This is a genomic window from Streptomyces sp. NPDC085946, assembly GCF_044540485.1.
GTDB lineage: Bacteria > Actinomycetota > Actinomycetes > Streptomycetales > Streptomycetaceae > Streptomyces.
Map to the genome: position 1 here is coordinate 114,237 of NZ_JBITSF010000006.1, position 115,343 is coordinate 229,579.

Below are 115,343 nucleotides of genomic sequence, written 5' to 3' on the forward strand. Positions count from 1 at the left end.
CGTACTTTTTCCACCCGCCCATAGTGCGGCACCCGGCCCGTGCCCCCCAGGCCGCTCACAGCCGGGCGGCCACATCGACAAGAACTCGAAAGCCGTCCGACAGCCCGGCGACAGCTCCCGCGGGTGAAGCTCGGAGTACCCAGGACCCGAACGAGGGAGTTGCCGGCCGTGACCGTTGCCCCATCGCCCCCCGCGCCCCCCGCGGCGGGGAGACGCCCGTCCGTCGTGGCGCGCACCGGCCTGTACGCCGTGCTGGCCGCGAACGCCGTGGTGGTGGCCGTCCTGTTCGTCCAGGGCGGCTTCGCCGCGAACGCCCTGGTCCTGCTGGGCCGGCTCACCGGCCTGTACGGCGCCCTGCTCATGGCCTTCCAGCTGCTGCTGGTGGCCCGGCTGCCCTGGCTGGACCGGCGCATCGGCATGGACCGGCTCACCTCCTGGCACCGCCGGGTCGGCTTCGGCCTGGTGTGGACGCTGCTCGGGCACGCGGTGTTCGTCACCGCCGGGTACGCGCAGGCGTCGTCGCTGGACCCGGTGAACCAGCTCGTGGACCTCGCCGGGACGGTCGAGGGCGTGCTGCGCGCGGTGGTCGCCCTGGTGCTGCTCCTCGTCGTCGGGGCGGTCTCGGCCCGCCGGGCGCGGCGCCGCCTCGCCTACGAGACCTGGCACTTCGTCCACCTGTACACCTACGTGGCCGTGGTGCTGGCCTTCACCCACCAGGTCGCGGCGGGGACGACGTTCACGGCGTCGCCGGCCGCCACGGCCTACTGGTACGGCCTGTGGGGCGCGGCGCTCACCGCGCTGGCCGCGGGCCGGCTGGGGCTGCCGCTGTGGCGCAACCTGCGCCACCGGCTGCGCGTCACGGCCGTCGTCCCGGAGAACGACGAGGTGGTCTCGGTGTACGTCACCGGCCGCCGCCTGGACCGGCTGCCCGCCCGGGCCGGCCAGTTCTTCCTGTGGCGGTTCCTGACGAAGGACCGCTGGTGGCAGGCGAACCCGTTCTCGCTGTCCGCCGCGCCCGACGGCCGCACCCTGCGGCTCACGGTGAAGGCGGCCGGCGACGGCACCGCGGCGCTGCGGCACCTCAGGCCCGGCACGCGGGTCTTCGCCGAGGGCCCCTACGGCGCCTTCACCGCGCTGCACCGCACCCGGTCCAAGGCGCTGCTCATCGCGGGCGGCGTGGGCGTCACCCCCGTCCGGGCGCTGCTGGAGGAGCTCGACGGGCACGCGGTGGTGGTCTACCGGGTGGCCGCCGAGCGGGACGCGGTGCTCCACGACGAGCTGCGGGACCTCGCCCTCGCCAGGGGCTCCGAGCTGCACCTGGTGACGGGGCCGGCGGTCCCGGACCGGCTGGCGCCGGCCGAGCTGGCCGGGCTGGTCCCGGACGTCGCCGACCGGGACGTCTTCCTGTGCGGGCCGCCCCCGATGATGAAGACCGTCCTCGGCACCCTGCGCGAGCTGGGCGTGCCCGGGCCGCAGATCCACTTCGAGCGCTTCAGCCTGGCGGGATGAGGAAGAGACCGTGAAACGAGCGATACCCGTCCTGGTCCTGAGCGTCGCCGGCCTGATCCCGGTGTGGCGCTACGAGCCGTCGCCCGCGGCGTCCGGCGGCGCGGTGGCCGCCCCGGCACCGGCGCCGTCGGTCCCGTCCCCCTCGCCGGGCTCCGCCGGGAGCGCCCGGCGGGTGGTGGCGGGCTCGACGGTCGTCACCGACAAGGGCCCGGTGCAGGTGGAGGTCACCCTCGACGGCGACCGGATCAGCGCCGTGCGGATGCTCCGGCAGCCGGACCACCCGCAGACCGCGGCCGCCGTGCCGCGGCTCGTCGAGGAGACCCTCGAAGCGCAGAGCGCCGACGTCGACACGGTGTCCGGCGCGACCCTCACCAGCGACGGCTACAGGGAGTCCCTGCAGGCCGCCCTCGACGCGGCGGGCTCCTGACGTGCGGCGCGTCGAGCACGTGATGGGGTTCCCGGTGTCGCTGCGGGTGGACGACGAGCGGGTGCCCGGGGAGGCGGCGGACGCGGTGTTCGCCTGGCTGCGCGAGGTCGACGCGCGGTTCAGCCCGTTCCGGCCGGACAGCGAGGTCTCCCGCCTGGACCGCGGGGAGCTCCGCGAGATCGGCGCCGACCTGCGGGAGGTCCTCGGCCTGTGCGAGGAGTACCGGGCGGCCACCGGCGGGGCGTTCGACGCCCGGCTGCCCGGCCGCGGCCTGGACCCGTGCGCGGTGGTCAAGGGCTGGTCGGTGCAGCGGGCCGCCGGGCTGCTGGCCGCGGCCGGGGCGCGGCGGTTCTGCCTGAACGCCGGCGGCGACGTCGTCGCGGCCGGCGGCCCCTGGCGGGTGGGCGTACGCCATCCCGACCACGCCGGCCGGCTGTGCGCGGTGCTGGAGCTCACCGACGGCGCGGTCGCCACGTCCGCGCGCTACGAGCGCGGCGACCACATCGTCGACGGCCGCACGGGCCGCCCGGCGACCGGGCTGCTCAGCATGACGGTGACGGCCCCGACGCTGACGGAGGCGGACGCGGTCGCCACGGCCGCCTTCGCGCTGGGCGCCGAGGGGATCGCCTGGGCGGCGGCGCGGCCGGGCTGCGAGGTGTTCGCGGTGGACGCCGGGCGGCGGGTGTTCCGGACGGAGGGGCTCCCTGTGGCGGGGGCGGGGGCGGGCGCGGGCGCGGTGCCGGGGGCGGCGTAGGCGTCTCCGGGTCCGCCGCGGCCGGGACGGCGGGCGGACGCGGTGCCGGGCGGCGCGGGCGTCTCCGGTGCCCGCACCCGGAGGGCTCAGCCCTCGGCCGTGGGCAGGGTGACCTCGAAGCGGCAGCCGCCCGGGATGTTGCGGACGGTGGCGCGGCCCCGGTGGGCCTCCACGATGCCGCGGACGATGGCGAGGCCCAGGCCCGCCCCGGCGGGCGGGGTGCGGGCGTGGGTGCCGCGCCAGCCGGTGTCGAAGACGCGCGGCAGGTCCTCGTCGGGGATGCCGCCGCAGCCGTCGGTGACGGACAGGACCACGCCGTCGGCGGAGCGTTCGGCGGCCACCGCGACCGTGCCGTCGGCCGGGGTGCGGCGGATCGCGTTCACCAGCAGGTTGCCCAGCACCCGGCTCATCTCCCTGCCGTCGACCTCGACCGGCACCGGTTCGACGCGTTCGGCGGCGAGCCGTACGCCGTGTTCGCGGGCGAGCGGGTCGGCTCCGGACAGGGCGTCGCCGACCAGGTCGTACAGGGACATCCGGGAGGGGGAGAGCGTGAGGGCGCCCGCGTGGATGCGGGACAGCTCGAAGAGGTCGCCGACCATGTCGTTGAGGCGTTCCACCTCGGTGCGGATCTGCCGCAGGTAGCGGTCCGGGTCGGCGGCGATGCCGTCCTCCAGCGCCTCGGCCATGGCGCGCAGCCCGGCCAGCGGGGTGCGCAGGTCGTGGGAGATCCAGGCGACGAGTTCGCGGCGGGAGGACTCCAGGGCGCGCTCCCGGTCGCGGGACCGGGCGAGCTTGGCGCTGGTGGCCTCCAATTCCCGGCTGAGCGCGGCCAGTTCCGCGGTGGCCGGGCCGGCGGGCGCGGCGAAGTCGCCGCCGTCGCCGAAGGAACGGGCCGCGCGGGCCAGGGCCCGGCTGCCGGCGACGACCCAGCGGCCGAGCAGCAGCGCGGTCGCGAGCGACACCACCGCGGCCATCGCGACGACGGTCGTGACCACCGTCAGGTCGTGCGCGGACAGGAACATCGCCCGGGCGACCGCGAGGGTGCCCGCGAGCATCGCGGTGACGGCGACGGCGGCGACCACGGTGAGCGACGCGACGACCGAGCGGCGGCGGATCAGCAGCAGGACGAGAGCGCCGAGCAGCCCGGCCGCGGCGGCCCCGAGGAAGGCGAACAGGGCGATCAGGAGGATGTCGCGCACGGTCACTCCTCCCCAGCGGCGTCGAAGCGGTATCCGACGCCCCAGACGGTCCGGACGAGGCGGGGGCGGGCCGGGTCGTCCTCGACCTTGCCCCGCAGGCGGCGGACGTGCACGGTGACGGTCGACAGGTCGCCGAAGTCCCAGCCCCACACCGCGCGCATCAGCTCCTCGCGGCCGAAGGCCCGGCCGGGGTGCCGCAGGAAGAAGGCGAGCAGGTCGAACTCGCGCACCGTGAGGGCGAGTTCGGTGCCGTTCTTGGTGGCGCGGCGGGACGCCGGGTCGAGGGTGAGACCGGCGGCGCCCAGCGGCGCGGCGGGCCCGGTCCCGGCGGCCGCGGTGCCCGTGCCGTCGACGCGCGGGAGGGTGCGGCGCAGCACGGACTCGACGCGCAGGACGAGTTCGCGGGGGCTGAACGGCTTGGTGACGTAGTCGTCGGCGCCGACCTCCAGCCCGAGGATCCGGTCGTCCTCGTCGCCGCGCGCGGTGAGCATGATGACCGGCACAGGCCCGCGGCCCCGCATCCGCCGGCACACCTCCAGGCCGTCCATGCCGGGCAGCATCAGGTCCAGGACGACCAGGTCCGGCCAGTGCGCGGCGGCGCGGGCGAGCGCGCCGGGGCCGTCGCCCGCCCGGTCCACGACGTACCCGGCCCGGTCGAGGTATCCGGAGACGATCTCGGCGACGGTGGGGTCGTCGTCGACGACGAGGACCCGGGCGCCGGACGGCGGCTGCGGTGACTGCTCCATGCCGCAAGCCTCGCACCCCCGCGCGCGGCGGTGCGCCCGCGGCCGCCGACGTCCTCGTTCCGTAAGAAGCCGAAGTCCGTCACGTCCGTCGCCCGTTCACGGGGACGCACGAGGAGCGGCGCGGTTCGGCGCCGCCCGCCGCGCGGGTCCGGCCGGCCGCCACCGGCCTCCGCGACGCGGGCGGCGCCCCGGTCCCGGGCGGTCCGCGTGGTGCGGCCCCGCGCCGTCGGGGGACCGCGGTCCTACGGTGCGAGGGACTCCAGGAAACCGGTCGGCGGCACGAAGAACAGGCTGCCGGTGACCGCCCGGGAGTAGTCCAGCAGCGGGTCGGGCCCGGCGTCCGGCCCGCCGAGGAACATCCGGCGCAGCATCGCCTCGGGCACCTCCGGCGTGCGGGCGTAGGCCACGAAGTACGTGCCGAACTCGCCGTGCCCGGGCCGCCCGAAGGGCATCGCGGAGCGCAGGATCTCCAGCTCCGCGCCGTCCGGGCCGGTGACCGTGTTGACGTCCCGGTGCGAACCGGGGGCGTCGAGTTCGAGGTTGGTCAGCTTGGTGCGGCCGACCACCTTCTCCTGCGCCTCGACGGCGAGGGCCTCCCAGGCGTCCACGTCGTGCAGGTACTTCTGCACGAGGGCGTAGGAGCCGCCCCGGAAGGCGGGGTCCTCCGCGCCGACCAGCGCGGCCTCGGCGGCGGCCGGGCCGACGGGGTTCTCGGTGCCGTCGACGAAGCCGAGCAGGTTGCGCGAGTCGAAGTACGAGAACGCCTGCACCTCGTCCCGCACGGTCACCGTGCGGCCCAGCCGCCGTACGAGTTCGGCGGCCAGCGCGAAGCACAGGTCGGGGCGGGCGGCCCTGATGTGGAAGAACAGGTCGCCGGGCGTGGCCGGGGCGTGGTGCCGGGGCCCGGCCAGTTCGCGGAACGGGTGCAGCCCGGCGGGGCGCGGCCCGCCGAGCAGCCGGTCCCAGGCGTCGGACCCGATCCCCGTGGTGCAGGTGAGCCCCCCGTCGGGGCTGGGGAAACCGACGGCCCGCACCAGCCCCGCCAGGGAGCTCAGCACCTCCCGTACGACGGGCTCCCCACCGGGCTCGATCGTGGCCACGAGGAACATCGCGATCGAGGCCGGCGGGCCCAGTATCGGTTGCGGCAGCGGCTCGTCGGACGGCACCGGCGACGGCATGACTTCCCCTCTCCCCAGGTGAAAGGCCCCGCACGGCGCGCACCGGAACGCGTGGGCCGGCGCCCGCCCCTCAGACGATGCCCACCGAACAGGCGAACGGAACTCGGCACGCGCTTCCACCCCGCCGTGAGGTCCCGCGGCCCGGGCGGGACAGCGCCGGCGTACGCCCGCGCCCGCCGCGGGGCCACCACGAGGCACCCGGGCTCCCGTCGCCCGCCGCCGCCCCCGACCCGACCGGGCCCTTCAGGCCGGGCCCGGTGAACACGGTGACCGCCGCCGCCTCATCGCGGCCCGGCCGGCCCGTCGCTCCAGTCGTAGGGTCCCCCGCCGCGCCACTCGATCAGCTCCGGGTCGTCGACGGCGGTGTCGACCGCGGGGAGGCCCGCGCCGTGCAGGAGGTCGAGCAGGTCGAAGAGGCTGCGCGCGGTGCCGGCGGAGGCGCCGCGGATCGTCACCGGCCGCCCGCCGTCCGACTCCGGCGGGAACACGATCACGAGAGGACGCCGCTCCATGGCACCACCATGCGCCGACACCGTCCGCGCCGCAGCCCGGCACCTCCGGACGGACCACGTCCGCACCCCCGGGCGAGGGATCAGCGCACCCGGGGCCGTCCGGTGCCCACGCGGGGGACGGACGGTCCGGCCGGGGGCGTGTCCGGGCGCGCGAGGGGGACCGGCTCGACGTCCACGTGCCCCCGGGCGAGACGGCGCTCCAGCTCGGGCGGCCGGTAGGAGGCGTCCCCGTCGTAGTGTTCCCACGCGGTCCGCGCCAGGAGTTCGCGCGTGTCGAACGGTTCCCCGCCGTCCGGCTCCCTCCCGTCCCGCTCCCCTCCGCCGGTCCCGTGGCCGATGGGCCGGTGCCACGGGCGGGACAGCCGGTACAGGCCGGTGCGCGAGTCGTGCAGCTCCCCCCTGCTGTCCGGGCGTACGCGGAACTCGGTGCTCCGCTCCGGGGTCATGACAGGCGGCCCCTCGGCGCCGAGGACGTCGGCGTCGAACTCCAGCCCGTACCGGCGGGCCTGGGCGACCATCCACAGCAGGGTGATGTCGGCCAGCGCCGTGTCGGGGTAGCCGCCGCCGACGTCCCTGTGCACCCCGGCGAACCACACCTGCTTCAGCTCCTGGCCCGCCGCGGCGGCCCCGGTCCGCTGACGCCACAGCGTCGGGCGGAACGCCGACCGCTGCTCGTCGATGGCCAGCGCCTGGAACGCGCCCTTCACCCGGCCGCCCAGCTCGGTGTCGTGGAACGCCCAGCGCCGGTTGACCCGGGTCACGGCGGGCGCGAGCCACCGGGGGCCCGGGACCGGGATGCCCAGGGCGCCGACGGTGTCCCACACGCCGAGGAAGTGGATCGCCGCGTCGTGGGCGTAGGCCCGGCGGAAGAGGGTGGAGGCCGTGCCGGTCGGCTGCTCGATCCGGTCGCGGTACAGCGCCCAGGCCTGCCCGGTCCGGTCGGCGTGCTCGCGGCGCACGATGCCGGAGTTGCCCACCAGGCCGGCCAGGCTCCGGACGGTGAACGCGCCGCGGCTGAAGCCGAACAGGTAGAGCTCGTCACCGGGTTCGTAGGCGTCGACGAGCCGGCCGTAGGCGTCCAGGACGGTGCGGGACAGCCCCTTGCCGAAGGCGCCGCCGCGCAGGCGCTCCAGACGGCGGGTGCCGACCCCCGGGTGGTAGTGGACGCGCTGCTCGATCCCCGCGGCCCACGGCCGGACGGACAGGGCGATCTTGGTGACGTTCGTCCTGCCGGACCGGTCGGCGAGGTCCCAGGTGCCGTCGCAGCAGACGATCAGACGCTTGGCCATGGCATCCCCCTTCGGGGAGGCCGCCCGGCCGGCGGCGGCCGGCACGCGGCGACCGGGACGTCGGGACAGCACTGTTCCGATCATCGCACCGCTCCGGGGACCTCGCCATCGCACGGCGCGGGGCACGTGCCGGACGCCCCGGCCGCGTCGTCCGCCCGCCGACGCGCCGTCGGCTGTCCGGCACCCGGGCGTCACCCCGGCCGGGGACGTGTCCCGCGTCCCCGCCCCGCCTCGCCTCGCCTCGCCGTGCACGCGTCCGCCCCGCCGCCCGGGCGGACGCGGAAGGACGACGACCACCGTGTCCCAGGCCTCGCCCGAAGCGCTCCCCGCCGCCGCCCCACCGCCGCCCTCACCGGGCCGCTCCCCCGCTTCCCGGCCGCTGCGTCCCGCGGCGGCGCCGCTGCCGCTCCTGGCGCTCGGCGCCCGGGCGGCCGTCGACCGGCACGCCGTGCGCGACGGCGCCGTCCGGCTCGCCTGGGCCGATCCCCGCCGGCTGCCGGCCGGGGTGCTCCTCATGTGCCTCGGCCGGGTGGCCGCCGCCCGCGCCCGGCAGGACGCCGTCCCGGACCGGCTCCCGCCGGGCCCGCTGCTCGCCTCGCGGGTCGCCGCGAACCACGTGCTCCCGGCGGGCCTCGGCGCGCCCGCCGGGACGCTGCGCCTCCCGCGCGGGCGGGGCGTCCCACTCGCCCGGAGCAGCGCGTCGCTCGCCCTGTACGCGGTTGTCAGGGCGATCGCGAGAACGGCCGGGCCGGTCGCGGTCCTGGCCGCCTCCCGGACACGACGCCGTGGGACGCCCTCGCCCCGGACACCGGCACGGCCGTGCCGGTCGCCGCGGGCGCGGTGGCCCTCCTCGCAGCGGGGCGCCTCCTGCCGGCCCTGGTACGGCCGCTGCGCCGCGCCCCCGGATTTCACGCGCGCCGCGCCACCCCGGATTTCGCGCGCACCGCGCCACCCGGATTTCACGCGCGCCGCGCCACCCCAAATTTCGCGCGCGCCGCGCCGCCCGACGCACGGCTGCTGCGCACCCGGCCCGCGCGGGTCCTGGCCCTGTGGGGCGGCGCGGCCGCCTTCCCCCTGCCGCAGGGCGGCGTGGTCGCCCGCGCCGGGCGCGCGCTCGGCATCCCGCTGTCCTGGGGACGGGCCGCCCTCGCGTTCCTCCTCGCCGGCGCCGCGGCCGGGGCCGTGCCCGCGCCGGACGGCACCGGCCCCGTGGACGCGGCCCCGCCGCACACCGCGGCGGGGCCGGGCCGCCTCAGTCCTCGTCGGGCGTCAGCCGCAGCGCGATGCTGTTGATGCAGTACCGCTGGTCGGTCGGGGTCGGGTAGCCCTCGCCCTCGAAGACGTGTCCGAGGTGGGAGCCGCAGCGGGCGCAGCGGACCTCGGTGCGGACCATCCCGTGGGAGCGGTCCTCGATGAGCTCCACCGCGTCGGTGTCCTTGGGGTCGAAGAAGGACGGCCATCCGCAGTGGGACTCGAACTTGGTGTCGGAGGTGAACAGCTCGGCACCGCAGGCGCGGCAGGAGTAGACGCCCTTGGTCCTGGTGTCGGTGTACTCACCGGTGAACGCCGGCTCGGTGGCGGCCTGGCGCAGCACCGCGTACTCGGCGGGCGTCAGCTCCGCGCGCCACTGCTCGTCCGGCTTGTCGACGTCGTACGGCACGATCCCTCAGCCCCTCACTTCGCGGTGGACCCGGACAGGTGGTCCAGGATGCGCGGGCCGAGGTCCGTGACGTCGCCCGCGCCCATGGTGAGAACGAGATCACCGGCCCGCGCCATTCCCGCGACGGCCTGCGGGACCCCGGCCTTGTCGTGCACGGCCGTGACGTCCGCGCCCGCCGCCCGGGCCGCGTCGATGATCAGCTCGCTGGTCACGCCGGGGATCGGGTCCTCGCGGGCCGGGTAGATGTCGAGGACCAGGGAGGCGTCCGCCAGGGCGAGGGACCGGCCCATCTCCGTGCCGAGCTCCTGCGTCCGCGAGAACAGGTGGGGCTGGAAGACGACCAGGATGCGGGCGTCCCCGGCGGCGGCGCGCATCGCCTCCAGGTCCGCCGTCATCTCGGTCGGGTGGTGCGCGTAGGAGTCGATCACCTGCACGCCGGCCGCCTCGCCCTTGAGCTGGAGGCGCCGCTTGACGCCGGTGTACGCGGCGAGGGCCGGGGCCAGCTCCGCGGCCGGGACGCCGAGCGCCACGCCCGCCGCGAGGGCGGCGACCGCGTTGTGCGCGTAGTGGCGGCCGGGGACGGAGACGGTGAAGGTGAGCGGGGCGCCGTCGAGTTCGACGGTCACCTCGCTCTTCAGGCCCTGCGGGACGACGGACAGCACGCGCACGTCGGCGTCGGCGGCCTCGCCGTACGTCACCGTCCGCACGGAGCCCGCCAGGCGCCGGGCCAGCTCCCGGGCGCCCTCGTGGTCGGCGGAGATCACCAGCGTGCCGCCGGGCACGATCTTCCCGGCGAAGATCTCGAAGGACTCGTAGATCTCGTCGATCGAGGCGTAGTTGGCGTGGTGGTCGAGTTCGACGTTGAGGACGATGGCGACCTCGGGGGCGTACCTGTGGAAGCTGCGGTCCGACTCGTCGGCCTCGGCGACGAAGATCTCGCCGTCGCCGTGCAGGGCGTTGGAGCCGGGCGCGTCCAGGTCGCCGCCGATGGCGTACGAGGGGTCCAGGCCGAGCGCGGACAGGGACACCGCCAGCATCGAGGTGGTGGTGGTCTTGCCGTGCGTGCCGGCCACCGCGATCGGGCGCAGGCCCGTCATCAGGGCGGCGAGGGCGTCGGAGCGGTGCACCACCGGGATGCCGAGCTCGGCCGCGCGGACCAGCTCGGGGTTGTCCTCGCGGATCGCCGACGAGACGACGACGCAGCTGGCGTCGTCGGCCAGGTGCTCGGCCGCGTGCCCGATGTGCACCGTGGCGCCCAGGGCGCGCAGGGCCTCGGCGGTCGCCGAGTCCTTGGCGTCGCTGCCGGCCACCTTCGCCCCGCGCTGGGCGAGGATCTTCGCGATGCCCGACATCCCGGCGCCGCCGATGCCGATGAAGTGCGGTCGGTCCATGGCGGTAGGAAGGCCGGGTGCCATGCGCGTTTCTCCCCAGTGGTGCGTCAGGTGGTACGACGGTGAGCGGTGGGCGTCCCCGGTACGGCGGGCCGTGCGGGGACGCCGCCCAAGCCTATGCCTTGCTGTGCGAGAACAGCTTCAGCACCGGCACCCCCACCTTGTGCCGGGCCCGGGAGGCCCAGTCCCGGTGGAAGAACTCCTCGACGTAGTGCGGGTCGGTCAGGACGATCACCTCGTCGGCGCCGACCTCCTCGACCAGGAACTTCAGCGCGTCCAGTGGGTGGTCCTCGATGAGGCGGCCCTCGGCGTCGCTGCCGGAGGCGCGCAGGGCGGCGAGGGAGACCTCCAGGGCCCGCTGCCCGACGCTGAGCGCCTCCTCGCCCTCGGGGGTCTCGCCCTCGCGGACGGCCTCGTCGAGCTCGCCGAGGGCCACGTCGTCGATGGCCCGCAGCAGCCGGTCCGCCTGCTCGCCGCGCGGCTGGAGCAGCACGTGGAAGGAGACCGGCTCCTCCCCGTGCAAGGTGGTGACGAACTCCACGTCGGCGGACGTCAGGGCCTTCTCGATCATCAGTACGCTTGCGAACACCAGGCGCCCCTTAACTCCTCCGAGGGGCCGTCGGCCCCGTGTCCTCCGTGGGCCGTGCCAGGCCCCGCTGAAACCATCCTGCCCCGTGATCGCCCGGGTGCTGCCGGATTCCCCGCGCCCGTCGCGAACCGGCCGGAGCGATCAGTCCCGCCGGTGCCGGTCAGGGCCGCCGGTACCGGCCGAAGAGGAAGCCGTCCTCCTCCAGCAGCGAGGCGAGCTCGAACCGCCGGGGGACCTCCACCGCGGGCCCGCCGGCGATGCGCTGGGCGTCGCCGGCGGTGAGCATCGGGGAGAGGGTCAGGCAGAGCTCGTCGAGCACGCCGGCCGCCACCAGCCGGCCGAGCAGCTGCGGGCCCCCCTCGGTCAGCAGCCGGGTGTGGCCGAGGTCCGCGAGGGCCCGCACGGCCCGGGCCGGGTCCACGCCGGTGCCGTCCCCGGCGACCACCACCCGGGCGCCCGCCTTCTCGGCGGCCGCCACGCGGTCGGAGGGCGCCGCGGCGCCCGTGAGGATCAGCGTGGGCACCAGGGGCGAGGTGAACAGCGGCAGGGAGAAGTCCAGGTCCAGCCCGGCGGTGACCACCGCGATCGCCGGGGCGGGCCCCTGTCCGGCCGCCTCGCGCGCCGCGGCGAAGTCGGCCCGCGCGCGGGCCGGGCGGTAGCCCTCCTGCCGCACCGTCCCGGCGCCGACGACCACCACGTCCGCCAGCGCCCGCAGCGTGCCGAAGATCCGCATGTCGGCCGCGCAGGAGATGGGCTGCGAGCGTCCCTCGTGCTGGGCGGCCCCGTCGAGGGTGGACACCATGTTCGCCCGCAGCCAGGGCCGCCCCCGTGCCGCGGAGTCGGGGTAGGCGTACGCGGCGGCCAGTTCGGCCGGGCTCCACTCGCCGGGGGGGCCGCCGGGGCCGGGAGCCGCTGTCTCGTCGGTCACAGGGAACAGGCGTCGCATGCCGTGCAGTGTTCCACGCTCCCGCCCGGCCGGTGCGGCGGGCCGGGCCGCGCGGCGCGGGCCGCACGCCCGCCACCTGCGGCGTCGCCGCCGGCCGCCGGCGCTTTCCGCACATCCGGACGCACCGGGCCCCGCCCGGCCGCGTCCCGGGGGCGGGCGGAGCCCGGCCCCACCCCGGAACGGCCCGGTCCGCGGGTCAGGGCCTAGCATGGGGAACCGTGTCCTCCTCCACAGCCGCCTCCGGAACCGGCCCGCTGACCGACGCGGTCCCGCTGTCCCTGTGCGCCCGCGAGCCGCACGTCCCCGCGGACCGGCTGGTCGCCGAGATGGTGCCGCCGCCGCGGTTCGACTCGGTCCGCTTCGGCACGTACCTCCCGGACCCGAACCAGCCCAGCCAGACCGAGGCCGTCCGCGTCCTCGAGGAGTTCGCGGCGGGGCTGGGCGGGGCGGAGAGCGGCTCGGGCCGGCGCCGGCTGTTCGGATTCGGCAGGGCCCCGAAGAAGGCCCCCGCCGGTCCGCGCGGCGTCTACCTGGACGGCGGCTACGGCGTCGGCAAGACCCACCTGCTGGCCTCCCTCTGGCACGCCACCGACGCCGAGCCCGCCCGCAAGGCCTTCGGCACCTTCGTGGAGCTGACCAACCTGGTCGGCGCCCTGGGCTTCCAGCAGACCGTGCAGACGCTCTCCGGCCACCGGCTGCTGTGCATCGACGAGTTCGAGCTCGACGACCCCGGCGACACCGTCCTGGTCTCCACCCTGCTGGGCAAGCTGGTCGACGCGGGCGTCGCGCTCGCCGCCACCTCCAACACGCTGCCGGGCAAGCTCGGCGAGGGCCGGTTCGCCGCGGCGGACTTCCTGCGCGAGATCCAGGGCCTGTCCGCGCACTTCCGCGCGCTGCGCATCGACGGCGAGGACTACCGCCACCGCGGCCTGCCCGAGGCCCCGGCGCCCCACTCCGACGAACAGGTGACCCGGGCGGCGCACGCCACCGCGGGCGCCTCCCTCGACGCCTTCCCCGACCTGCTGGAGCACCTCGCGAGGATCCACCCCAGCCGGTACGGCGCCCTGACCGACGGGATCGCGGCGGTCTGCCTCACCGGCGTGCGCCCGGTTCCCGACCAGTCCACCGCCCTCCGGCTCGTCGTCCTCGCGGACCGGCTCTACGACCGCGAGGTGCCGGTGCTGGCCTCGGGGCTGCCCTTCGACCGGCTGTTCAGCGAGGAGATGCTGAAGGGCGGCTACCGCAAGAAGTACTTCCGCGCGATATCCCGCCTCACGGCGCTGGCCCGGGACGCCGGCCGGCTCGTCGACGCGCGGTAGCCCGCCCCCCCCCCCGCTCCATTCACGCCAGCGGCCAGGCGGTTTTCAGGCTCTCTTCAGCTCGAAACGTTAAGTTAACCCTGCAAACGACTTTGCAGGGTTAATGTGTTTCTTGACCAGCCATTGACCAAGCGTTGGTGCGAGCTATAGGCGTCAACCGCCTGAAGGGGGGCCCGTGTTGCGCGGTACGACGGCCCGGATCGTGCTCTCGGTCCTCGCCGCCGCCCTGCTGGCCCTCCCCCTGTTCGCTCCCGTCCCGTCCTTCGCGTCCGCGCACACGGCCCATCACATCGGGGCCGAGGCCGACCCCGGAACAACCCCGTCCGGGCAGGCGCCGCGCGACGAGACCGCCGCCTGCCGCGACACCGGCCCCGCCGGCGGTCCGGCCGGCTTGCCGCGCACCCGGGAGCGGCCGCGCACGGCGGACCACGCCCCCACCGCATCCGCACGGCCCCTGCCCGACCGGAACCCGCCGACGGCGTCCGAACCGGTCCGGCCCGGGGCGCCGCCCCCTGCCGCCGGACCGTCGGCGGCGCACACCCCGGCCGCGCTCCAGGTCTTCCGCTGCTGAAGCGCCCGAGCGGTTCCCCCCACCTCTGTCATGCCAGCCCGACGCGCCCCCACTGCGCGCCAGGAGGAGTCACCACACCATGCAGCCCCTCATCGACAACGCCCGTACGTTCGGACAGCGCCCTGAGGAGTTCGCCCGCCTCGCCGAGGGCCAGTCCCCCGACGTCCTGTTCATCACCTGTTCCGACTCCCGGGTCGTCCCGGCCCTGATCACGGGCGCCCGGCCCGGCGAGCTCTTCGAGCTGCGCACCGCGGGCAACATCGTCCCGCCGTACGCCTCCGGGCACCCCACCAGCGAGGCGGCCACCATCGAGTACGCGGTGGAGGTGCTCGGCGTCAAGGACATCGTGGTCTGCGGCCACTCCCACTGCGGTGCCGTCGGCGCGCTGGTGCGCGGCGACGACCTGACCGCCGTGCCCGCCGTGCGCGACTGGCTCACGCACGCCGCCGGCGAACCGAAGTCCGCCGACCCGGCCGACCCGGCGGTCGCCGAGGCGGTGCAGCACCACGTCCTCGCCCAGGTGCTGCGCCTGCGTTCCTACCCGTGCGTCGAGCGGCGGCTGACGGACGGTCGGCTGCGGCTGCACGGCTGGTACTACGAGGTGCACACCGGCACCGTGCGCGAACACCGCGCCGAGACCGACGCGTTCGAAGCGCTGTGAAGGGGCCGGTGACCACCGTGGGCGTGTTGTCGAAGTTCCCCTACCTGCGGCAGGACTTCGCCGCCTCCGTCGTCGTCTTCCTGGTCGCCGTGCCGCTGTGCGTCGGCGTGGCGGTCGCCTCCGGCGTCCCGGCCGAACTCGGCCTCGTCACCGGCATCGTGGGCGGTCTGGTCACCGGGATGATGCCCGGCAGCAGCCTCCAGGTGTCGGGGCCGGCCGCCGGCCTGACCGTGCTGGTCTTCGAGGCCGTCAGCGAGTTCGGGGTGTCCGCGCTCGGCGTGATCGTGCTGGTGGCGGGGCTGCTCCAGCTCGCCATGGGCTTCCTCAAGGTGGGCCGCTGGTTCCGGGCGATATCCGTCTCCGTCGTGGAGGGCATGCTCTGCGGCATCGGCCTGGTGATCATCGCCGGGCAGATCTACGCGGCGGCGGGCCTGAAGGCGCCGGACACCGGCCTGGGCAAGATAGCGGGTCTTCCGGGGGCGTTCGCCGACGCCCTCGGCAGCACCGCGGCGCTGGCCTCGCTGGCGATCGGCGCGGGCACCATCGCCGTCGTCGTGCTGTGGAAGAGGATGCCGAAGAAGGCGCAGGCGGTGCCCGGCGCCCTCGCCGCGGTGGCGCTGGCCACCGCCGCCTCGCTGGCGTTCGGCCTGCCGGTCGCCACGGTCGAGGTGGAGGGCCTGCTCGGCGTCGTCCAGCCGCCCGGCGCCGACGCCTTCGGCGAGCTGGCCTCCCCGGCCATCTGGGGCACGATCATCGCGTTCGCGCTGATCGCCTCGGCGGAGAGCCTGTTCAGCGCGGCCGCCGTGGACCGGCTGCACGACGGCCCGCGCACCCAGTACAACAAGGAGATGGTCGCCCAGGGCGCCGGCAACACGGTGTGCGGCCTGCTGGGCGCGCTGCCGATGACCGCGGTGATCGTGCGCAGCTCCGCCAACGTCGCCGCGGGAGCGAGGACCAAGGCCTCGCGGGTCCTGCACGGCGTGTGGCTGCTGCTGTTCGCCGCCGCGCTGCCCGCCGCCCTGGCGCTGATACCGATCCCGGCCCTGGCCGGCATCCTCGTCCACGCGGGATGGAAGCTGATCCCGTTCCGCCAGCTCGTCGCGCTCTGGCACAGTCACAAGGGCGAGGCGCTGATCCTGGTGGTCACCGCCGTGTCGATCGTCGCGGTGAACATGTTCGAGGGCGTGCTCATCGGTCTGGCCCTCTCGGTGGTCAAGACCGCCTGGGAGGCCTCGCACGTCCGGCTGGAGGTCGTCGACAAGGGCGCCGGGCCCGTCCAGGCGTACCTGTCGGGCAACGCGACCTTCCTGCGGCTGCCGAAGATCCTCGACAGCCTGGAGTCCCTGCCCCAGGACCGCCCGATCGAGCTGGACCTCTCCGGGCTGCACCACCTCGACCACGCCTGCCGCACGGCCCTGGAGAGCTGGGCCGAACGGCACAGCGCGGTCGGCACGGAACCCGTGAAGGTCACCGAGCCGGTGGCGGCCGGGCAGGTCACGGCGGCCTAACGGCCGGGATTCCCGTACGCACAGGGCCCGGGGCGGAACACCGTCCCGGGCCCGTCCCGTGTCCGGCACCGGGGGGGCATGGTCCGCGCCGCGAAGCGGGCATATCGTTGCAGAGACACATCGAACGGACCTCTGGACGGGAGGTCGTCATGCTCGAGGACCTGCTGGCGGCGGCCGCGGCGGTCGGCTGCGCGGGCCTGGTGTACGTGGCGGCGGCGGCGCGGATCGTCAAGCAGTACGAGCGCGGACTGGTCTTCCGGCTGGGCCGCCTGCACGGCGACGTCCGCCGGCCGGGCTTCAACCTGATCGTGCCCGGCGTGGACCGGCTGCGCAAGGTCAACCTCCAGATCGTGACGATGCCGGTGCCCGCCCAGGAGGGCATCACGCGCGACAACGTGACCGTGCGGGTCGACGCGGTGGTCTACTTCAAGGTCGTCGATCCGGCCGCCGCGGTCATCAACGTCGAGGACTACCGCTTCGCCGTCTCGCAGATGGCGCAGACCTCGCTGCGCTCGATCATCGGCAAGAGCGAACTGGACGACCTGCTGTCCAACCGCGAGAAGCTCAACCAGGGCCTGGAGCTGATGATCGACAGCCCGGCCGTGGAGTGGGGCGTGACCATCGACCGCGTGGAGATCAAGGACGTCTCCCTGCCGGACACGATGAAGCGCTCCATGGCGCGGCAGGCGGAGGCCGACCGGGAGCGGCGGGCGCGGCTGATCAACGCGGACGCCGAGTTCCAGGCCTCCAAGAAGCTGGCGGAGGCCTCCCGCCAGATGGAGGACACGCCCTCCGCGCTCCAGCTCCGGCTGCTCCAGACGGTGATGGCGGTGGCGGCGGAGAAGAACTCCACGCTGGTGCTGCCGATCCCGGTGGAGCTGCTGCGCTTCCTGGAGAGGGGCGCGGAGAAGAGCCGGGCCCCGGGGGGCGCCCGGGCACCGGCGGAGCCGGCCGTGTCCGGGGCCGCGGACGCGCCGGAGGCCGTCGAGGCGGCCGGGCCCGCCGGCGCGGACGGGCCGGCCGCCCTGCCGGGCGCCTCCGCCGACCGGCTGGACGGCGCGCAGCAGGCTCCGGACCGGCCGCGGCACACCGCACGGCAGTGACACGTGCTACGCGCGTGGTTCCCGCCGCACGCACCAGGTGATAGACACAGCGGGGTCACGGTTCCTGTCCGCCAGCAGGAAGGCTGCCCCATGCCCGCATCCGGTCGCTCCGCGACCCGACGTCAGATCCTGGCCCGTTCCGGCGCCCTGGGGATCGGCATCACGTTCACCGGGTCCCTCTCCGAACTCTTCGCGGGCACCGCCGCCGCGCAGCACCTGGGCCACAGCGGTCACGGCCCCCTGATCCCCGACCCCGACGGCCTCCTCGACCTGCCGAAAGGTTTCCGCTATCGCGTGCTGTCCCGCGAGGGCGACGCCCTGCGCTCCGGCGAGGGCCCGGTCCCGTCCAACCACGACGGCATGGCCGCCTTCGCGGGCCGGCAGGGCCGGGTGCACCTGGTCCGCAACCACGAGAACCGCGCGAACGGCCGGGTGCCGGTCCCGGCGGTCGAGGGCCTGACCTACGACCCGGCAGCCAAGGGCGGCTGCACCGCCCTGACGCTGGACTCCCGCGGCCGCGTCCTGTCGGAGCGGGTGGCGATCGCCGGTACGGCCGTCAACTGCGCGGGCGGGCCCACTCCTTGGGGCACCTGGCTGACCTGCGAGGAGACCGAGGACAAGGCGGGCACCGCCGGGTACGCCGAGGACCACGGCTTCGTCTTCGAGGTCGACCCGGCCGACCCGCGCCGCTCCGGCGCCGTCCCGCTGACCGCGATGGGCCGCTTCCAGCACGAGGCGATCGCCGTGGACCCGAAGCGGGGCGTGGTCTACGAGACCGAGGACGCCTTCCAGAAGCCGTTCGGCCTCTTCTACCGCTTCCTGCCCGAGAAGCCGCTCGGCGGGCCCGGCTCGCTGCGCGCGGGCGGCCGGCTCCAGGCGATGCGCGTGCCGGGCGTGCCCGACCTGTCCTCGATCCAGGAGACGGGCGCCTCCTTCGACGGCGTGGAGTGGGTGGACGTACCGGACCCGCAGGCCGCCGGGACCCCCGTCCGCCTGCAGGACTTCGGCCCGCGGGGCATCACGCACGCGCAGAAGCTGGAGGGCTGCTACTGGGGCGGGCGCAGCGTGTACTTCGTGTCGTCCTTCGCGCGCAGCGCGGAGGGCTCGGCGGCCGACCACTACGGGCAGATCTGGCGCTACGACCCCGAGCGGCGCCGGCTCACCCTGGTGGTCGTCTTCGGCCCGGACACCGACGTGCGGCTGCCCGGCGAGTCCCCGGACAACATCTGCCTGGCCCCGAGCGGCGGCCTGATGGTCTGCGAGGACGGCGACGGCGCCCAGCACGTCTACGGCGTCACCCGGCGCGGCGAGGTCTACGCGGTGGCCCGCAACCGCCAGAACACCGGCACCCCCGAGGCCCCCGAGTACGGCGAGTTCGCCGGTGTCACCTTCTCCCCCGACGGCGGCACGATGTACGTCAACTGCTACACGCCCGGGACGACGTTCGCGGTGACCGGCCCCTGGCGCCGCTAGCGGCACCGGTGCCCGGGGGCGCCGGGTGCGGAACCCGGCGCCCCGGCGCACGATCGAGGCACAGAGCGGAAGGGGTGCCCCGTGGCGAAGAAGAGCTCGGACAGCAGCCTGCGGGGGCGGCTGCGCGTGCCCGGCGGCGAGCCGGTCGACCTCTCCGGGTACGACCCGGGGGCGACCCCCGGCGGCCCCCGGGACAAGGCGGCGGCCCGCCTGGCGGTCGAGCGGACGGCCGGCCGCCTGGCCGGACTGCAGGAGCGGCTGTGGGCGGCGAGCACGGCGGGCGACCGGCGCCGGGTCCTGCTGGTGCTCCAGGGCATGGACACCAGCGGCAAGGGCGGCACGGTCAAGCACGTCGCCGGTCTGCTCGACCCCGCCGGCTGCCGGGTCCAGGCGTTCCGGGCGCCCACCCGCAAGGAGCGCAGGCACGGGTTCCTGTGGCGGGTCCGCAGGGCCCTGCCGGGCCCGGGCGAGCTGGGCGTCTTCGACCGCTCGCACTACGAGGACGTGCTGGTCGCCCGGGTCCGGGAGCTCGCCCCGCCGGAGGAGATCGAGCGCCGGTACGGGCAGATCAACGCCTTCGAGCAGGCCCTCGCCGAGGACGGCGTGACGGTCGTCAAGTGCTTCCTGCACCTCTCCTTCGACGAGCAGCGCCGCCGGCTGCTCAAGCGGCTCGACCGGCCGGACAAGCGCTGGAAGTTCCAGCCGTCCGACATCGACGACCGCGCGCTGTGGCCCGCCTACCAGGAGGCGTACGCCCTCGCGCTGGAGCGCTGCTCCACCCCGTACGCGCCGTGGTACCTGGTCCCCGCCGACCACAAGTGGTACCGGAACTGGGCGGTCGGCCGGCTGCTGCTGGAGCACCTGGAGGAGCTGGACCCGCGCTACCCGGAGCCGGACTTCGACGTGGCGCGGTGCCGTCGACGGCTGCTCGGCCACTGAACCCGGCACGCCGGGGTACTCGACGGCCATGAGCGAGAAGCAGCAGGTCAGCGGCTCCTACTGGCTGGAGACGGCACCGGGCGGCCGGTACCCCGCCCTGACGGACGACCTCACCGTGGACGTCGCGGTGATCGGCGCGGGGATCGCCGGGCTGAGCACGGCGTGGGAGCTGGCGCGGGCGGGACGCAGCGTGGCGGTGCTGGAGGCTGGGCGGATCGCGGCGAGCGTCACCGGGCACACCACCGCCAAGGTCACCGCGCTGCACAGCATGATCTACGACAAGCTGCGGCGCACCCGCGGCGAGGAGGGCGCCCGGCTGTACGCCCGCTCCCAGTCCGAGGCGGTCGAGCACGCGGCCGCGGTGGTCGAGGAGCTGGGCATCGACTGCGACTGGGAGCCGCGGACGGCGTACACCTACGTCTGCGACCCGGGCCGGGCGGAGGACGTGCGCGCCGAGGCGCGGGCCGCGCGGGAGGCGGGGCTGCCGGCGACGTTCGTGACGGAGACCGCCCTGCCGTTCCCGGTCGCGGGCGCGGTGGAGGTGACCGGGCAGGCGCAGTTCCACCCGCGCAAGTACCTGCTGGCCCTCGCCGAGGACCTGGTCGCGCGCGGCGGGCGCATCCACGAGGACACCACCGTGGTCGGCCTGGACGAGGGCGAGCCGTGCCGGGTGTCGACGACGTCCGGGGTGACGGTGACGGCCCGGGACGTCGTGGTCGCCACGCACTACCCGGTCTTCGACCGGGCGCTGCTGTTCACCCGGCTCTCCCCGCGCCGCGAACTGGTCGTGGCCGGCCCCGTCCCCGCCGGGCAGGACCCGCACGGCATGTACATCACCCCGGACGAGGGCACCCGCTCGGTGCGCACGGCCCCGTACGACGGGGACCGCCGGTTCCTCGTCGTCACCGGCGAGCACTTCACGCCCGGCACCGGCGACACCCGCGCCCGCTTCGACCGCCTGACCGCGTGGGCCACCGAGCACTTCCCCGGCCTCACCGTCACCCACCGGTGGGCCACCCAGGACAACGACCCCACCGACACCGTGCCGCTCGTCGGGCCGCTGCACCCCGGCGCGCGGCACACCTACGTCGCCACCGGCTTCGCCGGCTGGGGCATGAGCGGCGGCGTGATGGCGGGCCGGCTGCTCGCCGCGCAGATCACCGGCGAGGAGTGCGCCTGGAGCGGGCTGTACGACCCGCGCCGGCTGCGCCCGCAGGTGCGCGAGGCCCCGTCCTTCCTGAAGACCCAGGCCAAGGTCGCGGGCCACTTCGTCGGCGACCGGCTGCGGCCCTCGCCGCCGGTGGAGTCCCTGCCGCCCGGCGAGGGCGCCGTCGTCCGCGTCGACGGCCAGCGGCTCGCGGTGTACCGGGACGAGGAGGGCAGCCTGCACGCGGTGTCCGCCCGCTGCACCCACCTGGGATGCCTGGTGGCGTTCAACAGCGCGGAGCGCGCCTGGGAGTGCCCGTGCCACGGCTCCCGCTTCGCCACGGACGGCAAGGTCGTCCAGGGGCCGGCCACCGATCCGCTGGAGCGGCGGGACATCTGACGGGCCGCACGGGACGGGCGGCGGCCGGGCGGGTGATCCGGCGCCGCGTCGCCCCCGCACGGGACCGAAGCGGTACGACTGCGCTCATATCGTCATACCGTGATCTTTTCCGTACGCCGTGCCGCGGCCGTCTGCGTCCTGGGCGCCGCCCTCGCCGCCTGCGGCACCGCCCGGGCCCCGCAGCCCGCCCGTCCGGCCCCCTCCGACGCGCCCCCGTCCAGGCAGCCGCCCACCCTGGCCCCCGGCCCCGCGGGCCTGACCCCGGTCTTCCGCAACGGCCCCCGCACGCACGGCCGGACCGTCGCCCTCACCTTCGACGCCGACATGACCGCCGACCAGGGGCCGCGGGCGGCGGCGGGCGAGCGCTTCGACAACCCCGGGCTGATCGCGACCCTCCGCGCGCTGAGGGTGCCGGCCACCGTGTTCATGACGGGCCGGTGGGCCGAGGAGTACCCGGACCAGGCCCGCTCCATCGGGCGTGACCCGCTCTTCGAGGTCGCCAACCACTCCTACAGCCACTACGCGTTCACGGACGACTGCTACGGCCTGCCGACCGTCTCCCGGGAGCGGATGCGGGCGGACGTGGAACGGGCGTACACCGCGTTCCGCGCGGCGGGGGTGCCCGATCCGATGCCGTACTTCCGCTTCCCGGGCGGCTGCCACGACCGGCGGGCGCTGAAGGCGCTGACCCCGACCGGTGTCACCGCCGTGCAGTGGGACGTGGTGGGCGGGGACGCGTTCGCGACGGACTCCGACGCGGTCGCCCGGCAGGTGCTGGACGGGGTGCGGCCGGGGTCGGTGGTCGTCCTGCACTGCACGCGCAGCGCCGCCCCCGCCACCGAGCGGGCCGTGCGCACGGTCGTCCCCGAGCTGCGCCGTCAGGGCTACCGCTTCGTGAAGGTGTCCGAGCTGATCGGGGCGGCGGGCGCGCCGCGCTGACCGGCCTACGCTGGAGGCATGAGCGAGGACGACTACTGCCTGATCGACACGGCCAGGCCGCCCCGGGCGGACGGGCCGCCGTACGCGCGGTGCGTGCTGTGCCTGGAGCCGACGGAGTACCCGGAGTCGTACAAGGGCATCACCCTGTGCCCGGTCTGCGAGTGGCAGGAGGCCCAGCGCACCGCCTGCTCGGGGTGAGCCGCGGCAGGCGGGCGCGCGGGCCGGCGCCCCGGGACCGCGCCGCGCGCCGGGACGCGGCTGGCACACTGGGGTCCGTGAGCGACCAGCCGACACCCGTGAACGACAGTCCCTTCCGGTCCGAGTCCGCCGCGCGCGACGCGGCACCGCAGTTCGTGCTGCCGATGGTCGTGCGGATCGAGCGGGCCGCGCCGCCCGCCCGTACCGACGCGCTGGAGACCGCGGCGCGGGCCGTGCTGGTGCTGCTCGGCGACGAGCGGTCGGCCGGGGACGGGGAGTGGGCGCAGGCGGTGCGCGACTGGCAGGACGCCCGGATCCGCAAGGTGGTGCGGCGGGCGCGCGGCGCCGAGTGGCGCCGGGCGGAGGCCCTGCCGGGCATCACGGTCACCGGCAAGTCCGCCGAGGTACGGGTCTTCCCGCCGGTCCCGCTGGACGGCTGGCCCAAGGACCTGGCCCGGCTCCAGGTCTCCGGCACCGACCTCGACGACCCGGAGCCGCCGGTGGACGCGGACCCGTCCGCGCCCGTGCTGTGGACCAACCCGGAGCTCGGCATGTCGGCCGGCAAGGCGATGGCCCAGGCGGGGCACGCCGCGCAGCTGGCCTGGTGGGAGCTGTCGGACGAGGAGCGGGCGGCGTGGCGCGACGCGGGCTACCCGCTGGCCGTGCGGACCCCCGGCCCCGCCCTCTGGCGCCGGCTCACCGCCTCCGGCCTGCCCGTGGTCCGCGACGCGGGCTTCACCGAGATCGCCCCCGGTTCCTGCACGGTGGTGGCGGACCATCCCGCCCTGCGGGGGCGTTAGGCCCCTGCGGGAGGCTCTGGGGCGGTGGTTCTGGGGCAGTGGCTCTTCGGGGGCACTGGGTTCACGGGAGCGCCGGGCCATGAGAGCGCTGGGCCACGGGGACGCCGGGCCGGGAGGGCTCCGGGCCGTGAGGACACCGGGCCGTGAGGGCGCTCGGCCTGCGGGGATGTCGGCCCTCCGAGGACACTGGGCCCGCGGGGACGCCAACCCTTCGGGGGCACCGGCCTTGCGGCGCCGGGCCGCGGGAACGTCCGGCCCTGCCGCGACAGTGCTGGAGGGACATTGGCCTTACCGTGCCAGTCCTGCGGGGTGTTGGCCGTGCGGGGCGTTGGCTGTATGGGCGCTGGGCCCGGCCACTGGGCGGCCTACGGGCCGATCGCGGCCGGGGCGCGGGGCGGCCTGCCGACGATCCCGACCGGGGCGCGGGGCGACCCGCCGGGCGGTCGCGGCCGGGCGGGAACATCACAGCGGGCCGATCGCGCACCCCGGCCACCGACCTCCCCGAGTCCCCCGGCCGGACGAGGACCGGCACGCGGTCCCGCCCGCGCGGCAACGGCACGGCCTCGGTGCGGCATCGGCGCCTTCGCGCGCGGACCGGTCCCGGGCCGCCCGGCGAGACGGTCACGGCCCGGGCGCGGACCTGCCACAGGACATCCCGGCCGACCGACCGCGCACCCCGGCCACCGGCCTCCCCAGGTCCCCCGGCCGGACGAGAGCGGGCACGCGGTCCCGTCGGCACGGCAGGGCGCCGGCGCGGCGTCGGCGCCTCCGCGCGGAACCTCAAATGTTGCTCTGAACGTCTCCCGAGGAGGGTTCGGCGGGGCGCCGGCGGGCGATGACCCGGACACGCCGCGACGACCGGCGCACGGGGGACGGGCGGGACGGACACACGGGTCCGGCGGCCGGCGAGGTGGAGGAGGGGACCCATGGAGCGACTGGGGACGGGCATCGGCTGGCGGCCGGAGATCGCGGACGCCGTGGAGCGCATGCCGGGGATCGACTGGGTCGAGGTCGTGGCCGAGAACGTCTGCCCCGGGCACCTCCCCGACTCCCTGCTGCGGCTGCGCGAACGCGGGGTGACCGTGGTGCCGCACGGCGTCTCGCTGGGCCTCGGCGGCGCCGACCGGCCCGACGAGGGCCGGCTGACGGCCCTGGCCGAGCGGGCCGCGGCCCTGGGGTCGCCGCTGGTCACCGAGCACATCGCGTTCGTACGGGCGGGCGGGCCGCTGACGGCGTCCCGGCACCTGGAGGCGGGGCACCTGCTGCCCGTGCCCCGCACCCGGGACGCCCTGGACGTGCTGTGCGAGAACGTGCGCATCGCGCAGCAGGCGCTGCCCGTCCCGCTCGCCGTGGAGAACATCGCCGCGCTCCTGGCGTGGCCGGGCGAGGAGATGACCGAGGGTCAGTTCCTGTACGACCTGGCCGACCGGACCGGCGTGCGGCTCCTCATCGACGTGGCGAACCTGCACACCAACCACGTCAACCGCGGCGAGGACCCGGCCAAGACGCTCGCCGAACTGCCCCTGGAGGCCATCGCGTACGTCCATGTCGCGGGCGGCGTCGAACGCGACGGCGTCTGGCACGACAGCCACGCCCACCCCGTGCCCGAGCCGGTCCTCGGCATCCTCACCGACCTCGCGTCCCGCTTCTCGCCGCCCGGAGTGCTGCTGGAGCGCGACGAGAACTTCCCCGAACCCGCCGTGCTGGAGGGCGAGTTGGACGCGATCCGGACGGCTCTGGACAAGGGGGCGGCGCGGCGGGAGGCGGCGGGCGCGGGTGCCCCGGCTGGGCCGGAGGCGGTCGTCGCCGCGCCGTGCGACCCGGCTGCCGTCGAGCCCGCCCGCCAGCGGCTCGCCCTCGCGCAGACCGCGCTGCTGTCGGCGCTCGCCTGCGGGACACCGGTGCCGGAGGGCTTCGACCGGGTGCGGGTCGGGGTGCAGGCCCGGGCCCTGGCCGCGAAGCGGGCGGACGTGGTGGCGAAGGTCGCCCCCGAGCTGCCGGTCCTCCTCGGCCGGGACTACCGGGCCGCCTTCCTCGCCTACGCCCAGGCCCACCCGATGAACGGCGGCTACCGGCGCGACGCGCTGGACTTCGCCGGGCACCTGCTGACGGCCGGGCGGATCGAGGACGCGCGGGTGCGGCGGGACGTGCGGGAGTGGTGGCGGGAGCGCGCGGGGTCCCGGCCCCGTTCGGCCCGTCCCGTCCTGCGCTTCGCGCAGGCGACACGACGGGTGCTGGCCCGGCGGTGACGGCCGGGGCCGCGGCAAACGGAACGTCACTTTCCGGCCGTACTCGTCCGCATGGTGAACGAGGCATGGTGCCGTCATGACCGTGTCGCCTACAAACAAGTCATGCTCTGGGTCCTCTTCCTGCTGCCGGCCTGGGTCGTCGCCGGCACGGCGTGCGCCCGGCTGTGCCTGGCCGCCGCCCGCACCGCGACCGCGGACGACGACGGCGGGTCCACGGTCCGGGACCGTGAACTGACGCTGTACGAGGCCGCGTTCCTCTCCGGCGGCCCCCGGCGGGTCGCCGACGTCACCCTCGTCTCCATGGCGCGCCGGCGCCGGCTCCTGCTCGCCCGCACCGGCTGGGCGACGGTCGTCGACCCGTGCGGCCGGGACGCGATGGAACGGTCGGTGATAGCGGCGATCGGGCCGCAGGGCCAGTCCCGCCTCGCGCCGGTGCGCGCCGCCGCCGCGGCGGCGGAGCCGGTGCGCGGGCTCGCGGACCACCTCGTCAGGGCGGGCCTCGCCGTGCCCGACGGGTCCGGTACGACGGTCGCGGACGCGGTCCGCCAGGTGCGGTTCGCGGCGCTGGCCGTGCCCGTCCTGGGGACGGCCGCCCTGCTGACGCCCGTCCCGGCGGACCTGCCGCGCCACCTGGTCGCCCTGTGGTTCGCGCTGCCCCTGGTCCTGACGCTGAGCTGCCTGGCCATCGCGCGGATGGAGGTCCACCCGTACGCGCGCCGGGCCTCCCCCGCCGGTCAGCGGCTGCTCGACGCGCTGGCCCGCAGCGCCCGCAGCGCGGGCGACGACCGTGCGTACCTGACCGCCGTCGCCGTACGCGGTGTCCGCGCGGTCGGCGAGCCGGACCTGCGGGCCGCCTTCGCCCACGCGCGGACCGGGCGGCTGACGGGCGGGGACGGCGCGCGGGAGGCGTGGGACTGAGCGGCCGGACGGCGGGGCCGGCGGCCGGCCGGGCCGGTGAGCCCCGTGCCACGGGGCTCACCGCGCCGGTCAGGCGAGTCCGGCGACCAGGTCGGCCACGGACTTGCGGCGGCCCGTGAAGAACGGGACCTCCTCGCGCACGTGCAGCCGGGCCTCCGAGGCGCGCAGGTGGCGCATGAGGTCGACGATCCGGTACAGCTCGTCGGCCTCGAAGGCGAGGATCCACTCGTAGTCGCCGAGGGAGAAGGAGGCGACCGTGTTGGCGCGGACGTCCGGGTAGCCGCGGGCCATCTTGCCGTGGTCGGCGAGCATCCGGCGGCGGTCCTCCTCCGGCAGGAGGTACCAGTCGTAGGACCGGACGAAGGGGTAGACGCTGACGTAGTCCCGGGGGGTCTCGTCGGCGAGGAACGCCGGGATGTGCGAGCGGTTGAACTCGGCGGGGCGGTGCAGCGCCATGTTCGACCAGACCGGCGTGAGCGCGCGGCCCAGCCTGGTGCGGCGGAAGAGGTTGTACGCCTCCTGGAGCTGGTCGCTGGTCTCGGCGTGCCACCAGATCATGACGTCGGCGTCGGCGCGCAGGCCCGACAGGTCGTAGGTGCCGCGGATCGTCACGTCCTTGGCGGCGAGCTGGTCGAACAGCTCCTGGACCTCGTCGGCGTACCCGGTGCGGTCCTCGGGCAGCACGTCCTTCAGCTTGAAGACGGACCAGAGCGTGTAGCGGATGACCTCGTTGAGGTCCTTGGCCAGCTTGCCCTTGTTCGGGATGCGCTCGGGGGCGGTGGTGGGGGCGTCGTCACTCATGGCCTCATTCTCCCGCTCCGCCGTGCAGGCTCTGCACCGGGTGGGCGGTGAGCTCCTGCACACCGCGCAGGTCGCCGTGGACCTGGTCGACGGCGGCGTACGCGCTGGCGACGCACGCCGGGATGCCGACGCCGTCGTAGACCGCGCCGCACACCGCGAGCCCCGGCAGCCTTGCGACGTCCTCGCGGATGCGGGCCACGCGCGCGTGGTGGCCGACGGGGTACTGCGGCAGGCCGTCGTCCCAGCGGGTGACCCGGGTGGCGACGGGGGTGGCGTCCAGGCCGGTGGCCGCGGCCAGGTCGCGCCGGGAGACGTCGACCAGCCCGGCGTCGTCGCGCCGCAGGATCTCCGTCTCGCCGTACCGTCCGACGGAGGTGCGCAGGACGATCAGCTCCGGGTCCTCCTCGGCGATCCAGCCCCACTTGCGGGAGGCGAAGGTGGACGCCTTGATGGTGCGTCCGTCGACCGGCGGGACGAGGAAGCCGCTGCCCTCGGGCAGCCGCGTGCCGGTGCGGCGGTAGGCGAGGGTGACCAGGGCCATGGAGGCGTACTCGACGCGGGCGAGCTCGGCGGCGGCGCCGGGGGCCTCGGCGCGCAGCAGACGGGCGGCGGCCGGCGCGGGGACGGCGACGACGACGGCGTCGGCCCGCAGCACCCGGTCCCCGGCGACGACCCGCCATCCGCCGTCGGCCTCCCGGCGCAGGGCGGTGACCGGCGTGCGGGTCAGGATCTCCCCGCCGCGCGCCCGCACCGACTCCGCCACCGCGAGCGGGAGGGTGCCGACCCCGCCCTCGATGCCCATGAAGACCGGCCCGGTCCGCCGGGCGGCGGCCGCCTCGGCCTGGATGCCGCGGACGGCCTCGGTCAGGGAGGTGTGGGTGCGCGCGGCCCGGAAGAGCTGCGGGACCGCGGAGCGCATCGAGATGCGGTACGCGTCGCCCGCGTACACCCCGCCCAGCAGGGGCTCGACCAGCCGGTCCACGACCTCGCGGCCCAGTCGCGCCGCCACGTACTCCCCGACGGCGACGTCGTCGCCGACCTCCGTGCGCGGCAGCTCGGCGTCCCGCTCGATGCGGGCGAGCCCCTCGTCGGACAGGACGCCGGCGAGGGCGGACGCGGTGCCGGGGACGCCCATCACATGGCCCTTGGGCATGGGGCGCAGGGCGCCGCGGGTCCACAGCGAGGCCGTCGCGGTGGCCGGGGGCTGGAGGCGGTCGGCGAGACCCGCCTCGCGGGCCAGGGCGACCGCCTCCGGGCGGCGCGCCAGCATCGACTCGGCGCCGAGGTCGACGCGGACGCCCGCGATCTCCCCGGGCAGCAGCTTGCCGCCGACCCGGCCGGAGGCCTCCAGCACCGTCACCCGCGCCCCGCGCTGCAGCAGCCGGTGGGCGGCGGCCAGCCCGGCGACGCCCGCCCCCACGACGACGACCCGGCCGGCACCGTTACGTGATCCGCTCATGGCTCCACCTTCTCAGACGCCACCGGCGGTCACGCAGGGGCCGGACGGCCCCGCCGAGTCCCTTCCGTGACCGGTTCGGGACCGTTCCGCGTCAACGCCGCGCGCCTCCCGGGCGTCGGAGGAGCGTCCGTGTCACCACGACCCCGGGGGATGCCCGCATGAGCACACGACGATCCGCACGATCCGTACGACCCGCCCGGGCCCTGGCCGGGCTCGCGCTGGCCGCGGCCCTCGCGCTCACCGGATGCAGCGGCGCGGGCGACTCCGGCGGGAGCGCCGCCGACAAGGCCGCCGGGCCGGCGGAGGCCGGGGCCGGCGTGCGGGAGGGCGCCCCCGGCGGGTACGCCGACGACCGGGCCGGCGGCGCGAGGGCGACCGCGCCGCCCAAGGCCACCGCCGGCCGGATCATCCGCACCGCCTCGCTGACCGTGCAGGTGAAGGACGTGCCCGAGGCGCTGGACGAGGCCCGTACGGCCGCCGAGAACGCGGGCGGTTTCGTCGGCAGCGAGACCACCACCCGGGACGAGGAGGGCCGCGAACGCACCCGGGTCGTGCTGCGGGTGCCCGTGGCGGAGTACGAGGAGGTCCTGGCCGGCCTGGAGGGCTCGGGCAGGCTCCTGGAGCGCAGCGCGAAGGCGCAGGACGTCACCGACCAGGTCGTCGACGTGGAGAGCCGCATCGCGTCGCAGCGCGCCAGCGTGGCCCGCATCCGCGAGCTGATGGACCGGGCGACCAAACTCAGCGACGTGGTGACGCTGGAGGGCGAACTGAGCTCCCGCCAGGCCGACCTGGAGGCGCTGCTCGCCCGGCAGGCGTCGCTGAAGGACCGCACGAGCCTGGCCACCATCACCCTCTCGCTGACCGGGACGCCGGTGAAGAAGGCCGCCGAGGACGACGGCGGCCCGGGCTTCACGGACGCGCTGGCGGGCGGCTGGGACGCGTTCGTCACGATGCTGCGCTGGCTGGCGGTGGCGGTCGGGGCGGTGCTGCCGTTCGCCGCGGTGGCGGCGCTGGTCTGGCTGGTGTGGCTGCGGGTGGTGCGCCGCCGGCTGCCGCGCCGCCGGGAGGCCGTGCCCGCGACGGGCGTGCCGGGCCCGCCGCCGGCGGCCCACCCGGCCCCGGAGCCCGGCCGGACGCGGGAGACCGGCGGGCGGGACTGAGGCCGGATCGTGCCGGGCGGGTGGGGCCGGGCGGCCCGGTCCCCGTAGCGTGTCCGCATGAGCATGAGCCGTGGGCGGGGTGCCGGGGAACGACTGGTGGTGATCGGCGGCGACGCCGCGGGGATGTCCGCGGCGTCGCAGGCCCGCCGTCTGAAGGACCCCGGCGAGCTGGAGATCGTGGCGTTCGAACGCGGCCACTTCACCTCCTACTCGGCGTGCGGCATCCCCTACTGGGTGGGCGGCGACGTCCCCGACCGGGACCGGCTCGTCGCCCGCACGCCCGAGCAGCACCGTGAGCGCGGCATCGACCTGCGGCTGCGCACCGAGGTCACGGAGATCGACCTGGCCGGGCGGCGGGTCCGCGCGCGGGACGTCGACTCCGGCGCCGAGTCCTGGACGTCGTACGACCGCCTGGTGATCGCGACCGGTGCCCGCCCGATCCGCCCGGACATGCCCGGGGCCGGCGCCCCCGGGGTGCACGGCGTGCAGACCCTGGACGACGGCCAGGCCCTGCTGGACACGCTGGCACGCACCCGTGGCCGCCGGGCGGTCGTGGTCGGCGCCGGGTACATCGGCGTGGAGATGGCCGAGGCGCTCATCAACCGCGGCTACGAGGTGACGGTCGTCAACCGCGGCAAGGAGCCCATGGCGACCCTCGACCCGGACATGGGCCGGCTGGTCCACCGGGCCATGGAGGGCATGGGCATCACCATGGTCAACGACGCCGAGGTGACCGGGATCCGCACCGGCGACGACGGGTGGGCGCGGGCCGTGGCCACCCGGGACGCCGAGTTCCCGGCGGACGTCGTCGTGCTGGGCATCGGCGTGCGCCCCGAGACGGAGCTCGCCGCGGCGGCCGGGCTGCCGCTGGGCGCCCACGGCGGCCTGCTCACCGACCGTTCGATGCGGGTGCGCGGCCACGAGGACGTCTGGGCGGGCGGCGACTGCGTCGAGGTCCTCGACCTGGTGTCCGGGCAGGAGCGGCACATCGCCCTCGGCACCCACGCCAACAAGCACGGCCAGGTCATCGGCACCAACGTCGGCGGCGGCTACGCCACCTTCCCCGGCGTGGTCGGCACGGCCGTCAGCAAGGTCTGCGACCTGGAGATCGCCCGCACCGGCCTGCGCGAGAAGGACGCCCGCCGCGCGGGCCTGCGCTTCGAGGCGGTCACCGTCGAGTCGACCAGCCGCGCGGGCTACTACCCGGGCGCGGCGCCGATGACCGTCAAGATGCTCGCCGAGCTCCGCACGGGCCGGCTGCTCGGCGTGCAGATCGTCGGGCGGGAGGGCGCGGGCAAGCGCGTCGACATCGCCGCGGTCGCCCTGACGGCCGGCATGACGGTCGACCAGCTGACCTCCCTGGACCTGGGCTACGCCCCGCCCTTCTCCCCGGTGTGGGACCCGGTCCAGGTCGCGGCCCGCAAGGCGGCGAGGGCGATCGCGGACGGCGCGCGGTGACCCCGCTGCGCGGAACGTGACCGGCCGGCGCGGGCCGCGGCACGCCCCAGCGGCGCGGGGAACCGCACGACCGGCCCTCACGACCCGCGCCCACCGGGCAGCCCGCGCCCCCGCGGCGCCCAGCCGCCGCACCCGACCACCACACCCCCACCGACACGTCCCGCACCACCCCCAAGCGGCGCGGGGAACCCCACGACCGGCCCCCACGACCCGCGCCCACCGGGCAGCCCGCGCCCCCGCGGCGTCCGGGCCCGGGCCGGTCGGCCCCGTCGCCGGCGCCCCCTACGCCGTCCCCGCCGTCCCCGCCGTCCCGTTGATCCGGTCGATCGCCTGCCGGGCCTGCTCGGCCGGCGGACGCGACGGCAGCGACGACACCGACGCCGCCGCCGTGACCGCCGGCGGCGGCTGCTCCCCCGCCGGCTTCGCGTGCGCCGCGACCCGCGCGGACCGCAGCCGGTGGCTCACCGCCTCGTCCAGCGTCACCGGCCGCCCCAGCTGCGCGGCCAGCCGCCCCGCGTCCTGGCCGAGGCGGCCGACGTCCTCCCAGGGGAGGCGCACCACCAGGGAGAGCTCCGCCTCGCCGTCGGGCAGCGCGTGCATCTGAGGAGTACCTCGGTCGTTCATCGCCTGTTCCTCACGTCGGCCCCGCGACCCGCTTCCCCGTGCCGCGGACGTCGAGGACACATACGCGCGCCCCGGCGGCCGCGTTCACCGGTTCGCCGGTGGCATCGGGGGCACAAGTGCGGTGTGGTCATCCCGGTCCATGACGTGAACCCCGTGCGGCGCACCCCCTGGGTGACGTACGCGCTGCTCGCCGTCAACGTCGCCGTGTTCCTGTTCACGCCGGGCCTGGCCGGCTCCGTCGCGGGCGAGAGCAGCCTGGCGCAGCTGTGCCACCTCCAGGCGTTCCTGGACCGGTACGCGGTGGTGCCGCGCGAGCTGATCCACCACGAGATGCCGCCTCTGGTGCCCACCGGCGGCACCGGGGTGGGCCCGCAGGGGCCGGGCTGCGTGCTCGGCCCGCCGGGCTACGACAAGTCGCCGGAACTCAGCGTCCTGACGGCGATGTTCCTGCACGGCGGCTGGCTGCACCTGCTGGGCAACATGCTGTTCCTGTGGATCTTCGGCAACAACGTCGAGGACCGCATGGGCCACGTCCGCTTCGCGCTGTTCTACGTCGTCTGCGGCTACGCGGCGTCGTACGGCTTCGCGCTGCTGAACGCCGGCTCCTCCGAGCCGCTGATCGGCGCCTCGGGGGCGGTCGCCGGCGTCCTGGGCGCCTATCTGGTGCTGTACCCGAGGGCCAGGGTGTGGGTCCTGGTGCCCTTCCTCGTCTTCCTGCCGCTGCGGCTGCCGGCCTGGATCGTGCTGGGCCTGTGGTTCGCGCTGCAGGCGGTGTACTCGTCCGGCGAGGGCGTCTCCGACGCCGGCACCGTGGCGTACGCGGCGCACGTCGTCGGGTTCGTGGCGGGGATGCTGATCGCCTGGCCGCTCAGGCCCGGCACCCCGCCGCCGCCCGAGCCGCGCGGGCTGCTGTTCGGCAGGCAGGCGCGGCACCGGCACGGATACTGACCGCCGCCGGCCGGGGACCGGCGGCGCCGCCGTCAGCGGGCCGTGCTCGTGTGGACGTACTCCACCAGGCGGGTCAGCGCGTCCGGGTCGGTGGACGGCATGACGCCGTGGCCCAGGTTGAAGACGTGGCCCTCCAGGCCCGCGGCGGCCTCCAGCACCTCGCGGGTCTTGGCCTCGACCGCCTCCGGGGTGGCGAACAGCACCGTGGGGTCGAGGTTGCCCTGGAGCGCCTTGCCGGGGCCGACGCGGCGGGCCGCCTCGTCCAGCGGGACGCGCCAGTCGACGCCGACGACGTCCGCGCCGGCCTCGCCCATCAGCCCCAGCAGCTCGCCGGTGCCGACGCCGAAGTGGATGCGGGGCACGCCGTGGGGGGCGACGGTCTCGAAGACCTTGCGGGAGGCCGGCAGCACCGAGCGGCGGTAGTCGGAGGGGGCCAGCGCGCCGGCCCAGGAGTCGAAGAGCTGGACCGCGGAGACGCCCGCCTCGATCTGCACCTCCAGGAACGCGGCCGTGATCTCCGCGAGCCGGTCGAGCAGGTCGGCCCACAGCTCCGGGTCGCCGTACATCATCGCCTTGGCGTTCTCGTACGTGCGGGACGGGCCGCCCTCGACGAGGTAGCTCGCGAGGGTGAACGGCGCGCCCGCGAAGCCGATGAGCGGGGTGGGGCCGAGCTCGCGGGTCAGCAGGCCGATGGCCTCGGTGACGTAGGAGACGTCCTCGGGGGTCAGGTCGCGCAGCCGGGCGAGGTCGGCGCGGGTACGGACCGGCCGCTCGACGACCGGGCCGACGCCGGGCTTGATGTCGAGGTCGATGCCGATGGCCTTGAGCGGGACGACGATGTCGCTGAAGAAGATCGCCGCGTCCACGTGGTGGCGGCGCACCGGCTGGAGCGTGATCTCGCAGACCAGCTCGGGCCGCATGCAGGACTCCAGCATCGGGATGCCCTCGCGCACCTTGCGGTACTCCGGCAGCGAGCGCCCGGCCTGCCGCATGAACCACACCGGCGTGTGCGGCACGGGCTCGCGCCTGCACGCCTTCAGGAAGGCACTGTCGTACGTCGCGGTCGGCTGCTGGCCCGAAGGGCTTCCGTTGGCACTCACGACCGCAAGTTTCGCACGGCGCCCGCGGCGGTACGCCCCGGGTACCGGGCCGCCGGGGTGCGTCCCCCCGGGTGTCTTGCCCGGCGCCGGACCCCCGTTCCCCTTAATCTTCCCCGCATGGCTGCGGCTCAGGGACGACCGTCGGACGGCGGAATGGACGAATCCAGGGACACCGAGGACGACCTGCGGCAGGCGGGCACCACACCGCTGCCGTTCCGGGCCGCGGTGGACGCGCTCAGAGCGGCGCGGCTGCGGCCCCAGATCGAGGTGGAGCCGACGCGCCCGCCGCAGCGGCTCGCCCCGCACGCGTACGCGCTGGAGGCCGCGGTCGTCGACGGCGACCAGGACCTGGCCGACGGCCGTCTGGTGCTGCTGTACGACCCGGCCGGGCACGAGGCCTGGCGGGGCACGTTCCGTCTGGTGACGCTGGTGCGCGCGGAGCTGGAGCCGGAGATGGCCACGGACCCACTGCTGCCCGAGGTGTGCTGGTCGTGGCTGACCGGGGCGCTCCAGGCGCGCGGGCTGGCGTACGGGGAGCCGAGCGGCACCGTCACGCGCGCGAGTTCGCACTACTTCGGCGGGCTCGCGGCGCGCCCTGCGGCCTCGCAGATCGAGATCCGCGCGTCCTGGACGCCCCGCGAGGGGCTGGGCGGGGTCCCGGACACGGCCGCGCACCTGGCCGCCTGGTGCGACCTGCTCGCCCAGGTCGCGGGGCTGCCGCCGGCCGGGCCGGGGGACGCCTCGGTGGTGACCCTGCCCCAGCGGCGCGGACCACAGCCCCATTGACCGTCTCTTTGTCGATACGGCCACTTCCAGTCAGGAACGTCACTCGAACGAACCGGAATGTTCACCGAACGATCGACCGCATGTCCGAATTGCACAGATTGTTACTCACTAAATCGTGATCTTCCCCTAAAGGGCCGCAGGTTTGGTGCCGAAGACGACTGTGACCTTGAAAGCCGTCCCGCACCCCAGGAGGCCTGGTGTCCGTTCTCCTCGAGCAGCCCGCAAGCCTGGTCGCCTACCGCCCGAACAAGCCGACCGCCATGGTGGTCGTGGCCGACCCGCGCGTCCGCTCCACCGTCACCCGCCACCTGTGGGCGCTCGGTGTGCGCGATGTCATCGAAGCCTCGTCCATCGCGGAGGCTCGTCCCCGCATCGGCAACCCCCGCGACATCTGCGTCGCGGACGTCCACCTGCCCGACGGCTCCGGCCTCACCCTGCTGTCGGAGACCCGCGCCGCGGGCTGGCCCAACGGGCTCGCCCTCTCCGCCGCCGACGACATCGGCGCCGTGCGCAACGCCCTCGCGGGCGGAGTGAAGGGCTACGTCGTCACCGGCACCCGCACCAACGTCGGGCTCCCCACCCGGCTCGGTGCCGCTCCCCTCGGCGCCGCCGCCGCGCGCCTGCACCGCCGCCCCCCGGGTGCCCCGAGCCACCCGGGCGGCTACCGCGAGCTGTCCGGCCGCGAGGTGGAGGTGCTGCGACTGGTCGCCGAGGGCCAGTCCAACAAGGCGATCGGCGTCTCCATGGGCCTGTCCGCGCTGACCGTCAAGAGCCACCTCGCCCGCATCGCCCGCAAGCTGGGCACCGGCGACCGCGCCGGCATGGTCGCGGTGGCCCTGCGGACGGGCATCATCCACTGACCGAATCCGACCACCCCCGCACGTGCCCCTTCACGGCCGTGAACGGGATCGACCGCCGATCCCGCGAGCGCGCCCCCTCCTGAACGTGAACCCGTTGCACCCCCGAGCTGACTGGTTTACGACCCTCCGGTGCCCGTCGACGGAACGTTCCGTCGGCGGGTGCCGTCGCCGCACGGATACTCTTGACATGTGACCGACGCCCACGAGACCGCAGCAGACAGTTCACTGCGAACCACCGGAGGCGCTCCTCCGGACGACGACGGATCTTCTGCTACGGAGGCGCCGATCCCCCTGCTCGAACCCCGCGACGGCATTCCGCCCGTCATCGCCGACGAGGCCGCCCTCGCGCAGGTGATCGCCGCCTTCGCCGCGGGGTCCGGCCCCGTCGCCGTCGACGCCGAGCGCGCCTCCGGCTACCGGTACGGCCAGCGCGCCTATCTGGTGCAGCTGCGCCGCGAGGGCGCCGGCACGGCGCTCGTCGACCCCGTGGCCTGTCCCGACCTGTCCGCCCTCGGCGAGGCGCTGTCCGGCGCGGAGTGGGTGCTGCACGCGGCCACCCAGGACCTGCCCTGCCTGCGCGAGATAGGCATGGTGCCGACGCGGCTGTTCGACACCGAGCTGGCCGGACGGCTCGCCGGTTTCCCGCGGGTCGGCCTGGGCGCGATGGTGGAGAGCGTGCTCGGCTACGTCCTGGAGAAGGGTCACTCGGCCGTCGACTGGTCGACGCGCCCGCTGCCCGAGCCGTGGCTGCGCTACGCCGCCCTGGACGTCGAGCTCCTCGTCGACCTGCGCGACGCGCTGGAGAAGGAGCTCGACCGGCAGGGCAAGCTGGAGTGGGCCCGGCAGGAGTTCCACGCCATCGCCTCGGCCCCGCCGCCGGAGCCCCGCAAAGACCCGTGGCGGCGTACGTCCGGCATGCACAAGGTCCGCCGCCGCCGGCAGCTGGCCGTCGTCCGGGAGCTGTGGCAGACGCGGGACCGGATCGCGCAGCGGCGGGACGTCTCGCCGGGCAAGGTGCTGTCCGACGCGGCGATCGTGGAGGCCGCGCTCGCGCTGCCCGCCACCGCCCACGCGCTCGCCGCGGTGAACGGTTTCGGCCACCGGATGGGGCGGCGGCAGCTGGAGCAGTGGCAGGCGGCGGTGGACCGGGCCAGGGCGCTGAGCGAGTCGCAGCTGCCGGCGCCGGGGCAGCCGGTGACCGGGCCGCCGCCGCCGCGGGCGTGGGCCGACAAGGACCCCGCGGCCGCGGCGCGCCTGTCGGCGGCCCGGGCGGCGGTGTCCGAGCTGGCCGAGCGGCTGGCCATGCCGCAGGAGAACCTGATCGCGCCGGACACCGTGCGGCGGCTGTGCTGGGAGCCGCCGGCGTCCCCGGACGCGGCGTCGGTCGGGGCGGCTCTCGCCGGGTACGGGGCCAGGGCCTGGCAGGTCGAGCAGGTCACCCCCGTTCTCGTCTCCGCGCTGGCGAAGGCCGGGCAGGGCGTCTGAGCGTCGCGGCTGCGGGGGTCGTGCGGCGGCCGCGGGGGCGCGGGGACCTGTCGCGTGGTTCCCGCTCCCGTGGGGACCTGCCGTGTGGTCCCCGCGCCCGCACCGCCGGGGCACGTCCCGGCGGTGCGGGGGCTACTTCGTGGCGCCTCGCATGAAGCCGTTGTAGATGGAGCGCTGCAGGAGCAGGAAGACGATCAGGGTCGGCAGGATGACCAGGACCGTCCCGGCCGAGATCGTCTCCCAGTGCGCGCCGAAGGGGCCCTTGAAGCGGAACAGGGACGTCGAGATCACGCCGAGATCCTCGGACGGCATGTAGAGGAACGGGATGTAGAAGTCGTTGTAGACGGTGATCCCCTTCACGATCACGACCGTCGCGACCGCCGGCCGGAGCAGCGGAAAGACGATCTTGCGGTAGACCGTGAAGGCGTTGGCGCCGTCCAGGCGGGCCGCCTCGTCCAGGGAGACCGGGATCGAGCGGATGAACTGCAGGAAGATGTAGATCGACACGATGTCCGTGCCCATGTAGAGCAGGATCGGCGCCCAGAGGGTGTCGAACATGCCGAGGCTGTTGACGATCTGGAAGGTCGCCACCTGGGTCGTCACGCCGGGCACCAGGGCGGCCACCAGGAACAGGGCCACGACCAGCTTCCTGAACCGGAAGGTGAAGCGGTCGATGGCGTAGGCGGTCATCGAGCCGATGAGGACGGTCCCGCCGACGGCGACGACCAGCACCAGCGCCGTGTTGCCGAACGCCGTCAGCATGCGGCCGTCCTGGAAGGCCGTCACGTAGTTCCCGAGGTGCAGCGGGTCGTCGGGGAGCGAGAGCGCCCCGCCGTCGTCCGCCATCTCCCCGGCGGACTTCAGGGACGTCAGGAACACCACGGCGAGCGGCAGCAGCACGACCACCGTCGCGAGGACCAGCGACAGGTACACCAGGGCGCGGGCCACGGCACGGCGCGTCATACGAGGTCCACCTTCTCGTCCGGGACCAGGCGGCGCTGGAGCCAGGTCACCGCCAGGATGATGAGCAGCAGCACGACCGCGGCCGCCGAGGCGAGCCCCGTCTTGTTGAACTGGAAGGCGAGCTTCACGGTCTGGATCACGAAGGTCTCGGTGCCGGTGGCGCCGCCGGTCATGACGTACGGGATCTCGAAGACCGACAGCGAGCCGGAGACGGACAGGATCACCGTCAGGGACAGCACCGGCTTGATGCCCGGGGCGATGATGTACCGGAACTGGTGCCAGCGGCCCGCCCCGTCCAGTTCGGCCGCCTCGTACAGCTCTCCCGGGATGGACTGGATCGCGCCGAGGAACAGCACGAAGTTCAGGCCCAGGTAGCGCCAGACCGAGACGCCGGCGAGGGAGACGTTGGCCGAGGCCGGTGTCCCGAGCCAGGCGCGGTCGGTGTCCTGCCCGAACAGGCGCAGGATCGAGTCGAGGGTGCCGCCGTCCTGGAAGAAGTACAGGAAGACGAAGCCGATCGCGACGCCGTTGACGAGGTACGGGAAGAAGAGCACGCCCTTGAAGAAGTTCCGGAAGCGGACGTCGAAGCTCAGGACCGTCGCGAAGTAGAGGGCGGCGGCGATCTGCACCACGGACGCGGCCAGGTAGTAGCCGCTGACGAAGAACACCTCGAACAGCTGGGGGCGGGTGAAGATCTCGGCGTAGTTCTCGGCGCCCGTGTAGTGCAGCTCGGGGCTCACGCCGTCCCAGTCGGTGAAGCTGTACGCGACCATGTTCACGATCGGCGCGTAGGTGAAGACGATCAGCAGGGCGAGCGGCGCGAGCAGGAACAGCCAGGGCGTCACGGGCCGCCGGCGCCGGGCGCGGCGCGGGGCGGGGGCCGGTCCGGGCCCGGCGGGCGCGGCCGGTGTCACCGGCCGCGCCGCCCTGCGGGTGGTGTCGGCCATCAGGACCCCAGGTCCGCTCGCGTCTCGTTCCAGCGCTTGCCGAGGCCGTCCAGGAAGCCGTCCAGGCCGCCCTTGCGCGCGCCGCGGGCGAGGTCGACGAGTTCCTGGCGGTAGTCGGGCTTGTAGATGCCGATCTCGGACCGGTTGTCGATGGACTTCACCTCGGCGCCCCGGGTGTCGTCGAGGTCGAGGAGTTTCACGCCGGCGTCCTGGTACGGCCGGAGCACGTCCGGCAGCGGGGCGTCCTTGAGCGGGGACAGGGCCAGGTTGGCCTCGGCGTAGCCGGACTCGTCGGTGAACCAGTCGATCCAGGCGCGGGCGGCGGTCTTGTGGTCGGAGTGGATGTTGACGGCCTGCTGGTAGTCCGGGGAGGTCACCGCGCAGAACGCGCCGTCCCGCTGGGCGGGGAAGGGCATGAAGCCGATGTCGCCGGGGTCGGTGCCCGCCTGCTCGGCCGCGGCGCGCAGCTGGACGACCGCCCAGGAGCCGAGCCACATGGTGGCGATCTCGCCCTTGGCCAGCCGGGACTTGGACGCCTCCCAGTTGGTGGTCGTCGGGTCCTTCTCGGCCAGGCCCCGCCGCACGATGTCGTACAGCAGGGTGTCGGCGACCCGCAGGTCGGCCCCCTCGGCCCACGGGTCGCCCTCGGCGAGCCTCGTGGTGGCCCCGGGGTCGCAGCTGACGGAGCCGTTGACGTTGGTCCACTGGGTCAGCGGCCACATGTCCTTGAAGTTGGTGTAGTACGGCACCGCGTCGGTCCCGGCCTTCACGGCCTGGAGGGCGTCGAGGAACGCGGCCGGGGTGGTGGGCCAGTCGGTGACCCCGGCGTCCCGCCACACCTTCTTGTTGTAGACGAAGCCCGGGACGACGCCGATCGGGCTCTGGCCGTAGACCTTGCCGTCGACGGTGGAGTAGTCGGTGAAGCGGTACTTCCCGGCGCGCTCGTCCTTGCTGCCCAGCGAGGCGAAGAACTTCGGGTAGTCCTTCTTCTCGATCACCGCGGGGATCATGAGGACGTCGCCGTAGTTCTCCGTGTTCATGCGGATCTTGACCTCGCCCTCGTAGTCGGTGAGGCCGTCGAACTCCACCTTCACCTTGGGGTAGGTCCTGTTGAACGCGGCGGCGTACTTCTTCATCGTCCCGTCCTGCACCAGGTCGGTGCGGTGGGTGAGGACCGTGATGGTCCCGCTGACCTCGGCGGGGTCGTCGGGGGCCTCGGCGTCGGCACCCCGGGAGGTTCCTCCGGTGCCGGTGCAGGCGGTGACCAGCAGGGCGAGGGCGGCGAGCGGTCCGGCGAGTGCCGTGCGGCGGTTCATGTGCGTCAGCTCCGTTCGTGGGACGGACGAGCACTGCGGGTTGGCTGGTTCGGCACTCTGGCAGCCGATTATTGAACCGGTAAAGTCTCTATTGCGCCAAGGATGCCAAAACGTTGCCGAGCATCGGCATGAACCGGTTTAGGGAGTGGGCATGCTGCAGGTCACACCGCTCACCGAGGGATGGGTGCTGCGCCACCCCGACGGGGCCGGGGACCCGATTCCGGCCGAGGTGCCCGGATGCGTACACACCGACCTGCTGGCCGCCGGGCTGATCCCCGACCCGTTCCTCGGGCGGAACGAGGCCGAGGTGGCGTGGGTGGGCCGCCGCGACTGGACGTACGAGACGGACCTGGCGGCCGGCTCCGCCCACGAGCAGACCGACCTGGTCTTCGACGGGCTGGACACGGTCGCGGAGCTCTCGCTCGACGGGCGGCCCCTGGGCCGGGTGCGCAACATGCACCGCTCCCACCGGTTCGACGTGACCGGGCTGAGCGGCCGGCTCGCCGTGCGGTTCGTCTCCGCCTACGCCGAGGCCGAGGCCGTGCGCGGGCAGCTGGGCGAGCGGCCCGCCGCCTACGCCGAGCCCTACCAGTACGTCCGCAAGATGGCCTGCTCGTTCGGCTGGGACTGGGGGCCGACCCTGGTGACGGCCGGGATCTGGCGGCCGGTGCGCCTGGAGCACTGGTCGACGGCCCGCTTCGCCCGGGTGCGTCCGCTGGTCACGGTGGAGGACGGCGCGGGCCGGGTGGAGCTGGCCGTCGACGTCGAGCGGACCCGGGTCGAGGCGCCGCTGGCCGTGGAGGCGACGGCCGGCGGGGTGACGGCCCGCGCGGAGGTCGACGGGACGGGGGCGGTCGTACGGCTGCGGGTGCCGGACGCCGAGCTGTGGTGGCCGCGCGGCCAGGGCGGGCAGCCGCTGTACGACGTCGAGGTGACACTGCTGCACGGCGACGAGGTGCTGGACGTGTGGCGGCGGCGCGTCGGCTTCCGCACCGTCGGGCTGGACACCGCGCCGGACGCCGCGGGCACCGGCTTCGCCCTCGTCGTCAACGGCGAGCGGCTCTTCGCGCGGGGCGTCAACTGGATCCCCGACGACGTCTTCCCCGCCCGGATCACCCGCGACCGCTACCGCGAGCGCCTCACGCAGGCCGCGGAGGCGGGCGTGGACCTCGTACGGGTGTGGGGCGGCGGGATCTACGAGAGCGAGGACTTCTACGACGTCTGCGACGAACTGGGGCTGCTGGTCTGGCAGGACTTCCCGTTCGCGTGCGCGGCCTACCCGGAGGAGCAGCCGCTGCGCGGCGAGGTGGAGGCGGAGGCCCGGGAGAACGTCGTCCGGCTGATGCCGCACCCCTCGCTGGTGCTGTGGAACGGCAACAACGAGAACCTGTGGGGCTTCCGGGACTGGGGGTGGGAGCCGCGGCTGGCCGGGGACTCCTGGGGCGAGGGGTACTACCTGGGGGTCCTGCCGCGGGTGGTGGCCGAACTGGACCCCACCCGGCCGTACACGGCGGGCAGCCCGTGGTCCGGGTCCTGGCGCCACCACCCCAACGACCCGGCGCACGGCACGCACCACTCGTGGGAGGTGTGGAACCGGCAGGACTACGCGGACTACCGGCTGAGCGTGCCGCGGTTCGTGGCCGAGTTCGGCTGGCAGGCGCCGCCCGCCCACGCCACCCTGCGCCGGGCGCTGCCCGGCGAGGAGCTCGCGCCGGACTCCCCCGGCATGCTGCACCACCAGAAGGCGGACGACGGCAACGGCAAGCTGGAGCGCGGGCTCGCGCGGCACTTCGCGGTGCCGGAGAAGGACTTCGACCGCTGGCACTACCTCATGCAGGTCAACCAGGCGCGGGCGGTCGCCGCGGGCATCGAGCACTGGCGGTCGCACTGGCCGGTGTGCGCCGGGACCGTGGTCTGGCAGCTCAACGACTGCTGGCCGGTCACCTCCTGGGCGGTGATCGACGGGGACGGGCGCGAGAAGCCGCTGTACCACGAGCTGAAGCGGCTGTACGCGGACCGGCTGGCCACCGTCCGCCGGCACGGCGACGGGCTGGAGCTCGCCCTCGTCAACCAGTCCGGGCGGGCCTGGAGCGGCGAGGTGGAGCTGCGCCGCATGGCGGTCGACGGCAGGGTGCTCGGCGGGGCGGGCGAGCGGTTCATGGTGGACCGGCGTGCGGTCGGCACGGTGGCGGTGCCCCCCTCGCTGCTGCCCGCCGGGCCGGACGAGTTCCTGGTCGCGGACGCGTCGGGGTCCTCCCGCCCGGGGGAGGCCGGGAGCGGGGGCGGCCTGCGGGCGCTGTACTTCCCCGCGCCCGACCGCGAGATCCCCTATCCGCGGCCGGAGTTCGACGTGGCGCTGGAGCCCGGCGTCGGGATCACGGTCACGGCCCGCACCCTGGTGCGGGACCTGCTGCTCCAGGCCGACCGGCTGGATCCGGACGCCCGAGCCGACCGAGGGCTCGTCACGCTGCTGCCCGGCGAGCGGGTGACCATCGGGGTGCGCGGCTGGCGGACCCCGGACGCGGCCGCCGCCCGGGCCGCCCTGTTCTGCGTGGAGCCCGCCTGATGGCGTCGACGCCGCCCCCGCGCGTCACCATCAAGGACGTCGCCGCCCGCGCCGGCGTGTCCAAGGGGGCGGTGTCCCTCGCCTTCAACCACCGGCCCGGCCTGTCCGAGGCGACCCGGGAGCGGATCTTCCGGGCGGCGCGGGAGCTGGGCTGGGCGCCGAGCCTCGCCGCCCGGTCGCTGGCCGGGTCGCGGGTGGACGTGGTGGGGCTGGCGGTCTGCCGGCCCGCGCGGATGCTCGGCCTGGAGCCGTTCTACATGGAGTTCGTCTCGGGCGTGGAGAGCGTCCTCGTCGAGCGCTCCTGCTCGCTGCTGCTCCGGCTGGTGCGCAGCCCGCAGGAGGAGGCCGGGCTCCTGGAGGCGTGGTGGCGGGGGCGGCACATCGGCGGGTCCATCCTGGTCGACTTCCACGCGGACGACCCGCGGGCGGCGGCGGCCGAGCGGCTCGGGCTGCCGGCGGTCGCGGTCGGGCACCCGTCGCTGACCGGCGGCCTGACCTCGGTGTGGACGGACGACGCCACCGCCGTCACCGACGCGGTGCGGTACCTGGCGGCGCTCGGGCACCGGCGGATCGCCCGGGTGGGCGGGGCGGCGGTCCTCGGGCACACCGCGATCCGCACGGCCGCGTTCGACCGGGCCGCCCGCGCGCTGCGGCTGGCCGGGGCCCGGCAGGTCGCCACGGACTTCTCCGGCGACGCGGGCGCCCGCGCCACGCGCTCCCTGCTGACCTCCGTGCCGCCGGACCGGCCCACGGCCATCGTGTACGACAACGACATCATGGCGGTGGCCGGGCTGTCGGTGGCGGCCGAGATGGGGCTGCGGGTGCCCGACGACGTGTCGCTGCTGGCCTGGGACGACTCCCGGCTGTGCCGGCTGACCCATCCGACGCTGTCGGCGATGAGCCACGACGTGCACGGCTTCGGCGCGGACGTGGCGCGGACCCTGTTCGGGGTGATCTCGGGCGAGGGGCCCGGCCCGCACGCGGTCCCGACGCCGGTGCTGACGCCCAGGGGTTCGACGGCACCTCCGAAGGTGTGACCTTCGCCGCTTGGGGCGAGGGGACTGGGCAGCTACGTTACCCACAAGTAGCATGGGCCTGAGCGCGCGCTCAGTGCATGCGCGCCGCAGCAGTGCCACCCCGCACCCTGGAGGAGAGCCATCGTGCCTCGTACCGTCAGGGACGTCGTCTTCGTCGACGGCGTCCGCACCCCGTTCGGCAAGGCGGGCCCGAAGGGCATCTACCACGAGACCCGCGCCGACGACCTCGTCGTCAAGGCGATCCGGGAGCTGCTGCGCCGCAACCCCGGCCTCGACCCGAAGCAGATCGACGAGGTCGCCATCGCCGCGACCACGCAGATCGGCGACCAGGGCCTGACCATCGGCCGCACGGCGGGCATCCTCGCCGGTCTCCCCCAGTCCGTCCCGGGCTACTCCATCGACCGCATGTGCGCCGGCGCCCTGACCGCCGTCACCACGGTCGCGGGCTCCGTCGCCTTCGGCGCGTACGACATCGCCATCGCCGGCGGTGTCGAGCACATGGGCCGCCACCCGATGGGCGAGGGCGTCGACCCGAACCCGCGGTTCGTCTCCGAGAAGCTGGTCGACGAGTCCGCCCTCTTCATGGGCATGACCGCCGAGAACCTGCACGACCGCTACCCGCAGATCACCAAGCTGCGCGCCGACGAGTACGCGGTCCGCTCCCAGGAGAAGGCCGCCAAGGCGTACGCCAACGGCAAGATCCAGGCCGACCTGGTGCCGGTCTCGGTGCGCCGCACCAACCCGGAGGGCGGCGAGACCGGCTGGGGCCTGGTCACCGCCGACGAGCCGATGCGCCCGGGCACCACCCTGGAGAACCTGCAGGGCCTGAAGACGCCGTTCCGCGTGCACGGCCGGGTCACCGCGGGCAACGCGGCCGGTCTGAACGACGGCGCCACCGCCTCGCTGATCGCCTCCGAGGACTTCGCCCGCGCCCACGACCTCCCGGTCAAGATGCGTCTGGTCTCCTACTCCTTCGCGGGCGTCGAGCCGGAGGTCATGGGCTACGGCCCGATCCCGGCCACCGAGAAGGCCCTCGCGCAGGCGGGGCTGTCCATCTCCGACATCGGCCTGTTCGAGATCAACGAGGCCTTCGCCGTCCAGGTCCTGGCCTTCCTCGACCACTACGGCATCGCCGACGACGACGAGCGCGTCAACCAGTACGGCGGCGCCATCGCCTTCGGCCATCCGCTGGCCTCCTCCGGCGTCCGCCTGATGACGCAGCTGGCCCGCCAGTTCGAGGAGCAGCCGCACGTCCGCTACGGCCTGACCACGATGTGCGTCGGCTTCGGCATGGGCGCGACGGTCATCTGGGAGAACCCGCACTTCGACGGAGGCAACAAGTGAGCACCACCGCTGAACTCCTCAAGGGCGCGGCCGAGCTGTTCCCCGACGAGGTCGTCACCCAGGCGCACGTACGCCACTTCGACCTGCCCCTGGGCGCCGGGCGCTTCGCCCTGATCACCCTGGACAACGGGCACGACCACACCAAGCCGACCACCTTCGGCCCCCAGTCGCTGGCGAACCTGAACGCCGCCGTCGACCAGGTCGAGAAGGAGGCGGCGGACGGCGAGATCGTCGGCGTCGGCATCACCGGCAAGCCGTTCATCTTCGCCGTCGGCGCCGACCTCAAGGGCGTCGAGCTGCTGAAGGAGTGGGACCACGCCTACGCCATCGGCAAGGGCGGCCACGACGTCTTCAAGCGCCTCGCGGGCCTCGCGGTGCCGACCTTCGCGTACTACAACGGCGCGGCCATGGGCGGCGGCGTCGAGGTCGGCCTGCACTGCACCTACCGCACGGTCTCCGCGGCCGTCCCGGCGTTCTCCCTGCCCGAGGTCTTCCTCGGCCTGGTCCCCGGCTGGGGCGGCTGCACCCTGCTGCCGAACCTGATCGGCGCCGAGAAGGCCGTCTCGGTGATCATCGAGAACAGCCTCAACCAGAACAAGCAGCTCAAGGGCAAGCAGGTCTACGAGCTCGGCATCGCCGACGCGCTGTTCGAGGGCGCGGACTTCCTGGAGCAGTCCCTCATCTGGACCGCGTCCGTCCTCAAGGGCGAGATCGTCGTCGAGCGCCCGGTGATCGACCGCGGCGAAGGCTGGGACCAGGCCGTCGCCAAGGGCCGCTTCGTCGCCGACTCCAAGGTGCACGGCGCCGCCCCGGCCGCCTACCGCGCCCTGGACATCATCGCCGCCGCCAAGAACGGCGACCTCCAGCAGGGCTACGACGCCGAGGACAAGGCGCTCGCCGACCTGATCATGGGCGGCGAGCTGCGCGCCGGCATCTACGCCTTCAACCTGGTGCAGAAGCGCGGCAAGCGCCCCGCGGGCGCCCCGGACAAGAGCCTGGCCCGCCCGGTCACCAAGGTCGGTGTCGTCGGCGCCGGTCTGATGGCCTCCCAGCTCGCGCTGCTCTTCCTGCGCCGCCTGGAGGTCCCGGTCGTCCTCACGGACATCGACCAGGAGCGCATCGACAAGGGCGTGGGCTACGTCCACGCCGAGATCGACAAGCTGCTCGGCAAGGGCCGCATCAACCAGGACAAGGCCAACCGCCTCAAGGCGCTGGTGACCGGTGTCCTGGACAAGGCCGAGGGCTTCGCGGACGCCGACTTCATCATCGAAGCGGTGTTCGAGGAGATGGGCGTCAAGCAGCAGGTGTTCGCGGAGGTCGAGGCGGTCGCCCCGGCGCACGCCGTCCTGGCGACGAACACCTCCTCCCTGTCGGTGTCGGAGATGGCGTCGAAGCTGCGGCACCCCGAGCGGGTCGTCGGCTTCCACTTCTTCAACCCGGTCGCGGTCCTGCCGCTGCTGGAGATCGTGCGCGGCGAGAAGACGGACGACGCCTCCCTCGCGACCGCCTTCGCGGTGGCCAAGAAGCTGAAGAAGACCGCGGTGCTGGTGAAGGACGCCCCGGCGTTCGTCGTCAACCGCATCCTGACCCGCTTCATGGGCGAGATCCAGAACGTCATCGACGAGGGCACCCCGGTCGAGGTCGCCGAGAAGGCGGTCGAGCCGCTGGGCCTGCCGATGTCCCCGCTGGTCCTGCTGGAGCTGGTGGGCCCGGCGATCGGCCTGCACGTCTCCGAGACGCTCAACCGCGCGTTCCCGGACCGTTTCACGGTCTCCCCGAACCTCAAGGCGGTCGTCGAGGCGGGCAAGCGCGGCTTCTACGTCTACGACAGCGGCAAGCCGGAGCTGGACCCGGAGGTCGCCGCGCTGCTGAAGCAGGGCGACACCGTCCTGACCGAGGAGCAGGTCCGCGCCCGCGTCCTGGACGCGGTGGCGCAGGAGATCGGCCTGATGCTCGACGAGGGCGTCGTCGCCGAGGCCCAGGACGTCGACCTGTGCCTGATCACGGGCGCCGGCTGGCCCTTCCACCTGGGCGGCATCACGCCGTACCTGGACCGCGAGGGCGTCTCCGAGCGGGTGAACGGCAAGCCGTTCCTCGCCCCGGGCGTGGCCTCGGTGCCGGCGTGACCGGCTGAGCGCGCGAAGAGGGCTCCCGCCACCGGCGGGGGCCCTCTTCGCGTGTGCGCCGGCGCGGCTCACGGGCGGCTCCGCGGGCGCCTTGCGCGCCCGCGCGTCACACCTCCCGCCAGGCCGTCAGCGCCAGCCCCGGCTCCTCCTTGCGGCGGGCGAGCAGCAGGCGGCCGGACGACGGGGACAGCGTGGCGGCGACCACGCGCCCGTCCCGGTCCAGCGCCAGGGCCACCCCGGCGTCGGACGGCAGGGCGGGACCGGACTCGGTCCACCAGGCGCCGGCCGGCTCCCGCTCCGTCGGATACGCGGCGAAGGCGACCCGTCCGCTCGCCGAGCGCTGGGCGAGCAGGGTGCAGTCGTGGCCCTCGATGACGCAGCGCACGGCGGCCACCGGGCCCGGTCCTGCGGCGGCCAGCAGGGACACCGGCTTGTCGCCGGGGCGCCAGGCGCACAGGTCGCCGGAGCCGTCCGTGAAGTACAGCGTGGTGCGGTCCCGGGAGGTGGCGAGCGCCCGCAGGGTGCCGGGCCGGACCGGTGTCTCGATCCGGTCCTCCAGGACCGGCACCGCGCCCGGCTCCTCCTGCCGCCAGCGCAGCAGCCCGCCGGGGACGGCGGCGTACAGCTCGACCAGGCCGGACTCCCCCGCCACGGCCGCGAGCCCGTCCTGGACGTCCGCTCCCCCCAGGTCCCGCCAGGGTCCCCAGCCGCCCTTCTCCTGCTGCGCGCGCATGCTCACCCCGCCGGCCCGGTTGCGGACGAAGAGGTGCGCGCGGCCCTGGGCGTCGACCGCGACCGCGGGCCGCCCGGTCCTGTCGCCCTTCTTGTCGGGGTGGCCGACCGGGGTCCAGTCCAGAGGCGCGAGGAGCGGCCGGAAGTGCGTGGAGTGCACGAGGCCCGACTCGCCAGGCACGGTGGGCCGCCAGGCGACCAGGTGGGCGTAGCCGTCGGCGCCCTGGCCGACGGCCGCTCCCCGGTGCAGCCGCTGCTCGCCGCCGATCCTGCGGGCTGCCTCCCAGGGGCCGGCGGGGCCGCGTTCGGCCCGGCACAGCACGGCGTCGTCGGACGGCAGGTACACGGTGAGGCGGCCGTCGCGGCCGCGCAGGAGCCAGTCGCCGATCACCCGTTCACTGTATGCGGGGCCCCGACGCGCTCCGGGCCCGGCCCCGCCGGTCCGCGGACGGCCGTGGCAACCTGGCCGCATGGATGACACCGGTGCCCTGCTCGTCGTCGTCGACGCCGCGAACGTCGTCGGGTCGGTGCCCGACGGCTGGTGGCGGGACCGCAGAGGGGCGGCGGAGCGGCTGCGGGACCGGCTGGCGGCGGAGGGGGTGCCGGGGCACGCCGGCCCGGTGGAGATCGTCCTGGTGGTGGAGGGCGCGGCGCGGGGGGTGGCGTCCGTCCCCGGTGTGCGGGTCGAGTCCGCGCCGGGCAGCGGCGACGACCACATGGTCGACGTGGTCGCCCGGGCGGGCGGGCGCCGGGTGCTGGTGGTGACGGCCGACCGGGAACTGCGCGGGAGGGTGCGGGAGCTGGGGGCGGAGGTGGCGGGGCCGCGGGCGGTGCGCCCGTAGGCGGGCGCTCGCGGAGGGCCCGGCGCACGTGCCGCGGCCCCGCGCCCCCGCCCGGGAGGCGGGTGGTGCGAGGCCGCGGACGGGGAGCGGACGGGTCCGCTACCGGGCGTCCCCGCCGGACGGTCCCACCGCCCCGCCGGGGCCCGTGCGCTCGCCCCGTGCCAGGCGGCTGTGGGTGCGGCCGTACGCGAAGTACACGACGAAGCCGATCGCCATCCAGATGCCGAAGCGGATCCAGGTCTCGGTGGGCAGGTTCAGCATCAGCCACAGCGAGGCGCACACCGACAGGATCGGGACGACCGGCACCCACGGCGTGCGGAACGCGCGGTGCAGGTCGGGCCGGGTCCTGCGCAGGATGATCACGCTGATGGCGACGACCACGAAGGCGAACAGCGTGCCGATGTTCACCAGTGCCGCCAGCTCGTTCAGCGGGGTGAAGCCCGCCACGACCGCGATGACGACGCCGAGCAGGATGGTCGGCCGGTGCGGGGTCTTGTACCGGGGGTGGACGCGGGAGAAGAACCGCGGCAGCAGGCCGTCGCGGCTCATCGCGAAGAAAACCCGGGTCTGGCCCAGCAGCAGGATCATGCACACCGTCGTCAGGCCGACCGCGGCGCCGAAGCTGATGAAGCCCGCGAACCAGGGGTGCCCGGTCTCCTTGAACGCGTCGGCGAGCGGCGCGTCCACCGACAGCCGGGTGTAGTTCTGCATGCCGGTGACGACGATCGACACGGCGACGTACAGCACCGTGCAGATGAGCAGCGAGCCGAGGATGCCGCGCGGCATGTCGCGCTGCGGGTTGCGGGTCTCCTCGGCGGCCGTGGCGACGATGTCGAAGCCGATGAAGGCGAAGAAGACGACGGAGGCGGCGGTGAAGATGCCCATGACGCCGAAGTTGGACGGCGCCCAGCCGAACATCAGCTGGATCAGCGGCGAGTCGAGACTCCGGCCCGCCTCCACGGGCTTCGCCTTCGGGACGAACGGGTCGTAGTTGGCGGTCTTGATGAAGAAGGCGCCGGCGACGATGACGACGAGGACCACGGTCACCTTGATGGCGACGACGAGCGAGGTGATCCGCGCGGACAGCTTCATGCCGAGGACGAGGATGCCGGTGAGCACCAGCACCAGCAGGGCGGCGAGGATGTCGAAGCCGAAGCCCTCCGCCCCGTCCCGGCCGCCGAGCGCGTCGGGCATCTGCCAGCCCGCGTTGTCCAGCAGCGAGCGGATGTAGCCGGACCAGCCGACGGCGACCACCGCCGTGCCCAGCGCGAACTCCAGCACCAGGTCCCAGCCGATGATCCAGGCGGGCAGTTCCCCGAGGGAGGCGTACGAGAACGTGTACGCGGATCCGGCGACCGGCACCGTGGACGCGAACTCCGCGTAGCAGAGCGCGGCCAGCGCGCACGCGACGCCGGCCGCGACGAAGGCCAGGGCCACGGCGGGGCCGGCGTTGTTCTTGGCGACCGTTCCGGTCAGGACGAAGATGCCGGTGCCGATGATCACACCGACGCCGAAGACGGTCAGATCCAGCGCGGACAAGGACTTCTTGAGCGCGTGTTCTGGCTCCTCGGTGTCGAGGATGGACTGCTCGACCTTCTTCGTCCGGAAGAGGGTGTTGCTCACGGGCCTACCTCCCACGCTTGTCGTCCTCGACATGATCGAGAGGGCTTATTCCGTATGCCCCGATGTGAGGTGAATCACGCCAATGGGCCGGTTCCGCCACTGTCAAGAGTGGCAGAACCGGCCCATTCGGCGGTGAGGTCGTGCGGTGCCCGTCGCGCGGTGGTCAGTCGCGCGCGCTCTCCACGGGGTCGACGGCCCGCTCGAACCGGCCGTCCAGCTTGGCGACCAGGCCCGTGACCTGCCGGGCGATGTCCGGCGCGGTCAGCCCGATCTCGGTCAGCACCTCGGCGCGGGAGGCGTGGTCGAGGAAGCGCGGCGGGATGCCGAAGTCGCGCAGCGGCACGTCGACGCCGGCGTCCCGCAGGGCCTGCGCGATCGCGGAGCCGACACCGCCGACGCGGGAGTTGTCCTCGACCGTGACGACGACGCGGTGCCGGTCGGCGAGCGGTGCCAGGGCCTCGTCGACGGGCTTGACCCAGCGCGGGTCGACGACGGTGGTGGAGATGCCCTGCCGGTCCAGCAGGTCGGCCACCTCCAGGCACATCGGGGCGAGCGCGCCGACGGAGACCAGCAGGACGTCGGGCCGGTCGGTGCCGGGCTCGCGCAGGACGTCCATGCCGCCGACGCGGCCCACGGCCGGTACGGCGGGGCCGACGGCGCCCTTGGAGAAGCGGACCACGGTCGGCGCGTCCGTCACCTCGACCGCCTCGCGCAGCTGGGCGCGGACCTGGTCGGCGTCGCGCGGCGCGGCCAGGCGCAGCCCGGGGACGACCTGGAGGATCGACATGTCCCACATGCCGTTGTGGGAGGCGCCGTCGGTGCCGGTGATGCCGGCCCGGTCCAGCACGAAGGTGACGCCGCACTTGTGCAGGGCCACGTCCATGAGCACCTGGTCGAAGGCGCGGTTCAGGAAGGTCGCGTACACGGCGAAGACCGGGTGCAGTCCGCCGGTGGCCAGGCCCGCCGCGGAGACGGCGCCGTGCTGCTCGGCGATGCCGACGTCGTAGACCCGCTCCGGGAAGCGCTTGGCGAACTTGTCCAGGCCGACCGGCTGGAGCATGGCGGCCGTGATGGCGACGATGTCCTCGCGCTCCTCGCCGAGGCGGACCATCTCCTCGCCGAAGACGGAGGTCCAGTCGGCGCCGGAGGTGGCGATCGGCAGGCCCGTGTCCGGGTGGATCTTGCCGACGGCGTGGAAGCGGTCGGCCTCGTCCTGGAGGGCGGGCTGGTAGCCGCGGCCCTTCTCGGTGAGGCAGTGCACGATGACGGGCCCGCCGAAGCGCTTGGCGCGGGAGAGGGCGGACTCCAGGGCCTCGATGTCGTGGCCGTCGATCGGGCCGACGTACTTCAGGCCCAGGTCCTCGAACATGCCCTGCGGGGCGATGAAGTCCTTCAGGCCCTTCTTGGCGCCGTGCAGGGTGTCGTAGAGCGGGCGTCCGACGACCGGAGTGCGCTCCAGGACCTCCTTGGTGCGGGCGAGGAAGCGCTCGTAGCCGTCGGTGGTGCGCAGGGTGGCGAGGTGGTTGGCGAGGCCGCCGATGGTGGGCGCGTAGGAGCGCTCGTTGTCGTTGACGACGATGACCAGCGGGCGGTCCTTGGCGTCGGCGATGTTGTTCAGCGCCTCCCAGGCCATGCCGCCGGTGAGCGCGCCATCGCCGATCACCGCGACGACGTGGTCGTCGCGTTTGAGGAGCTGGTTCGCCTTGGCCAGGCCGTCGGCCCAGCCGAGGACCGTGGAGGCGTGGGAGTTCTCGATGACGTCGTGCTCGGACTCGGCCTGCGAGGGGTAGCCGGACAGGCCGCCCTTCATCTTGAGCCTGGAGAAGTCCTGGCGGCCGGTGAGCAGCTTGTGCACGTAGGACTGGTGGCCGGTGTCCCACAGCACCTTGTCCCTGGGCGATTCGAAGACCCGGTGCAGGGCGATGGTGAGCTCCACCACGCCGAGGTTGGGGCCGAGGTGGCCGCCGGTCTTGGAGACCGCGTCGACGAGGAAGGTCCGGATCTCGCCTGCCAGCTGGTCCAGCTCCTCCAGGCTGAGCCGGTCCAGATCGCGCGGTCCCCTGATGCGGGTCAGCAGCGGCACCCGTGCCTCCTTGCAGTAGAGCTGTTCGAGCTGTTGCCGGGCTTGTCGAGTCTAATGTTCCGCCCTGCCGGAACGTGTCGGGGCGGTGCGTCGTACGTCACGCGTTCGGCTCTACCCAGCTTGCACCCGTGCTACGACACGACTGCGCCCGGCACCGCCGTTGGTGCCGGGCGCAGGACTCGGGGGCGGGTGCGGCTAGGCGCGGCCCGCCGTCTTCTGCGTCTTGCGCGTGATCGAGTCGATCACGACCGTGGTGAGCAGGACCGCCGCGGTGATCATGTACTTCACCGGCTCGGCGATGGACTCCAGCTGGAGGCCGTACTGGATGGAGACGATCACCAGGACACCCAGCAGGGCGTTCCAGGTGCGGCCCCGGCCGCCGAAGAGCGAGGTGCCGCCGATCACGGCCGCGGCGATCGCGTTCATCAGCAGGTCACCGGTACCGGCGCTCTGGTTGGCCGAGGCGATCTTGGAGGCCAGGAAGAGGCCGCCGATCGCGGCGAAGCCGCCCGAGATGGCGAAGACCGAGATCCGCACCGCCGTGACGTTGATACCGGCACGCCGGGACGCCTCGACGCTGCCGCCGAGGGCGAAGATCTTCCGGCCGTACGCGGTGCGCCGCAGCACGAAGTCGGTGGCCACCAGGAAGGCCAGGAAGATCACCGTGGCCAGGGGCAGGCCCTTGTACTGGTTGTACATGAAGGCCGCGGCGAAGGAGACCACCGCGAGCAGTCCGGTGCGCAGCAGCAGGTCGCTGAGCGGCCGGGACGGGATGCCCGCGGCCTCGCGGCGCCGGTTGCCGAGGAACGAGCTCACGAAGAACACCACGACGACGACCGCGGCGAGGCCGTAGGCGGCGGCGATGTCCGTGAAGAAGTACGTCGTCAGCTGGCCGATGAAGCCGTCGCTGTCGAGGTTGATCGTGCCGTTCTCGCCCAGGATCTTGAGCATGAAGCCGAGCCAGAACAGCAGGCCGGCCAGGGTCACGGCGAAGGCGGGGGCGCCCAGCACCGCGAAGAAGAAGCCGTGCAGCGCGCCGATGGCCGCGCCGGCGACGACGGCGAACAGCACCGCCACCCACTCGTTCCAGCCCTGGTTCACGGCGAGGACGGCCGCGATGGCGCTGGCCGCGCCGCTGACGGAGCCGACCGAGAGGTCGATCTCGCCGAGCAGCAGCACGAACACGATGCCGACGGAGATCATGCCGGTGCCGACCATCGTGACGGTGATGTCACTGATGTTCTGCGCGGACAGGAACGCCGAGTTCAGGCTCTGGAAGATGACGCAGATGATGACCAGGCCGAGGATGACCGGGAGGGAGCCGAGCTCACCGGCCTTCATCTTGCGCTTGAACTCGGTGACGTAGCCGCCCAGGCCCTGTTCGCGGACCAGCAGGCGGGGGTCGACCGCGGTCACCGCAGCGGCGGCGGCCTCGGGGTTCTCGACGGCGTGCTCGTCCTGCGGCGCCGAGGAGGTCTTCTCGATGCTCACTTGGATACCTCCCCGTTCGTGGTGCGCGACGCACGGCGGGTCACGGCATTGTCGGTCGCGCCGGTGATGGCGGCGATGATCTCTTCCTGCGAGGTCGTCTTGACCTCGAAGACACCGTTGTTGCGGCCCAGCCGCAGCACGGCGACCTTGTCCGCCACGGCCTTCACGTCGGCCATGTTGTGGCTGATGAGGATGACGGCGTGGCCGCGCTCGCGCAGCCGCTCGACCAGGTCGAGGACCTGGGCGGTCTGCTCGACGCCGAGGGCGGCGGTGGGCTCGTCGAGGATGACCAGCTTGGGCTCGCCGAGCATCGAGCGGGCGATGGCCACCGTCTGGCGCTGACCGCCGGAGAGCGAGGCGATCGGGATGCGCACGCTGGGGATGCGGATCGACAGGGTCTGGAGCAGGTCGCGGGCGCGCCGCTCCATCTCGACCTCGTCGAGGATGCCGCGCCGCTTGATCTCACGGCCCAGGAACAGGTTGCCGACGACGTCGATGTTGTCGCACAGCGCGAGGTCCTGGTAGACGGTCGCGATGCCCAGGTTCTGGGCGTCGTGCGGCCGGCCGATCTGGACGGTCTTGCCTTCCCATTCGATGGCGCCCTCATCGATGGGGTGCACGCCGGCGATCGTCTTGACCAGCGTGGACTTTCCGGCTCCGTTGTCGCCGACCAGGGCGACCACTTCACCGGCGTGGACCTCAAGCTCTACGTCGGTGAGCGCCTGGACGGCACCGAACCGCTTGGAGACCCCGCGCAACGCCAGCACGGGCGTAGCGGACACGTGAACCATCTCCTTCGCCGCCTGACCCGGCGGAAGGTAGTGCAGAAAGTTGGGGGAACGTTCCGTCCGGCGCCCCGCGCGAGAGCTTGCGGGGCTGTGGAGGCGCGGGGCGCCGGACGAGTCGTGGGCAGTCGGTCCCGTACGGACTTCCGGTGCCGGGATTCGGGCCGAATCCCGGTGCCGGAGCGGGACCGGTGCTGCTTACTTGATGCCGAGCTTGTCGCAGGCGGCCTTGTACTTGCCGGTGCAGATCTCGGCGGCGGTGTAGACGCCGTCCTTGATGACGGTGTCCTTCACGTTGTCCTTGGTCAGCGAGGTGACCGGGACGAGCACGGACGGGACGTCCTTGGCGCTGTCGCTGGAGACCTTGTCCTTGGCGATGGAGCCGAGGTCCTCGCCCTTGGCGAGCGCGACGGCCATCTCGGCGGCGGCCTCGGCCTCGGGGGCGTAGGGCTTGTAGACGCTCATGAACTGCTCACCGGCGACGATGCGCTGCACGGCGGCGAGTTCGGCGTCCTGGCCGGTGACCGGGATGTCACCGATGCCGGCGGCCTTCAGGGCGGTGATGATGCCGCCGGCCATGCCGTCGTTGGCGGAGTAGACACCGGCGATCTTCTTCTTGCCGAGCGCCGAGATCGCCGCCTCCATGTTGGCGTTGGCGTTGTCCGGCGACCACTCCTTGGTGTCGTACTCCTTGCCGATCTTCACCTTGCCGTCGAGGACCTCGTGGGCGCCCTTCTTGAACTGGGCGGCGTTCGGGTCGGTGACCGACCCGTTCATCATGACGATCTGGCTGTCCTTGGCCTTGTCGCCCAGCTGCTCGAGGAGGGCCTTGCCCTGGGTGCGGCCGACCTCGACGTTGTCGAACGAGGTGTAGGCGCTGATCGGGCCCTCGGCCAGGCGGTCGTACGCGACGACCTTGATGCCGGCGTCGACGGCCTTCTGCACGGAGTTCTTGATGGCCTTGGCGTCGACCGCGTCCAGGATCAGCACGTCCACCTTGCTGGTGATCATCGTGTCGATCTGCTGGGCCTGGAGGCTGGCGTCCTGGCGGGCGTTGTTGTACTGGATCTCCGCCTTGTTGTCCGTCAGCTCCTTGATCTTGCCTTCGATCAGCGGGCGGTCGAACTTCTCGTAGCGCGCGGTCTTGCTCTCCGGCAGCAGCAGGCCGATCTTGATGTTGTCGCCCTTGGCGGCGGAGCCGGTGGCCTTGTCGCTGTCGCCGCCGGACTCCTTGGCGCTGCCACAGGCGGCCAGCGAGACGGCCAGCGCGCTCGAGGCGATGGCAACGGCCGCACGACGCATACGCGTGTTCACTTCAGAAACCTCCCTGACGAGGCCGCGTCGTTGCGGCCGAGGTGGCTGGAAGTCAACTCGGCCACACGTGCGACGTCAAGAAGTAAATCCTTAACGAGATGGCAACGGTGCCATCCGTTCTCTAAGTGAAGGCAGGAGCGGCCGCGTGGAGCGTGCTGTCCAAAAGGGTGGAATCACCCATCTCGCTGAGGGCGAGGGCGAGCGCTCCGAGCACCTCCGCGCGGCCCCCAAGTGCCCCGGGGAGAACGGAGAGTTGGCGAGCCGCGCTGGGGATCGCATAGCGGCCGACGGACTCCCGGATCGGCCCGAGCACCAGCTCACCGGCCTCGGCGAGATCACCGCCCAGGACCACCCGGCTCGGGTTCAGCAGGTTGCAGAGATTGGCCACCCCACTACCGATGTGGCGGCCGACGTCGGCGATCACCCGACGGCAGCCCGGATCGCCCTCCCGCGCCAGCCGTACGACGCCCTCCATGGTGAGGTCGGTGCCGTGGCTGGACTGGAGGAGCGGGAGCACGTAGCGCGCGGCCGCGAAGGTCTCCAGGCAGCCCCGGTTGCCGCAGCGGCAGACAGGGCCGGACTCGTCAAGTGTAATATGTCCGATTTCACCTGCCGTGCCGCCCGGACCGCGGTAGATCTTGCCGTTGATCACCAGGCCCGCGCCGACGCCGCTGGCGACCTTGATGTAGGCCAGGTCGCGCACGCCCCGGCCGCTGCCCCAGACCATCTCGCCGAGGGCGCCGAGGTTGGCGTCGTTGTCCACGTGCACGGGCACGCCGAGCCGCTCCCGCAGCTCCTCGGCGGGCTTGGTGCCGGTCCAGCCGGGCAGGATGGCGGTCGAGCCCAGCGTTCCGGACTCGACGTCGATCGGGCCCGGGACGCCGAGACCGATTCCGGCGATCTTGGCGCGATCCACACCGGTCGCCTCGACCAGGCGGCTGACCAGCTGTTCGGCCCGGTCGAAGCCCTGGGTGGAGGAGGCGTCGACGTCCAGCGGCTCGGACTCCTCGGCGAGGACCTGATGGGCGAGATTCCCGATCGCGACCCGCAAATGCGTGTGCCCGAAGTCCACGCCGATGACGATGCCGGCGTCTCCGCTCAGGGACACGCTGCGCGCCCGGCGGCCGCCCGCCGACGTCGGCGTGACCTCGACGGTGCCGCCTTCCTTGAGTTCCCGCACGATGTTGGAGACCGTGGCCGCGGACAGGCCCGTCGTCCTCGCGATCTCTGCCTGGGTGAGGGAACCCGCCAGGCGGACGGCACGTACGACCCGCTCCAGGTTGGCTCGGTGCAGCGACGACTGCGACCCCGGAGTCTCCACGACGACCTCCTGCGCGCGGGGCCGCTTCGGTGAGACCCCGTCTATGTCCAACTAGTGAACTCTAAGCTGAGCTGTTCGGGTTGCCTCCCGTCAAGAGGTTGAACTGTTTCCGCGTCGATGCCCACACATGCGCATAAAGGGGCTCCCGGGGGCGCGGGGGTGGGTGTGGTCCCGGGGGCGAGGGGTGGATCTTGCGATGGTGAAGACCCGGGACGGGGGTCGGAGCACGGGGGCGGGGTCCGGCCCGGGGCGGGGCCGGAGCACGGGGGCGAAGGCCAGCCCGGGGCAGGGCCGGAGCACGGGGGCGAAGGCCAGCCCGGGGCGGGGCCGGAGCACGGGGGCGAAGGCCAGCCCGGGGCAGGGCCGGAGCGCGAGGGCGAAGGCCAGCCCGGGGCAGGGCCGGAGCACGGAGGCGAAGGCCGGCCCGGGGCGAGGCCGGAGTGCGGGAGCGAGGTCCGGCCCAGGGCGGGCCGGGAGCAGCAGCGGCGGGGCCGCTCCGCCGTCCGGCCGGGGCCCGCAGAGCGCACCGCACCGCACCGCACCGGGCACGGAGAGCGGCCGGGCCCACCGCGACCGCCACCGCCCCGGTGCCCGCCCGCCCCGGGACGCGCCCGGGGCGGTGCGCCCGGCGGCAGCCGGGCCGCCCCGAGGGATCCGCCGCTCGCCGCCGCGGGATGCGCGCCTCCGGCCCGTCCGCCGGCTCCGCGGCCGGGCCGCCGTCCGGCCGGCCGCGCCGGGGGCGCCGGGGGCGCAGGCCGCCCGGCGTCCACGCGCCCCGGCGGGAGGGCCGCCGCCGGAACGGCACAGGGACAGGGACAGGAACAGGGACAGGGACAGGAACAGGGATGGGCCCCTCCCCTACTTCAGCGCCCCCGCCGTCAGCCCCTGCACCACCTGCCGCTGGAAGACGATGTACGCGGCGAGGACCGGCAGCATCGCCATGACCAGGCCCGCGAAGAGGCCGGACCAGTCGCCCTTGTAGCCCTGGCTGACGGCGAGCTGGACGAGGCCCTGGGTGAGGACGCGCCGGTCCGGGTCGGTGTTGAGGACCGTGGGCAGCATGTACTGGTTCCACTGGCCCAGGAAGTTGAAGATCCCCACGCTGACCAGGCCCGGCTTGGCCATCGGCAGCATGATCTGGAAGAACGTGCGGGAGTGCGAGGCGCCGTCGACGAAGGCCGCCTCCGCCACCGAGGTCGGCAGGGTGCGGAAGAAGGCGGTCAGGAAGAACACCGTGAAGGGGAGGGAGTACGCGATGTAGACGAGGATCAGGCCGTGGATGCTGTTCAGCAGGCCCATGTTGTTGACGACGTAGAACAGCGGGACCAGGGCCAGCATGATCGGGAAGCTCATGCCGCCGACGAACAGGTAGTAGACGAACCTGTTGCCCGGGAAGTCGAAGCGGGCCAGCACGTAGGCCGCCATGGAGCCGAGGACCAGCGTGCCGGCGAGCGAACCCCCCACCACCAGGACGGTGTTGAGGAAGTAGTCGCTCATGTTGGCCTCGGTCCAGGCCCGCGACCAGTTGTCGAAGTGCAGCCGGTCCGGCAGCGACCAGGGCGAGGAGAAGATGGACCGGTCGTCCTTGAAGGACGTCATCACCGCCCACAGCAGCGGCATGACCACCATGAACGCCCAGAGGACGAGGAGGCCGTGGGAGAAGGCGTTGAGGACCGCGCCCTCCTTCTTCTCCCCCGGGGGCGGGCCGGCCGGCGCGCCGGTCTTGGTGACGGGCGCGCCGGACTCCGCCGGTACGGGTGCGGGGGTCTCGGTCGTGGTCATGGGAATCAGTACTCCAGCCGCTCGCGCCGCCCCAGCCGCATCACGACCGCGGCGAAGGCCAGCGTCACGATGAGCAGGGCAACGCCGATGGTGGTGGCGTAGGCGGCCTGCCCGTCACGGAACGCCTTCTGGTAGACGTACAGGACCATGACGGTGGTCGAGTAGTCGGGACCGCCCGGCCCGGTCGTCATGATCTGCACCACCGCGAAGGACTCGGCGCCCAGGGCGAGGATGCCCATGTAGACCCAGCCGGACTGCACGGTGTCCCACAGCAGCGGCAGGGTGACCCGGAAGAACGTGGTGGCGCGGCCCGCCCCGTCGAGCAGGGCCGCCTCGTACAGCTCCGCCGGGATGGAGGCCATCCCGGCGGAGAAGAGGACCACGAAGAAGCCGACCGTGGACCAGACGAGCACCGCCATCACGGCCCACAGCGCCAGGTCCGGGTCGCCCAGCCAGAGGGGCTGGACGCCGTCGAGCCCGACGGCGCGCAGGACCGAGTTGACGGCACCGCTGTCCGGGTTGTACGCGAAGGCGAACAGCAGTGCGACGATGGCGATGGACAGGACCTGCGGGAAGAAATACACGATCTTGTAGAAGGCGGAGCCCCGCACGCCCGTGACGACCGGGCCGCCCCTCCTCCGCCGTCCGCCCACATTGATCATGAAGGCGAAGAACAGCGCCAGACCGATGGTCACGAGCGGCAGCAGGAGCGCGAACAGCAGGCTGTGCTGCAACGACTTCCAGAAGATGTCGTCGTCGAGCATCCGGCGGTAATTGCCGAATCCGACCATCGTGAATTCGGGGCTCAGCCCGGTCCAGTCCGTGAACGAGTAGTAGATGGACTGGACGAACGGCCAGACCACGAAAAGCGCGTACAGCCCGAGGGGCAGGGCGAGAAACCCCGCGACGAACCGGTACTTGCCGTGCTGCATCGCCACTCCGCCGCCGTCACTGGTGCTTGTAGTGCTTGATGGACGAATCCTTCGCGGTCTCGTCGGCGAATGCCTGGATCTTCTTGACGGCCTCGGCCGGGGTGAGCCGGCCGGCCATCATCTCGCCGAGACCGGACACCCCGATCTTCTCCTTCTGGAGCTGTACGTACCAGTCCTGCAGGCGCGGATTCACCACGTTGCCGCCGGCTTTCTCCAGCGCCGCGACACCGGATTCCAGACCCGGGGTGAGGGTGATGCCGTCGGTGCCGCCGTTGTACGCGGTCAGGGACTTCACCTTGCTGGTGAAGTTCTTCGAGGAGGCCTCGCTGAGCATGATGCGCAGCTGCTCCATGCCGCCCTCGGCGTTCTTCGCCTTGGCCGGGACGACGAAGGGCTCGCCGCCGGAGGCCCAGATGGTGCCGAAGGGCATCTTGTCGGAGGAGTCCAGGCCGGTGGGCGCGGAGACCGCCAGGCCGAAGTCCTGCGGGATGACGTTCGCCGACTCGTTCTCCACCCAGGAGCCGTTCGGGAGGAAGAGGGCCTTGCCCTGGGCCCAGGCGGTCTGCGACTGGATGTGGTCCAGGCCGGGCGTGCCCTTGAGGACGTAGCCCTTCTTGTACAGCTCGTAGTAGGCCTCGAAGCACGCCTTGACCGCCGGGTGCCTCCAGGCGTTCGGCTCCAGGTTGTCGATGGCGTCGAGCACCTCGCGGCCGCCGACCTTGCCGATCATCGGGTACAGCGAGAAGGGCAGGTAGTACGGGTACTTGCCCGCGTACGTCCAGCCCGCCATGCCCTTCTTCCGGGCCTTCTCGCAGACCGTCAGCATCTGGTCCCAGGTCTCGGGGTACTGCTCGTCGAGCGCGTCCAGGGCCTTCCGCGAGTACCAGACGCCGTAGACCGTGTAGGCGTAGTAGAGGATCCAGACCTTCTCGCCGTCGAACCGGCCCATCTCGACGATGCCGGGGCGCAGCGTGTCGCGGACCTTCTTGCCCGGGTCGTCGTAGGACGGGGCGTCCAGCAGCGGGGTGAGGTCGGAGAGCTGGTTCTTGCCGACCAGGACGCCCATGTCCATCTGCTCGGCGCCGGAGTTGTCGATGAGGTCGGGCGGGGTGCCCTGGTTGAAGCGGGGCTGGAGCGTGGACTGGATCTTCTGGGTGGCGGAGAAATCGACCGAGGCGTCGGGGAAGTTCTTCTCGTAGATCCTCACGGCGTCCTCGGCGTACTCCTTGCCGAAACCGCCGTCGAACAGGACGAATTCCAGTCCCGCGGTGCCGTTGACGCCGAGCGGGTTCTTCGCGGTCTTCTTGCCCGCCTTCGCCTTGTTGCCGTTGTCCCCGCCCCCGCTGCTGGCACACGCGGACAGGAAGCTCATCGTGGGGACGGAGATCAGGCCCAGCGCGGCGGACCGTTTCATCAGACTGCGGCGGCCGACGCCGGCGGAGCCGTGGTCACCGGGGCCTTTGTTCTCGGCGGACGTGGATCCCATGCTCAAGTCCTCGCCTTCTCCAGGACTCAGGCGGTGAACCGGATCCTTCCCGGCACCGCGTTCGGGTCGAACTGGGTCGTGCAGAGCGTGCGGGTCGTGCGGGGAGTGGGCACCCCGCGGGACGCGTGTGCATCGGAGTGTGCCGTTCGGGTGCTGTGAGGATGCCCCGGATCGCCGACAGGTATAGTCCACTTCCCGCCAACGGAGCAAGATCGAATGCAAGGTTGGCCATGGCCTTTTCCGAGTTGAGACCTCGCGGAAATGTGCGCGGACTTCGGACGGCACGCCGGAAAAATCCCCGGTACGGTGCCCGAATGCCACAGCCAACACCCTTGACATCTCCCGCCACTTGACCCACTACTGGTCCTTGCGCATCGAAGCTGACAACGTTGTCCGGCGCGCAGGGAGGGCTCACGTATGCAGCGCAGAGTGGTGTGGCACAGAACGGTGCGGCACCGGTACGGTTCGGCGGTCGTCGCGGCGACCGCCTTTGCTTTGGCCGTGGGTTCACAGGGCGTCGCGGTCGCCCTGCCGGAGGCGCCCGCGGCGGGCCGGGAGTTCGTGTCCTCCTTCGAGGCGGACGACCCGGCTCCCGACTGGTCGAACACGGTCGACACGGACCCGGGCGGCGGCAAGCGGGCCTCGGGGGTCGACGGCGGCTACAGCAGCGGCATCCCGGGCGGTGTCACCGACCGCGTCACGGACGTGCGGGCCAGTGGCGAGAACGCGGGCGCCGGCGAGGTGAAGGAGAACCTCGTCGACGGCGAGCCGAGTACCAAGTGGCTGGTCTTCGAGTCCGCCGGCTGGGCCGAGTTCGACCTGGACGCGCCGGTCAGGGTGGCGCGCTACGCGCTGACGTCGGCCAACGACCACGCCGAGCGCGACCCGCGGGACTGGACGCTGAAGGGCTCGGCGGACGGCGAGGAGTGGACGACCCTCGACACCCGCTCCGGGGAGTCGTTCGCCGAGCGGTTCCAGACGAAGACGTACGACATCGCCGAGCCCGGCGCGTACCGGCACTTCCGTCTGGAGGTCGCCGCCGACCACGGCGGGGGCATCCTGCAACTGGCCGACGTGCAGTTCTCCACGGGCGGCGGCGACGGGCCCGTCCCGCAGGACATGCTGTCGCTGGTCGACCGCGGCCCGAGCGGCTCGCCGACGGCCAAGGCGGGCGCCGGGTTCACCGGAAAGCGTGCCCTGCGGTACGCCGGACGGCACACGGCCGAGGGGCGGGCGTACTCGTACAACAAGGTCTTCGACGTGGACGTGGCCGTCGGGCGGAACACGCAGCTGTCCTACCGCGTCTTCCCGTCGATGGCCGACGGCGACCTGGACTACGCCGCCACGAACGTCTCCGTGGACCTGGCCTTCACCGACGGCACCCGCCTCAGCGACCTGCGCGCCACCGACCAGCACGGCTTCCCGCTGACCCCGCGGGGGCAGGGCGCGTCCAAGGTGCTCTACGTCAACCAGTGGAACAACGTCGTCTCGCGGATCGGGTCGGTCGCGGCCGGCCGGACCGTCGACCGGATCCTCGTCGCGTACGACTCCCCCGAGGGCCCGGCGAAGTTCCGCGGCTGGCTCGACGACGTGGCGATCCGGTCCGTGGCGCCCGAGAAGCCCAGGGCGCACCTGTCCGACTACGCGGTCACCACGCGCGGCACGAACTCCAGCGGCGGCTTCTCGCGCGGCAACACCTTCCCGGCGACGGCCGTGCCGCACGGCTTCAACTTCTGGACGCCCGTGACCAACGCGGGCTCGCTGAGCTGGCTGTACGACTACGCCCGCGCCAACAACGCGGACAACCTGCCGACGATCCAGGCGTTCAGCGCCAGCCACGAGCCGAGCCCCTGGATGGGCGACCGGCAGACCTTCCAGGTGATGCCGTCGGCGGCCTCCGGCACGCCGGAGACCGGCCGTGAGGCGCGGGAGCTGCCGTTCCGGCACGAGAACGAGACCGCGCGGCCGCACTACTACGGCGTCCGGTTCGAGAACGGGCTGAAGGCCGAGATGGCGCCCACGGACCACGCGGCGGTGCTCCGCTTCACCTACCCGGGCGACGACGCGAGCGTGCTGTTCGACAACGTCACCGACCAGGCGGGCCTGACGCTCGACCGGGAGAACGGCGTGGTCACCGGCTACTCGGACGTGAAGTCCGGGCTGTCGGCGGGCGCGACCCGGCTCTTCGTGTACGGCGTGTTCGACAAGCCGGTGACCGGGGGCTCCGCCGACGGGGTCAAGGGCTGGCTGCGCTTCGACGCGGGCGAGGACCGGACCGTCACCCTGCGCCTGGCGACCTCCCTGATCAGCCTGGACCAGGCACGGGACAACCTCCGCCAGGAGATCCCCGACGGCACCTCCTTCGACGCGGTGAAGCACCGCGCCCAGCGGCAGTGGGACCGGCTGCTCGGCAAGGTCGAGGTGGAGGGCGCCACGCCGGACCAGCTGACGACCCTGTACTCCGGCCTGTACCGGCTGTACCTGTACCCGAACTCCGGCTTCGAGAAGGTCGGCGGGAAGTACCGCTACGCCTCGCCGTTCTCGCCGATGCCGGCCCCGGACACCCCGACGCACACCGGCGCGAAGATCGTCGACGGCAAGGTGTACGTGAACAACGGCTTCTGGGACACCTACCGCACCACCTGGCCCGCGTACTCCCTGCTGACACCGAGCCGGGCGGGCGAACTGGCCGACGGGTTCGTGCAGCAGTACAAGGACGGCGGCTGGACCTCGCGCTGGTCCTCCCCCGGGTACGCCGACCTGATGACGGGCACCTCCTCGGACGTGGCGTTCGCGGACGCGTACGTCAAGGGCGTCGACTTCGACGCGGAGGCGGCGTACGACGCGGCCGTGAAGAACGCCACCGTGGTGCCGCCGGCGCCGGGCGTCGGCCGCAAGGGCATGGCGACCTCGCCGTTCCTCGGCTACACGAGCACCGAGACCCACGAGGGCCTGTCGTGGGCGCTGGAGGGCTACCTCAACGACTACGGCATCGCCCGGATGGGCCGGAAGCTGTACCGGGAGACGGGCGAGGAGCGCTACCGGGAGGAGTCGGAGTACTTCCTGGACCGCGCCCGCGACTACGTGAACCTCTTCGACGCGAAGGCCGGCTTCTTCCAGGGCCGCGACGCCGAGGGGCGGTGGCGCGTGGAGTCCTCGGCGTACGACCCGCGCGTGTGGGGCCACGACTACACCGAGACCAACGGCTGGGGCTACGCGTTCACCGCCCCGCAGGACAGCCGGGGCCTGGCCAACCTGTACGGCGGCCGCGCGGGTCTCGCCGAGAAGCTCGACGCGTACCTGTCCACCCCCGAGACGGCCTCCCCCGAGTTCGTCGGCTCCTACGGCGGTGTCATCCACGAGATGACCGAGGCGCGGGACGTGCGGATGGGCATGTACGGGCACTCCAACCAGGTCGCCCACCACGCCCTGTACATGTACGACGCGGCCGGGCAGCCGTGGAAGACGCAGGAGAAGGTCCGCGAGGTGCTGTCCCGGCTGTACACCGGCAGCGAGATCGGGCAGGGCTACCACGGCGACGAGGACAACGGCGAGCAGTCGGCCTGGTACCTGTTCTCCGCGCTGGGCTTCTACCCGCTGGTGATGGGCAGCGGCGAGTACGCCATCGGCTCCCCGCTGTTCCGCAAGGCGACCGTGCACCTGGAGAACGGCCGCGAACTGGTGGTGAAGGCCCCGGACAACAGCGCGCGCAACGTGTACGTGCAGGGGGTGAAGGTCAACGGCCGCACCTGGTCGAAGACGTCCCTGCCGCACGCGGTGGTCGCACGCGGCGGGGTTCTGGAGTTCGACATGGGACCGCGCCCGTCGGCGTGGGGCACCGGCGAGGACGCGGCGCCCGTGTCCCTCACCCGGGGCGACGAGGTGCCGGCGCCGCGGGCGGACGTCCTGGAGGGGGACGGCGCCCTGTTCGACGACACCTCCGCCACGAGCGCGAGCGTGACCTCCGTCGACCTGCCGGTCACCGGGCGCGCGAAGGCCGTGCAGTACACCCTGACCTCCTCGGACCGGACGAAGGCACCGTCCGGCTGGACGCTCCAGGGCTCGGACGACGGGACCGCCTGGCGGACCCTGGACCGGCGCTCCGCGGAGTCCTTCGCGTGGGACCGCCAGGTACGCGCGTTCTCCGTGGGGTCCCCGGGCACGTACGAGAGGTACCGCCTGGTCCTCGACGGCGAGGCGACCGTGGCGGAGGTCGAACTGCTCGCCTGATCCGTCCCGTCGGGGGTCGTCATGCCGTTTCCCGTGCCCGTCCCGCCCGACGGCGTCGACCCGGCCCGGCTGCCGCCCGCCGCCTTCCGGGCGGTCGGCAGCCGGCGGACGCTGCTGCGCGCGTCCGGTCCGCGGGCCGAGACGGTGCACGGGGAACTGGCCGCGGCCTGCGCGCGGTTCGGCGGCCGGGTCACGGGGGACGCGGACGACGGCCCGTACGACCTGGTGCTGGAACTGGGCGGCGACGCGGACGCGTTGGGCGAGGAGGGGTTCGCGTACCGGCGCCGGGACGGCCGGACGACCGTCACCGCCGCCGGCCGGCGCGGCCTGCTGTACGGCCTGTTCCACGTGGTGCGCCTCGGCGAGGAGGCGTTCCGCGGCGAGCGGGCCGCGCAGACGCGCCGCCCGGCGCTCGCCCTGCGCAGGCTGGACCACTGGGACAACGTGGCCGTGCACCCGGTCATGGGCCAGGTGGAGCGCGGGTACGCGGGCGGCTCGCTGTTCTGGGCGGACGGCCGGGCGCGCGGGGACCTGGCGCGGGTGCGGGCGTACGCCGCCCGCCACCGGTACGGGGAGCTGACCGGGGCGCGGCCCGGCACGGAGATCCACGCGTATCCGTTCAACGGGCACGAGGGCGGCGACGCGGTGCACGTGCGCCGCCGGCTGCGGCGGCTGGGCGGGCTGCTGCCTGCGGAGCCCGCGTGACCGCGGGAGCAGGGTGGGAGCGGCCCGGGCGGCGGGTTCCGGTCCGCCGTCATGGGAGCGCTCCCACCCTGCCTGTTGCCGAAAGGTAGTGCCGGACGGCGCCGTTGTAAACGGCTGGGACCGAAGTGGCGGGGAGACGAGGTGAACGTCCTGTCGGGCCCGAGGGGCGCGGGAGGACACCCGGCACGGCGAAGGGCCGCACCCCCGCCGTGCGGGGATGCGGCCCTGGACCGCCGTGCCGGACCGCTTACTTGCGGATCAGGCTGCGCAGCACGTACTGCATGATGCCGCCGTTGCGGTAGTAGTCCGCCTCGCCGGGGGTGTCGATGCGGACGACCGCGTCGAACTCGACGCCGGTGTCGGTGGTGACCTTCACCGTGCGCGGGGTGGTGCCCTCGTTGAGCTCGGTGACGCCGGTGATGGAGAAGGTCTCCTCGCCGGTCAGGCCGAGGGACTCGGCGGACTGGCCCTCCGGGAACTGCAGCGGCAGGACGCCCATGCCGATGAGGTTCGAGCGGTGGATGCGCTCGTAGGACTCGGCGATGACGGCCTTGACGCCGAGGAGCGCGGTGCCCTTGGCCGCCCAGTCGCGGGACGAGCCGGAGCCGTACTCCTTGCCGGCCAGGACGACCAGCGGGATGCCCTGCTCGATGTAGTTGCGGGAGGCGTCGTAGATGAAGGAGACCGGGCCGCCCTCCTGCGTGAAGTCGCGGGTGTAGCCGCCCTCGGTGCCCGGCGCGATCTGGTTGCGCAGGCGGATGTTGGCGAACGTGCCGCGGATCATGACCTCGTGGTTGCCCCGGCGCGAGCCGTAGGAGTTGAAGTCACGACGCTCCACACCGTGCTCGGTGAGGTACTTGCCGGCCGGGGTGTCGGCCTTGATGGCGCCGGCCGGGGAGATGTGGTCGGTGGTGACCGAGTCGCCCAGCTTGGCCAGCACCCGGGCGCCGGAGATGTCGGAGACCGGGGTGGTCTCCATCGTCATGCCCTCGAAGTACGGGGGCTTGCGGACGTAGGTCGACTCCGGGTCCCACTCGAAGGTGTCGCCGGTCGGGACCGGCAGCGACTGCCACTGGGCGTCGCCGGCGAAGACGTCGCTGTAGGACTTGGAGAACATGTCCTCGCCGATGGCGCTGGCGACGACCTCGTTGACCTCGGCCTCGGAGGGCCAGATGTCCTTGAGGTGGACCGGGTTGCCGTCCTGGTCGGTGCCCAGGGCGTCCTTGGTGATGTCCACCTTCATGGAGCCCGCGATGGCGTACGCGACGACCAGCGGCGGGGACGCCAGGTAGTTCATCTTGACGTCGGGGTTGATGCGGCCCTCGAAGTTCCGGTTGCCGGAGAGGACCGAGGTGACGGCGAGGTCGTGGTCGTTGACGGCCTTGGAGACCTCCTCCGGCAGCGGGCCGGAGTTGCCGATGCAGGTGGTGCAGCCGTAGCCGACGAGGTTGAAGCCGACCTTGTCGAGGTACGGGGTCAGGCCCGCCTTGTCGAAGTAGTCGGTGACGACCTTGGAGCCCGGGGCGAGGGTGGTCTTGACCCACGGCTTGCGGGTCAGGCCCTTCTCGACCGCCTTCTTGGCCACCAGGGCGGCGGCGACCATGACGTACGGGTTGGAGGTGTTGGTGCAGGAGGTGATGGCCGCGACCGTCACCGCGCCGTGGTCCAGCTCGTAGGAGGTGCCGTCGGGGGCGGTGACGCGCACCGGGTTGGACGGGCCGGGGCCGGGCACGACGGCGGAGTGCTGCGGGGCGCCGGCGCCGTTGTCCTCGTGGCCGTAGGCGGGGGCGTCGGAGGCCGGGAAGGACTCGGCGGACGCCTCGTCGACCGGGGACTCGACGCCGTGCGGCTGCTCCTGCTGCGGGACGCCCGGCTTGCGGTCGTCGCCGCCGGTGACGCCGGCCTGGACGTAGTTGAGCACGTCGGCGTTGAACTGCTCGGCCGCGTTGGCGAGGACGATGCGGTCCTGCGGGCGCTTGGGGCCGGCGATCGACGGGACGACCGTCGACAGGTCCAGCTCCAGCTTCTCGGAGAAGTCCGGCTCGGCCTTCGGGTCCAGCCAGAGGCCCTGCTCCTTGGCGTACGCCTCGACCAGCGCGACCTGCTGCTCGGAACGGCCGGTCAGGCGCAGGTAGTTCAGGGTCTCGCCGTCGATCGGGAAGATCGCGGCGGTGGAGCCGAACTCCGGCGACATGTTGCCGATGGTGGCGCGGTTGGCGAGGGAGGTGGCGGCCACGCCCTCGCCGTAGAACTCGACGAACTTGCCGACGACGCCGTGCTTGCGCAGCATCTCGGTGATGGTGAGCACCAGGTCGGTGGCGGTGGTGCCGGTCGGCAGCTCGCCGGTGAGCTTGAAGCCGACGACGCGCGGGATCAGCATGGAGACCGGCTGGCCGAGCATGGCGGCCTCGGCCTCGATGCCGCCGACGCCCCAGCCGAGGACGCCGAGGCCGTTGACCATGGTGGTGTGCGAGTCGGTGCCGACCAGGGTGTCGGGGTAGGCCTTGCCGTCGCGGACCATGACGACACGGGCCAGGTGCTCGATGTTCACCTGGTGGACGATGCCGGTGCCGGGCGGGACGACCTTGAAGTCGTCGAAGGCGGTCTGGCCCCAGCGCAGGAACTGGTAGCGCTCCCTGTTGCGGCCGTACTCCAGGTCGACGTTCACCTTGAAGGCGTCGCTGGTGCCGAACTTGTCGGCGATGACGGAGTGGTCGATGACCATCTCGGCCGGGGAGAGCGGGTTGATCTTGTTGGGGTCGCCGCCGAGCTCCTTGACGGCCTCGCGCATGGTGGCGAGGTCGACGACACAGGGCACGCCGGTGAAGTCCTGCATGATCACGCGGGCCGGCGTGAACTGGATCTCCTGCGACGGCTGGGCCTGCGAGTCCCAGGTGCCGAGCGCGCGGATGTGGTCGGCGGTGATGTTCGCGCCGTCCTCGGTGCGGAGCAGGTTCTCCAGCAGCACCTTCAGGCTGTAGGGAAGGCGCGCGGAGCCCTCGACCTTGTCCAGCCGGAAGATCTCGTACGACTCGTCGCCCACCTGCAGCGTGCTGCGGGCGTCGAAGCTGTTCGCCGACACGACAGTCTCCTTCATTGATGTGCGCGTACCACCACGATCCTGCCGCCACGGCATCTGGGCCGATCCGCTAAGGTAAGGCTAAGTTAGGTCACCCTTACCGGGGCGTGGCGGCTGCGGTGCTCCTCGGCAGATATCTCGATGTCGAGATAACTCTAGTACACCGGGGCCGGATGGTCATGCCCGGGCCCGGACGAGGTTCCGGTGTTTCGGTGGGTGAGACCGGCCCGGCGGGGCGGGGCGGCCACCCCTGGGGCGCCTCGGCGGGGCGGGGCCGGCCGCCCCGGGGCTCGGCGCGGGACGGCACCGGCCGTCCGGGAGCCTCGCGCGGTGCGACGCCGGCCGCCCGAGGGGCCGGGAGGGCCGCGGGAGCCGCCGCGCCCGGCGACGGGCGACCGCGCCGGACGGCGGGGCGGGGCGGGCCGCCGCGCCCGGCGGGGCCGGGAGCCGGAACGACCGGCCGACGGTTCGTCATCAGTGCGGCGAGCGGGGGTATGCGGATGGAGCCGGGGAGCAACCCGGCACCACCGAGAGGAGGCACGCATGCCGCTCACGTTCCGCAAGAGCTTCCGGATCCTTCCCGGAGTGCGGCTGAACATCAACAAGCGCTCCTGGTCCATCACCACCGGCGGCGGCAAGAACGGGCCGCGGTACACTCGCAGCAGCACCGGACGTCGTACGACATCGATGGATTTGCCCGGACCTTTCGGGTGGCGGAGCACCCGTACCGCCAAGCGACGCTGACATGCCGTCACCCGAACGGCCCCCTCGTCGGGCACCATCTCATATCTGAGATAACCTCAGTCTCATGGCAGACGACTACCTCGTACGCATCGGCAAGCTCATCCGTGACGCCCGGCAACACCGGGGCTGGACACAGTCGCAGCTCGCCGAGGCGCTCGGAACCAGCCAGAGCGCCGTCAACCGCATCGAGCGCGGCAATCAGAACATCAGCCTTGAGATGATCGCCCGGATCGGGGAGGCCCTGGACAGCGAGATCGTCTCGCTCGGCTACGCGGGCCCGATGCACCTGCGGGTGGTCGGCGGCCGCCGCCTGTCCGGCGCCATCGACGTCAAGACGAGCAAGAACGCGTGCGTGGCCCTGCTGTGCGCCTCGCTGCTCAACAGCGGGCGCACGGTGCTGCGCCGGGTCGCCCGCATCGAGGAGGTCTACCGCCTCCTGGAGGTGCTCAACTCCATCGGCGTGCGCACCCGTTGGGTCAACGGCGGTGTCGACCTGGAGATCGTGCCGCCGGCCGAGCTGGACATGGCGGCGATCGACGCGGACGCGGCCCGCCGCACCCGCTCCATCATCATGTTCCTCGGCCCGCTGCTGCACCGCATGGACCGCTTTAAGCTGCCCTACGCCGGCGGCTGCGACCTCGGCACGCGCACCGTCGAGCCGCACATGATCGCGCTGCGCCGGTTCGGCCTGGAGATCGCGGCGACGGAGGGGCAGTACCACGCGGTCGTCGACCGGGCCGTGCTGCCCGACCGCCCGATCGTGCTGACCGAGCGCGGGGACACGGTGACCGAGAACGCGCTGCTCGCCGCCGCCCGGCACGACGGCGTCACGGTCATCCGCAACGCCTCGTCCAACTACATGGTCCAGGACCTGTGCTTCTTCCTGGAGGCCCTGGGCGTCAAGGTCGACGGCATCGGCACCACCACGCTCACCGTGCACGGCGTGCCGGACATCGACGTGGACGTGGACTACTCCCCCTCCGAGGACCCGGTCGAGGCCATGAGCCTGGTCGCGGCGGCCGTCGTCACCGAGTCGGAGCTGACGGTGCGCCGGGTGCCGATCGAGTTCCTGGAGATCGAGCTGGCCGTGCTGGAGGAGATGGGCCTCGACCACGACCGCACGCCCGAGTACTTCGCGGACAACGGCCGTACGCGCCTGGTGGACCTCACCGTCCGGCCCTCCAAGCTGGAGGCGCCGATCGACAAGATCCACCCGATGCCGTTCCCCGGCCTGAACATCGACAACGTGCCGTTCTTCGCGGCGATCGCGGCGGTGGCCCAGGGCAAGACCCTCATCCACGACTGGGTCTACGACAACCGCGCGATCTACCTGACCGACCTCAACCGCCTCGGCGGACGGCTCCAGTTGCTCGACCCGCACCGGGTGCTGGTCGAGGGCCCGACCCGCTGGCGCGCCGCCGAGATGATGTGCCCGCCCGCGCTGCGCCCGGCCGTGGTCGTCCTCCTGGCGATGATGGCGGCCGAGGGCACGTCGGTGCTGCGCAACGTGTACGTCATCAACCGCGGTTACGAGGACCTGGCGGAGCGGCTCAACTCGATCGGGGCGCAGATCGAGATCTTCCGGGACATCTGACCTAGGCCGACTCCGTCAGGACGACGTCCTGGTACCGCGTGGCGTGCAGGTGCGGCAGGGGCAGGCCGATGAAGGAGCGCAGTTCCGTCACGGTGGCCTCGACGCGGGCCGCGCCGGGCCCGAGGGCGCCCGGCGCGGCCCGGCCCGTGTTCGCCCAGCGGTGCTCCAGCCCGTCGCACACGGCCGGGGTCCCGCCGATGCCGTGCCGGGCCGTCGAGGTGCCCTGGCTGACCGAGGAGCTGACGAAGACCGTGCCCGTGGCGCCGAGGCAGCGGTAGGTGCCGGTGAGCGTGACGGTGCCGTCGGGGGTGATGCGGCCCACCGGGTCGACGGTCACGGTCTCCGCCGGTTCGGCGGACGCGGGGCCGGCGGGGGTGCCGTCCGCCGCGGCGGACGGGGCGGCGGTGGCGGCCGCCGCCGCGGCCAGCAGGAGCAGCGCGGCGCCCGTGGCCGCGCCGATCCCGCGTCGCACGGGCACGCGCGGGGACACGGGCGTGGGCAGGGACGTGGAGCTGGGCCTGGACTCGGGCTCGGACTTGGGCCTGGGTGTGAACCTCGGCATGGACGAACCTCCCGGATCGAACGGAACGGAGGTTCCCACTCGTACCGGCCGCGTGCGCCGGAGGCCGTGACCCTCCGCCGTTCGGCGGCGAGTCCCCGCCCCGTGGGGTCTTCGAGGAGTCCGCGGGACGGCCGGCCGCCCCGCGGACTCGTCGGGACCGCCGAGCACGGGACCACGACCGGGCCGTCGCCGCCGGTGCCCCCGTGCTCGGCGGTCCCGCGCCGGGGCCGGCGTCCGGGCGCGCCCGGACGCCGGGCCCCCATCCCGCGGGGCGGACCCGTCAGAACCGGACGCGCCGGGGGTAGAGAGAGGGGCATGGACGACTTCGAGGTGGACGAGGTGGTGCAGCGGGCGCTGGACCGGCTCACGCTGCTGGCCGAGACCACCACCGCCATGACCAGCACGCTCGACCCGTACGCGGCGGTGCGCCGGGTGTGCCGCATCCTGGTCCCGCAGCTGGCCGACTGGTGCGCGGTCGACCTGCTGGAGGAGGGCGGCCGCCCGCGCCGGGTCAGTGTCGTCCACCGCGACCCCGGGATACTGCCCGTCGGCGGGCTGACCGGGATGCTGCCCGAGGTCCCGGAGGATCCGGTCGGGCCGCTGGCCCGGGTGTTCGCCGGTGCCGGTCCCCTGCTGCTGACCGCCGGGGACATCCCGGCTCCGGGCGGGACCGCCGACCCCCTGCACGCCCGGCAGCTGGAGCTGTTCGAGCAGCTGGGCACCGACACGGCGGTGGTCGCGCCGGTCCGCTCGCGGCGGCAGGTCCTCGGCGCCCTGACCATCGGGCGCACCGCCGACCGGATGCCGCTGACCGCGGACGACCTGGGCATGGTCGAGGACCTGACCCACCGCATCGCCCTCGGGGTGGACAACGCCCGGCTGTACCGGGAGACGCAGCACATCGCCGAGCGGCTCCAGCGCTCGCTGCTGCCCACCCTGCCGCAGGCGGGCCCGCTGCGGCTGGCCGCCCGGTACGCGCCCGCCGCGACCACCGCCGAGGTCGGCGGCGACTGGTACGACAGCTTCCCGCTGCCCAACGGCAGCACCACGATGATCATCGGTGACGTCACCGGCCACGACCTGCGCGCCGCCGTCACCATGAGCCAGCTGCGCAACATGCTGCGCGGCATCGGCTGCGACCGCCAGGAACCGCCCGGGCACATCCTGCGCCGCCTCGACCTGGCCCACCAGTCGCTGTACCCCCACGCCACCGCCACCTGCCTGTACGCCCTGCTCGACGAGGGCGAGGACGGGACCTGGACGATCGAGTACGCCAGCGCCGGCCACCCGCCGCCGCTGCTCGTCACGTACGAGGGCGACACCCGCTACCTGACGGGCGGCCGCGGTCTCCTGCTGGGCGTCGACCCCGGCCTCCCGCGCAGCCACGCCGCCGAGACGCTGCCCGCCCGTTCCACGGTGCTGCTGTACACGGACGGGCTGATCGAGCGCCGCGGCGAGGACCTGGGCCACGGCATGACCCGGCTGCGCCAGCACGCCGCCGCGCTCGCCCGCGAACCCCTCGACACCTTCTGCGACGAGCTGCTCACCGGGCTGACCACCGAGCACGCCGACGACATCGCCCTGCTCGCCGCGCGCCTGCCCCCGGCGCCGCCCGGCCGGCGCTGAAGGAGCGGACCGGTCGTCTGAGGGCTGTCGTTCGGATCAGGTCGCGGGGAATCGACTGTGTGTCGTCGGCGCCGGTGAGCGGGGTCCGGTGCGTGCGGCCGCACGGCGGAGGAGGGCGGCGATGCGGAGCATCGGCAACCGACGACAACGCCGCGGACGCGCGTGCCGGACCCCGCGTCCGCGGCGTGATCCGAACGACAGCCCCTAGGGCAGGACCGCGAACCCGTCGAGCTCCACCCTCGCCCGCTCGTCCCACAGGCGCACGACCTGCACGACCGCCATCGCCGGGTAGTCGCGGCCCGCCGACTCCCGCCACAGGCGGCCCAGTTCGCGGGCGTGGGCGCGGTAGGCGGCGACGTCGGTGGTGTAGACGGTGACGCGGGCGAGGTCGGCGGGGGCGCCGCCCGCGGCGCGCAGGGCGGTCAGCAGGTTGGCCAGGGCCCGCGCGAACTGCTCCGGGAGGGTGTCGCCGACGATCTCGCCGTCGCCGTCCAGGGCGGTCTGGCCGGCCAGGAAGACCACGCGGGTGCCGGCCGCGACGACGGCGTGCGAGAAGCCGGCCGGCGGGGACAGTCCGGGCGGGTTGACGCGCTCGGCGGTCACCGGGCCGGTCCCGGCGCGGTGTACAGCTCCCGGGCGATGATGCCGCGCTGCACCTCGCTCGCGCCCTCGTAGATGCGGGGTGCGCGGACCTCGCGGTAGAGGTGTTCGAGGAGGTGCCCGCGGCGCAGGGCGCGGGCGCCGTGCAGCTGGACGGCGGTGTCGACGACGTACTGGGCGGTCTCGGTGGCGAGCAGTTTGGCCATCGCCGACCGCTTGGGGACGTCCGGGGCGCCGTCGTCGTACGCCGTGGCCGCCGCGTACACCATCAGGCGGGCCGCCTCGGTGCGCACGGCCATCTCGGCGACCTGGTGGGCGACCGTCTGGAGGGCGCTGAGCGGGCCGCCGAAGGCGTCCCGTGCGGCGGTGTGGGCCAGGGTGGCGTCGAGGGCCGCCTGGGCCATGCCGACCGCGAAGGCGCCGACGCTGGGGCGGAACAGGTCGAGGGTGGTCATGGCGACCCGGAAGCCGCGGTCGGTCGCGCCGAGCACGTCGTCGGCGGTGACCGGGACGGCGTCGAAGCGCAGGGCGCCGATCGGGTGCGGGCTGAGCATGTCGAGGGCGGTGCCGGTCAGGCCGGGGCGGTCGGCGGGGACCAGGAAGGCGGTGACGCCGCGGGCACCGGCGCCGGGGGTGGTGCGGGCGAAGACGGTGTGGACGTCGGCCTCGGGGGCGTTGGAGATCCAGCACTTCTCGCCGGTGAGCCGCCAGCTGGCCGGGCCGTCGCGCTCGGCGGCGAGGGACAGCGCCGCCGCGTCGGAGCCGGCGCCCGGCTCGCTCAGCGCGAAGGCCGCCACCGCGCTGCCGTCGCTCACCCGGGGGAGCCAGCGGGCGCGCTGGGCGGCGGTGCCGTGGGCGTGGACCGGGTGGGCACCGAGGCCCTGGAGGGCCAGGGCGGTCTCCGCCTCGGTGCAGGCGTAGGCCAGCGACTCGCGCATCAGGCACAGGTCGAGCGCGCCGGAGGCGAACAGGCGGCGCAGCAGTCCCAGCCGGCCGAGTGCGGCGAGCAGCGGGCGGTTCACCCGGCCCGGTTCCCCCTTCTCGGCGAGGGGGCGCAGCCGCTCGGCGGCGAGGGCGCGCAGCTCGGCGCACCAGGCGGCCCGGGCCGGTTCCAGCGAGAATGCGGGCACTGCCGGACTCCCTTCGGAGCGACTCCCCCGACGGTATCGCGTACCGTTGACTGCCGTCACCAACACGATACGCTCCTCGTGCGAGCCCACCACGACAAGGGGGCGGACCGTGACGGATCTCCGGGGTACCGCGCACGTCGACACCTTCGCGCGCGACCGTCTGCCACCGCCCGACCAGTGGCCCGAGCTCCGCTTCGACCTCCCGGAGCTGCGCTACCCGGACCGGCTGAACTGCGCCGCCGCGCTGCTGGACGGCCCGCCCGCCGGCCGCCCGGTCTTCCGCACGGCCTCCGGCGAGGTCTGGTCGTACGGCGACCTGCGCGCCCGCGTCGACCGCCTCGCGCACCTGCTCACCGGCGACCTCGGCGTGGTCCCCGGCAACCGGGTGCTGCTGCGCGGCCCCACCACCCCGTGGCTGGCGGCGTGCTGGCTGGCGGTGCTGAAGGCGGGCGCGGTCGCCGTCACCGTGCTCGCCCAGCAGCGGCCGCACGAGCTGGCCACCCTGTGCGCGATCGCGCGCGTCGGGCACGCGCTGTGCGACGTCCGGTCGGTCGACGACCTCGTCAGGGCCGGGGTGCCGGGCCTGCGGATCACCACCTACGGCGGTGACGCCCCCGACGACCTCCTCAACCGCCCGGCGCCCGGCACGCCCTACCCCGCCGTGGACACCGCGGCCGACGACGTGGCGCTGATCGCGTTCACCTCCGGCACCACCGGACGGCCCAAGGGGTGCCTGCACTTCCGCCGGGACGTCCTGGCGGTCGCCGACACCTTCTCGCGGCACGTGCTGCGGCCGTGCGCGGAAGACGTGTTCGCGGGCAGTCCGCCGCTCGGCTTCACCTTCGGGCTCGGCGGGCTCGTCGTCTTCCCGATGCGGGCGGGGGCCAGCGCCCTCCTGCTCGAACAGGCCGGCCCCCGCGAGCTGCTGCCCGCCGTCGCCGAGCACCGGGTCTCCGTGCTGTTCACCGCGCCGACCGCCTACCGCGCGATGCTCGACGGGCTGGACGGGCACGACGTGAGCTCGCTGCGCCGCTGCGTCTCGGCGGGCGAGAACCTGCCGGCGGCCACCTGGCACGCCTGGCACGACCGCACGGGGCTGCGCCTGATCAACGGCATCGGCGCCACCGAGCTGCTGCACATCTTCCTGTCCGCGGCCGACGAGCTGATCAGGCCCGGGACGACGGGCGTGCCCGTCCCCGGGTGGACGGCGCGCGTGCAGGACCGCGAGGGCCGGCCCGTGCCCGACGGGCAGCCCGGGCTGCTGGCCGTGCGCGGTCCGGTCGGCTGCCGCTACCTCGCCGACCCCCGGCAGCGGGAGTACGTGCGCGACGGGTGGAACGTCACCGGGGACACCTACGTCCGCGAGCCCGACGGCTGGTTCCGGTACGTCGCACGCGCCGACGACATGATCATCTCGGCCGGGTACAACATCGCCGGGCCGGAGGTCGAGGAGGCGCTGCTGCGGCACCCGGACGTCGTGGAGGCGGCGGTCGTGGGGCGGCCCGACGAGGCGCGCGGGCAGGTCGTGGTGGCCTTCGCCGTGCTGAAGGAGGGCGCCCGGCGCGACGCGGAGGAGCTGCGCGCGTACCTCAAGTCCGAGCTGGTGCCGTACAAATGCCCCCGGGAGATCGTGTTCCTCGACGCGCTGCCGCGCACGGCGACCGGCAAGGTCCAGCGCTTCCGGCTGCGTACGGCGGGTGACCTGGGGTAACGGCGAGAGCACGGGGGAACGTCCGCCGTCCGCACGACCTAAGATGATCAACGTGTCCGACCAGCATGCACCACGGTCTCTCATCGTCACGCTCTACGGCGCGTACGGGCGCTTCATGCCGGGCCCGGTGCCCGTCGCCGAGCTGATCCGGCTGCTGGCCGCGGTCGGCGTGGACGCCCCCTCCGTGCGTTCCTCGGTGTCCCGGCTGAAGCGGCGCGGGCTGCTCGTGCCCGCCCGCACCGCACAGGGCGCCGCCGGGTACGAACTGTCGCCCGACGCGCGCCAGCTGCTCGATGACGGCGACCGGCGCATCTACGCGGCGGCGCCGCCGGAGGACGAGGGCTGGGTGCTCGCGGTGTTCTCCGTGCCGGAGTCCGAGCGGCAGAAGCGGCACGTGCTGCGCTCGCGCCTGGCCGGTCTCGGCTTCGGCACCGCGGCGCCGGGCGTGTGGATCGCCCCGGCCCGGCTGTACGAGGAGACCCGGCACACCCTCCAGCGGCTGCGGCTGGAGGCGTACGTGGACTTCTTCCGCGGCGAGCACCTCGGGTTCGCGCCGACCGCGGAGGCGGTGGCCCGCTGGTGGGACCTGGCCGCGATCGCCAAGGAGCACGAGGCGTTCCTGGACCGGCACGCGGGCGTGCTGCGCGCCTGGGAGAAGCGCGCCGACACCCCGCCCGAGGACGCCTACCGCGACTACCTCCTCGCCCTGGACTCCTGGCGCCACCTCCCCTACGCCGACCCGGGGCTGCCCGTCCGGCTGCTGCCCGGGGACTGGCCGGGGGCCCGTTCGGCGGCCGTGTTCCGGGGGCTGCACGAGCGGCTGCGGGACGCCGGGGCGGCCTTCACGGGCCTGCCCGGTCACTGAGGGAACGCCCGGCCTCCGGGCGCGGGCCCCGTGCGCGTCGGCGGACGCCGTGTGCGCGCCGCCGGCGGGGCCGGGCCCGGCGGCGGTCAGCCGCGCGGGCCGAGGCGCGGCCCGGGCGGGGCCGTCCGTCCCGTCGGCGGGCGGCGGCTGCCCGCCCGGTACGGCGCCGGCCAGACGACGCCCGGCCCCGCGTACCCCTGCTCGGCCGCCGCGTGCAGCGTCCAGTGCGGGTCGTACAGGTGCGGGCGGCCCAGCGCGCACAGGTCGGCGCGGCCCGCCAGGACGAGGGAGTTGACGTCGTCCCAGGAGGAGATCGCCCCGACCGCGATCACCGGCACCCGCACCTCGCGCCGGATGCGCTCGGCGTACGGCGTCTGGTACGACCGCCCGGCCTCCGGCCGCTCGTCGGCGACGACCTGCCCGGTGGACACGTCGACCGCGTCGACGCCGTGCGCGGCGAAGGCCCGGGCGATCTCCACGGCGTCCTCGGCCGTGGTGCCGCCCTCGGCCCAGTCGGTCGCGGAGATCCGCACGGTCATGGGCCGCTCCTGGGGCCACACGGCCCGTACGGCGTCGAAGACCTCCAGCGGGAAGCGCAGCCGCTTGTCCAGCGAGCCGCCGTAGGCGTCGGTGCGGCGGTTGGTGAGCGGGGAGAGGAAGCCGGAGAGCAGGTAGCCGTGGGCGCAGTGCAGTTCGAGCAGGTCGAACCCGGCGCGGGCGGCGCGCCGGGCGGCGGCGGTGAACTGCTCCCTCAGGTCGGTGAGCTGGGCGCGGGACAGCTCGCGCGGGATCCGGCCGGACGGCCTGTAGGGCAGCGCGGAGGCCGCCACCAGCGGCCAGTTGCCCTCGTCCAGCGGCTCGTCCATGCCCTCCCACATCACCTTGGTGGAGCCCTTGCGGCCGCTGTGGCCGAGCTGCACGCCGATCGCGGTGCCGGGTGCCCGCCGGTGCACGAAGTCGGTGATCCGCCGCCACGCCTCGGCCTGCCGGCCGGTGTACAGGCCGGTGCAGCCGGGTGTGATGCGGCCCTGCTCGCTGACGCACACCATCTCGGTCATCACCAGTCCGGCACCGCCCAGCGCCCTCGCGCCCAGGTGGACCAGGTGGAAGTCGCCGGGGACGCCGTCGGCCGCCGAGTACATGTCCATGGGCGACACGACGACCCGGTTGCGCAGGGTCAGGCCGCGCAGCCGCAGCGGTGTGAACATCGGGGGCGTGCCGGGCGGGCAGCCGAACTCGCGCTCCACGGCCTCGGTGAAGCGGGCGTCGCGCAGCCGCAGGTTGCCGTGGGTGACGCGGCGGCTGCGGGTGAGCAGGTCGAAGGCGAACCGGCGGGGCGGCTGCCCGAGGTGCAGGGCGAGGTCCTCGAACCACTCCAGGCTGGCCCGGGCGGCGCGCTGGGCGGAGGCGACGACGGGGCGGCGCTCCTCCTCGTAGGCCGCCAGCGCCTCCGGCAGGGAAGGCCGCTCGGCCAGGCAGGCCGCCAGCGCCACGGCGTCCTCGACGGCGAGCTTGGTGCCGGAGCCGATGGAGAAGTGGGCGGTGTGGGCGGCGTCGCCGAGGAGGACGACGTTGCCGTGCGACCAGCGGTCGTTGACCACCGTGCGGAAGACGGTCCAGGTGGACCGGTTCGACGTCAGCGGCCGTCCGCCGAGCGCGTCCGCGAAGATCTTGGCGCAGCGCTCGATCGACTCGCCCTCGTCGAGCTCGTCGAACCCGGCCGCCCGCCACACCTCCTCGCGCATCTCGACGATCACGGTGGAGGCGCCGGCCGCGTAGGGGTAGCCGTGCAGCTGCATCACGCCGTGCTCGGTCTCGGCGGTCTCGAAGCGGAACGCGTCGAGGGCGATGTCGGCGGCCAGCCAGATGTAGCGGCAGCGGTGGCTCGTCACCCGGGGCCGGAAGGCGTGCGCGTACGCCTCGCGGGTGGCGCTGTGCACCCCGTCGGCGGCGACCACCAGGTCGTGGGTCCGGGCGAGTTCGTGCGGCGGGGGTGCCCCGGTGCGGAAGCGGAGGTCGACGCCGAGGGCGCGGCAGCGCTGGTGCAGGATCTCCAGGAGCCGTGCGCGGCCGAGGGCGGCGAAGCCGTGGCCTGCGGAGGTGTGGCGGGTGCCGCGGTGCACGATGTCGATGTCGTCCCAGCGGACGAAGTGCTCCCGCAGGGCCCGGTGGACGACCGGGTCGGCGTGTTCGATGCCGCTGAGGGCCTCGTCGGAGAGGACCACTCCGAAGCCGAAGGTGTCGCCGGGGGCGTTGCGTTCCCACACGGTGACGTCCCGGCCGGGGTCGAGGCGTTTGAGGAGCGCGGCGGTGTAGAGGCCGCCGGGGCCGCCGCCGATGACCGCGACGCGCAGGGGGGCGCTGCCGGTGTCCCGCGGGTGCGGGTCCGTCGTGGCCCGTCGCGCGGTTTCCCGCGCCCCCGACGGGGTGGGCGCGGTCACCGCCCGCTCCACCGGGGAGGGCGCTTCTGCGTGAAGGCCGCGTGGAACTCGGCGTAGTCCTCGCCGGTCATCAGGAGGGCCTGGGTGGCGGCGTCCAGCTCGACGGCCGCCGCGAGGGGCATGTCCAGCTCGGCCGTCAGCAGGGCCTTGGTCTGGGCGTGCGCGAGGGCCGGGCCGTCGGCCAGGCGGCGGGCCAGGGCCTGGGCGGTCTCGTCGGCCCGGCCCTCCTCGGCGAGTTCGCTGATCAGCCCGATCCGCTCGGCCTCGGGCGCCCGCACCGGCTCGCCGAGCATCAGCAGCCGGGTGGCGTGGCCGAGGCCGACGACCCGGGGCAGCAGGTAGGCGGCGCCCATGTCGCCGCCGGAGAGGCCGACCCGGGTGAAGAGGAAGGCGAAGCGGGCGCCGGGGTCGGCGATCCGGAAGTCCGCCGCCAGCGCGAGGACCGCCCCGGCCCCGGCCGCCACGCCGTGCACCGACGCGATCACCGGGAACGGGCACTCCCGGACGGCCCGTACGACCTGCCCGGTCATCCGGTTGAAGTCCAGGAGCCGGGCGGTGTCCAGGGACAGGGTCGCGCCGATGATCTCGTCGACGTCGCCGCCTGAGCAGAAGCCGCGCCCCTCGCCGGCCAGCACCAGCGCCCGCACCGCCCGCTCCCGGGACAGCTCGGCGAGCAGGTCGCGCAGGTCGGCGTAGGCGCCGAAGGTGAGCGCGTTCAGCTTGTCGGGGCGGGCGAGGGTGACGGTGGCGACGCCGTCGGCGAGGTCGACGCGCAGGTGCCGCCAGCGGGTGGTGCGGGCGGCGGAGCCGGTGAAGGGACTCATGACGGGCGGCCTCCTCGAGGGGCGGGCACTGCCTCACTGCGCTCTTCCCCCCGAAGTTATCACCCATCTTTGACTGTCGTCATGAGTGCGCGATAGTCCACCCGGGTACGACCTCGGTGTAACCGCAGGTACGGACGCGGAGCCGACCCGGTCCCGTCACATCCGTCACGGCTCGTCGACACCCCCGTAACGGCGGGAGTCGGCGTGCGCGGCGGAGCGTTGCCCGGGGTAGGCCGCCCGTGCCGGGGCCGACGACCCCGACCGGTGCCCGCCGATGCCTCCGGCGGGCGGCCCCGTACCATTCCTGAGGTTGAAAGCAGGACAGCCTGCGCCATGAACGGACCCGCCTTGCACGAACGCCCCGCCCGCCCGTCGCCCGACCACCGCCCCCCACGGAGGCACGTCGTGCCGCACCAGCCCCCGGCGTCCTGGCGCATCGCGCTGCCGCACTCCGTCGCGGCCGTGCCGGTGGCCCGCGCCCTGGTGCGGACGGCCCTCGCCGAGCTGGAGCACCCGGCCGACTGCGACACCGCGGAGCTGCTGACGGCGGAGCTGGTGGCCAACGCCGTCGAGCACACCTCCGGCAGCGCGCCGATCGAGCTGGTGGTGGAGCTGCTGCCCGGCGGCTGCCAGGTCGAGGTGCACGACCCGGACCCGGCGCCGCCCGGCGACCTCACCCGCCCGGGCGCCGCGGAGCCCGACCCCTGGCAGGAGCACGGGCGCGGACTGCTGCTGATCCGCACCCTGAGCTCGTCCTGCGGGCACCGGCCCACCCCGACGGGCAAGGCGGTGTGGTTCAGACTCCCTGCGGTTCCCGCTCAGCGGCGTCCCGCGGAGTGACCCGCGCGGCCTGCGCGAGCCGGGAGTGGCGGCGCCCGTAGGCCAGGTAGACCAGCACGCCGACGGCCAGGAACACGGCGAACTGGATCCACGCCGTCCGGCCCGTCTCGTACATCAGGTACAGGCAGAAGCCGACGCCGAGCAGCGGCGTCACGGGGTACAGCGGCACCCGGAAGGTGCGGGCCAGGCCCGGCTCGCGGCGGCGCAGCGCGATGACCGCCACGTTGACGGCGGCCATGGTGGCCAGGGTGCCGATGGTGCACAGGTCGACCACCGCGTCCAGCGAGGCGAAGGCGGCCGGGACCGCGAAGACGACACCCACGATGAGCGTGCCGGCGACGGGGGTCGCGGTGCGCGGGGAGACCCGCTCGAAGACGCGCGGGATCAGCCCGTCCCGGGACATCGACATCAGGATGCGGGTCTGGCCGTACATCACGGCGAGCACCACCGAGGCGATGGCGACGACCGCGCCGAAGGCGACGACACCGCCGCCGACCGTGGACCCGGTGACCTCGTTGACCACGTACGACAGCGCGGCGGGCCGGCCGCCGACCTCGCCGCCGCCGATCGCGCCGATCGCGGCGAGCGCGACCGCGCAGTACAGCAGGGTGACCAGGCCGATGCAGACGAGAATCGCGACGGGGACGTCCCGGCGCGGGTTCTTCGCCTCCTCGCCGGCCGTGGTGATCGCGTCGAAGCCGATGTACGAGAAGAAGGCGGCCGTGGTGCCCGCGCCGATGCCGGCGAGCCCGGTCGGCGAGAAGGGGGTGAGGTTGCCGTCCTGGAAGGCGGTGAAACCGATGGCGCAGAACGCGACGAGGACGGCGAGCTTGATCACGGCCATCACGGCGGTGGCCCGGGCGCTCTCGCGCACCCCGCGCACCAGCAGCACGCAGGCCATCGCGATGACGAGCACGGCCGGCAGGTTCACCGCCCCGCCGTCGCCGGGCCCGGCGGACAGCGCGTGCGGCAGCCGGTGGCCGACGAGGCCGCCGAGCAGCTCGTTGACGTACTGGCTCCAGCCGACCGCGACCGCGGACACCGACACGCCGTACTCCAGGAGCAGGCACCAGCCGACGAGGAAGGCCGTGGTCTCGCCGAGTCCGGCGTAGGCGAAGGAGTACGAGGATCCGGAGACCGGGATCGCGCCGCCCAGCTCGGCGAAGGCCAGCGCGGTGAACACGCAGGTGATCGCGGCCAGGACGAAGGAGACGACGACGGCCGGGCCGGCCTCGGCGACCGAGTCGGACAGGCCGACGAAGATACCGGTGCCGACGATCGCGCCGACGCCGAAGCAGAGGAGCTGGAAGAGGCCCATGGTGCGCCTCAGGCCGTGGCCTGCGGTGTCGGCACCCGATTCGGCGAGGAGCAGCTGGGGGGATTTGAGACGGGACGCGGGCATGCGGGTGGTGCTCGTTTCTGGTGGTGCGGGGGCGACGGTCGTCGCGGTCGGCGGCCCGGAGAAGGGGTGGTTCCGGGCCGCCGGACAGGATAAGCCCTGCTGGGAGGCGGGTCAGGCGAGCGTGGCGACGAGCACGGCCTTGATGGTGTGCAGGCGGTTCTCCGCCTCGTCGAAGACCACCGAGTGCGCCGACTCGAAGACCTCGTCGGAGACCTCCAGGTACTCCAGGCCGTGCGCCGCGTGGATCTCCTGGCCGACCTTGGTGCCGAGGTCGTGGAAGGCGGGCAGGCAGTGCAGGAACTTCACGTCCGGGTTGCCGGTGGCGCGCAGCACGTCCATGGTCACGGCGTACGGGGCGAGGGCGGCGATCCGCTCGTCCCAGACCTCCTTCGGCTCGCCCATGGAGACCCAGACGTCGGTGGCGACGAAGTCGGCGCCGCGCACCCCCTCCTCCAGGGACTCGGTGAGGCTGATCCGGGCGCCGCTGGTCCCGGCGAGCTCGCGGGCCCGGTCGACGACCTCCGGGGCGGGCCAGTACGTCTTCGGGGCGACGATCCGCACGTCCATGCCGAGCAGGGCGGCGGTGACGAGGTAGGAGTTGCCCATGTTGAAGCGGGCGTCGCCGAGGTAGGCGAAGGAGATCTCCGTCAGCGGCCTGGCGCAGTGCTCGGTCATGGTGAGCACGTCGGCGAGCATCTGGGTGGGGTGCCAGTCGTCGGTCAGACCGTTGTAGACCGGCACCCCCGCGTGCGCCGCCAGCTCCTCCGCCTTGGCCTGGCTGTCCCCGCGGTACTCGATCCCGTCGTACATCCGGCCCAGCACGCGCGCGGTGTCCTTCACCGACTCCTTGTGGCCGATCTGCGAGCCGGAGGGGTCGAGGTACGTGGTGGAGGCGCCCTGGTCGGCGGCGGCCACCTCGAAGGCGCAGCGGGTGCGCGTGGAGGTCTTCTCGAAGATCAGCGCGATGTTCCGGCCGCGCAGGTACCGCGTCTCCGTCCCGGCCTTCTTCGCGGCCTTCAGCTCGGCGGCCAGCTCCAGCAGGCCGAGGAACTCCTGCCGGGTGAAGTCCAGCTCCTTGAGGAAGTGGCGGCCGGCGAGGGCGGTCGGGACTGTCGCCATGGGGGCGCTCCAGTGGTGCAGGGACAGAGACCGTGGAATTCTATACGACGGTCAGCATTCCTATACGATCAGGTCACGGGCGCTCACACCGCGTCCCGCTCGACCGGGCAGCTCATGCACCGCGGCCCGCCCCGGCCCCGGCCGAGCTCGCTGCCCGGGATCTCGATCACCTCGATGCCCTGCTTGCGCAGGTGGGTGTTGGTGGTGGCGTTGCGCTCGTAGGCGACGACGACGCCCGGTTCGACGGCGAGCACGTTGCAGCCGTCGTCCCACTGCTCGCGCTCGGCGGCGTGCACGTCCTGGGTGGCGGTCAGCACCCGGATCTCGCTCAGCCCGAGGGCCGCGGCGATGGCGCGGTGCATGTGCTCCGGCGGGTGGTCGGTGACCTTCAGCTCCGTCTCGCCGGCGCCCGGCTCGATGGTGTACGAGCGGAGCATGCCGAGCCCCGCGTACTGGGTGAAGGTGTCGCCGTCGACCATCGTCATCACGGTGTCCAGGTGCATGAACGCGCGCCGCTTCGGCATGTCCAGGGCGACGATGGTCTCGGCGGAGCCGGCGGCGAACAGCTTGTGCGCGAGCATCTCCACGGCCTGCGGCGTGGTGCGCTCGCTCATGCCGATCAGCACCGCCCCGTTCCCGATGACCAGCACGTCCCCGCCCTCGATGGTCGAGGGGTAGTCGGCCAGCCCCTCGGACCAGACGCGGAAGGACTCGTCGCGGAAGAGGGGGTGGTGCCGGTAGATCGCCTCGAAGTGCACGGTCTCGCGCTGCCGGGCGGGCCAGCGCATCGCGTTGACGGAGACGCCGTCGTAGATCCAGGCGGAGGTGTCCCGGGTGAAGAGGTGGTTGGGCAGCGGGGCCAGCAGGAAGTCGTCCAGGTCCATGACGTGGAAGCGCACGGAGGTCGGCTCCGGGTGGGCCTCCAGGAACTCCCGCTTGGTCATGCCGCCGACCAGGGCCTCGGCCAGCTCCCGCGCGGGCAGGGTGTCGAAGGCCGCCCGGAGGTGGTCGGTGGCCAGCGGGCCGTACGCCTTCTCGTGGAAGACCCGGTCCAGGACGAGCGCTCTGGCCGCCGAAATCTCCAGCGCCTCGGTGAGCAGGTCGCCGAAGAGGTGCACGGTGACGCCCCGGTCGCGCAGCACGTCGGCGAACCCGTCGTGCTCGGCGCGCGCCCGGCGCACCCACAGCACGTCGTCGAAGAGCAGGGCGTCCTTGTTGCTGGGAGTGAGCCTTTTGAGCTCGAGGTCGGGCCGGTGCAGGATCACGCGGCGCAGCCGCCCGGCCTCGGAGTCGACGTGGTATGCCATGCCTCCATCCTGACCACCCGGACGGGTGTTCACCCCTCTCCGGACGGGACGGGACGGCACGGCACGCGCCCGGCGGGGCGGACGCGCGCCGCGCCCCGCCGGGCGCCGGGCCGGCCGGGCGGACCCCCGCGGGCCCGTCCGGCCGGTGCGCCTACAGCCGCGGGTCCACCGGCTCCGACTCCAGCGCCAGCACCCCGAACACCGCCTCGTGCACCCGCCACAGCGGCTCGCCCCCGGCCAGCCGGTCCAGGGCCTCCAGGCCGAGCGCGTACTCCCGCAGCGCCAGCGAGCGCTTGTGGTTCAGGGACCGCGAGCGCAGGCGGGCCAGGTTCTCCGGCCGGGTGTACTCGGGACCGTAGATGATCCGCAGGTACTCGCGGCCCCGGCACTTGACGCCGGGCTGCACCAGGCGGCCCTGAGGGGTGCGGACCAGCGCGCCGAGCGGCTTGACGACCATGCCCTCGCCGCCGCGGCCGGTCATCTCCAGCCACCAGTCGACGCCCGCCCGGACCGACTCGGGGTCGGCGGTGTCGACGTACAGGCGGCGGGTGGTCCGCAGCAGTCCGGTGCCGTCGTGCTCGACGAGCCGGTCGATCAGGGCGAGCTGCTCGTCGTGCGGCACGGACGCCATGCTCCGGCCCTGTGCGGCGAGGATCTGGAACGGCGCCAGGCGCACGCCGTCCAGGCCGTCGGTCGTCCAGCAGTAGCGGCGGTACGCCTCGGTGAACGCGGCGGCGTCACCGGCCCGTTCGCGCTGGCGCGCGAGCAGCTCCGTCACCTCCACGCCCCGCGCGGCGGCGCCCTCCAGGGCGGCCAGCGCGCCCGGGAAGACCGCGCGGGAGGCGGCGCCCACGGCGGCGTACTGCCGGCGCAGCAGCCCGGACGCCTTCAGCGACCAGGGCATCAGCTCGGCGTCGAGCAGCAGCCAGTCGGTCTCCAGGGTGTCCCACAGGCCCGCCTCGCCGATCGCCGTGCGCACCCGGCCGAGGATCTCCTCGGTGACGGAGGCGTCGTCGAAGAACGGCCGTCCGGTGCGCGTGTACAGCGAGCCGGTCGCCGCGCCCTCGACGCCGAACCGCCGGCGCGCGGCCTGCGCGTCCCGGCACACCAGGACCACCGCCCGCGACCCCATGTGCTTCTCCTCGCACACGACCCGCGCGACGCCGTCCTCCCGGTACTGGGCGAAGGCCTCCGCCGGGTGCTCCAGGTAGCCGTCCACGCGGCTGGTGGCGGTCGGCGCCATGGTCGGCGGGAGGTACGGCAGCAGCCGCGGGTCCACCGCGAAGCGGCTCATGACCTCCAGGGCCGCCGCCGCGTTCTCCTCGCGCAGCGAGACGCGGCCGTGGTGCCCGGTCTCGACGACCCGCCGGCCGTGCACGTCCGCCAGGTCCAGCGGCCGGCCCTCGTGCCCGCCGGGCGCCTCGGTGCGCAGCGGCCGGGCCGGCTCGTACCAGACCCGCTCGGCCGGTACGTCGACCAGTTCCCGTTCCGGCCAGCGCAGCGCGGTGAGCTTGCCGCCGAAGACGGCGCCGGTGTCCAGGCAGATGGTGTTGTTGAGCCAGGTGGCCTCCGGGACGGGCGTGTGCCCGTAGACGACCGCCGCCCGGCCCCGGTAGTCCTCCGCCCACGGGTAGCGCACCGGCAGGCCGAACTCGTCGGTCTCGCCGGTGGTGTCGCCGTACAGGGCGTGCGAGCGGACCCGGCCGGAGGTGCGGCCGTGGTACTTCTCGGGCAGCCCGGCGTGGCAGACGACCAGCCAGCCGCCGTCCAGGACGTAGTGGCTGACGAGGCCGTCGAGGAACGCCCGCACCTCGGCGACGAACTCCTCGCTCTCGCCCGCCATCTGCTCGATGGTCTCGGCGAGGCCGTGGGTGTGCTGGACCTTGCGGCCCTTGAGGTGGCGGCCGTACTTGTTCTCGTGGTTGCCGGGCACGCACAGCGCGTTGCCGGACTTCACCATGGCCATCACGCGGCGCAGCACGCCCGGGCTGTCGGGGCCGCGGTCGACCAGGTCGCCGACGAAGACGGCGGTGCGGCCCTGCGGGTGGACGCCGTCGGCGTAGCCCAGCTTGCCGAGCAGGGCCTCCAGTTCGGCGGAGCAGCCGTGGACGTCGCCGATGATGTCGAAGGGGCCGGTGAGGTGGGTCAGGTCGTTGAACCGCTTCTCGGTGACGACGGTGGCGTGCTCGACCTCCTCGACGCCGCGCAGCACGTGGACCTTGCGGAAGCCCTCGCGCTCCAGGTGCCGCAGGGAGCGGCGCAGTTCGCGGGTGTGGCGCTGGATGACGCGGCGCGGCATGTCGGCGCGGTCGGTGCGGGCCGCGTTGCGCTCGGCGCACACCTCCTCGGGCACGTCGAGCACGATGGCGACGGGCAGCACGTCGTGCCGCTTGGCCAGGTCGATCAGCTGGCGGCGGGCCTCCGGCTGGACGTTGGTGGCGTCGACGACCGTGCGGCGGCCGGCGGCCAGGCGCTTGCCCGCTATGTAGTGCAGGACGTCGAAGGCGTCCTTGGAGGCGCTCTGGTCGTTCTCGTCGTCGGCGACGAGCCCGCGGCAGAAGTCGGAGGAGATGACCTCGGTGGGCTTGAAGTGCCGGCGGGCGAAGGTGGACTTGCCGGAGCCGGAGGCGCCGACGAGGACGACGAGGGAGAGGTCGGTGACGGGCAGGGTCCGCCCCTGGGTCCGGGTCATGCCGCCGTCTCCTTCCGGGTCGTCGTCCCGTCGCCGTCCAGCCGGAACACGGCCATCTGGGTGGGCGGGCCCACCTCGGGGTCGTCCGGCCCGACGGGCTCGAACCGGACGTCGTAGCCGTGCCGTTCGGCCACCGTGCGCGCCCAGGCGCGGAACTCCTCGCGGGTCCACTCGAAGCGGTGGTCCGCGTGCCGGACGTGCCCGGCCGGCAGGGTCTCCCAGCGCACGTTGTACTCGACGTTGGGGGTGGTCACCAGGACCGTGCGGGGGCGGGCCGAGCCGAAGACGGCGTACTCCAGCGCGGGCAGCCGGGGCAGGTCGAGGTGCTCGATCACCTCGCTGAGCACGGCCGCGTCGTACCCCTTGAGCCGGGTGTCGGTGTACGCCAGCGAACTCTGGAACAGCTTCACGCGGGACGCCTGCCGCTCCCCCATGCGGTCCGTCTTCAGCCGCCGGGAGGCGATGGTGAGCGCCCGCACCGACACGTCGGTGCCGACGACCTCGGTGAAGGACGCGTCCTCGAGCAGCGCCTGCACCAGCTGGCCCTGGCCGCAGCCGAGGTCGAGGACGCGGGCGGCGCCGGACTCCTTCAGCGCCGCGACGATCGCCTGGCGCCGCAGCACGGCGAGCGGGGTCGGCTTCTCCTCGGTCTCGCTCTCCGCCTCGACCGCGTTGTCGATCTCCTCGACCTCGCTGTCGTCGGCCTCCGCCAGCCGCACCAGCTCCAGGCGTTCCCGCGCCTGCCGGGTCAGCGACCAGCGGCGGGCCAGGTAACGGCTGGTGATCAGCGCCTGCTCGGGGTGGGCGGGCAGCCAGCCCTCGCCGGCGCGCAGCAGCTTGTCGACCTCGTCGGAGGAGACCCAGTAGTGCTTGGCGTCGTCGAGGACCGGCAGCAGGACGTAGAGGTGGCGCAGGGCCCGGGCGAGGGTGAGCGCCGAGGACTCCAGGACCAGGCGCACGTACCGGGAGTCGCCCCACTCGGGGAACCGTTCGTCCAGCGCCACGGGTTCGGCGGTGACGGTCCAGCCGAGCGGCTCGAACAGGCGCCGGACGAGGCCGGGGCCGCCGCGGGCCGGCAGCGCGGGCACCTCGATCCGCAGCGGCCGGGCCTGCTCCGGCAGGTCCGGCCGGGCCTGGCACACGCCCCGCATCGCGCTGGAGAAGACGCCGCTGAGCGCCACGGCGAGCAGTGAGGAGGCCGCGTAGGGGCGGTCGTTGACGTACTGGGCGAGCGCCGCGTCGGGTGCGCCGCCGCGGTCCTTGCCCCTGCCGCGCCTGACCAGGGCCACCGCGTCCACCTCCAGCAGCAGCGCCGCCGTGCAGCGCCCGGCGTCCGCCTCGGGGTAGAGGACGTGGGCCGTGCCGTAGGAGGTGGAGAACGCCTGCGCCTTGTCGGGGTGCTTGTGCAGCAGGAAGCCGAGGTCGGTCGCCGGGCGCCCTGGGGTGCCGGTGGTGCTGATGGTCAGGAACACGGTGGGTCGGCCTTCGAAAGAGGGTCTGAGCTGCGCAGGCGCGCGCCCCGTACACCGTACAGAGCGGGTTCGGCGGCCACCCGGGAATTTCCGCCGCCGCCCGCACCGGCCGCCGCGGGCCCTCGCCGCCCGGTTGTCGGTGCCCTCTGCCAGGATCCGGCCATGGATCTCACGGATGTTCTCGCCGGACTCGACGACCGGCCCTGGGCCGGGTTGCAGCACGCGTACGGCGGTGCCGAGGACGTGCCCGACGGGCTGCGGGCGCTGGCCGCCGGCGACCCGGAGGCGGCACGGCAGGCGCTCGACGACCTCTACGGCAGCATCTGGCACCAGGGCACGGTGTACCCGGCCACGGCGGAGGCGGTGCCGTTCCTGGCGCGGCTCGCGGCGGCCGGCCACCGCAGCGCCGAGGTGCTGGTCCTGCTCGGCTGCATCGCCGAGAGCGACGACGCGCACGGTCTCGCGCCGGACGCCTGCCGCGCCGCGGTCGCCGCGCACCTGCCCCTGCTCCTGCCCTTGCTGGACGCCGGGGAACCCGAAGTGCGGCAGGCCGCGGCCTGGGTGGCGGGCCACACCGCCGCGCCGGGGCGGGCCAGGCCCGCGCTGCTGCGGCGGTGGGCCGTCGAGGAGGCGCCCGTGGTCCGGGCGGAGCTGCTGGCCGCGCTGGTCCGGCTGGATCCGGCCGCGAGCACGGACGCGGCGACGGCTGCCCTGGACCCGGCCGCCCCGGCCGAGCTGCGGATCGCCGGGGTGCTGGCCTGCCTGGACACGGGTCTGCCGTGGGACGCCGCGCAGCACGACACGGTGCTGTCGCTGCTCCCGGCCGACGGCCTGGTCGCCGGGCGGTTCGAGGAGACCCGGAGCGAACCGCTGCGGGCCGTGGTCGACGCCCTGCTGCGCCGGGACACCGGCGAGGCGCGCGAGGCCGCGTTCGGGCTGCTGGAGGCGGCCCTGGCGCTCGCGGACCCGGGGGCCCGCGCGGAGGCGGTGCGGGCCGCGGACCACGCCTGCATGGTCTCGCGGTCCGCCCCCGGGCGGCTGCTGCCCCGGCTGGTGCCCCTCCTCGACGACCCCGGCTCCGGACCGGACGTGCTGAGGCTGCTGACCAAGTCCGCCGGCACGGTGACGGGCCCGGTGGCCGAGGCGGCGGCCGGCGCGCTCGCCCGTCTCGCCGCCGGCGGCGGGGACCTGGCGGACCGCGCGCTCGCCGCGCTGGTGACCGTGGCGCCCGGGCCGGCGGCGCGGCTGCTCGCCGCCGACCTGCCCCGGCGCCCGCGGGCCCTCGCCGCCGCGGCCGGCACCCGGGGCTTCGGCAGGGCGGGCGGGGTGGTGCTGCCGTACGCGCCCGAGCTCCTCGACGCGGTGCGCCGGCGCCTCGCGGACCCGGACGCGCAGGGCAACGAACCGATCCACCTGGCCCTGCTGCTCGGTGCGTGGGGGGCGCGGGCCGGCGCGGCCGTGCCCGAGCTGCTGGCCGCGCTGCCCCGCGTCCCGCTCGCCGGACCCCGGGCGCTGGCGGCCGTCTGCCCGGCCGACGGCGCGCTCCGCGAGGCCGTCGAGGCCGGGCTGCGCGAGGCGGCGGACCAGGGGCCGGAGGAGGGCAGGCTCGCCGCCGCGCACGCCCTGTACGGGCTGACCGGCGACCCGGCCCCGCTGCACGCCGCGATCCTCGCCGGTCTCGCGGGCCGCGGCGGGCGGGAGGCCGCCCGGCACGCGGCCGGGCTGGGCGCGGACGCGGCCGGGCTGGTGCCGCGGCTGCGGGCCGCGCTCGGCGACGCGGCGCCGGGCCGCTCCCTGCCGCAACTGGACACCGACGTGGCCCTGGCCGAGGCGCTGTGGCGGATCACCGGGGAGACGGCGGAGGCCGTGAAGGTCGTCGAGGGGGTGCTCGCCGAGGCCGGCCGGCCGTGGTTCACCTGGACGGGGGTCCGGGCCGCGCGGCTGGCGGCCCGGCTCGGCGACGCCGCGCGGCCGCTGCGCCCGGCACTGGAGCGGATGCTCGGCACGCCGCTGCACGCGCCGGCCGCCGCGCTGGCGCTGCTGGCGACCGGCGCCGGGGAGGAACGGCGGCGGACGCTGGCCGACGCGGTGCTGGACGCGGCGGAGCGGAACGCCGACCCGGACTCCGCGTGGGAGGCGCTGACGGCCCTGGGCCCGGGGGCCCTCACCGCCGGGCAGCTGGACCGGCTGGCCGCCCTGGCCGACCGCGACGCGCGGGTGGTGCGCTCCGGGCTGGAGGACGAGATCATCGGCGCCGACGAGCGGCTGCGCGCCCGGGCCCGGGCCACGCTGTCGGCACTCCGCGGACCGCGCCCCGGGACACGCGGTCCCGGGGCGCGGTGAGGGGCCGTCCTACGACAGCTGCGACTGGACCTGGGAGGAGATCAGCTCCAGGTGGTCCAGGTCGTCGAGGTCGAGGACCTGGAGGTAGATGCGCCGGGAGCCGATCTCGGCGTAGCGGCCGATCTTGTCGACGACCTCGGCCGGGGAGCCGGCCAGGCCGTTGAGCTTCAGCTCGTCGACCTCGCGGCCGATGGCGGCGGCGCGGCGGGCGACCTCCTGGTCGTCCTTGCCGACGCAGACCACGAGGGCGTTGGAGTAGATGAGGGTGCCGGGGTCGCGGCCGGCCTCCCGGGCGGCGGCGCGCACCCGGCCGAACTGGCGCTCGCTGTCCTCGACCGAGGCGAAGGGGATGTTGAACTCGTCGGCGTAGCGGGCGGCCAGCCGCGGGGTGCGGGTGGCGCCGTGGCCGCCGATGAGCACGGGGACCCTGGCCTGCGCGGGCTTGGGCAGCGCGGGCGATCCGGTCAGGTCGTAGTAGGTGCCGTGGAAGTCGAAGGTCTTGCCGACCTCCGTGGCCCACAGGCCGGTCACGATCTCCAGCTGTTCTTCGAGGCGGGCGAACTTCTCCTTCGGGAACGGGATGCCGTACGCCTTGTGCTCCTCCTCGAACCAGCCGGCGCCCAGGCCCAGTTCGACGCGGCCGCCGGACATCTGGTCGACCTGCGCGACCTGGATGGCGAGGACGCCGGGCAGCCGGAAGGTGCCGGCGGTCATCAGCGTGCCGAGCCGGATGCGCCGGGTCTCGCGGGCGAGGCCGGCGAGGGTGATCCAGGCGTCGGTGGGACCGGGCAGGCCGTCCACGGAACCCATGCGCAGGTAGTGGTCGGAGCGGAAGAAGGCGTCGAAGCCGAGGTCCTCGGTGGCCTTGGCCACGGTGAGCAGCGTGTCGTAGGTGGCCCCCTGCTGGGGCTCGGTGAAGATGCGGAGATCCATGGCTCCATCCTGCACGCTCGGGCGCCGGGCGCCTCCGCGGGTCCCCCGGCCCGCGCGGTGCACGGTCGGGTGAATTCCGTCCGCCGTACGGGTGGTGCGTGACCGGTCCCCGTGGTGATCGTTGGCTCGGGCGGAGCCGGACCTCCCGGCACCCGCGCCGGCCCGTGACCGCCGGGGCGTCACCGCGCCGGCCCTCCCCGGGGGGCCGGAGGCCGAGGAGGCCGTCATGTCCGAAGAGACCGTGCCGCAGCAGGGCGGGGGCGGGCAGCCGAAGGGGCTGCTCCAGCAGATGGAGGAACTGATGGCCGCGCTGAACGCCGACCTGTCCGCCCTGGACGCGGATCTCCAGGCGTCGGGGGCGGCGGGGCGCGGAGCGGGCGGCGAGGAAGAAGTGCGCTGAGGGCGCGGGGCGCGGGCGCGGGGCCGGGGTCCCCGCGGGCCCGCGCGCGAGCCCGCCGCCACGGAAGACCCCGCACGCCCCGCCGCTGTCCCGTGTCCCGCCGCTATCCCGCTTCCCTCTCCGGCAGGGCCTGCTCCCGGTCCGCCAGTCTGCGCAGCATCTGCAGGACGCGGTCGCGGGACTCGTCCGCCGCGTCGATGGCCTCCACGCACTGCCAGTACGTGCCCTCGTCGTCCGCCGCGCAGGCCAGGCCGACGAGCGCGATACTGACCTCCCCCAGCAGGCCGCCCAGGCACAGCAGGGCCTGGCGGGCGTCGCCCAACTCCGTGAGCCGGGCGGCGCGCAGCTCGGCCAGGTCGATCTCCGGCGCGTCCAGCACCCCGCAGCCGCGGCCCGCCAACTCGGTCAATCCCAGTGCCTCGCCCCGCAGTTCGGGCGGGCCCGAGACCGCGAGGCGGCTGCCGATGGCCTGTGCGAGGGCTTGTGCCTGCCGCACCTCGGTCAGGGTCCCGGGCGCGTCGCCGCTCGCGGCCAGGGCCCGCCTGCTCGTCACGATGAGCCGCACCGCGTCCATGCGCTGCCCCCGTCCGTCTCGACGCGCTCTGTCACGCGTCCGCCCGAACTCCCTTGCCCGTCCACTACCCAGAGTGAAGGGCGTTGAGACGAAAAGCCAGAGGAAGACCGAAATCTGTGGACAACAATTCGGAATCAGCCCATTTTTCGACTACGGAGAGTGAGGGCGGAATGTTCGCCTCCTCAGGGTGCCGGGAACCTGCGCTCGTTGCGGTCGATCTTCGCGTCCAGGGCCGCGAGCGGATCGACCCCCAGCACCCCGCACAGTTGCAGGAGATAGGCGAGGACGTCGGCGACCTCGTCCGTCACCCGGTGCGCGGTGTCCGGGTCGTCCATGACCCGGGCCGACTCCTCCGGCGTCAACCACTGGAAGATCTCGACGAGTTCGGAGGCCTCCACGCTGAGGGCCGTCGCGAGGTTCTTCGGGGTGTGGTACGGCTGCCAGTTGCGCGCGGCGGCGAACTCGGCGAGCCGGCGCTGGAGCGCCGCCAGGTCGAGCCGCTCGCCCCGGGGCCGGGGTCGTTCGTCCTGAGGATCAGTCACGGTCCAGGTCTACCACCGTGACCCCGTCCGCCCCGGCGGCCCAGGACGCGTCGCTCACGGCGCCGACCAGCCGGATGTGCCCCCGCGCGCACATCCGCGCCGCCAGCCCGAGCAGTTCGGCGCGCTGCCGGGCGTCCAGGCCCCGGTCGAAGCCGTCGGCGAGGACGGTCAGGGTCTGGAGCGCGGCGGGCACCTCGCAGGGCGCGTCGACCTCCAGCACGCCGGGGCCGGTGAGCAGCACCAGCGCGAGCGCCACGTACCGCAACTCCCCGTCGCCCAGCCGCCCCAGACCGGTGCGAACGCCGTCGCCGCGGTCGAGCAGCGCGCCGACCGTGCCGTCGGCGCGCGTCTCGGCGAGCACGTCCGCGACCGGCCCGGCGCAGCCGGCGCGCACGGCCGCCACGAAGTGCGCGTGCCGCCGCCCGCACTCGGTCCGGGTGCGCCTGAGCACGTCGGCGAGGTTGTCGCAGCCGCCGAGCAGCCGCCCGGAGCCGGCCGGCACGGGCCCGCGCATGCGGTCGGGCCGCGGGTCGCAGGCGAACACCGACCGCAGGGCCACCACCATCTGCTCGGCGGCGGCGAGCACCCGGCGCTGCCCGGGCGTCTTGCCGGCCACCCGCAGCGGCAGCAGCGCGGTGCCGAGCCGGTCGTCGGGCAGCGGGGCGCGGGTCACCGGTGTCGACCCGGCGGTGTGCCAGGCGGCCTGGACGGTGCGCCGCCCGGGGTCGCGCAGGGCCGTCTCCAGCAGGACGAGGCCGCCCGCGGTCAGCCGCTCGCCCACCACGCGCAGGTCCGGTTCGGCCTGGACGGCGACGTCGAGCCGGACCGGCCCCTCGGGCCCGTCGGCCGTGCAGCCGATGCGGAAGCCGCGGCGCCGCTGGGCGTCGGGCCGGGCCCGCTCCGGCACGCAGGCCGCGGGGTCGGGGAACACCTCGCCGAGCTCGGCACCGCCGCCGAGCCGGGCGAGCGCCTCGTAGGCCCGCAGCGCACCGGTCTTGCCGCTGCCGCTGGGCCCGGCCAGCAGGGTGAGCGGGCCGAGCGGGAGGACGGCCCGCCGGTGCCCGGCGAAGGCGGACAGCCGCAGCTCGGTGAGCCGCGGCCGGTCCGGGTGCGTGCCGGCGTCCGCCGGTCCGGCGGGGAGGGGCCGCGGACGGCCGGCGGCAGTGGGGGCGGGCGGTGACGGGGGATGCCGCCGGCGGGCCGGTGCGGGGGGCGGGCCGGGGGGTGGTGCGGAGGGTGGCGCGGGGGTGGTGGCGCGGACGGGTTCGGCCGAAGGCTGCCGCCGGTCGCCCGCCGCGGACCGCGCCCCAGAGGGCGGTGCGGGAGCGGCGGCAGAAACGGGCGGCGCCGAAAGCTCCCGCCGGTCGCCCTCTTCGGACCGCGACCCGGAGGGCGGTGCGGGAACGACGGTGGAAACGGGCGGCGTCGAAAGCTGCCGCCGGTCGGGTGGTGCGGAAGGCGGCGGTCCGGAGGGCAGGGCGCGAACAGCGGCGGCGGCAGGCGGCGCCGGAGGATCCAGCCGGCCGGAAGCCGCGAAAGGCGCCCCGGACGACTGCCCGGAGAGCCCTGCGGGAACGGCGGCAGGAACGGGCGGCGCCGAAGGCTGCCGCCGGTCGCCCGCCGCGGAGAGCGACCCGGAGGGCGGTGCGGGAACGACGGTGGAAACGGGCGGCGTCGAAAGCTGTCGCCGGCCGGGTGGTGCGGAAGGCGGTCCTGAGGACAGGGCGCGAGCAGCGGCGGCGGCAGGCGGCGCCGGAGGATCCAGCCGGCCGGCAGCCGCGAAAGGCGCCCCGGACGACTGCCCGGAGGGCGGTGCGGGAACGGCGGCGGGAACGGGCGGCGCCGAGAGCTGTCGTCGGCCGGGGGGTGCGGAGGGCGGTCCGGTCGGCGGGGCGGCCGTCGTGGTGGTGGGGGGTTCGGTCATGTCCGGACGGTAGGGCCCCGCCCGGGGGCGGAACCGTTCCGCCTGGGCGGCCTTCCTACGATCGGGCGACCGGGCGCCGGACGCTTGTCACACTCCGGGGACCCCGGCCGACTCCATGAGGCCCGTCACCTCGGTCCCGGCGGGCGTCAGCAGGAACACGTTGCGGTCGACGCGGTGCATCCCGCTGGCCAGCCCGAAGACCACCCCCGTGCTGAAGTCCAGCACCCGCTTGGCGACCTCGCTCTCCGCGCTGGTCAGATCGAGCAGCACCGGCACGCCCGACATCAGCGTCTCGGCGACTTCGCGGGCGTCGGCGAACACGTTCACCCGCAGGACGACGAAGCGGCGCCGCGCCTCGGTCGCCGCCTCGGGCAGGGCCCGGTGGCCGACGGCGGACGGCCAGGCGTCCCGGCCCCGAAGCGGCACGACCTGGGCGAGCCCCTCCCACTGTTCGTCGGTGACATCGTGGCTGTTCACCGGCATGCTCCGTCCTGGCTCGCACTGGCTGTCTGCATCGGGCAATTGTTGCGCAAGGTCACCCGTTCGGCCGAATACGACACGCTCCGCCATGTCGGTGCACCTCACACCGGCCCGGAGGCGGCTGTGTGACGGGCGTAACCCCTCATGATCAAGCCACGTGACAGCGGCGTAACGGACGATTCGTACCGTCGGTGCATGACCACGACCCCCCGGCCCCCGCAGGAGACACGGCAGGTGCGCACCGTCTGCTCGTACTGCGGTGTGGGCTGCGGCATCGTGCTGGACGTCGGCAGGGGGCCGGACGGCCGCCGCACGGTCCTGAAGGCCTCCGGCGACAAGGCGCACCCGGCGAACGCGGGACGGCTGTGCACCAAGGGCGCGACCACCGCCGAGCTGCTGGCCGCGCCCGGCCGGCTGACCACCGCGCTGGTGCGCGACGACCGGGGCGACGAGCCGGTGCCCGCACCGGTGGCCGACGCGATCGCCGCGACCGCGCGGCGGCTGCGGGCGATCGTCGACGAGCACGGGCCGGACGCCGTCTCCTTCTACGTCTCCGGGCAGATGAGCCTGGAGGCCCAGTACCTGGCGAACAAGCTGGCCAAGGGGTTCGTGCGGACGAACCAGATCGAGTCGAACTCGCGGCTGTGCATGGCCAGCGCGGGCACGGGCTACAAGCTGTCGCTGGGTGCGGACGGGCCGCCCGGGTCGTACGAGGACTTCGACCGGGCGGACGCCTTCCTGGTGATCGGCTCGAACATGGCCGACTGCCACCCGATCCTGTACCTGCGGATGATGGAGCGGGTGAAGGCCGGCGCCAGGCTGATCGTCGTCGACCCGCGCCGCACCGCCACCGCCGCCAAGGCCGACCTGTTCCTGCAGATCAGGCCCGGGACCGACCTGGCCCTGCTGAACGGCCTGCTCCACCTGCTGCACGCGGACGGGCACACCGACCCCGCCTTCGTCGCCGCGCACACCGAGGGCTGGGAGGCGATGCCGGACTTCCTCGCCGACTACCCGCCGGCGGCGGTCGCCGAGCTCACCGGGCTCGCCGAGGACGACGTCCGGGAGGCGGCCCGGCTGATCGGCGCGGCGGGCCGGCAGTGGATGAGCTGCTGGACGATGGGCCTGAACCAGTCCACGCACGGCACCTGGAACACCAACGCCCTGGTCAACCTGCACCTCGCCACGGGCGCGATCTGCCGCCCGGGCGCCGGGCCGTTCTCCCTGACCGGCCAGCCCAACGCCATGGGCGGGCGCGAGATGGGTTACATGGGCCCCGGGCTGCCCGGGCAGCGGTCCGTGCTCGTGGCCGAGGACCGGGCGTTCGTCGAGGACCTGTGGGAGCTGCCGCCGGGCACCCTGCGCGCCGACGGGGTCGGCAAGGGCACGGTCGAGATGTTCCGGAAGATGGCCGACGGGGAGATCAGGGCCTGCTGGATCATCTGCACCAACCCGGTCGCGTCCGTCGCCAACCGCCGGACGGTCATCGAGGGGCTGGAGGCCGCCGAGTTCGTCGTCACGCAGGACGTCTTCGCCGACACGGAGACGAACGCGTACGCCGACGTCGTGCTGCCGGGCGCCCTGTGGACCGAGGCGGAGGGCGTCTTCGTCAACAGCGAGCGCAACCTCACGCTGACCCGGGCCGCCGTCGACCCGCCCGGCGAGGCGACGGCCGACTGGCGGATCATCGCCGAGGTCGCGTGCGCGATGGGGTACGAGAAGGGCTTCTCGTACGACAGCGCCGAGCAGGTCTTCGAGGAGATCCGGCGGGCCTGGAACCCGGTGACCGGCTGGGACCTGCGCGGGGTGACGTACGGGCGGCTGCGCGAGACGCCCGTGCAGTGGCCGGCCGCGCGGGAGGACGGGCCGGAGCGCAACCCCGTGCGGTACGCGGGCGAGGACGGGCTGCGGTTCCCGACCGCGTCCGGGCGGGCCGTGTTCTTCGCGCGGCCCCACCTGCCCGCCGCCGAGATGCCGGACGACGACTACCCGTTCGTGCTCAACACCGGCCGGGTGCAGCACCAGTGGCACACGCTGACCAAGACGGGCCGGGTCGCGAAGCTGAACAAGCTGAACCCCGGGCCGTTCGTGGAGGTGCACCCCGAGGACGCGGCCGCGCTCGGCGTCGCGGAGGGCGACGCGGTGGAGGTCGCGTCGCGGCGCGGCCGGGCGGTGCTGCCGGCGGTGGTGACGGACCGGGTGCGGCCGGGGTCCTGCTTCGCGCCGTTCCACTGGAACGACCTGTTCGGCGAGTACCTGAGCATCAACGCGGTGACCAGCGACGCGGTGGACCCGGTGTCGTTCCAGCCGGAGTTCAAGGTGTGCGCGGTGTCGCTGGCGAAGGTGGCGTCGCCGGGCGGGGCGCCGCCCGGACCCGCCGGGGCCGCCGCGCCGCTCGCCCCGACGGCCGTCACCCCGGCCGGCGCCGGCCCCTTCGGGCTCGACCCCTCCCCTCCCCCGGTGCTGTCCGCGCGGGAGCGCCGGTACCTCACCGGCTTCCTGGCCGGCCTCGGCTCGGGCGCCCCCGGCGTGCCCGTCCTCCCGCCGGACGCGCCCTTCGCCCCCGAGCACGCCCTGTGGGTCAACGGCGTCCTGGCCGGGATGTACTCGCGCGCGGCGTCCCCGGCCGCTCCCGCGGCCGAACCGGCCGGGCGTGAGGTCCTCGTGCTGTGGGCCTCGCAGACCGGCAACGCCGAGGAGTTCGCCGTCGCCGCGGCGGAGCGGCTGGGCGCGGCCGGGCACCGGGCCTCCCTGGTCGGCATGGACCGGGCCGACGTCGGGACGCTCGCCCGCAGCGCGGACCTGCTCTTCATCACCAGCACGTTCGGGGACGGCGACGCGCCCGACAACGGCGCCGGCTTCTGGGACGCGCTCGCCGCCGAGCAGGCCCCGCGGCTGGACGGGGTGCGCTACGCGGTGCTCGCCCTCGGGGACTCCTCGTACGACGACTTCTGCGGGCACGGGCGGCGGCTGGACGCGCGGCTCGGCGAGCTGGGCGCGGTGCGGCTGGCGCCGCGCGCGGACTGCGAGCCGGACTACGAGCCCTCGGCGGGCGCCTGGCTGGACCAGGTGCTCACCGCGCTGGGCGGCCGGGACGCCGCGCCCGCCGCGCGGCCGCGGGCGACGTCCCGGCCCGCCCCCGCCGCCGCCCGGCTCGTCGGCAACCGGCTGCTGAGCGGGCCCGGCGCGGGCAAGGAGGTCCGGCGGTTCACCTTCGACACGAGCGGCACGGACCTGACGTACGAGGCCGGGGACGCGCTCGGCGTGCGGCCGGTCAACTCCGCGGCGCTGGTGGAGGAGTGGCTCGCGGTGACCGGTGTGGACGCCGGCACGGCGGTGGAGGTCGGCGGTGTCGGCGAGGTGCCCTTCGCGGAGGCCCTGCGCCGGCACCTCGACATCACCCGCGTCACGGCGGACCTGCTGCGCTTCGTCGCCGAACACGCCGGGGGCGACCACGAGTTGCGCAGGCTGCTGCGGCCCGACAACAAGGACGGCCTGGCCCGCTGGAGCTGGGGCCGGCAGGCCGTGGACGTGGTCGCCGAGTACGGGGTGCGGGCGAGCGCCGGGGAGTGGGCCGGGGTGCTGAAGAAGCTCCAGCCGCGGCTGTACTCCATCTCGTCCAGCCCGCTGGTCGACCCGCACCGGGTGTCGCTGACCGTCTCCGTGGTGCGCTGGGACAACCTGCACGGCCGGCCGCGCGGCGGGGTCTGCTCGCCCTTCCTCGCGGACGCCGGGCCGGACACCGAGGTGCCGGTCTTCGTGCAGCGCTCGCCGCACTTCCGGCCGCCGGCCGACCCGGCGACGCCGATGATCATGGTGGGTCCCGGTACCGGGATCGCCCCCTTCGTCGGGTTCCTCCAGGAGCGGCGGGCGCTCGGGCACCGCGCCCCGAACTGGCTGTTCTTCGGCGAGCAGCACCGCGCCACCGACTTCTACTACGAGGACGACCTGTCGGAGCTGCTGGCGGAGGGCGCCCTCACCCGTCTGGACACCGCGTTCTCACGGGACCAGCGCACCAAGGTGTACGTGCAGGACCGGATGCGCGAGCACGGGCCGGAACTGTGGCACTGGCTCCGCGACGGAGCGCGCTTCTACGTCTGCGGCGACGCCTCCCGCATGGCCAAGGACGTGGACCGGGCCCTGCGGGACATCGCCGTCGCGCACGGCGGCATGAGCGAGGCCGAGGCCGTCGCGTACGTGAAGCAGCTGGCGGCGGAGAAGCGGTACGTGCGCGACGTGTACTGACCGGGCGGGGGCGCCCGGTCCGCCGGCAGCAGGGCGGCGCTCGGTACGAACGCCATGTCCCGCGGCAGCAGTCGTACCCACCGGTGTGACGCCCCCGCGAGCAGCGCGCGGGAGCGCCCCCTCCACCGGCGTCACGGGCCCCGGCTCAGGTGCGGCGGGACGGCGTCCGAGGACGCGCGCCCGGCCGTGCGTCCGGGCCGGTCTCGGTGGCGGCCGTCTCCGCGAGCCGGCCGGGCTCCAGGACGGTGCCCGCGGGGCCGGCCGGGTTGACGTAGAGGGCGTGGCCGGGTGGGAGGCGGTCCAGGAGGGCCGGGACGGGGAGGCGTGCGGAGGCGAAGCCGCCCACCGCGTTCAGGTGGGGCGCGGCGGTGAAGACCGGGACCACGGGCCTGCCGTCCCCCACGGCGGCGGTCACCGGGGAGCCGTCCGGCAGGGTCAGCACCGCCACCTCGGCGGTGGCCAGGGCGCGCAGGGCGTCCTCGACCGGCCCGTAGCCGGTGACCGCGCGCTGGAGGGCCGCGTCGACGTCGTCGGTGGGCTCGGGCCAGCCGAGCGCCTCCGGGGAGGGGCGGTACGCCTCGTTGTCCTCCCACTCCTCGATCTCGCCGGTCGTCCCCGTGCGCCAGCGGCCGACCACGACCCGGTCGGGCGGCACGCCCTCGCCGTCCCAGCCGGGGTCGATCATGCTGATCCAGTGCTCCGGCGCGAGCCGTGCGGCCTCGACGACGTCTTCGGGGGGTGTGGGCATCGCCGCCGGTCCGCTCTGTTCACTCGTCTCGTTCACCGTCGCTCCACTCGTCCGCCTGCTTGGTGTCCGTCCCGGGGGGCGGCAGTCCGAGAACCTCCCGGAACCGTGCGGCGCGGTGTGCGGCCGTCCGGGGGTCCGTTCCTCCCGCCGCCAGCAGGACGGCGAGCCGGCGCACCGCGTCGCGGAACTCCTCCCCGGCGTACCGCCAGTCCCCGAGCACGGAGTCCGGGTCGCCCGGCAGGAGCAGCCCGAGGGCCGTGTCCCACACCCGGGCGGCGTCCGGGTGCGCGGTCGTGCTCCCGAAGTCCGTGAACGCCGAGTGCCAGATCCGGCGCGACACCGTGCCCGCGACGGCGTCGAGGGCGTCCGGCCACGGGCCGGGGCGGGCCAGCAGCAGCCGCACCTGGTCGAGCGGTGCCAGTCCGCCGCCCCGCACGCCTCCGCCGAGTTGTGCCTCGACGTCCATGCCGGGGGTGATCCCGACGCCCGCGTCCCTCAGTTCGGCCAGGGTGACGAGTTCGGCGCCGGTGAACCCCGGCGGATCGCCGGGCAGGTCCTCCGCGCTCACCCGGCCGGCGATCCACCGACGCCGGGCCTCCTCGGTCGGCGGCGCCGGGAGCGGGGTGTCCTCGCCGGTCGCGATGGCGTCGGGGGCGGGTCCGGAGGTCCGGGCGGGCGGCTCGGGCGGACGGGTCCGCGACCAGTGCGCTCCCGTGTCGTCCTGGGGCGAGGTCATCACGAGGAGGCTCTCGTCCACCGCGGGGCGCCGGTCGAGCAGCCGGAGGGGCCGGGTCGGCAGCCACACGGTCCGGGCGGCCCCGGTCCGGGCGGCGACCGCCTCGGCCAGGGCGGTACCGTCCGGCCCCGCCCCGACGGGCACGACCGTGACGTCCTGGTCGAGCCGCGCCAGGACGGGGTCGTGGGAGAGCAGTTCGGCGATCTCCTCGTAGGGCACCGGGCGGGTGGTGCCGTCCGGCCAGGGCATGTCCACCCGCCCCGGGGTGGTGCCGCTCAGGTCCAGTACGTACCCGCCGGGATGGGCGCTCTTCCCGGCGCCCTTCCTGTACCAGGGCGCCAGGGCCCCCCGGCTGTTGTCCAGGCCGCCGTCGGGCGAGATCACATAGCGGTCCGCCCACACGCGGCCCGGGGCGGGCCTCCCCGTCCACCTGCGGCCGGCCTTCGTGCCGTTCACGGAGGTGAGGAGGGTGCGGTCGTCCAGCGCGCCGTGGCGTTCGAGGTCGTACGCGGCGAGGGCCGTGGGGTCGTGGGCGTCGCGGCCGAGGGCCGCCGCCGTGGCCGCCACCAGGAGCAGGTCCGTCCGCAGGGCCCCGTCCCGCGGGTCCTCGCCGGCGGTCAGATGGAGCACCTTCGCCGTCAGGGCGTCGGGGTCGGGGTGGTTCTCCACGCCCTCCACGGCCTTGACCGTGGCCCACAGCGCGTTCTGCCGGTCGGCCGTGGTGACCGGTGCCGACGTGCGCAGCCCCAGCACCAGCCGGGCCCACTCGTCCGGGTCGTGCCGTGCGATCAGTTCGCGGGCCCGGTCCACGGAGGGCAGGGCGACGAAGTCGGACAGTGCGGAACCGGGGTCGGTGGCCAGGCGCGCCGCCGCGGCCTCCAGCATCGTCCGTACGTCGTCGGGGGCCGGCGGCGCGGGCCGGGTACCGGGGGCGGTCGTCAGGCCGTGGTGCGCGCGGGTGGCCCGGTCGAGCAGGTCGAGTGTCAGCTCGCCGTGCTCCCGCAGGTTCCCGTCGGCGCGGCGCATGACCTCCAGGGCGCCGATGCCGCGCAGCAGCCGGTGGTACGTGCCGGGCGGGACGTCCTCGTCGTCCTCCACGTCGACGCCGAACGTGGCCCGCAGGGCGCGGACCAGGCGCAGCGCCGTGTCCCGGGCCGTGGCCGGGGTGAGGTCCGGGGACGCCTCCAGGCCGGCCCGCCCGGCCAGGGCGTCGAGCTCGTCGGGGAGCGGTTCGGGACGCAGCTTCCTCATGTCCACCGGGTCGTTCGCCGGGGTGGTGCCGATCCCGTGGTCGTACAGCTTCCCCTCCCTCCCCTTCGTGTAGCGGCTCAGGTGCTGCCGGTCGGGGGCGTAGACCTCGCGCCGCGTCACGTTGGAGACGCCCTGGGCCGCCGGCAGGACGGCGAGCGGGTCCGGGACGAACGGGGTGCTCCGCTTCAGGGCGGCCTCGGTGTGTCCTTCCGGCCCGCTCCCCCAGCAGGACAGGAACACCAGAGGAGTGCGCCGGTCCAGCCGGGTCACGCTCGGGCGCCGCCGGAGGTAACCGCCGGTTTCCGGGCCCTGGACCGGGACGTTGTTCTGGAGCATCCGCTCGACCATGAGGGTCTGCCCCGGAACGCCGTGGACCATGAAGAAGTAGGGCTTTTGGCCCTGCCACGGCACCGGCCGGGGGGCGCCGACCGGCTCACCGGTGACCGGGTCGTAGACGGACCACTCCGTGGAGCGGACCAGGTCCTGCAGCCACGGCTCGCGCCGGAACAGGTCCGAACTGTTGACCACCGCGCGGCCGACGGGCCGGCCCTCGTCGGTGAGGGTGACGGACTTGACGTCCGCGTCCCTCAGGGTCCTCCCGTCGACCGTGCGCAGGACGCCTTCCCCGGGTTCCGGCCGTCCCTCGTCCGGCCCCAGGTCGTCGGGGTCACTGGCGATCCACTCGCCCAGCGGCTCGCCCATGAACTCGTCCGCCGGATCGTCGCCGGGGCCACGGTCGTCGGTCACCTCGATGCGGTGCCGGCCGGTGCCGGGGTGCGGCTTCAGGGCGACCTCGCCGCTGTGCGACCACAGCGTCCTGCGGGACCGGGCCGCGGCCCTGCGCGGCAGGTCCAGTCCCATGGCTCCCGCGTTCGGCGAGACGAGCACCACTTCGGCGGCGTCCTCACGGTCCGCCAGGTCCCCGTCCTGCGTCAGGAGTTCGGCGAACTCCTCCGGCGACAGCCGCCACCGCCTGCTGCCGTCCGGCAGGGCCAGCCCGAGCTTCGTGTGGTCGCCGTCCTTCGTCGCGATCACGTACGGGAGGGGGGCGCCGGACCGGCGTGCCCACGGTGACGGCCGGGGGTCCCGGTCGTCGCCGTCCACCACGTCGTACGAGGAGACGTCGACGTCCCGGGCGGGCCGGCCCGTCCAGTTCCGGCCCAGCGGGGTGCCGTCCGGTGCGGTCAGGCGGGTGGCGCCGGAGAGCAGGCCCTGTCCGCCCAGGTGGTACGCGGTCAGCGAGGCCGGGCTGGTCGCCCTGCCCGCCGCCATCGCCTCGCCCACCAGCTCGTACAGCCGGCGTACGCGGTGCGACAGGTCCTCGACGTCGAAGCGCACCGGGGCGGGGGCGGGGTCCGCGGACGCGCCGTCCGAGTCGCTGTCCGAGTCGCTGTCCGGGTCGTCGTCCGAGTCGGGGTCGTCCCCGGGGTTGTCGTCGAGGTGCAGGATGGTCCTGGCGAGCCGGTCCGGGCCGGTGAACCAGTCCGCCTCGCCGAAATCGTCCGGGCTCAGTTCCGCCAGCCGGGCGGCGGCCTCCGACAGGGGGGAACGGTCGACGGTGACGACCGCCTGCCGCCGCGCCGCCCGTCCGGTTGCGCCGTCGACCGGGCCGACGGCGCCGATGTCCCGGCCGCCGCTCTCCGTGGTGACCGGGAAGTCCTCGGCCCGGACCGTGCCGCCGCGTACGTCCGCGACGTTGCGCACGGCCGGCTCGTGGAGCTCCAGCAGACGCCGGATCTCGTCGAGGAGGAAGTCCCGCACGGCCTCCGCCCGCTGCCGGCCGACCGTCTCGGCGTGCTCGACGGCGCCGCCGGACAGCGCGAAGCGCGGGCCGTTGCTGTAACCGGTGACCGTGACCTTGGGGAGCCGGAGGCCGGCCCTGAGGTCCCGCAGCCCGGCCAGCACGATCTGCTCGGCCAGGTCGGCGAGCCGGCGGCGCCCGCCCGGGTCGGTGATGTCCCGGTGGCGGTGCTCGAAGGCCACCCGGGCCCCGGACGGGAGGAGCGCCGGGGCGGCCTCGGCGGGCCCGTCGTCGTCCGGCACCGCCCCGCTCTCGGCCCCGCTCTCGGCCCCGTCGAGGTCGGGGTCGGGGCCGGGGTCGAGGCCGGGATCGGCATCGGGGACGGTGTCCGACAGCGCCTCCCGGCCGGTCGGCCGCGGCACCGTGTCCGTCGGGGCCGGGGCGCCGGTGGAGGTGGGCGGCGCGGCGGGGGCGGTGGGTCCCCCGGCGTCGGAGGGCCGCAGCCGGCCGGTGCGCGCGGCGTGCAGCAGGTGGGCCAGGGAGCCGGCGGTCAAGGACCGGTCCCAGCCCTGCCGGGCGGCGTACTCTCCGACGATGTGCCGGAGCCCGCCCCAGGTGAGCGGGCCGGGGTCGGCGTTGCCGGCCGCCTGGAACCGCAGCCCTTCGAGGGCGCCGAAGCCCTCGATCAGCTCGTGGAACTCCGCCTCGCGGTCCGGGTCGGAGTCGATGCGCACCCCGTGGGTCTGCCGCAGGGCCCGCACCCAGTGCAGGGCGCGCTCGGTGCGCTGCGGCACCCGGGCGGGCAGTCCGCCCAGGTCGGCGAGCGCGTCGAGGGCGGTGGTCCGGGGCTCGGGACGGAACTCCTCGACGTGGCCCACGGGGTGGTCGGGGTCGTCGTCCAGGACCAGGCGCGGCGGCAGGCCGCCCTCGGCCTCGGTCGGCGAGAGCTGCCGGTCCACGGTGAAGACGGTGCGGCGGGTCTCGTTGGCGACGTACTGGGCGGAGGAGGGGTGGGCGAGCAGGTCCTGGTCCGGGCGCGTCATGGACATCTCGCAGATCAGCAGCCACACCGGTGTCTCGGGAGACAGCGCCTGCATGCTCCTGCGCCGTGCCAGCATCCGGCCCAGCTGACGGGGGTGGAGCGCCTGGTTGGCGTGGGTGCTGCGGCGGGGCACGGTGGTGCGTCCGCTGTCGCCGTGGCCGACGAAGACGTAGGAGTCGGCCAGGCCCCGCGGCAGGGGCAGCAGGCCGCCCTGCCGCGCGGGGTACACACCGGGCAGCCCTTCCACCTCGTTGGTGTAGTGCCGGACGGCGGACACCACCCGCAGGGCCTCCTCCCGCAGCGCCATGTCGTGCGCGTCGAGGAACGCCCGCCCGGTCAGGGCCTGCCCGTCGACCGTGACCAGCGGGTACGAGTGGATGTCGGCGTCGGGGAAGACGGTGCCGTTCGCGGCCCTGACGGTGGCCGCCGGGTCGTCCGGGACCAGTCCCGGGTCGGCGGGGACCCAGGTGCCCGCCGGATCGCTCCCGGGGGCCGGCGCGGCCAGGACCGGCACCCGGCGGCCGGACGGGGCCGTTTCGAGCCGCAGGTCGCCGTAGGTGAACCAGACGCGGGTGCCGGTGCGGTCGGCGATCACCCGTGCGAGGGCCTCGTTGCGGCCGTCCTCCTCCCCGATCAGGAGCACCACGGGCGCGCCCGGCCGCCGCTCCGGGTCGTGCAGCACCAGTTCGGCGAACTCCTCGTCCGACACCGGTGTTCCGTGCGCCAGCACCCTCCCCTCGTCGTTCCGTTCGGCCACCGTCGCGTGGGCGGCGGGCCCCCAGGGCGCGGGGTGGACGCCGCGGGGATCGGCGACCACGTCCATGTGCAGGCGGATACCGGGACGTCCGCTCCAGTTCCTGCCGTACGGCGTGCCGTCGTCCCCGCTGAGCAGGGACTGCTCCGCGTGGCCCTGCCGGGTCAGCCCGTAGGCGGCGATGGCGTCCAGGCTGCCGGCCCGGCCCCGGCGGTGGGCGCTGCTCGCGAGGGAGAGGGCGTCGTAGTGCCGGGCCGCGTCCACCGGCGCGTCCGGCGCCAGGTGCAGCAGCATCCGGGTGATGCCCTCCAGGTCCAGGCCGGCGCCGAAGCGGGGGTGCCCGACGCGCGCCGATTCGATCACGCGCAGCGAGTTGAACAGCCCGTCGCGCAGCTCCGGCGTGAGCGGCTGGGAGCCGAAGGCGGCGTCGACGACCGCCCGGAGTTCCTGGAGGCGTTGCCGGACCGCGCCGTCGGTGGGCGGCGGTGCGGCGGCGGACCGTGCCTCCGGCCCCGGGGCGGGGAACGGCGACGGCAGCGGCGCGGGGGTGTGCGGCTGCGGCGCGTGCGCGCCGGTGGTGCCGTCCCACAGGGCGCGGACGGCGACGTGGGAGTCACTGCCGTCGCCCGGGCCGCCCTCGGCGACGTCCCACAGCGCCCGGGCGCGGGCCAGCGCCTCGTTCTCCGCGTCGGTGGCCTCGACGGGGTTGACGTCCGCGGGACGGGCCCCGCGGGGACGGGCCGGTTCGACGCTGCGCGGGTGGCGGGGCGCCGTGCGGGGGCCCTCGCCGTACAGCCGGCGCAGCAGGGGGTACAGGGCGGGCTGGCGGGTGCGCACCCACTCCGGGCCGGCGTTGTTGCGGGGCAGCCCGGTGTAGGGGTCGTTGCCGCCGTTGGCCATGAGGTAGACGTTGGTGAGCTGGGCGAAGAACTCGAGTTCGTTGCGGCTGCTGTAGTTGGGGGCGCTGCGGCGGCCGTCGGCGTCGCGGCCGTACAGGGGGCCGTCGGGCCAGTTGCCCGCCTCGCCGGCCCGCGTGGTGGTGCGGAAGGTGTTGGTGATGCGCTGCCGGTCGACGGCGTCCAGACCGTGCTGGTGCAGGGTATGGGCGAATTCGTGCAGGGTGGTCGAGTAGCCGTCGGGATAGGCGGACATGCCGGTGCCGACGGTGGTGCGCTCGCCGAGCAGGTTCTCCTCGGTGACGGCCGCGGTGCGCGTGCCGACACCCCGGGCGTCGTCCCAGGGGCGGCCGTCGCCGGTGACGGCGCCCCGCAGGAAGCGGAAGGCGTCCACGGAGGTCAGGGCCTCGTCCCTGGGCACCACCACGACCCGCGAACCGCCCTTGAGCAACCGCGCCGCGACGTCGGGGTCCCGCAGCATCCGGGCGATCTGGGCACGGGCCCGGTCACCGGCGGAGACGGGCCGCCCGACCCCGTCGGGCACCTGCGTCATCAGGCGCGCCGCGACCGAGGCGAACTCGGCCGGGGGGAGCCCGGCGCGCAGGGCGTCCACGAGCGCGGGATCGGCGGCCAGCCGCTCGCGGTCCGCGGACGGCAGCGCCGCCAGCGCCGCGTCGCGGTCGGCGGCGGACAGGCCGGGCAGCCGCGCGGCGAGCGCCCGGACCGGGTCCGCGGTCACCTCCGGACGGGCCCGCAGGCCGTCGGCCAGCGCGGTCAGCCCGGCGCGCAGCGCGGGCAGGTCGGCGTCGGTGACGCCGAGGGCACGCCAGGTCTCCTCGTGGCGGGCGAGGGCGTCGGGGTCCAGGGCGGCGGAGTCGAGCAGTTCGCCGAGCCGTACGGCGAGGGAGCCGGCGGCGCCGGCGGGCCGCGCGGCACGGTAGGCGTCCTCGCGCGCGAGGACCGGCGTGACCGCGCGGGGGCCGTCGGCGGGGGTGCGGTGCAACGCCCACAGCAGGTCGAGGAGGTCGCGTCCGCGCAGCTCCGGGTCGGTCCCGGTGGCCAGGGCGAGGGCGGCGTCGGCCAGGGAGTCCGCGGGCGCCGGCACGGTGAAACCGCCGGCCGTGACCGTGCCGGGGGCCGGCCGGTCCACCGCCGTGACCGTGATGTCGACGCCGTCCACCGACAGGTCGAGAACACGGCCGCCGCCCCTGACGGACCGGACCCGCACCGGCACCCCGGGCATCTCCCGCTCCAGCGCCCCGCGTAGCCCGTCGGCGGCGGGCAGGGCGGCCGCGGGGAGCTGGAACTCCACGGCGCCCAGCGGCCGGGGCTGCCCGAACTGCACCCGGCCGCGGGCGGCTCCGGCCAGCACCACGGGGTGGCCGAGGCCGTGCAGCACGGCACCGACCCGGCGGGCGACGTCCAGCTTGCCGGTGTCGTCGCCGGGGGGCGCGCCCTGCCCGTCCGCCCCCTGGAGGGCCGGGGCGCCGCGGCCGGCGGCGGGGGCCGACGGCGGAGGCGGGGGCGCGGGCAGCGAGGGCCCCGCCGGCGGGGCCGAAGGCGGTGCGGGGACGGTCGCGGCGGTCTTCACCTGGTCGGTCCGGACGACGACGCCCAGCCGGTCGCTGAACAGGGCGGCCACGTTGGTCAGCCAGTCGGCGGCCTCCGCGGCGTCCAGACCCGGGCGGACCGACTCGCTCATGTAGCGGCCCGACTTGTCGTTCACCACCCAGGAACGCAGCTTCTCGCTCCAGCGGAACTCGCCGGACACCCGGCTGCGGCCCGGCAGCGTCCGGCCGGCCTTCTCCCCGCCGTCGCCGGCGAAACCGGCGGCGATGCCGGTGTGGCCCAGCCCGTCCAGCGTCCTGCGCAGCGACTCCGCCGTCAGACCGGGGTCCTTCTCCCGCATCCCCGCCAGCAGCGCGTCGAACTGCTCCGGCGTGACGATCCCGCCCAGGTCCTCCGTGCCCAGGATCACCCGCCCGTCATCGGTGACCGTGTACAGCCACACCGCGTCCCGGTTGCCGGTGATCAGCAGGTCCGGATCGGCCTCGTCCAGCGGCACCCACAGCGGGTTCAGCCGTACGTCGCCGTCCCGGTCGCGTTCCTCGTCCTTGATCCGCTTCGGGAGGACCGGGGCGCCGAACCGGTCGCGGGCTCCGGCGTCGCTGCCGTCGTAGTGGTCGACGCCGTTGTAGTAGACCTCCGTCTGCCGCGTGGCGTCGTCGGGCCCCGCACCGCCGACCCGCCGGGCGCCCGACGGGAACGACCGCACCACGTCGACCCGCAGGCCGAACGCGTGCGCGAGAAGGGGCAGGAAGACCTCCCCCGCCGGTGTGCCCCAGCGCCGCTCCCAGTGGACGACGGCGTCCAGGAGCGTGGACAGTTCCGTGTCGTCCAGCGGCGCGGTGCTCTGGACGTAGACGGTGCCGAGCAGGCGGGCCAGTGCCTCGTCGTCGAGGTCGCCGGGCGTCGGCAGCAGACCCCGCTGCTCCAGGTGCTCGAACATCCGGCGCGGGCTCAGGTCCCCGGCCTCGGCCTCCAGCACCGCCCGGGCGTCCCGCGGGGAGAGGCCCGGGTCCGCGGGCTCCGACGCCATGCGGGCGTCGACGTACCGCCTGAGCAGGTCGGCGGGGTCGACGGCCTCGGGGACGGGGACGTGCCGGACGCCGTGGTGGTCGAGGAGGGCGAGCATCCCGGCCCGGTCCATTGCCCGGACACGGGCGGTGAACGCGTCGGCGACCGTCTGCCGGAACTGGCCGGTGATCTGCGGATGCAGCCGCCCCGCGCTGCGGGTCACGTGGTCCTCCACGTGGGCCCGCATGGCCCGGAGCACGGTGCGCCACGGCCCGGCCGTGGCGCCGGTCGCGGCCTGGCGGCGCAGGTCGTCACGGACCGCGTCGGGGTCCCCGAGCCAGTCGTACGCGGCGCGGTCGGTGTCGGCGAGGCCGCCCAGACGGTCCCGGACATGTACGGGGTCGCCGGCCATGAAGGAGTACAGGAGGCACTCGCCCGTGCCGGGCACCGGCACCCGCAGGCCCCTCGCCCGGCCGCTGTCGCTCTCCGGCGGGCCGTCCTCCCCGCCGTCCTCCTGGGGCGGGTCCGGCTTCAGAGCCGGGGGCTTCGGCTCAAAGTCCGGCTTCGCAGCCGGGAGCTTCGGCTCAGGGCCCGGCTTCGCAGCCGAAGACTCGGGCTCAAGACCCGGCTCCGCAGCCAGGAGCTTCGGCTCAGGATCCGGCTTCGCAACCGAAGACCCGGGCTCAGGGCCCGGCTCCGCGGCCGGGGTGGTCGGCAGGGCCAGTCGGTAGTGGCGGTCGTCGAGGCTCAGCACCACGTGGGCGTCGGAGTGGGCGGGTGTTCCGACCAGTCCCCGGAGGTCGCCCGCCGGGTCCCCGGGAGTGAAGTCCTGGAAGGCGCCGTCGCTCCCGACCACCGTGACGCGCACGCCGAAGGAGCGTGCGGCGAGCAGCGGGAGCAGGTCGGACGCGGCGTGGTTCCAGCCGGCCTCGGACGCCGCGTCGCCCGGCCGGAGGAGCTGGGCGACCGCCAGTTCGGCCCGTACCCCGGGGGGCAGGCCGACGGCGTGCGGGATGAGGCCGCCGAGGCCGTCGAACTCCCGGCGGGCAGGGGTGTCCGTCCCGAGGTCCAGGCCCGCCGCGGCGATCTCCTGCGCGCCGAAGGCGTCGGTGTGGTCGGGGGCGACGGCGGCCAGCAGGTCCTCGTCGGCGTGGTCGGTGAGCCAGGAGGCCGTCCTCCGGCGCAGGTCGGACATCGCCCGTGGATCGTCGAGGTCGATGCCCTGCGCGGCCAGCAGCCCCGGGGCGGCGCGTTCGAGACCGAGGGCGAACGCGCGGAAGAAGGCGTCCCCGTCCCTCGGCACGTCCCGGAGCGTGTAGGTCTCGCCGGCGGGGGACGTGAGGACGGTGTCCGGTCCGGTGCCGGTCCTGGTGTAGCGGGGCGGGGCGGGGGGCTCGGGCTCGGGCGCCTTGGGCGGGGCCTGGTAGGCCACCGCGGGCGGTTCGGCGAGACCGTCCAGCTCCTCGCGGCCCTCCGCGGTGGCCGCGAGCCGGTGCCAGCGGGTGAGCTGGTCCGCCCCGGACCGTACCCGGTGGTACTCCGCCGCGGCCTTCTCCGCCGTCGCCCTGAGCGCGTCCAGTTCGGCGCGCCGGGTCTCGAAGGCGTCGCGTGCCGTGTCCCGGCGGGCGGTGGCCTCGTCGAGGGCCCGGCCGGGTTCCCTCGCGGACAGCAGGGCCGCGTCGAGCCGTCCGTCGGCCGCCGCCTTCTCGGCGCGCGCGGTCTCCAGCCTCAGGTCGGCGGCCTTCCGCAGGTTCCCGGCAGCCTCTTCCGCGGCGGCCAGGCGGGCCAGCGCGGCGTCCTGTGCGTCCCGCAGGACCTCCGCCCAGCCGTCGTGCTCGGGTGCGGTGTACCCGTCCTCGGCGAAGGCGTCGACGTCGGCCCGCGCGGCGGCCACGGCCGCGTCCGCGGCGGCGTGGTCGCGGAGCGCGTCGCTCTCGGCCCGGCGCAGGGCGGTGTCCGCGGCGTCGGCGTCGGCCCGGGCCAGGTCGACCGGGCGGGTGGCCGCACGGGCGGTCCGGGCGGCTCTGTCGAGGGAGGCCTGCGCGGCGTCGAGGTCCGCGCGCAGCCCGCCGGAGGCGCGCCGCTTCTTCCAGTAGGCCTTGTCCGCGTCGACCCACGCCGTGCTCGCGCTCTCGACCGCGTCCCACGCCGTGGAGACGCTGTCGGGGAAGTTCGTGTCGGTGATGATCCGCAGCTCGCGGGCGACGTCCTCCCGGATCCAGGTGACGACGTACGCCTCGGACTCCATCGCCTGCGGGCCCGGTCTGGCCTTGGCGAAGGTACCGCCCCGCATGCGGTTCGCGAGCTTGGAGTCCACGATGCCGCGGTGCACGTCGCCGACGCTGAGCCAGGTGGCCGGGACGGCGAACAGGAAGGACCGGCCCGTCCTGGGCTTGAGGTTGCGCGAGGTCAGGTGGTCGTCCCCGACCGGCATGCCGTCGCCGTCGAGGTCGTTGGGGCCGGGACCGAAGACTCCGATCTGGTTGAGGCCGGCGTTCTGGGGAGAGTCGTACAGGAAGGCGCCGCCGAGGCCCGAGGACTGGCTGTGCTCGACCGACGACGACGTGCCGGCGTTCTCCCCGTACCGTCTGAGCACCTCCAGCTTCTTGCCGTCGGCGACCGTCAGCAGCAGCGCGCGGCTGAAGTCGGGCGCCGAGCGCAGCGTCAGCCGTCCGGTGTCGGTGCCCACGAGGGACTTCTCGGTCAGCCCCGCCACCTGGTAGCCGTCCGGTTCGGTGGTGCGCGGGAAGAACGCCGTGATCGCCGTGGAGCTGGTGCCGTCCTCCAGCGCCTGCGCCGAGCCGGTGCCCAGGCGGGTCAGTCCGGTCTCCCTGGTCCTGCGCAGGAGTTCGGTCAGGACGCCGTCGTCGGGGCCGCCCTCGGCCTCCAGGTCCCGGAGGGAGAAGCCGACGTCGTACGCCCTCGTGAGGAGGAGCTCGCCGGCCGTGCGGATGTTCTCGATGCCGATGATCCCGCGGGGGTGCATGCCGTTGTCGGGGAAGGTGAACGTCCGCGTGACGCCGTCCCCGTCCCGGACCGTCATCGCCTCTCCCGCCCGGGAGAGGGGCACCGGCCGGGGCGGACCGGCCAGGGCGGGGTCGGCCGCCGGATCGGGCGCGGGCAGCAGCCGGCCGGGCCCGGACGTGCCGGTCCCGTCCGCCCCGGTCCGGGACGGTGCCGGCTCCATCAGGCTGAGCGGCACGTGCTCGCGCAGCTCGCCGACGTCGTCCTCCTCGACGATGCGCAGCCGGCCCCGGAAGCGGTCGAGGGCCGTGGACTCCCCCTCTTCCAGGCCCGGATCGGCCGGCGCGCCGGTGTGGGGGGTGTCGTCGGCCTCCAGGGTGATGCGCATCCGGTACGGGGTGACGACCTCCGCGTGCGGTTCGGTGGACGCCGCCCGGTAGATGGTGACGGTGGTG

General features: G+C 74.4%; 85 protein-coding genes (2 of these 85 cut by a window edge). 39 read left to right on the forward strand and 46 right to left on the reverse strand.

The window, feature by feature from the left end:
- Window positions 1-14: the 5' end (the start) of a response regulator transcription factor gene (locus ACIF8T_RS14790; protein ID WP_400034904.1), read on the reverse strand. Its footprint begins 676 nt before the window's first position; 14 of the gene's 690 nt are visible here — the first part of the coding sequence; the start codon lies at window positions 12-14; its stop codon lies off the left edge, out of view.
- A 154-nt stretch (window positions 15-168) separates the two neighbouring features.
- Here ACIF8T_RS14790 and ACIF8T_RS14795 point away from each other — a divergent pair, with 154 nt between their 5' ends.
- The 3 genes from ACIF8T_RS14795 to ACIF8T_RS14805 are packed head-to-tail and all read left to right on the forward strand — an operon-like array spanning window position 169 to window position 2,690.
- Entirely contained in the window at window positions 169-1,509 is a 1,341-nt protein-coding gene (locus tag ACIF8T_RS14795) for a ferric reductase-like transmembrane domain-containing protein (RefSeq protein ID WP_400034906.1), read from the forward strand.
- 10 nt (window positions 1,510-1,519) lie between these two features.
- On the forward strand, window positions 1,520-1,936 hold the full coding sequence (locus ACIF8T_RS14800) for an FMN-binding protein (RefSeq protein ID WP_400034908.1): 417 nt from the start codon (window positions 1,520-1,522) through the stop codon (window positions 1,934-1,936).
- A gap of 1 nt (window position 1,937) precedes the next feature.
- A complete protein-coding gene (locus tag ACIF8T_RS14805) occupies window positions 1,938-2,690 on the forward strand; it encodes an FAD:protein FMN transferase (protein WP_400034910.1) in 753 nt (250 codons plus the stop codon).
- Between the two features lie 86 nt (window positions 2,691-2,776).
- On the opposite strand, the gene ACIF8T_RS14810 is transcribed toward ACIF8T_RS14805, so the two are convergent.
- The 6 genes from ACIF8T_RS14810 to ACIF8T_RS14835 form a co-directional block, all read right to left on the reverse strand.
- A complete protein-coding gene (locus ACIF8T_RS14810; RefSeq protein ID WP_400034912.1) occupies window positions 2,777-3,889 on the reverse strand; it encodes a sensor histidine kinase in 1,113 nt (370 codons plus the stop codon).
- 2 nt (window positions 3,890-3,891) lie between these two features.
- Window positions 3,892-4,635 carry a response regulator transcription factor gene (locus tag ACIF8T_RS14815; RefSeq protein ID WP_400034914.1) on the reverse strand — a complete coding sequence of 248 codons (744 nt, stop codon included), beginning with the start codon at window positions 4,633-4,635 and terminating at the stop codon, window positions 3,892-3,894.
- A gap of 242 nt (window positions 4,636-4,877) precedes the next feature.
- The gene (locus tag ACIF8T_RS14820; RefSeq protein ID WP_400034916.1) at window positions 4,878-5,813 is read right to left on the reverse strand and encodes a Dyp-type peroxidase; all 936 of its coding nucleotides are present in this window, start codon (window positions 5,811-5,813) and stop codon (window positions 4,878-4,880) included.
- Window positions 5,814-6,094: 281 nt separating this feature from the next.
- Window positions 6,095-6,325, reverse strand: a complete 231-nt coding sequence (locus ACIF8T_RS14825; protein ID WP_400034918.1) for a hypothetical protein — start codon at window positions 6,323-6,325, stop codon at window positions 6,095-6,097.
- 80 nt (window positions 6,326-6,405) lie between these two features.
- A complete protein-coding gene (locus ACIF8T_RS14830) occupies window positions 6,406-7,614 on the reverse strand; it encodes a DUF2235 domain-containing protein (RefSeq protein ID WP_400034920.1) in 1,209 nt (402 codons plus the stop codon).
- A gap of 349 nt (window positions 7,615-7,963) precedes the next feature.
- Window positions 7,964-8,230 (reverse strand): hypothetical protein, encoded by a 267-nt coding sequence (locus ACIF8T_RS14835; RefSeq protein ID WP_400034922.1) that lies wholly within the window; start codon window positions 8,228-8,230, stop codon window positions 7,964-7,966.
- A gap of 203 nt (window positions 8,231-8,433) precedes the next feature.
- Here ACIF8T_RS14835 and ACIF8T_RS14840 point away from each other — a divergent pair, with 203 nt between their 5' ends.
- The gene (locus tag ACIF8T_RS14840) at window positions 8,434-8,907 is read left to right on the forward strand and encodes a hypothetical protein (protein ID WP_400034924.1); all 474 of its coding nucleotides are present in this window, start codon (window positions 8,434-8,436) and stop codon (window positions 8,905-8,907) included.
- Here the strand turns inward: ACIF8T_RS14840 and msrB are convergent.
- From msrB to ACIF8T_RS14860, 4 genes are all read right to left on the reverse strand, one after another.
- Entirely contained in the window at window positions 8,867-9,274 is a 408-nt protein-coding gene (msrB, locus tag ACIF8T_RS14845) for a peptide-methionine (R)-S-oxide reductase MsrB (RefSeq protein WP_400034926.1), read from the reverse strand. The genes ACIF8T_RS14840 and msrB overlap by 41 nt on opposite strands.
- Window positions 9,275-9,288: 14 nt before the next feature.
- Window positions 9,289-10,689, reverse strand: coding sequence for a UDP-N-acetylmuramate--L-alanine ligase (murC, locus tag ACIF8T_RS14850; RefSeq protein WP_400034928.1), 1,401 nt, complete (start codon window positions 10,687-10,689; stop codon window positions 9,289-9,291).
- 91 nt (window positions 10,690-10,780) lie between these two features.
- Entirely contained in the window at window positions 10,781-11,254 is a 474-nt protein-coding gene (locus ACIF8T_RS14855) for an indole-3-glycerol phosphate synthase (RefSeq protein ID WP_400034930.1), read from the reverse strand.
- A gap of 160 nt (window positions 11,255-11,414) precedes the next feature.
- Window positions 11,415-12,200, reverse strand: a complete 786-nt coding sequence (locus ACIF8T_RS14860) for a pyrimidine reductase family protein (protein WP_400034932.1) — start codon at window positions 12,198-12,200, stop codon at window positions 11,415-11,417.
- A gap of 218 nt (window positions 12,201-12,418) precedes the next feature.
- Here ACIF8T_RS14860 and zapE point away from each other — a divergent pair, with 218 nt between their 5' ends.
- The 13 genes from zapE to ACIF8T_RS14925 all read left to right on the forward strand — a co-directional run bounded on the left by zapE (window position 12,419) and on the right by ACIF8T_RS14925 (window position 26,424).
- Entirely contained in the window at window positions 12,419-13,519 is a 1,101-nt protein-coding gene (gene zapE / locus ACIF8T_RS14865; protein WP_400034934.1) for a cell division protein ZapE, read from the forward strand.
- A gap of 175 nt (window positions 13,520-13,694) precedes the next feature.
- Window positions 13,695-14,090, forward strand: coding sequence for a hypothetical protein (locus ACIF8T_RS14870; protein WP_400034936.1), 396 nt, complete (start codon window positions 13,695-13,697; stop codon window positions 14,088-14,090).
- Between the two features lie 79 nt (window positions 14,091-14,169).
- Window positions 14,170-14,751, forward strand: a complete 582-nt coding sequence (locus ACIF8T_RS14875) for a carbonic anhydrase (protein WP_400034938.1) — start codon at window positions 14,170-14,172, stop codon at window positions 14,749-14,751.
- A 17-nt stretch (window positions 14,752-14,768) separates the two neighbouring features.
- Window positions 14,769-16,259 carry a SulP family inorganic anion transporter gene (locus ACIF8T_RS14880; RefSeq protein ID WP_400035327.1) on the forward strand — a complete coding sequence of 497 codons (1,491 nt, stop codon included), beginning with the start codon at window positions 14,769-14,771 and terminating at the stop codon, window positions 16,257-16,259.
- Between the two features lie 149 nt (window positions 16,260-16,408).
- Entirely contained in the window at window positions 16,409-17,362 is a 954-nt protein-coding gene (locus tag ACIF8T_RS14885; RefSeq protein ID WP_400034940.1) for a slipin family protein, read from the forward strand.
- A 90-nt stretch (window positions 17,363-17,452) separates the two neighbouring features.
- On the forward strand, window positions 17,453-18,835 hold the full coding sequence (locus tag ACIF8T_RS14890) for a PhoX family protein (RefSeq protein ID WP_400034942.1): 1,383 nt from the start codon (window positions 17,453-17,455) through the stop codon (window positions 18,833-18,835).
- 81 nt (window positions 18,836-18,916) lie between these two features.
- Entirely contained in the window at window positions 18,917-19,774 is an 858-nt protein-coding gene (locus ACIF8T_RS14895; protein ID WP_400034944.1) for a PPK2 family polyphosphate kinase, read from the forward strand.
- Window positions 19,775-19,802: 28 nt separating this feature from the next.
- Complete coding sequence (locus tag ACIF8T_RS14900) at window positions 19,803-21,320, forward strand: FAD-dependent oxidoreductase (RefSeq protein WP_400034946.1); 1,518 nt, start codon at window positions 19,803-19,805, stop codon at window positions 21,318-21,320.
- A 99-nt stretch (window positions 21,321-21,419) separates the two neighbouring features.
- The gene (locus ACIF8T_RS14905) at window positions 21,420-22,259 is read left to right on the forward strand and encodes a polysaccharide deacetylase family protein (protein ID WP_400034948.1); all 840 of its coding nucleotides are present in this window, start codon (window positions 21,420-21,422) and stop codon (window positions 22,257-22,259) included.
- Between the two features lie 18 nt (window positions 22,260-22,277).
- Complete coding sequence (locus ACIF8T_RS14910; RefSeq protein ID WP_400034950.1) at window positions 22,278-22,457, forward strand: hypothetical protein; 180 nt, start codon at window positions 22,278-22,280, stop codon at window positions 22,455-22,457.
- Between the two features lie 77 nt (window positions 22,458-22,534).
- Window positions 22,535-23,257 carry an aminoacyl-tRNA hydrolase gene (locus tag ACIF8T_RS14915; RefSeq protein WP_400034952.1) on the forward strand — a complete coding sequence of 241 codons (723 nt, stop codon included), beginning with the start codon at window positions 22,535-22,537 and terminating at the stop codon, window positions 23,255-23,257.
- A gap of 926 nt (window positions 23,258-24,183) precedes the next feature.
- The gene (locus tag ACIF8T_RS14920) at window positions 24,184-25,506 is read left to right on the forward strand and encodes a DUF692 domain-containing protein (protein WP_400034954.1); all 1,323 of its coding nucleotides are present in this window, start codon (window positions 24,184-24,186) and stop codon (window positions 25,504-25,506) included.
- Between the two features lie 102 nt (window positions 25,507-25,608).
- Window positions 25,609-26,424 carry a TIGR04222 domain-containing membrane protein gene (locus ACIF8T_RS14925; protein ID WP_400034956.1) on the forward strand — a complete coding sequence of 272 codons (816 nt, stop codon included), beginning with the start codon at window positions 25,609-25,611 and terminating at the stop codon, window positions 26,422-26,424.
- A gap of 69 nt (window positions 26,425-26,493) precedes the next feature.
- Here ACIF8T_RS14925 and hemQ read toward each other — a convergent pair whose 3' ends face one another.
- Window positions 26,494-27,225 (reverse strand): hydrogen peroxide-dependent heme synthase, encoded by a 732-nt coding sequence (gene hemQ / locus ACIF8T_RS14930; protein ID WP_400034958.1) that lies wholly within the window; start codon window positions 27,223-27,225, stop codon window positions 26,494-26,496.
- A gap of 4 nt (window positions 27,226-27,229) precedes the next feature.
- Window positions 27,230-28,684, reverse strand: coding sequence for a protoporphyrinogen oxidase (hemG, locus tag ACIF8T_RS14935; RefSeq protein WP_400034960.1), 1,455 nt, complete (start codon window positions 28,682-28,684; stop codon window positions 27,230-27,232).
- A 158-nt stretch (window positions 28,685-28,842) separates the two neighbouring features.
- On the opposite strand from hemG, the gene ACIF8T_RS14940 reads away from it, so the two are divergent.
- Together ACIF8T_RS14940 and ACIF8T_RS14945 are read left to right on the forward strand one after the other, a co-directional pair.
- Entirely contained in the window at window positions 28,843-29,844 is a 1,002-nt protein-coding gene (locus tag ACIF8T_RS14940; RefSeq protein ID WP_400034962.1) for a DUF4349 domain-containing protein, read from the forward strand.
- A gap of 57 nt (window positions 29,845-29,901) precedes the next feature.
- Complete coding sequence (locus tag ACIF8T_RS14945; RefSeq protein WP_400034964.1) at window positions 29,902-31,302, forward strand: FAD-dependent oxidoreductase; 1,401 nt, start codon at window positions 29,902-29,904, stop codon at window positions 31,300-31,302.
- A gap of 282 nt (window positions 31,303-31,584) precedes the next feature.
- Here ACIF8T_RS14945 and ACIF8T_RS14950 read toward each other — a convergent pair whose 3' ends face one another.
- Window positions 31,585-31,926 carry a hypothetical protein gene (locus ACIF8T_RS14950; protein ID WP_400034966.1) on the reverse strand — a complete coding sequence of 114 codons (342 nt, stop codon included), beginning with the start codon at window positions 31,924-31,926 and terminating at the stop codon, window positions 31,585-31,587.
- Between the two features lie 123 nt (window positions 31,927-32,049).
- Here ACIF8T_RS14950 and ACIF8T_RS14955 point away from each other — a divergent pair, with 123 nt between their 5' ends.
- Window positions 32,050-32,874, forward strand: a complete 825-nt coding sequence (locus ACIF8T_RS14955; RefSeq protein WP_400034968.1) for a rhomboid family intramembrane serine protease — start codon at window positions 32,050-32,052, stop codon at window positions 32,872-32,874.
- Window positions 32,875-32,906: 32 nt separating this feature from the next.
- On the opposite strand, the gene hemE is transcribed toward ACIF8T_RS14955, so the two are convergent.
- Window positions 32,907-33,974, reverse strand: coding sequence for a uroporphyrinogen decarboxylase (gene hemE / locus ACIF8T_RS14960; protein ID WP_400034970.1), 1,068 nt, complete (start codon window positions 33,972-33,974; stop codon window positions 32,907-32,909).
- A 117-nt stretch (window positions 33,975-34,091) separates the two neighbouring features.
- Between hemE and ACIF8T_RS14965 the strand changes: the two genes are divergently transcribed.
- The 3 genes from ACIF8T_RS14965 (at window position 34,092) to ACIF8T_RS14975 (ending at window position 37,105) form a co-directional block, all read left to right on the forward strand.
- Window positions 34,092-34,760, forward strand: coding sequence for a DUF3000 domain-containing protein (locus tag ACIF8T_RS14965; RefSeq protein WP_400034972.1), 669 nt, complete (start codon window positions 34,092-34,094; stop codon window positions 34,758-34,760).
- 197 nt (window positions 34,761-34,957) lie between these two features.
- Window positions 34,958-35,620, forward strand: a complete 663-nt coding sequence (locus ACIF8T_RS14970; RefSeq protein ID WP_400034974.1) for a LuxR C-terminal-related transcriptional regulator — start codon at window positions 34,958-34,960, stop codon at window positions 35,618-35,620.
- A 189-nt stretch (window positions 35,621-35,809) separates the two neighbouring features.
- Window positions 35,810-37,105, forward strand: coding sequence for a ribonuclease D (locus tag ACIF8T_RS14975; protein WP_400034976.1), 1,296 nt, complete (start codon window positions 35,810-35,812; stop codon window positions 37,103-37,105).
- Between the two features lie 132 nt (window positions 37,106-37,237).
- Here ACIF8T_RS14975 and ACIF8T_RS14980 read toward each other — a convergent pair whose 3' ends face one another.
- Genes ACIF8T_RS14980 through ACIF8T_RS14990 form a run of 3 tightly spaced genes read right to left on the reverse strand, consistent with a single transcriptional unit; the run spans window position 37,238 to window position 40,331 of the window.
- Complete coding sequence (locus ACIF8T_RS14980; RefSeq protein WP_400034978.1) at window positions 37,238-38,068, reverse strand: carbohydrate ABC transporter permease; 831 nt, start codon at window positions 38,066-38,068, stop codon at window positions 37,238-37,240.
- Window positions 38,065-39,015 (reverse strand): carbohydrate ABC transporter permease, encoded by a 951-nt coding sequence (locus ACIF8T_RS14985; RefSeq protein WP_400034980.1) that lies wholly within the window; start codon window positions 39,013-39,015, stop codon window positions 38,065-38,067. Before ACIF8T_RS14985 ends, ACIF8T_RS14980 begins: the two co-directional genes overlap by 4 nt.
- Window positions 39,015-40,331 (reverse strand): ABC transporter substrate-binding protein, encoded by a 1,317-nt coding sequence (locus ACIF8T_RS14990; protein ID WP_400034982.1) that lies wholly within the window; start codon window positions 40,329-40,331, stop codon window positions 39,015-39,017. Before ACIF8T_RS14990 ends, ACIF8T_RS14985 begins: the two co-directional genes overlap by 1 nt.
- A gap of 151 nt (window positions 40,332-40,482) precedes the next feature.
- On the opposite strand from ACIF8T_RS14990, the gene ACIF8T_RS14995 reads away from it, so the two are divergent.
- From ACIF8T_RS14995 to ACIF8T_RS15010, 4 genes are all read left to right on the forward strand, one after another.
- Window positions 40,483-42,897 (forward strand): glycoside hydrolase family 2 protein, encoded by a 2,415-nt coding sequence (locus tag ACIF8T_RS14995; RefSeq protein WP_400034984.1) that lies wholly within the window; start codon window positions 40,483-40,485, stop codon window positions 42,895-42,897.
- Window positions 42,897-43,934: a LacI family DNA-binding transcriptional regulator gene (locus tag ACIF8T_RS15000; protein ID WP_400034986.1), complete on the forward strand. Its 1,038-nt coding sequence runs from the start codon at window positions 42,897-42,899 to the stop codon at window positions 43,932-43,934. The genes ACIF8T_RS14995 and ACIF8T_RS15000 overlap by 1 nt, the downstream gene beginning before the upstream one ends.
- A gap of 123 nt (window positions 43,935-44,057) precedes the next feature.
- Window positions 44,058-45,278 (forward strand): thiolase family protein, encoded by a 1,221-nt coding sequence (locus tag ACIF8T_RS15005; protein ID WP_400034988.1) that lies wholly within the window; start codon window positions 44,058-44,060, stop codon window positions 45,276-45,278.
- On the forward strand, window positions 45,275-47,404 hold the full coding sequence (locus tag ACIF8T_RS15010) for a 3-hydroxyacyl-CoA dehydrogenase NAD-binding domain-containing protein (RefSeq protein WP_400034990.1): 2,130 nt from the start codon (window positions 45,275-45,277) through the stop codon (window positions 47,402-47,404). The genes ACIF8T_RS15005 and ACIF8T_RS15010 overlap by 4 nt, the downstream gene beginning before the upstream one ends.
- Before the next feature lie 106 nt (window positions 47,405-47,510).
- Here ACIF8T_RS15010 and ACIF8T_RS15015 read toward each other — a convergent pair whose 3' ends face one another.
- The gene (locus ACIF8T_RS15015; protein WP_400034992.1) at window positions 47,511-48,527 is read right to left on the reverse strand and encodes a hypothetical protein; all 1,017 of its coding nucleotides are present in this window, start codon (window positions 48,525-48,527) and stop codon (window positions 47,511-47,513) included.
- A gap of 79 nt (window positions 48,528-48,606) precedes the next feature.
- Between ACIF8T_RS15015 and ACIF8T_RS15020 the strand changes: the two genes are divergently transcribed.
- A complete protein-coding gene (locus ACIF8T_RS15020) occupies window positions 48,607-48,978 on the forward strand; it encodes an NTP pyrophosphohydrolase (protein WP_400034994.1) in 372 nt (123 codons plus the stop codon).
- 99 nt (window positions 48,979-49,077) lie between these two features.
- Here the strand turns inward: ACIF8T_RS15020 and ACIF8T_RS15025 are convergent, their stop codons facing one another.
- The 9 genes from ACIF8T_RS15025 to ngcE form a co-directional block, all read right to left on the reverse strand.
- Window positions 49,078-50,601 (reverse strand): amino acid permease, encoded by a 1,524-nt coding sequence (locus tag ACIF8T_RS15025; RefSeq protein WP_400034996.1) that lies wholly within the window; start codon window positions 50,599-50,601, stop codon window positions 49,078-49,080.
- 163 nt (window positions 50,602-50,764) lie between these two features.
- Window positions 50,765-52,684, reverse strand: a complete 1,920-nt coding sequence (dxs, locus tag ACIF8T_RS15030) for a 1-deoxy-D-xylulose-5-phosphate synthase (protein ID WP_400034998.1) — start codon at window positions 52,682-52,684, stop codon at window positions 50,765-50,767.
- 195 nt (window positions 52,685-52,879) lie between these two features.
- Entirely contained in the window at window positions 52,880-54,175 is a 1,296-nt protein-coding gene (locus tag ACIF8T_RS15035) for a sugar ABC transporter permease (RefSeq protein WP_400035000.1), read from the reverse strand.
- Window positions 54,172-54,966: an ATP-binding cassette domain-containing protein gene (locus ACIF8T_RS15040; protein WP_400035002.1), complete on the reverse strand. Its 795-nt coding sequence runs from the start codon at window positions 54,964-54,966 to the stop codon at window positions 54,172-54,174. Before ACIF8T_RS15040 ends, ACIF8T_RS15035 begins: the two co-directional genes overlap by 4 nt.
- A 192-nt stretch (window positions 54,967-55,158) precedes the next feature.
- On the reverse strand, window positions 55,159-56,262 hold the full coding sequence (locus tag ACIF8T_RS15045) for a sugar ABC transporter substrate-binding protein (RefSeq protein ID WP_400035329.1): 1,104 nt from the start codon (window positions 56,260-56,262) through the stop codon (window positions 55,159-55,161).
- A 133-nt stretch (window positions 56,263-56,395) separates the two neighbouring features.
- A complete protein-coding gene (locus ACIF8T_RS15050; RefSeq protein WP_400035004.1) occupies window positions 56,396-57,595 on the reverse strand; it encodes an ROK family transcriptional regulator in 1,200 nt (399 codons plus the stop codon).
- An 858-nt stretch (window positions 57,596-58,453) separates the two neighbouring features.
- Window positions 58,454-59,377 (reverse strand): carbohydrate ABC transporter permease, encoded by a 924-nt coding sequence (locus ACIF8T_RS15055; protein WP_400035006.1) that lies wholly within the window; start codon window positions 59,375-59,377, stop codon window positions 58,454-58,456.
- Between the two features lie 5 nt (window positions 59,378-59,382).
- A complete protein-coding gene (locus ACIF8T_RS15060; protein WP_400035008.1) occupies window positions 59,383-60,309 on the reverse strand; it encodes a carbohydrate ABC transporter permease in 927 nt (308 codons plus the stop codon).
- Window positions 60,310-60,325: 16 nt separating this feature from the next.
- The gene (gene ngcE, locus ACIF8T_RS15065) at window positions 60,326-61,795 is read right to left on the reverse strand and encodes an N-acetylglucosamine/diacetylchitobiose ABC transporter substrate-binding protein (protein WP_400035010.1); all 1,470 of its coding nucleotides are present in this window, start codon (window positions 61,793-61,795) and stop codon (window positions 60,326-60,328) included.
- Between the two features lie 417 nt (window positions 61,796-62,212).
- On the opposite strand from ngcE, the gene ACIF8T_RS15070 reads away from it, so the two are divergent.
- Both ACIF8T_RS15070 and ACIF8T_RS15075 read left to right on the forward strand, forming a co-directional pair.
- Entirely contained in the window at window positions 62,213-66,025 is a 3,813-nt protein-coding gene (locus tag ACIF8T_RS15070) for a GH92 family glycosyl hydrolase (protein WP_400035012.1), read from the forward strand.
- Between the two features lie 21 nt (window positions 66,026-66,046).
- Window positions 66,047-66,730 (forward strand): hypothetical protein, encoded by a 684-nt coding sequence (locus tag ACIF8T_RS15075; RefSeq protein ID WP_400035014.1) that lies wholly within the window; start codon window positions 66,047-66,049, stop codon window positions 66,728-66,730.
- A 247-nt stretch (window positions 66,731-66,977) separates the two neighbouring features.
- On the opposite strand, the gene ACIF8T_RS15080 is transcribed toward ACIF8T_RS15075, so the two are convergent.
- Window positions 66,978-69,812, reverse strand: a complete 2,835-nt coding sequence (locus tag ACIF8T_RS15080) for an aconitate hydratase (RefSeq protein ID WP_400035016.1) — start codon at window positions 69,810-69,812, stop codon at window positions 66,978-66,980.
- Between the two features lie 540 nt (window positions 69,813-70,352).
- Between ACIF8T_RS15080 and ACIF8T_RS15085 the strand changes: the two genes are divergently transcribed.
- On the forward strand, window positions 70,353-70,553 hold the full coding sequence (locus ACIF8T_RS15085) for a DUF4236 domain-containing protein (protein ID WP_400035018.1): 201 nt from the start codon (window positions 70,353-70,355) through the stop codon (window positions 70,551-70,553).
- Window positions 70,554-70,617: 64 nt separating this feature from the next.
- Window positions 70,618-72,147: a helix-turn-helix domain-containing protein gene (locus ACIF8T_RS15090; RefSeq protein WP_400035020.1), complete on the forward strand. Its 1,530-nt coding sequence runs from the start codon at window positions 70,618-70,620 to the stop codon at window positions 72,145-72,147.
- A gap of 1 nt (window position 72,148) precedes the next feature.
- Here the strand turns inward: ACIF8T_RS15090 and ACIF8T_RS15095 are convergent, their stop codons facing one another.
- Window positions 72,149-72,625 carry a DUF6299 family protein gene (locus ACIF8T_RS15095; RefSeq protein ID WP_400035331.1) on the reverse strand — a complete coding sequence of 159 codons (477 nt, stop codon included), beginning with the start codon at window positions 72,623-72,625 and terminating at the stop codon, window positions 72,149-72,151.
- A gap of 399 nt (window positions 72,626-73,024) precedes the next feature.
- Between ACIF8T_RS15095 and ACIF8T_RS15100 the strand changes: the two genes are divergently transcribed.
- The gene (locus tag ACIF8T_RS15100) at window positions 73,025-74,335 is read left to right on the forward strand and encodes a PP2C family protein-serine/threonine phosphatase (RefSeq protein WP_400035022.1); all 1,311 of its coding nucleotides are present in this window, start codon (window positions 73,025-73,027) and stop codon (window positions 74,333-74,335) included.
- 204 nt (window positions 74,336-74,539) lie between these two features.
- Here the strand turns inward: ACIF8T_RS15100 and ACIF8T_RS15105 are convergent, their stop codons facing one another.
- Complete coding sequence (locus ACIF8T_RS15105; RefSeq protein ID WP_400035024.1) at window positions 74,540-74,938, reverse strand: RidA family protein; 399 nt, start codon at window positions 74,936-74,938, stop codon at window positions 74,540-74,542.
- Window positions 74,935-76,065, reverse strand: a complete 1,131-nt coding sequence (locus ACIF8T_RS15110) for an acyl-CoA dehydrogenase family protein (RefSeq protein WP_400035026.1) — start codon at window positions 76,063-76,065, stop codon at window positions 74,935-74,937. The genes ACIF8T_RS15105 and ACIF8T_RS15110 overlap by 4 nt, the downstream gene beginning before the upstream one ends.
- Before the next feature lie 109 nt (window positions 76,066-76,174).
- Between ACIF8T_RS15110 and ACIF8T_RS15115 the strand changes: the two genes are divergently transcribed.
- On the forward strand, window positions 76,175-77,776 hold the full coding sequence (locus ACIF8T_RS15115; RefSeq protein WP_400035028.1) for an AMP-binding protein: 1,602 nt from the start codon (window positions 76,175-76,177) through the stop codon (window positions 77,774-77,776).
- Window positions 77,777-77,819: 43 nt separating this feature from the next.
- Window positions 77,820-78,641 carry a PaaX family transcriptional regulator C-terminal domain-containing protein gene (locus ACIF8T_RS15120; protein WP_400035030.1) on the forward strand — a complete coding sequence of 274 codons (822 nt, stop codon included), beginning with the start codon at window positions 77,820-77,822 and terminating at the stop codon, window positions 78,639-78,641.
- Window positions 78,642-78,727: 86 nt separating this feature from the next.
- Here ACIF8T_RS15120 and ACIF8T_RS15125 read toward each other — a convergent pair whose 3' ends face one another.
- Together ACIF8T_RS15125 and ACIF8T_RS15130 are read right to left on the reverse strand one after the other, a co-directional pair.
- Entirely contained in the window at window positions 78,728-80,995 is a 2,268-nt protein-coding gene (locus tag ACIF8T_RS15125; RefSeq protein WP_400035333.1) for a bifunctional salicylyl-CoA 5-hydroxylase/oxidoreductase, read from the reverse strand.
- Window positions 80,996-81,078: 83 nt separating this feature from the next.
- A complete protein-coding gene (locus ACIF8T_RS15130) occupies window positions 81,079-81,906 on the reverse strand; it encodes an enoyl-CoA hydratase family protein (protein ID WP_400035032.1) in 828 nt (275 codons plus the stop codon).
- A 333-nt stretch (window positions 81,907-82,239) separates the two neighbouring features.
- Between ACIF8T_RS15130 and ACIF8T_RS15135 the strand changes: the two genes are divergently transcribed.
- On the forward strand, window positions 82,240-82,746 hold the full coding sequence (locus tag ACIF8T_RS15135) for an ATP-binding protein (RefSeq protein WP_400035034.1): 507 nt from the start codon (window positions 82,240-82,242) through the stop codon (window positions 82,744-82,746).
- Here ACIF8T_RS15135 and ACIF8T_RS15140 read toward each other — a convergent pair.
- The 5 genes from ACIF8T_RS15140 to ACIF8T_RS15160 all read right to left on the reverse strand — a co-directional run bounded on the left by ACIF8T_RS15140 (window position 82,703) and on the right by ACIF8T_RS15160 (window position 90,738).
- The gene (locus ACIF8T_RS15140; RefSeq protein ID WP_400035036.1) at window positions 82,703-84,148 is read right to left on the reverse strand and encodes an amino acid permease; all 1,446 of its coding nucleotides are present in this window, start codon (window positions 84,146-84,148) and stop codon (window positions 82,703-82,705) included. The two genes, ACIF8T_RS15135 and ACIF8T_RS15140, sit on opposite strands and share 44 nt — an antisense overlap.
- A gap of 111 nt (window positions 84,149-84,259) precedes the next feature.
- On the reverse strand, window positions 84,260-85,267 hold the full coding sequence (gene argF, locus ACIF8T_RS15145; protein WP_400035038.1) for an ornithine carbamoyltransferase: 1,008 nt from the start codon (window positions 85,265-85,267) through the stop codon (window positions 84,260-84,262).
- 83 nt (window positions 85,268-85,350) lie between these two features.
- On the reverse strand, window positions 85,351-86,574 hold the full coding sequence (locus ACIF8T_RS15150; RefSeq protein WP_400035040.1) for an arginine deiminase: 1,224 nt from the start codon (window positions 86,572-86,574) through the stop codon (window positions 85,351-85,353).
- A 151-nt stretch (window positions 86,575-86,725) separates the two neighbouring features.
- On the reverse strand, window positions 86,726-89,266 hold the full coding sequence (locus ACIF8T_RS15155; RefSeq protein ID WP_400035042.1) for a polynucleotide kinase-phosphatase: 2,541 nt from the start codon (window positions 89,264-89,266) through the stop codon (window positions 86,726-86,728).
- The gene (locus ACIF8T_RS15160) at window positions 89,263-90,738 is read right to left on the reverse strand and encodes a 3' terminal RNA ribose 2'-O-methyltransferase Hen1 (RefSeq protein WP_400035044.1); all 1,476 of its coding nucleotides are present in this window, start codon (window positions 90,736-90,738) and stop codon (window positions 89,263-89,265) included. The genes ACIF8T_RS15155 and ACIF8T_RS15160 overlap by 4 nt, the downstream gene beginning before the upstream one ends.
- Before the next feature lie 162 nt (window positions 90,739-90,900).
- Between ACIF8T_RS15160 and ACIF8T_RS15165 the strand changes: the two genes are divergently transcribed.
- Window positions 90,901-93,081, forward strand: a complete 2,181-nt coding sequence (locus ACIF8T_RS15165; RefSeq protein ID WP_400035046.1) for a hypothetical protein — start codon at window positions 90,901-90,903, stop codon at window positions 93,079-93,081.
- Window positions 93,082-93,090: 9 nt separating this feature from the next.
- Here the strand turns inward: ACIF8T_RS15165 and ACIF8T_RS15170 are convergent, their stop codons facing one another.
- Window positions 93,091-94,014 carry an LLM class F420-dependent oxidoreductase gene (locus tag ACIF8T_RS15170; RefSeq protein WP_400035048.1) on the reverse strand — a complete coding sequence of 308 codons (924 nt, stop codon included), beginning with the start codon at window positions 94,012-94,014 and terminating at the stop codon, window positions 93,091-93,093.
- Between the two features lie 226 nt (window positions 94,015-94,240).
- Here ACIF8T_RS15170 and ACIF8T_RS15175 point away from each other — a divergent pair, with 226 nt between their 5' ends.
- The gene (locus ACIF8T_RS15175; RefSeq protein WP_400035050.1) at window positions 94,241-94,414 is read left to right on the forward strand and encodes a hypothetical protein; all 174 of its coding nucleotides are present in this window, start codon (window positions 94,241-94,243) and stop codon (window positions 94,412-94,414) included.
- A gap of 103 nt (window positions 94,415-94,517) precedes the next feature.
- Here ACIF8T_RS15175 and ACIF8T_RS15180 read toward each other — a convergent pair whose 3' ends face one another.
- From ACIF8T_RS15180 to ACIF8T_RS15195, 4 genes are all read right to left on the reverse strand, one after another.
- Window positions 94,518-94,988 carry a DUF6099 family protein gene (locus tag ACIF8T_RS15180; RefSeq protein ID WP_400035052.1) on the reverse strand — a complete coding sequence of 157 codons (471 nt, stop codon included), beginning with the start codon at window positions 94,986-94,988 and terminating at the stop codon, window positions 94,518-94,520.
- Between the two features lie 182 nt (window positions 94,989-95,170).
- The gene (locus tag ACIF8T_RS15185) at window positions 95,171-95,530 is read right to left on the reverse strand and encodes a nucleotide pyrophosphohydrolase (RefSeq protein ID WP_400035054.1); all 360 of its coding nucleotides are present in this window, start codon (window positions 95,528-95,530) and stop codon (window positions 95,171-95,173) included.
- Entirely contained in the window at window positions 95,523-97,007 is a 1,485-nt protein-coding gene (locus tag ACIF8T_RS15190; protein WP_400035334.1) for an ATP-binding protein, read from the reverse strand. The genes ACIF8T_RS15185 and ACIF8T_RS15190 overlap by 8 nt, the downstream gene beginning before the upstream one ends.
- 534 nt (window positions 97,008-97,541) lie before the next feature.
- Window positions 97,542-97,937: a cell division protein SepF gene (locus ACIF8T_RS15195; protein WP_400035056.1), complete on the reverse strand. Its 396-nt coding sequence runs from the start codon at window positions 97,935-97,937 to the stop codon at window positions 97,542-97,544.
- A gap of 192 nt (window positions 97,938-98,129) precedes the next feature.
- Here ACIF8T_RS15195 and ACIF8T_RS15200 point away from each other — a divergent pair, with 192 nt between their 5' ends.
- The gene (locus ACIF8T_RS15200; protein WP_400035057.1) at window positions 98,130-102,179 is read left to right on the forward strand and encodes a molybdopterin-dependent oxidoreductase; all 4,050 of its coding nucleotides are present in this window, start codon (window positions 98,130-98,132) and stop codon (window positions 102,177-102,179) included.
- Window positions 102,180-102,324: 145 nt separating this feature from the next.
- Here ACIF8T_RS15200 and ACIF8T_RS15205 read toward each other — a convergent pair whose 3' ends face one another.
- The gene (locus ACIF8T_RS15205; protein WP_400035059.1) at window positions 102,325-102,963 is read right to left on the reverse strand and encodes a type VII secretion system-associated protein; all 639 of its coding nucleotides are present in this window, start codon (window positions 102,961-102,963) and stop codon (window positions 102,325-102,327) included.
- A protein-coding gene (locus ACIF8T_RS15210; RefSeq protein ID WP_400035061.1) for a lonely Cys domain-containing protein crosses the window boundary here: on the reverse strand, window positions 102,947-115,343 show its 3' portion. Its footprint extends 12,227 nt past the window's final position; only the last 12,397 of its 24,624 coding nucleotides appear in the window; its start codon lies beyond the right edge, outside the window; it ends in the stop codon at window positions 102,947-102,949. The genes ACIF8T_RS15205 and ACIF8T_RS15210 overlap by 17 nt, the downstream gene beginning before the upstream one ends.

Bases quoted from the DNA above. Each gene is read 5' to 3' on its own strand.
- ACIF8T_RS14815 (WP_400034914.1), bottom strand. From the start codon at position 4,635: ATGGAGCAGTCACCGCAGCCGCCGTCCGGCGCCCGGGTCCTCGTCGTC.
- ACIF8T_RS14820 (WP_400034916.1), bottom strand. From the start codon at position 5,813: ATGCCGTCGCCGGTGCCGTCCGACGAGCCGCTGCCGCAACCGATACTG.
- ACIF8T_RS14825 (WP_400034918.1), bottom strand. From the start codon at position 6,325: ATGGAGCGGCGTCCTCTCGTGATCGTGTTCCCGCCGGAGTCGGACGGC.
- ACIF8T_RS14830 (WP_400034920.1), bottom strand. From the start codon at position 7,614: ATGGCCAAGCGTCTGATCGTCTGCTGCGACGGCACCTGGGACCTCGCC.
- murC (WP_400034928.1), bottom strand. From the start codon at position 10,689: ATGGCACCCGGCCTTCCTACCGCCATGGACCGACCGCACTTCATCGGC.
- ACIF8T_RS14860 (WP_400034932.1), bottom strand. From the start codon at position 12,200: ATGCGACGCCTGTTCCCTGTGACCGACGAGACAGCGGCTCCCGGCCCC.
- ACIF8T_RS14875 (WP_400034938.1), top strand. From the start codon at position 14,170: ATGCAGCCCCTCATCGACAACGCCCGTACGTTCGGACAGCGCCCTGAG.
- ACIF8T_RS14885 (WP_400034940.1), top strand. From the start codon at position 16,409: ATGCTCGAGGACCTGCTGGCGGCGGCCGCGGCGGTCGGCTGCGCGGGC.
- ACIF8T_RS14890 (WP_400034942.1), top strand. From the start codon at position 17,453: ATGCCCGCATCCGGTCGCTCCGCGACCCGACGTCAGATCCTGGCCCGT.
- ACIF8T_RS14900 (WP_400034946.1), top strand. From the start codon at position 19,803: ATGAGCGAGAAGCAGCAGGTCAGCGGCTCCTACTGGCTGGAGACGGCA.
- ACIF8T_RS14910 (WP_400034950.1), top strand. From the start codon at position 22,278: ATGAGCGAGGACGACTACTGCCTGATCGACACGGCCAGGCCGCCCCGG.
- ACIF8T_RS14920 (WP_400034954.1), top strand. From the start codon at position 24,184: ATGGAGCGACTGGGGACGGGCATCGGCTGGCGGCCGGAGATCGCGGAC.
- ACIF8T_RS14925 (WP_400034956.1), top strand. From the start codon at position 25,609: ATGCTCTGGGTCCTCTTCCTGCTGCCGGCCTGGGTCGTCGCCGGCACG.
- hemQ (WP_400034958.1), bottom strand. From the start codon at position 27,225: ATGAGTGACGACGCCCCCACCACCGCCCCCGAGCGCATCCCGAACAAG.
- hemG (WP_400034960.1), bottom strand. From the start codon at position 28,684: ATGAGCGGATCACGTAACGGTGCCGGCCGGGTCGTCGTCGTGGGGGCG.
- ACIF8T_RS14940 (WP_400034962.1), top strand. From the start codon at position 28,843: ATGAGCACACGACGATCCGCACGATCCGTACGACCCGCCCGGGCCCTG.
- ACIF8T_RS14945 (WP_400034964.1), top strand. From the start codon at position 29,902: ATGAGCATGAGCCGTGGGCGGGGTGCCGGGGAACGACTGGTGGTGATC.
- ACIF8T_RS14950 (WP_400034966.1), bottom strand. From the start codon at position 31,926: ATGAACGACCGAGGTACTCCTCAGATGCACGCGCTGCCCGACGGCGAG.
- ACIF8T_RS14965 (WP_400034972.1), top strand. From the start codon at position 34,092: ATGGCTGCGGCTCAGGGACGACCGTCGGACGGCGGAATGGACGAATCC.
- ACIF8T_RS14980 (WP_400034978.1), bottom strand. From the start codon at position 38,068: ATGACGCGCCGTGCCGTGGCCCGCGCCCTGGTGTACCTGTCGCTGGTC.
- ACIF8T_RS14985 (WP_400034980.1), bottom strand. From the start codon at position 39,015: ATGGCCGACACCACCCGCAGGGCGGCGCGGCCGGTGACACCGGCCGCG.
- ACIF8T_RS14990 (WP_400034982.1), bottom strand. From the start codon at position 40,331: ATGAACCGCCGCACGGCACTCGCCGGACCGCTCGCCGCCCTCGCCCTG.
- ACIF8T_RS14995 (WP_400034984.1), top strand. From the start codon at position 40,483: ATGCTGCAGGTCACACCGCTCACCGAGGGATGGGTGCTGCGCCACCCC.
- ACIF8T_RS15000 (WP_400034986.1), top strand. From the start codon at position 42,897: ATGGCGTCGACGCCGCCCCCGCGCGTCACCATCAAGGACGTCGCCGCC.
- ACIF8T_RS15020 (WP_400034994.1), top strand. From the start codon at position 48,607: ATGGATGACACCGGTGCCCTGCTCGTCGTCGTCGACGCCGCGAACGTC.
- ACIF8T_RS15040 (WP_400035002.1), bottom strand. From the start codon at position 54,966: ATGGTTCACGTGTCCGCTACGCCCGTGCTGGCGTTGCGCGGGGTCTCC.
- ACIF8T_RS15045 (WP_400035329.1), bottom strand. From the start codon at position 56,262: ATGCGTCGTGCGGCCGTTGCCATCGCCTCGAGCGCGCTGGCCGTCTCG.
- ACIF8T_RS15055 (WP_400035006.1), bottom strand. From the start codon at position 59,377: ATGACCACGACCGAGACCCCCGCACCCGTACCGGCGGAGTCCGGCGCG.
- ACIF8T_RS15060 (WP_400035008.1), bottom strand. From the start codon at position 60,309: ATGCAGCACGGCAAGTACCGGTTCGTCGCGGGGTTTCTCGCCCTGCCC.
- ngcE (WP_400035010.1), bottom strand. From the start codon at position 61,795: ATGGGATCCACGTCCGCCGAGAACAAAGGCCCCGGTGACCACGGCTCC.
- ACIF8T_RS15070 (WP_400035012.1), top strand. From the start codon at position 62,213: ATGCAGCGCAGAGTGGTGTGGCACAGAACGGTGCGGCACCGGTACGGT.
- ACIF8T_RS15075 (WP_400035014.1), top strand. From the start codon at position 66,047: ATGCCGTTTCCCGTGCCCGTCCCGCCCGACGGCGTCGACCCGGCCCGG.
- ACIF8T_RS15085 (WP_400035018.1), top strand. From the start codon at position 70,353: ATGCCGCTCACGTTCCGCAAGAGCTTCCGGATCCTTCCCGGAGTGCGG.
- ACIF8T_RS15090 (WP_400035020.1), top strand. From the start codon at position 70,618: ATGGCAGACGACTACCTCGTACGCATCGGCAAGCTCATCCGTGACGCC.
- ACIF8T_RS15100 (WP_400035022.1), top strand. From the start codon at position 73,025: ATGGACGACTTCGAGGTGGACGAGGTGGTGCAGCGGGCGCTGGACCGG.
- ACIF8T_RS15120 (WP_400035030.1), top strand. From the start codon at position 77,820: ATGATCAACGTGTCCGACCAGCATGCACCACGGTCTCTCATCGTCACG.
- ACIF8T_RS15130 (WP_400035032.1), bottom strand. From the start codon at position 81,906: ATGAGTCCCTTCACCGGCTCCGCCGCCCGCACCACCCGCTGGCGGCAC.
- ACIF8T_RS15135 (WP_400035034.1), top strand. From the start codon at position 82,240: ATGAACGGACCCGCCTTGCACGAACGCCCCGCCCGCCCGTCGCCCGAC.
- ACIF8T_RS15140 (WP_400035036.1), bottom strand. From the start codon at position 84,148: ATGCCCGCGTCCCGTCTCAAATCCCCCCAGCTGCTCCTCGCCGAATCG.
- argF (WP_400035038.1), bottom strand. From the start codon at position 85,267: ATGGCGACAGTCCCGACCGCCCTCGCCGGCCGCCACTTCCTCAAGGAG.
- ACIF8T_RS15150 (WP_400035040.1), bottom strand. From the start codon at position 86,574: ATGGCATACCACGTCGACTCCGAGGCCGGGCGGCTGCGCCGCGTGATC.
- ACIF8T_RS15155 (WP_400035042.1), bottom strand. From the start codon at position 89,266: ATGACCCGGACCCAGGGGCGGACCCTGCCCGTCACCGACCTCTCCCTC.
- ACIF8T_RS15165 (WP_400035046.1), top strand. From the start codon at position 90,901: ATGGATCTCACGGATGTTCTCGCCGGACTCGACGACCGGCCCTGGGCC.
- ACIF8T_RS15170 (WP_400035048.1), bottom strand. From the start codon at position 94,014: ATGGATCTCCGCATCTTCACCGAGCCCCAGCAGGGGGCCACCTACGAC.
- ACIF8T_RS15175 (WP_400035050.1), top strand. From the start codon at position 94,241: ATGTCCGAAGAGACCGTGCCGCAGCAGGGCGGGGGCGGGCAGCCGAAG.
- ACIF8T_RS15180 (WP_400035052.1), bottom strand. From the start codon at position 94,988: ATGGACGCGGTGCGGCTCATCGTGACGAGCAGGCGGGCCCTGGCCGCG.
- ACIF8T_RS15195 (WP_400035056.1), bottom strand. From the start codon at position 97,937: ATGCCGGTGAACAGCCACGATGTCACCGACGAACAGTGGGAGGGGCTC.
- ACIF8T_RS15200 (WP_400035057.1), top strand. From the start codon at position 98,130: ATGACCACGACCCCCCGGCCCCCGCAGGAGACACGGCAGGTGCGCACC.